Origin of the sequence: Pseudoduganella danionis, from assembly GCF_009720775.1 — a bacterium.
In the GTDB taxonomy this organism is placed as follows: domain Bacteria; phylum Pseudomonadota; class Gammaproteobacteria; order Burkholderiales; family Burkholderiaceae_D; genus Rugamonas; species Rugamonas danionis.
The window spans coordinates 689,406-804,748 of record NZ_WNKW01000001.1 but is presented as its reverse complement, the minus strand read 5'-3'; the positions used below and the strand labels follow the sequence as shown (position 1 = coordinate 804,748).

The following is a 115,343-nucleotide window of genomic DNA, read 5'->3' as shown; positions in this document are numbered from 1 at the left end:
GCTGGGACGTCAGCCTGAACTACGGCCGCAATGAATTCCAGCTCGACCTCGATCACACCGTCAACCAGACGCTGGGTGCGGCCAGCCCTACCCACTTCTACGCCGGCAAGCTGCTCAACACCCAGCAACTGTTCAACGTGGATCTGGCACGCGAATATCCGGTGGCAGCCTTCAGCGGCCCGCTGACGGTGGCCGTAGGTGCCGAAGCGCGCCACGAAAGCTATGAGATCGGTGCTGGCGACGAGGCTTCCTACATCGGCACGGGCGCGCAGGGTTTCTCCGGCTTCCGCCCTGTCAATGCAGGCCGCAACAGCCGCCACAATGAATCGGTCTACCTGAATCTGGAAGCCGACGTCTCGCGCCAGTTCTCCACTTCGGCCGCGCTGCGCCACGAACGCTATAGCGATTTCGGCAGCACCACTTCGGCCAAAGGCTCGGCGCGCTATGCCTTCAGCGAAGCATTCTCGCTGCGCGGCACGGCGTCCTCGGGCTTCCGCGCACCCTCGCTGGCGCAGCAGTTCTACACCATCACCACCACCAATTTCTCGGTGGTCAATGGCGTCAATACGCCTATCGAGACCGGAACATTCGCCGTGGGTAGCGCTGCCGCCGCAGCGCTGGGGGCAACCCCGCTGAAAGCCGAGAAAGCCCGTAACTACAGCCTCGGTTTGCAGTTCTCCCCGCTCAGCAACTGGAGCACCACGGTGGATGCCTACCGCATCGACATCGATGACCGCATCGCCCTGTCGGCCAATATGACGCTGTCGCCTGCGCTGCAAGCGGCGCTGGCCAAGCAGAACATACTGGTGGGCGCAGGCCGCTACTTCACCAACGCCATCGATACCCGCACCACGGGCGTGGATGTGGTCAGCACCTATCGTCTCGATCTGGCTAGCGCCGGCCGCTACGATTTCACGCTGGCCTATAACCACAACAAGAACTCGCTCGAGCATGTGAACGCCAATCCGGCCATCCTCACGGCCAACAACCTCACGCTGATTGATCGCCAGACCATCAACCGTCTGACGGTGGGCTCGCCCAAGGACAAACTGAGTCTGGCCACAGATGCCAACTGGGGTGCATGGTCGGCGCGTGGCGTGGTTACCCGCTACGGCAGCTTCACGGTCCCGCAGAACAATGCCACGCTGGATCAGACCTATGATCCGCAATGGGTGCTCGATCTGTCGACCAGCGTGAAGCTGAACAAGAACTGGCGCCTGAGCGCGGGTATCGATAACGTCACCAACCGCTATCCGGATCAGGTTACTTCGGCCGGCAATCTGAACAACAACGGCATCAACCCGTATAGCGGCTTTGCACCGAACGGCTTCAATGGCCGCTACTACTACGCCAAGGCAGCCTACAACTGGTAAGCGCTAGACGTCAAAAAGCCGGCAAGCGGGATATCCCTGCTTGCCGGCTTTTTTACATTCATCGACGGAATGTGCTATTGGCGCCAGCGTACTTGCATCGGGTACAAGGGGTCGGCAATGCCTGCCGCATTATGCGGCTAATTCACCTCCATTCATCGCCGCATCGATATCGGCGCGGGTCAGATCAGGTGCGAACTGCTGGATGAAGTGGTAGGCATACGAGCGCAGATAGGCGCCACGGCGCACTGCCAGCCGCGTAGTGTTCTGCGCGAACAGGTGCGACGCTTCCACTGCACGCATACCCTTGTCGCGACCGTGATCGAAAGCCATCGAGGCAACGATGCCCACGCCCAGGCCCAGTGCCACGTACTGCTTGATCACGTCCGAATCCATCGCCGTCAGCACGATATCGGGCTTTACGCCCGCCTGTGCGAACGCCGCATCGATATGGCCACGGCCAGTGAAACCGACGTCGTAGGTAATCAGCGGGAACTCGGCCAGATCTTCCAGCCGGATCGGGCTGCGCGTCAGCAGCGGGTGGCCATCCGGCACCACGATCAAATGGCTCCAGCGGTAGCAAGGGAAGGACACCAGATCCGGGAACTGCGACAAGCCCTCGGTGGCGATGCCGATATCCGTCTTGCCTGACAAAATCCATTCGGCGATGTGTTCCGGTGCGCTCTGCTGCAAGGCGATGCGCACATCAGGATAGGCCGTGCGGAAGCTCTGTACCACTTTGGGTAGCGCATAACGTGCCTGCGTGTGGGTGGCGGCCACGCTCAGCGTGCCACTCTGCTGGCCTGTGTATTCGAGGCTGGCCTGCTGCAGATTTTCCGCTTCGATCAGCAAACGGTCGATAATCTTCAGTATGCCTTTGCCCGGCTCCGTCATGCCCGTCAGACGTTTGCCATTACGCTCGAAGATCACCACACCGAGTTCATCTTCCAGCTCGCGGATCTGGCGGCTCACACCCGGTTGCGAAGTAAACAGCGCATTCGCCACCTCCGTCAGGTTATAGCCGCGCCGTGCTGCTTCGCGAATGGAACGCAATTGTTGGAAATTCATATCGCCACTCCCGCATCAACGAACACCTGCAAGCGCTTGGGCCGCACCACCAGCGTTTCACCTTCGCGCAGTTGCAGCGCGCTATAGCGCTCGTTACCGAGTACGGCCTCGATCAGTTCACCCGTATCGGCGCGCTCCAGTTCCAGCTGCGCCAGCGGGCCGATGGCATGGCCGCGCAGCAGCTTGACCACGATGCCTTCGGCACCGGGCGTATAACGTTCGATTTCCAGATCATGCGGACGCACATAGGCGGTACCCTTGCCGGCACTACCGGCCTGCTCTGGCACGGCGAAGCTGGCGTCACCGCTGGCCAGCACGCCATCCTGCACGCGGCCATGGAACATGTTCACATTGCCGAGGAAGCTGTACACGAACGGCGAAGCCGGATGGTTGTAAACCTGATCGGGCGTGCCTATCTGCTCCACCTGCCCTTTATTCATCAGCACGACCTGATCGGCCACTTCCAGCGCTTCTTCCTGATCGTGCGTGACGAAGATCGAGGTCACATGCAGTTCGTCGTGCAGGCGGCGCAGCCAGCGCCGCAACTCCTTGCGCACCTTGGCATCGAGTGCGCCGAACGGCTCATCCAGCAGCAGCACGCGCGGCTCGACCGCCAGTGCGCGCGCCAGCGCAATACGCTGACGCTGGCCACCGGACAGCTGCGGCGGATAGCGGTCAGCCAGCCAGTCCAGCTGCACCAGCTCCAGCAGCTGCTTCACCTTGTCGCGTATCTGCGCTTCCGATGGACGCTGGGCGCGTGGTTTCACACGCAGGCCAAAGGCCACGTTCTCGAATACCGTCATATGCTTGAACAGCGCATAGTGCTGGAACACGAAACCGACCTGACGCTCGCGCACATGGCGCTGCGAAGCGTCTTCCGCATCGAGCAGCACCTGACCGGAATCAGGATGCTCAAGACCGGCGATGATACGCAGCAGCGTGGTCTTGCCGCAGCCCGATGGGCCCAGCAGCGCGGTCAGTTCGCCGTTCGGAAAATCCAGCGACACATTGTTCAGGGCAGTGAATTCGCCAAAACGCTTGTGGATGTTTTTAACTTCGATCGTCATGATTACTCCGTAGGGCGAACATCGTCGGCGCGGTTTTCATTCAGGCGCCAGGCGACAAAGGTTTTCAGTGCCAGCGTGACCAGTGCCAGCAGCGCCAGCAAGGAGGCCACGGCAAAAGCGGCAGCAAAGTTGTATTCGTTGTAGAGAATCTCTACCTGCAGCGGAATCGTATTGGTCTCGCCGCGAATGTGGCCGGACACTACCGACACGGCGCCAAACTCGCCCATGGCACGGGCATTACACAGAATCACGCCATACAGCAGGCCCCATTTAATATTCGGCAGCGTGACGCGGCGGAAGGTATCCCAGCCCGAAGCACCGAGCACAATGGCCGCTTCTTCTTCCTCGCTGCCCTGCGCCTGCATCAGCGGAATCAGCTCGCGCGCCACGAACGGGAAGGTGACGAAAATGGTCGCCAGCACGATGCCCGGCACGGCAAACAGAGTCTTGATTTCGTGTTCCTGCAGCCATGGGCCGAACCAGCCCTGCGCACCAAACAGCAGCACGTAGATCAGCCCCGAAATCACCGGCGAAACGGAGAACGGCAGATCGATCAGCGTCAGCAGAATGCTCTTGCCGCGGAAATCGAATTTGGCGATACACCACGATGCCGCCACACCGAACACCAGATTCAGTGGCACGGCAATTACGGCCGTCAGCAAGGTCAGTTTGATCGCCGCCAGCGCATCTTCTTCCACGATGGCTGCCGCGTACGCATCCCAGCCTTTGCGGAAGGCTTCGACAAACACGGCCACCAGCGGCACGAACAGGAACAGCGTGAGGAAGGTCAGCGCCACGGCGATCAGCACAGCGCGCACCCAGCGCGGTTCCAGTATCTGCGGCGGCGATGGCAGTTCGCCACGACGCACGGGCGTATTCGGCAAGGCGCTCATGCTTTGCCTCCTTTGCCGCGTGCCCAGGCCTGCAGCAGATTAATACTGAGCAGCATGAGGAAGGACACCACCAGCATCACCACCGCAATCGCGGTGGCACCGGCATAGTCATACTGTTCCAGCTTGGTGATGATGAACAGCGGCGTGATCTCGGAGATCATCGGCATATTGCCGGCGATGAAAATCACCGAACCGTATTCGCCGGTAGCGCGCGCAAACGCCAGCGCGAAGCCTGTCATCAGCGATGGCAGGATGGTGGGGAACACCACGCGCGTAAAAGTCTGCAGTGCGCTGGCGCCCAGACTGGCCGCAGCTTCTTCCAGTTCGCGTTCGGCGTCTTCCAGCACGGGCTGCACGGTACGCACCACGAACGGCAGACCAATAAAGGTCAGCGCAATCACCACACCGATGGGCGTGAACGCCACTTTCAGGCCGAACTGCCCTTCCAGCACGCGGCCGAACCAGCCATTGGCCGAGTACAGTGCTGTCAGCGTGATACCGGCGACGGCCGTCGGCAGTGCAAACGGCAGGTCCACCAGTGCATCGACGATGCGCTTGCCGGGGAATTCGTAGCGCACCAGCACCCACGCCACCACCAGACCGAATACGGCGTTGATGGCCGCGCCCAGCAGCGAAGCGCCAAAGGTCAGGCGGTAGGACGCCATCACGCGCTCGTTGGTGACGGCGTGCCAGAAACCGTCCCAGCTCAGCGTAAAGGTTTTGAGGAAAACGGCCGATAGGGGTATCAGCACGATCAGGGTCAGATACAGGATCGTGAATCCCAGCGACAGCCGGAAGCCCGGCATGACGCGGAATGGTGCGCCCTGCCTGGCTGGCGCTGGCGCAGCGAGAACTGCAGACATAAATGCTCCCTTATTACAAATTCTTCTATAAGGGCGCCATATTCTCACTGATGCTTCATAATCCAAACGAAGCTTTTATCATTTAATTAGACGTTTCCGCTATATAGCGCAGTGCTCGCGACTCAGGACACCAGCTTGGCCGCCACCGCCACCAGCGTGAAGGCCAGCAGGCCGCGCAGCAGGCGTTCCGGCACGGCGCGGGCCGCATACGAACCTATGGTAATGCCGGGCACGGAGCCTACCAGCAGGGTCAGCAGCAGGCTCCAGTCGATCGAGCCCAGCCACCAGTGGCCGATCGCAGCGATCGCCGTCAGCGGCACCGCATAGGCGATGTCGGTGCCAGCCACTTCGGCGGGCGTCAGGCGCGGATACAACATCACCAGCAACGTGGCGCCGATGGCACCCGCACCGATGGAGGAAATAGTGACCAGCGTGCCCAGTACGGCACCGGAAATGATGGTCGCCCAGACCAGCTTATCGCCCTGCAGTTGGCGCTCAGGGTGGGCATTAATCCATGCCAGCATTTTGCGGCGGAACAGGATGGCGACCACGGTCAGCAGCACGGAACCGGCAATCATATAGCGGATGATCTGGCCGATTTCCTTGTTGAGGTTGCCGAAGTGTTTGAGGGAATAGCTGGCCAGCAAGGCTGCCGGCAAGGCGCCCAGACAGAGACGGCGCACGATTTCCCAGTGCACCGTGCCGCGCAGGCGGTGCGTGAAAGTGCCCACGCCTTTGGTGAGCGAAGCAAAAGCCAGATCAGTACCGACGGCCACAGCGGGCGACACCCCGAACAGCAGCGTCAGCAGAGGCGTCATCAGCGAGCCACCGCCCACGCCCGTCATTCCGACCAGCAGACCTACGGCAAACCCGGATGCGACAAACGACAAATCCATACATTCCCCCAAGAGTAGACCGCAGGGTACAGACTCTTGGGGGAGAACCAAACAACGCAGTTTTTATTTGCTTATGCGTTATTTATTAGGCTGAGGGGTCACGCGCAGGTAAGGACGGGCCGCCGTATAGCCTTTCGGATACTTCTGCTTCAGCACTTCCGGATCCTGCACTGTCAGCGGAATGATGACATCATCGCCATCTTTCCAGTTGCCCGGCGTGGCCACCGTATAGCCGTCCGTGAGCTGCAAGGCGTCGATTACGCGCAGCACTTCATCGAAATTGCGGCCCGTGCTCATCGGATAGGTGATGTTCAGGCGCACTTTCTTGGCCGGATCGATCACGAACAGCGTACGCACGGTAGCCGTAGCGGAAGCGTTGGGGTGGATCATGTCATACAGCGTCGAGACCTTGCGATCTGCATCGGCGATGATGGGGAAGCCCACCACCGTGTTCTGGGTCGCTTCGATATCGGCAATCCACTCCTTGTGCGACTCGGCCGGATCGACCGACAGGGCAATGGCCTTGACGTTGCGCTTGTCGAATTCCGGTTTCAGCTTGGCCGTCAGGCCCAGCTCAGTGGTGCAGACCGGCGTAAAGTCGGCCGGATGGGAAAACAGTACTACCCAGGAATCACCTGCCCACTCATGGAAACGCAGCGGTCCGATGGAAGAGTCCTGCTCGAAATCAGGGGCGATATCGCCCAGTCGTATGGTCATGTTCTGCTCCAGATCGTCATCAGTTACACACAGAAATCATAGGCTACAGCTTTCTTATTCTGCGCCTTTTCTGCTAAAAAATACAATGTTTCCAGACCTTGCGGCCAGTCACCGAGATTCGACTCGGCATTGATGTGGCCCAGCGCTCCCGCATCAACCAGCACACTGCCCCAGCGCTGCGCCCAGCTAGTCGCCTTCTCCAGCGTCATCCACGGATCGTTGCGGCTGCCCACCACGATGGACGGCACGGCCAGCGCCTGCAGCGGCAGCCGCTGTGCCACGCCGAACTTGTCGGGATCGGCCGGCGCCACCAGTAGTACCCCGGCCACGCCAGCCGGATCGCGCGCCACGCTATGCACGCTGGCCAGCGCGCCAAAGCTGTGCGCCACGATCAGCACGGGCCGGCCATCACGGCCATGGCGGCGGTGATGGTCGATGCGCCCGGCCCAGCGATCCAGATCAGGCTGGGCCCAGTCTTCCTGCCGCACCCGCTCGAATGCGGGATTGTGCAGCTGCCAGCGGCTTTGCCAGTGGCCCGGCCCGCTGTTATGCAGACCGGGGGCAATCAGCACGCGAAATTGGTCGAGTGCGCTGGCCATGATTATTTCGGCTGGTAGATCTGGTCGAACAGGCCACCGTCAGCGAAGTGGGTCTTCTGTGCCTTGGTCCAGTCGCCCGCCACCTGTGCCAGCGTGAACAGCTTCACGTTAGGGAACTGGTTGGCGTATTTCTTGGCGTACTTGTCGACCACCGGACGGTAGTAATTCTTGGCGATGATGTCCTGCGCTTCATCCGTGTAGAGGAAGTTCAGATAGGCTTCGGCCACTTTGCGGGTGCCGTGTTTATCGACCACTTTATCAACGATGGCCACCGGCGGTTCGGCCAGTATCGACACGGAAGGCGCCACGATGTCGAACTTGGTCGGGCCCAGTTCCTTGATGGCCAGCAGCGCTTCGTTTTCCCAGGCGATCAGCACGTCGCCGATGCCGCGTTCCACAAAGGTGGTGGTGGCGCCGCGGGCACCGGAATCGAGCACCGGCACGTTCTTGTACAGCTTGCTCAGGAAGTCCTTGGCCGAAGCTTCACTACCGCCCGGCTGGCGCAGCGCATAGCCGTAGGCGGCCAGATGGTTCCAGCGCGCACCGCCCGAGGTTTTAGGATTCGGCGTAATCACGGCCACGCCCGGTTTTACCAGATCGTTCCAGTCCTTGATGCCTTTCGGATTGCCTTTGCGGACCAGGAATACGATGGTCGAGGTGTAAGGCGTGCTGTTGTGCGAGAGTTTTTTCTGCCAGTCGGCGCCCAGCAGCTTGTGCTCGGCGATGGCGTCGATATCGTAGGCCAGCGCCAGCGATACCACATCGGCTTCCAACCCGTCGATCACGGCGCGGCCCTGCTTGCCCGAGCCACCGTGTGACTGCTTGATTTTCACCGTGTCGCCCGTCTTGGCCTTCCATTGCTTGGCAAACTCAGCGTTGACGTCCTGATACAGCTCGCGGGTCGGATCGTAGGAAACGTTGAGCAAGGAGATTTCTGCTGCCAGAGCAGGAACGGCAGCGGACAAAGCAAAAACAGCAGCAGCGATAATTTTTTTGGACAGCATAGGATTCCCCTGTGAATGAAGGTCTCCAGATTAATGCTGTCCTTTATAATTTAAAACGAAGCTTTTAGCAGTTCAATATACCAAAACTTCATATATAGTCAGTAAAAGCGGTTGACCAGCACCACGCCCCATGCTGCGGCCGCCAGCAGACAGGCCAGCAGCACGGCGGCACTGCCGAAGTCCTTGGCGTTCTTGGATAGGGGGTGACGTTCGAGCGACACCCGGTCCACCACGGCTTCGATCGAGGAATTAATCAGTTCCACGATCAGAATCAGCACCAGCACACCGATCAGCATCAATTTTTCAAAAGCTGAAATGCGCAGCGCCAGTGCGATGCTGCTGCCCACCACCAGCAGCGCCACTTCCTGCCGGAACGCGGCCTCGTGGCGCCAGGCTGAACGGAAGCCATCTCTGGAGTAACGCAAGGCCGCGAACAGCCGTTTCAGACCCGGTTTGCTTTTGAATTCACTGGTAGGTTGCATGGATTTGCCACATTAGAAGGAAGCCTCATTATGCATTATTTCACATTGTTTTCACATTATGGTATAAAGAAGTCATCGCATACCGCACCGCACCAACCACATCATGAAAATCGAATCGGTACCCGAACAAAAAACCACCATACAGGTGATTGAACGTATGGTGGCTTTACTCGATGCGCTCGCCAAATATCCCGACCCTGTCAGCCTCAAGGAATTATCCAAAGTCTCGGGGCTACACCCTTCGACGGCCCACCGGATTCTGAACGATCTGGTACTCACCCGCTTCGTCGACCGGATCGAACCGGGCACCTACCGGCTCGGTATGCGCTTGCTGGAACTGGGCAATGTGGTCAAGAGCCGCCTGTCCGTGCGGGAAGCTGCCGTGGACTTTATGCGTGCACTGCACAAAAGAACCCAGCAAACGATCAATTTATCAGTTCGCCAGGGCGACGAGATCGTCTACATCGACCGTTCCTTCTCCGAGCGTTCCGGCATGCAGGTGGTGCGCGCCATCGGTGGCCGCGCTCCGCTGCACCTGACCTCAACGGGCAAGCTGTTCCTGTCGGTGGATGAGCCTAAAGCCATCCGCGCCTATGCCACCCGTACGGGGCTGGCCGGCCACAACAAGAACTCGATTACGGATCTGCCGAAACTGGAACGGGAACTGAATCTGGTGAAGTCGCGCGGCTATGCGCGCGATAACGAGGAACTGGAGCTGGGCGTGCGCTGCATGGCCGCCGGCATCCATGATGATAGCGGCAAGCTGATCGCCGGCCTGTCCATCTCGGCGCCGGCCGACCGTCTGCAGGAAGAGTGGCTGGAAGATCTGGTCAGCACCGCTAACCAGATCTCGGCCACGCTCGGTTACATCCCTGTCGAATAAGAAGGCGAGCTGAGCGCTGCAGGCTTGAGCGCTTCCAGCCACTTGCGCATGCGGCCGGCATCGGCAGCGCGCGCCTGCTTGCCTTTGGAATCGAGGAATACCATGATCACGGCACGGCCTTCGATCACGGCCTGCATCATCAGACAACGCCCGGCTTCATTGATAAAGCCGGTTTTCTGCAAGCCGATCGACCAGTCGGGGCTGGCCACCAGATGGTTGGTGGTGCCGAACTGCATAGGCTTGCCATTGGTTTCCACGATGGCTTTCACGTCGGTCGAGTACTGGCGCAGCAGCGGCTGCTGGTAGGCCGCCATGGCCAGCTTGGCCAGATCGCGTGCGCTGGCCACATTCATCTTCGACAGGCCGCTGGAATCCACATAATGGGTATCCGTCATGCCCAGTTCGCGTGCCTTGGCATTCATGGCTTCCACGAAGGCCGGCTTGCCGCCCGGATAGTGACGCCCCAGTGCCGAGGCGGCGCGGTTTTCCGAGCTCATTAGGGCGATGTGCAGCATATTAGCGCGCGTCAGTTTGCTGCCCACTTTCAGGCGCGAGCTGCTGAATTTTTCGCGGTCCACATCTTCATCCGTCACGGTCAGGACTTCATCCATGTCCTGCCCCGCTTCCACGACGACCAGCCCCGTCATCATCTTGGTGATGGAGGCGATCGGCAGGGCCACATCGGAATTCTTCTCGAACAGCACTTCGGCATTCGACTGGTCCAGCACCAGCGCCACATTCGATTTCAGGTCGAGCGGATCATGGGTCTGGCTCAGACCGGCCAGATCGCCCATGGTCGGCACGGCCGGTGCCGCCACCATCATGCGCTGGTACACCACCTTGCGCTTGCCATTGACCATCATCACGCGCTTGACGGTGCGTTCGGCCGACGCCGCCGCAACCACCTTGCTGCTCTGCGTCTTGGACTTCTTGCCGTGTTTCTTGGCCACGCTGCCATGAGCAGCATGGGCCACACCGGACACCAGCATCAGCGCGATCAGCGCGCCGCCAGCTTTCGAAATGAGCGTTCTCTTAACCATTCCTATCCCCGCTAAACCTATATCAACAAGGAGCAACTACTTGCAGTTTAGCAAATTGCTAAGTTTGCACAAGCCTTGCCCCTATAAAACTATTCGACAAATTTCACAAACTCTTGAAGCGCCATGCGCTCCGTCTGCAAACTATTTTCTACCTTGCTGTGATCAGCATAGCCCAGTGCCATCCCGCACACCACAGTTTCCTGATCCGGCAGCTGTAATTGTTCCGTAATGATGCGGTGATACTGGGTAAATGCGGCCTGCGGGCAGGTATCCAGACCACGGCCACGGGCCGCCACCATGATGTTCTGCAAAAACATGCCATAGTCCAGCCACGAACCTTGCTCCATAACACGGTCGATAGTGAAAATCAGGCCCACGGGTGCACCGAAAAAATCATAATTTTTGCCATGCTGGGCGGCCATACCGGCCTTGTTATCACGCGTCAGGCCCAGCAGCGCGTACAGATCCCAGCCCACTTTGCGGCGCCGGTCGATGAAAGGCGATACCCACTGACTGGGGTAGTAGGCATATTCTTCCGTGTGCTGGGCCGCCACGGCCGGATCGTTATGGGCGGCGAGTATGGCTGCCGTCAGCTGCGCCTTGCGCTGGCCCGTTAGCACATACACTTTCCATGGCTGGGTATTGGTGCCCGATGGCGCCCGCCCTGCCACCTGCAAGAGCTGCTCGATATCTGCACGTGCCACTTGCTGCGGCAGAAAGGCGCGGATGGAACGGCGGCTGGTAATGGCAGCATCCACCGCCTGCTGGTTGGAACTGGAAATCATACGGTCTCGCTCATAAGGCGCACGGGCGCTAGTTAGGTTTCTTGACGACAAATATAACACCAGTCACGGCCAAGCCCATCCCCAGAATACCGAGGCTATTAAAGGCTTCACCGAACATCAGCCAGGCCATGATGGCCGTGGTAGGCGGAGTCAGGTACATCAGGCTGGTCACTTCGGTAGCATGGCTGCGGCGGATCAGGGCAAACAGCAGGAAGATCGCGCCTATGGACAGGCCCAGCACCGACCATAGCAAGGCAGCCACGAAGCGCGGTGTCCACTGCACCGCAGCAAAATCCAGTCCCAGCCCTTCCAGCCAGATAGCCAGCGGCAAAACTAGCAACAATGAAGCCGAGAACTGGATCACCGTCCCCGTACGCAGATCAAATTGGGCGCAATAGCGCTTCTGGTACAGCGTCCCGGCCGTAATCGACAGCAACGCCATCACGCAGAGCAGTATGGCTGGCGTGGTCAGCCCCACCAGCCGGATTTTGGCCGCCACCACCAGCGCCACCCCGCCCAGCCCGAATACCAGCCCCAGCCACTGGCGCGCGCGCACGCGTTCGCCGATCAGGCGGGCCGACAGTGCCGTCAGAATGGGCTGCATGCCCACGATCAGGGCCGACAGACCGGCCGGCATCCCCTGTTTGATGGCGCACCAGACGCCGATCAGATAACCGGCCTGCACCAGCAGACCGGCCAATGCGATATGGGCGATGCGACCGTGCGGCCACGGCGCGCGCAACACCAGCACGGCCGGAAGCAGAAACAGCAGCACACCGAGGAAGCGCAGCACCAGAAAAGTCAGCGGCGGCGCATAGGGCAGGCCAAACTTGGCCACGATAAACCCGCTACTCCACAGCAGCACGAAAAACAGCGGCAGCGGCGACAGGAAAGAGGCGCGTGTTGCGCTGCGTGAAGGCGGGCTAGTGGTAGTCATCGTACGAGTCTAACACGGCCGCAAGCGCGCTGCGGAAAGCCCTGCAAGATGTCAATTTCACATGCTTTGATGCAACGCACAAAAAATGCTTGACTTAATTTTTGAAGCCCGTAGAATTCGCCTTGTTGCGTTGCACAATTATGTTGTTCGGTCTGAAACGTCGCTGCTTTGTTTCTAGCCGGCTGTAAGAAACAGCAGTACCTAAACAATACCCTACTACTGGAGAGTCACATGTTTTCGATCCCTGAGCAATTTTCCAATGCGACCAAAGCAAACTTTGAATCGCAATTCGCCATCTTCTCGACCCTGACCAACAAGGCGTTCGAAGGCGTAGAGAAATTCGTCGACCTGAACCTGAACGCTGCCAAAGCTTCGCTGGAAGAGTCGTCGGCTACCGCCAAGCAACTGCTGGCTGCCAAAGACCCACAAGAATTCTTCTCGCTGGCTACCGCACAAGCCCAGCCAGCCGCTGAAAAAACCCTGGCCTACGGCCGTCATCTGGCCAGCATCGCTTCCAGCACTGGCGCCGAGTTCAGCAAAGCTGCTGAAACCCAGATCGCTGAAACCAACCGCAAAGTCATCTCGCTGGTTGACGAAGTGAGCAAAAACGCCCCAGCCGGCACCGAAAACGCTGTAGCCGCTTTCAAATCGGCCATCGGCAATGCCAACGCTGGTTACGAGCAGTTCGCCAAGACCGCCAAGCAAGCTGTTGAATCGCTGGAATCGAACCTGAACCAGGCTGTTAATCAGTTCACCGCTGCTGCTTCCAAAGCAACTGCCAAGAAGTAATACTTAAGAAGTAATACTGCTCAACCCTAGCGGTTGATCGCCCCGGCCCTGCCGGGGCTTTTTTTTGTCCGGGGTCAGGTCGGGCAAAGTGCAGGGGTCAGGTCGGGCACATGGGCAACTGCTGAGTCTGTCCCTTTGCCCGACCTGACCCCGCCGTTTATTCGCCGAGGTAGGCGGCTTTCACGCGGGGATCATCGAGCATGTCGGCAGCGTTGCCCGTCATGGTGATCACGCCCGAATCCATCACATAGCCGCGGTGCGCAGCCTGCAGCGCCAGCTTGGCATTCTGCTCTACCAGCAGGATGGTCACGCCCTGCGCTGAAACGGCGCGGATTACTTCAAAGATCTTTTCCACCATGATGGGCGACAGGCCCATTGACGGTTCATCGAGCAGCAGCAGGTCCGGATGCGACATCAGCGCGCGCGCCATGGCCAGCATCTGCTGTTCGCCACCGGACAGGGTGCCGGCCAACTGGCTAGAGCGCTCCTTGAGGCGCGGGAAAGTCTCGTACCATGTGGCGATGTCGGCATCGATGCCAGCCTGATCGTTGCGGGTGTAAGCGCCCATCATCAGGTTTTCATGGATGGTCATGCGGGTGAACACGCCGCGCCCTTCCGGCACCATGGCCAGCTTTTTCTCCACCAGATGGAAGGACTGGCTGCCTTTCAGCGAGGCGCCCTTGTAAGCCACCGTGCCTTCCACCTTGCAGGCTGGCAGCGTGCCAGTGATGGCTTTCAGAGTGGTGGTCTTGCCCGCGCCGTTGGCGCCGATCAGCGCCACCAACTCACCCTGATTCACCTCCAGATCGATGCCTTTGACGGCCTTGATGCCACCGTACGCGACCTTCAGTCCCGATACTTTAAGAACATTGTCGCTCATTAGTGCGATCCTCCCAGATAGGCGTCTATCACTGCCTGATTACTCTGTATTTCTGCCGGCAAGCCTTCGGCGATCGGTTTGCCGTATTCCAGCACCATCAGCCGGTCGCACAAGCTCATCATCATCTTCACATCGTGCTCGATCAGCAGCACGGTCTTGCCTTCGTTTTTGATTTTCACCAGCAGTTCGCGCAGCGCCAGCTTTTCCGTGGCGTTCATGCCGGCCGCCGGTTCGTCCAGCGCCAGCAACTGCGGTTCCGTCGCCAGAGCCCGGGCGATTTCGAGGCGGCGCTGGTCGCCATACGACAGGAACTTGGCCGTGCGGCTGGCGAACTGACCTATGCCTACGAAATCGAGCAACTCCTGCGCGCGGCGACGGATCGCCGCTTCTTCCTCGCGCGCTGCCTTATGACGGAAGATGGCACCGAACACGCCCTGACGGGTACGCACATGGCAACCCACCATGACATTTTCCAGTGCCGTCATTTCACCGAACAAACGGATGTTCTGGAAGGTTCGGGCAATACCGGCCTTGGCCACTTCATGCGGCGCCGACGGCGAATACGGCTTGCCGGCCAGCTCGAAGGTACCCGTATCAGGCTGGTACAGGCCCGTGATGACGTTAAAGAAAGTGGTTTTACCGGCGCCGTTAGGGCCGATCAGGCCATAGATCTGGCCGCGCATGATCTTGATACCCACATCGGTCAGCGCCTGCAGGCCGCCGAAGCGCTTGTTCACACCGGCGATGTGGAGGATTACTGGTTCGCTCATCTGTCTTTCCTCAGGCTGCCATCGTGCCGGACGATTGTTGTTTGGCGTCGGAATCGCCATCCGGGCGATCTTCGTGCTTGGGCGCTGGCCACAGGCCGGCCGGACGGTTCAGCATGATGAGTACCATGGCCAGACCGTACAGCAACTGGCGCAGCACTTCCGCTTCCACCACCACATGGCCGAACAGACGCTCCTGCAGCGGCTCCACCACATGGCGCAGCACTTCCGGCAGCGCGGCCAGCAAGGCACCGCCCATGATCACGCCGGGAATATGGCCGATACCACCGAGCACCACCATGGCCAGCACGGCGATGGACTCCGTCAGCGAGAACGACTCGGGCGACACAAAGCCCTGGAACGACGCAAACATGGCGCCGGCGATACCACCGAACGAAGCGCCCATCGAAAACGCCAGCAGTTTGACGTTACGGGTGTTGATACCCATGGCCTTGGCGGCGATTTCATCTTCGCGGATCGCTACCCACGCGCGCCCCAGACGCGAGTGCTGCAGACGGGTGGTCACGAACACCACGGCCACGCACAGGAACAGGAACAGGAAGTAATAGGCGTTCACGGACGGCATGGCAAAGCCGGCCACCGTCACCGTGGCACGCGAACCGGCCTCGCCGGCCAGATTCACGCCGAACACGCGAATAGGATCGATCAGGTTGATGCCCTGCGGGCCGTTGGTGAAGTTGATCGGCTCGTTAAGGTTGTTCATGAAGATGCGGATGATCTCGCCGAAGCCCAGCGTCACAATAGCCAGATAGTCACCACGCAGTTTCAGCGTCGGCGCGCCCAGCAGCGCACCAAACAGGCCGGCCAGCGCCGCCGCCAGCGGCACGATCACCCATACCGACAGGTGGATACCGTTCTGCTGGATTTCCGGTCCCAGCACGGCGACCAGCGTATTGCCGATGGCCGGATATTCATTGATCAGCGATTCCAGCAGCGTGGCGAACTGAGGCGAAGCCAGCAGGCCCGTCATGTAAGCGCCAACGGCGTAGAAGGCGATATAGCCCAGATCGAGCAGGCCGGCAAAGCCGACCACGATGTTCAGGCCCAGCGCCAGCATGATGTACAGCAGCGCCATATCGACGATGCGCACCCACGAGTTGCCGAACGGCGCGGCCACAAACGGGAAGATCAGCAAACCGATCAGCACCACTGCCATGCTGGCATAGGCCTGACGGGGATTACGGGAGGTGTCGAAATTCAGCAGTGCCATGGTCGTCCCTCCTGCTTAAGCGCGATCAGCCACGCGTTCACCCATGATGCCCGAGGGGCGCACGGTAAGCACGATGATCAATACCACGAAGGCAAAAATATCCTGATAGTGGCTGCCGAGGAAACCGCCGGTCAGGTCGCCGATATAGCCGGCGCCCAGACTTTCGATGATGCCCAGCACGATGCCGCCTATCATGGCGCCGTAGATATTGCCGATGCCGCCCAGCACGGCAGCAGAGAAGGCTTTCAGGCCCGGCACAAAGCCCATGGCAAACTGGATGGACGCATAGTTGGCGCCCCACATCACCCCGGCCACGGCAGCCAGCGCAGCGCCCAGCGCAAAGGTCGTCACGATGACGCGGTTGGCATCCACGCCCATCAGTCCGGCCACGCGGGGATTTTCCGCCGTGGCGCGCATGGCGCGGCCCATCTTGGTTTTTTCTACCAGCAGCACCAGCCCCACCATGGACAGTGCCGCCAGCACCAGCAGCAGAATCTGGGTTTGCGAAATCAGCGCGCCGCCTATCATGATAGGCTCCGACGACAGCAGTTGCGGGAAGGCCAGCGGGTTGCGCGACCAGATCATCATGGCCACCGTCTGCAGCAGGATGGACACGCCGATGGCCGTAATCAGCGGGGCCAGACGCGGTGCATTGCGCAGGCGGCGATAGGCCACGCGTTCGATCAGCACGTTCACCAGCATGCAGACGGGAATCGCACCGGCAATGGAAATCGCCAGTTTGACGGAGCCGGGCAGGTCCGGCGCGTATTCGTTGAGGTACTTGAGGATGGTCAGGCCCGTCATGGCGCCGACCATCAGCACATCGCCATGGGCAAAGTTAATCAGGTTGAGCACGCCGTACACCATGGTGTAGCCGAGTGCGACCAGTGCATACATGCTGCCGAGCACCAGTCCGTTGATAATTTGTTGGATAAAAGTATCCATGCAGAGTGCCTTTACTATTGTGTTACACAGCCGGTTCAAGTAACAAAAACGGCACCCGGAGAAGTGGTCTCCGTAGTGCCGCCGTTGACTACGCTTTTACGTTGCAAGTTCTATGCCTGAATCAGCACCTCGCTGCGAGCCGCGTCCTCTACGTGTGGAACTGCCAGTTGACAGTTCATCTACTAAAGGGCGAAGCAATGATAGCGAGATTTTAGGAAAACGAACGGCGGAATAATCCGTAAAGTGCTAAATATTATTCCGTTATCCGTCTGATAGCGCCTTAGGCAGCGCTATTCGTCTGCTCTGTGGCTTTGTTGCCATCCAACCCCTTGGGCAGCGGGAAGGTGACCGCTTCTTCCACGCCGTCCAGCGTGCGGACACTGCGTGCGCCCAGTTCCTTGAGACGATCGATCACGGCCTGCACCAGCACTTCCGGTGCCGAAGCACCGGCCGTGACGCCGATGCGCGCCTTGCCTTCCAGCCATTCCGGCTGGATCAGGCTGGCGTTGTCCACCATGTAGGCGGGCGTGCCCTTCTTCTGCGCCACTTCACGCAGGCGGTTGGAGTTGGAGCTGTTCGGGCTGCCCACCACGATCACCACTTCCACCTGCGGCGCCATGAATTTCACGGCATCCTGACGGTTGGTAGTGGCGTAGCAGATATCGCCCTTCTTCGGCTCGATGATGGCCGGGTAGCGCGCTTTCAGCGCAGCGATGATGTCAGCCGTATCGTCCACCGACAGCGTGGTTTGCGACACATAAGCCAGCTGGTCCGGCTTGGACACATTGAGTTTGGCCACATCTTCCACGGTTTCCACCAGATACATGCCGGCATCGGCCTGGCCCATCGTGCCTTCCACTTCCGGATGGCCCTGATGGCCGATCATGATGATCTCGCAGCCCTGCTTGCGCATCTTGGCCACTTCCACGTGCACCTTGGTGACCAGCGGGCAGGTCGCATCGAAGATGCTCAGACCGCGTGCCTCCGCTTCCGCGCGCACGGCGCGCGACACGCCATGGGCCGAGAACACCAGCGTATTCCCGGCTGGTACATCGTCGAGTTCCTCGATGAAGATGGCGCCCTTGGCGCGCAAGTCTTCCACCACGTAGGCATTGTGCACGATTTCGTGGCGCACATAGATCGGCGCACCAAACTGGACCAGCGCACGCTCGACGATTTCGATGGCGCGGTCGACGCCGGCGCAGAAGCCGCGCGGCTGGGCTAGCAGAACTTCTTTATCGCTCATCCGTTCCTCACAGCACAGAGATAATCTTGACTTCGAAGGTCAGCGGCTCGCCGGCCAGCGGGTGGTTGAAGTCGAACAGGCAGACTTCCTCGCCGAGCTCGCGCAGCACGCCGGCAAAGCGGCCACCGCCGGGGGCAGCGAAATCAACCAGATCGCCCACCTTGTATTCCGCGTCCGGGCTGGAGTTTTCATCCAGCGTAGCGCGCGACACTTCGCGCACCAGTTCCGGGTTACGCGGACCGAAGCCGACGCCCGGCTCCAGATTGAAGGTGCGGTGCGTGCCTTCCGGCAGACCCAGCAGCAGTTCTTCCAGCACCGGAGCCAGCTGGCCCTGGCCCAGCATCAGCGTGGCCGGATTGGCGTTGAAGGTGGTGACGATGTCTTTGCCATCGAGCGAAGCCAGACGGTAATGCAGAGTGAGATAAGCCGATGGGGTGACGACAGCAGGTTGCGCGTTGGACATGACGTGAGCTTGGTTAGACTGGAAAAGCCTATATTGTAAGCCAGCTTGCCTTCAGCCCTAGTAATCCGTGCCGAATTCGCGCCGCAATTCACTATCCGGCGCCGACATTTGACGAGCGCTCAAAAAAACGACATTTGCAAAATACTATTAGATAGTGCATTCATAACAATGATAGTATCAATTCTACACCATTCATTTAGACCACTTTATAAGGAGCTCCTATGTCGATTATCAAATCACTGGGCCTGTCCTCCCTGCTGCTGGCCGCCAGTTCTGCGCATGCGCTGGCACCGATCGCCACGGCCGATTTCGGCGGACACCACTATGTTCAATTCGAAGCCAGCAACTGGACCGATGCCGAAGCGGCCGCCATTGCTTTGGGCGGCCATCTGGTTGCCGTCAATAGCGCTGCAGAAAACAACTTCCTGATCAGCACCTTTGGTAGCGCAAATGCTCTGTGGCTAGGTCTGCAGCGTACCGGCCCTGGCGCCGGTGACTTCGCCTGGTCGAATGGCGATGCCGTCACTTATACCAACTGGGCCGGCGGCGAGCCTAACAATGCAGGTGGCTATGAAAACTATGTCCACACCTACACCAGCGGCACCTGGAATGATTTGCCGAACAATGATGGCTACGCCGGTCCGAAATTCGGCGTGATGGAAGCCGTGCCTGAGCCTAGCACCTACGCCATGATGGGCGCTGGTCTGGCCCTGCTGGGTCTGGCAAAACGCCGTAAAAGCGCCAAGAAATAATCTTCAGACTATGCCGCGCCCGCTGGCGCGGCAGCTTTATTTGGGCTGGCAGCGGACTTGATCCAACTCATGCTCCGCTGCGCCTGTTTCCCCGCCTGCTCCCCTGCCCCCGATAATGCCTGCTACGGCCCAAGCCCGGGCTGTCTCACTCATACGCGGGAGCGGCGATGGCAATTCCGGATTGGCCCGAAGAACGTCGTCCACGCGAACGCCTGATACGGCATGGCGCCGCCACACTGGCGGATGCCGAACTGCTGGCAGTCTTCCTGCGCGTCGGCGTCAAAGGCAAGGATGCCGTACAACTGGGGCATGAACTGCTCTGCCATTTTGGCTCGCTGCAAACGCTGTTCGGTGCCCGGCTGGAAGAATTTTCTGCCCTCCACGGCTTGGGCGCCGCCAAGTACGCACAGTTACAAGCAGTCATGGAGCTTTCGCGCCGCGCCATGCTGGAAGAATTATGTGCCGGCACGACCCTGAGCACCCCGCAGTCCGTCAAAAACTACCTACGCCTGCTTTTTCGTCAAGCCACCAGCGAAGCCTTCCACGTGCTCTTTCTCGACGTGAAGAACCGCTTGCTGGAAGCGCGCGAAATGTTTCGTGGCACCTTGACCCATACCAGCGTGTATCCACGCGAAGTGGTCAAGGCGGCGTTGGCCAGCAATGCGGCCAGCGTCATGCTCGCACACAACCATCCGTCCGGCTCGCCCGAGCCCAGCGAATCGGATCTGCTGCTGACGCGTGCATTAATTCAGGCGCTGGCGCTGGTCGATATCCGCATCCTCGACCATTTCATTGTGGCCGGCCAGCAGGTTTACTCGTTTGCCGAGCATGGCCAACTCTAGGTTTACCCCTATGCGCTCAAGGGTTTACGCGCACTTTCTGAGGGAAGACACAATTGTTAAATTTTACCATCAATACGAGACACAATTGTTTTTCACAAGTCATTGAAAAAGCTCAGTTTTTTAGATATACTCTTGTTTTTCCAATTCTGGAATGTCTTTTAAGGAGTGCGTTATGGCACGTGTTTGCCAAGTTACTGGGAAGAAGCCGCTGGTCGGCAACAACGTTTCCCATGCAAACAACAAAACCAAGCGTCGTTTCCTGCCTAACCTGCAGAACCGTCGTATTTTTGTTGAATCTGAAAACCGCTGGGTCTCCCTGCGTCTGTCCAACGCTGGTCTGCGCGTAATCGACAAAGTCGGCATCGATGCCGTACTGGCCGACATGCGCGCCCGTGGCGAAAAAGTCTAATTAGGGAGCTACCATGGCAAAAACTGGCCGCGACAAAATCAAACTGGAATCGACCGCAGGTACGGGTTTCTTCTACACCACCACCAAGAACAAGCGCACCATGCCAGCGAAAATGGAGATCATCAAGTTTGATCCTAAAGCTCGCAAGCACGTAATGTTCAAAGAAACCAAGATCAAATAATCGATCCCCGTTTCAGAAAAGGCCGCTCAGCATCTGCTCAGCGGCTTTTTTATTATCTGTACGCATGATTTGATCCATCAATTGTTACCAGCAGACCACGTTCGGCACTCTGATACAAAAAAAATAATTGCGTTAACAAAGTAGTACGCTATAATTCCTCATAGAAAATTGCTTAATAAATATTTAAATTGTGTTTAAGTAACTAATCAAGGGGAAACATATGAAGAAAACTCTGCTGGCTGGTCTCGTCGCCCTGTTCGCTGTTACCGCCACCGCAAACGCTACTACCAATATCGCTGCCAATCTGTCGTCGCAAAGCTATACCCAGAGCAGCAGCTGGAATGGTCACACGGCCGAATCCGCCTTTAACGGTGGCGGCTGGAACTCGGGCAGCCATGGCTACCAATGGCTGCAGGTAGACCTCGGCGCCGTCAAAAACATCGCCAGCGTGCAGTACACACTGGACCTGCTGCCGAATAACGACGTGGTCCAGCAAATTTTTGTTTCGGACACTGCCATTGGCAATAACTGGAGCAGCCTCAGCCCTATCGCTTCCTTCAGCGGTGCTGGCCATAACGGCGACGTATTGACCCAGACCATTAACAGCAGCGGCCGTTATGTGGAAATCCTGGCCTACGGCGGCCAGAGCTGGACCGCCCTGTCGAATGTGAATGTGACTGCCGTGCCGGAGCCGGAAACCTATGCCATGATGCTGGCCGGCCTGGCCTTGGTAGGCGCCATCAGCCGCCGCAAGCAATCCGCCTAAGACGCATACCGCAAATAAAAACGGCACCCTAGGGTGCCGTTTTTATTGCTGGTAACAGCCTTAGGCGTAACTACGCAGGCGCAGCGAGAAGTCTTCCAGTGCCTTGATGCCGGACGCCTCGGCGCGATCGCACCAGTCTTGCAGCTTCTGCAGCAGCTGGTCGCGGCTAAAGTGCGAACGTTCCCAGATCACACCGAGCTCCACGCGCATCAGGTGCATGGTTTCCAGCGCCTTGCTGTGCTGGAACAGCTCGCTAAGCTGCTGCTGTTGCGGCGCTTCCAGCTTGCCCGGTTCACGCTGCAGCAGCTTGCGCGAAGACTTGAGGAAGCGCGCTTCCAGTTCCGCCTTGTGCTTGAGGTGCACCAGTTCCTCTTTCCACGCCTGCTTGAGCGATTTGGCATACTTGGCCATCACATCGTAGCGGTTGGTAATCACCGATTGCAGCGTATCGAAGTCCGCTTCCAGCTTGCCCTTGGCAAACTTCGGCGCGGGTGCGCGTTTCTTCACTTTGGCCAGCCCCACCATTTCCATCACGCGGATATAGCCCCAGCCGATATCGAATTCATACCATTTCGACGACAGCTTGGCCGAGGTGGCGAAAGTGTGGTGGTTGTTGTGCAATTCCTCGCCGCCGATCAGCAGGCCCAGCGGGAAAATATTGGTCGAAGCATCAGCGCAATCATAGTTGCGGTAGCCCCAGTAGTGGCCTATGCCGTTGATAATGCCGGCCGCCATCACAGGGATCCACATCATCTGCACGGCCCAGACGGTAATGCCGATCACGCCGAACAGGGTGAAGTTAATGATGAACATCAGCACGATGCCCATCCAGCTACGTCCCGTGTACAACTGACGCTCGATCCAGTCGTCCGGCGTGCCGTGGCCATATTTCTCCATGGTTTCCAGATTCAGCGATTCGGCGCGGTAGAGCTCGGCACCTTCCAGCAGCACTTTATTAATGCCGCGCGTAACCGGGCTATGGGGATCTTCCTGCGTATCGCACTTGGCGTGGTGTTTGCGGTGGATCGAAGCCCACTCCTTGGTCACCTGCCCCGTCGTCAGCCACAGCCAGAAACGAAAGAAGTGGCTGGGGATGGCATGCAGATCGAGCGCACGGTGGGCCTGATGGCGGTGCAGGAAGATGGTCACACTGGCGATCGTAATATGGGTCACGATCATGGTGTAGGCGAACACCTGCCAGGCGCTGGCGCGCGTCACGCCATTTGACAGAAAATCTAAAACGTCGGATAAATTCAAGCTCATTACTACTCCAAGGTGGGCGTGTTGCGCAAGCTGGCAGTTACGCCAATTTTGCGCATTTAACAGGCATACATAGGCCTATATTGGTCCTTTTTGGCGAATATTGTACGCTGAATTATGGCTGACTTACGCAAGGTTTTTTCCTTGCGTCATCAGATCCACATCAATTCTGTTTAGGAACAGAGGGGGTTTCAGCAGGGACGAAGGGCGGCAGGGCCGGGCCCAGTATGCGCATCTCCCGTTGCGGGAAAGGAACAGAAATATTGTGTTCCTTGAGTGCACGCCAGACCGCGCGGTTCACGTCCGAGATCACGCCACCGCGGCCGTTTTGCGGATCGTTGATCCAGAAACCCAGTTGCAGATCCAGTCCGTCAGCGCCAAAACTGAGCAACTGGGCCGACGGCAGTTTTTCTTCCTTCAGCACACGCTCTACCGACAGCGCAGCCTCTTCCAGCAGGCGCAGCACCTGATCGACGTCGGTATCGTAGGCGACGGAGACTTTGGTAGACAGCCATAGCTGGCTGTTCGACAGCGAGGAGTTCTGCACAGCCCCCGACACCAGCATTTCGTTCGGCACGATGGATTCCACCCCGTCCAGCCCCTGCAGCACGGTGTAGCGCGTGTTAATCTGGGTCACGCGGCCACTGTATTTATCGACCGTAATCATGTCGCCTATGGTCAGGCTGCGATCGAGCAGAATCACGAAGCCGGATACGTAATTGCTGGCGATCTTCTGCAAGCCCAGCCCCAGCCCCACGCCCAGCGCGCCGCCGAATACGGACAGCACCGTCAGATCTATCCCCACCAGTGTCAGGCTGACCAGCACGGCCACCAATATCAGCAGCGCGCGCGCAGTACGGGCCACCACCACGCGCAGATTGGTGTGCATGCCCTGCACTTTCATCAACTGCTCTTCCAGCGCTGCGCCCGCCCACAGGGCCAGTATCAGCAGCACCACCACCGACACGGTGGCCTGCAGGATGTCGGCGATCGACACTTTGTATTTCCCCAGCGGCAGAATGGTGTTGTCCATGTAATCGAACACCTCCACCCACAGGCCGGTGATATACAGCACGAAGGCCAGCCACACCAGCAACTGGAACACTTTTTCGAAAGCCAGCATGGTGGCGCTGACCTGCCCCTCGCGGGCAAACACGCGCCGCAGCAGATAGAAGGTGAAGCGGATCACCGCCAGCGAACCGAAAATAGGCAGGGCAATCTTGAGCAGGTTCACATGCTGGTGGTATTTCACGAACAGCAGCCGCGCCAGCCACAGCCAGCCCACCACAGCCAGCGGCGCCAGCACGCGGCCGAAGCTTTCCACGCCCCACTCGATCACGGCATTATGGCCATCCGCACGGCCAAAGCGGCGCCGGAACAAACGTGCCAGCCCGAAGCCCAGCAGCACGGACAACAGCACGGCACCCAGTTGCCACAGCAGGCTAGGGTCTTGCAGGTCGCCCGTCAGGTCATCGATCAGGTTCAGCAGCGGCTGTTGTGGGGTCATCTTCATGCAGAGCGAGTTAAAAACATTGCTAGATTAACGTAAAAAAGGCCGGTTACCCGGCCTTTTCAGATCAGTAGTGCGGACGCTCAGTATGAGCGACCCCGCTTAAGCCGTCCTGAACCGGCTATACCGCCCATGCGGCGAATTACTCGTCGCTATCCTGCGCTTCTTCCTTGGCGGCTTTTTTCGCCATCGGCTTGCGCTCGAACACGGCCGCGAAGAAGCCGTCCGTTTCATGCTTGTGCGGCAGCAGTTTCAGATAGTCGCCCATTTCCAGCGCGATCTTCTGTTCGGCCAGCACTTTACTCATAGGCACCAGTTCGAAATCCGGGTGGGTTTCGATGAACTGTTGGGCGATGAAGTCGTTCTCGTCGTCGAGGAAGCTGCAGGTGGCATACACCAGACGGCCGCCGCCTTTCAGCAGACGGGCCGCGCCATCGAGAATGGCGGCCTGCTTCTGCTGCAGTTCGGCGATGGCGCCCGGTTGCTGGCGCCATTTCACGTCCGGATTGCGGCGCAAGGTACCCAGTCCCGAGCAAGGCGCATCAACCAGTACGCGGTCGATTTTGCCGGCCAGACGCTTGATCTTGGCATCGCGCTCGTGCGCGATCAGCACCGGATGTACGTTGGATAGACCACTACGGGCCAGACGTGGTTTCAGCTTGGACAGACGCTTTTCCGACACGTCGAACGCATACAGACGGCCCGTGTTGCGCATGGTGGCACCGAGTGCCAGCGTCTTGCCGCCGGCACCCGCGCAGAAGTCCACCACCATTTCGCCACGCTTGGCGCCGACGATGGCCGACAGAATCTGGCTACCCTCGTCCTGCACTTCGATGTGGCCTTCCTTGAACAGCGGCAGGTTTTGCAGTGCAGGCTTCTGCAGCACGCGCAGACCCAGCGGCGCGTACGGCGTCGGCGTGCTGCGGATAGGCGCTTCCAGCAGCTTGGCCGCCACGTCCTCGCGGTTATCCTTGAGCGCATTCACGCGCAGATCGAGTGGCGCCGGCTTGTTCATGCCGTCGGCCAGCAGCAGGGTTTCTTCTTCGCCCATCTGCTCGACCAGCTTGTCGAACAACCACTTCGGCATATTCGAACGGCTAGACTTGTGCATCAGCTTGCGATCGATCTGCATGATGCGCTCGACCCATGCCACTTCCTCTTCCGTCAGACCGCCCAGCGATTCCACGCCCACGGCATCGCTCATGCCCAGCAGGGTCAGACGGCGCATGGTGGCGCCGCCACCCGCTTCGGAAAAATCGGTGTAGAAGGACTTGTTACGCAGCACGTTGTAAATACACTCGGCTATGGCGCCGCGCTCGCGGCCGCCCAGACGGGGGTGATCTTTGAAGTAACGCGACAGGGTGGTGTCGGCTGGCGCGGAAAAGCGCAAAATCTCGCGCAACACTTCTTCGGCGTTGGCGAGTATCGCTGGTGGCAATCTCATGGAGTTCCTTGTTTAGTTTTTACTTACTGTGGTCGACCTGGACCGCGCCCTGCACTATCGTTAGCCGGTCTTCGACAAACCAGCGTACTGCCTGCGGATAAATGACATGTTCCTGCTTGAGCACCCGGGCGGACAGGGTGTCTACGGTATCGTCGGGCATGACCGGCACGGCAGCTTGCGCCACCATCGGGCCATGATCGAGTTCGGCGGTAACAAAGTGCACAGTCGCACCATGCTCGGCCACCCCGGCCCGCAATGCCTGCCCGTGGGTATCGAGACCGGGGAACAGCGGCAGCAGCGAAGGGTGGATATTGAGCATGCGCCCCGCGTAATGTTCCACGAACGGGGGCGTGAGTATCCGCATGAAGCCGGCCAGCACCACCAGATCGGGCGCATAGCCATCGATCACAGTCTGCAGGGCCGCGTCGAACTCGGCGCGACTGGCATAGTCTTTATTGGCGACCACAGCCGTCGGGATTCCCTGCGCCGCCGCAAAACCCAGCCCGGAGGCATCGGCACGGTTGCTGATCACTGCAGCGATACGGGCGGGCCAGCGCTGCTCCTGGCAGGCGCGTACCACGGCTTCCATATTGCTGCCGCGACCGGAAATCAGGATGACGATATTTTTCATAGCCCGCCATTGTACCTTGTTCAGGCGGTCGGGACTACCCGGCGCGGCCGGCGCGCCGTTTTACAGGGAGTTATGGGCCTATTCGAACGAGTAGAACACCCGGAATGGCACTTTTTTCTCGGCCCAGTAGTCGGCCGCGTCGCGGAACACGTCGAGCAGGGTTTCACGTGCTTCCTTGTCGAATTTCTGAGTATTCGGCAATTGCTCTAGCACCACGAGGAAACCGTTCTGGTGGCCGGCGGCGGCCATGGTTTCCGTTAAAGTTGTCCGCAAACCATCAAAATTCTTGCCCACGCCTTTAGGAAAGCGGAATGACTCGGAAATAATACCCAGCACCTGCTGCTTGGTCAGGCCGGCGATGCAGTGGGCATAGAGAAAATGCTGCTCCAGCCGGGCCGCCTCTTCCTGCAATTCGTTGACGCGGAATGCGCGTATCGATTGCACCAGATTGGCTGGCACGCTCATCAGCAAACTCTCGGGTCCTTCGGCTTGAGCTGGCATGTAAGGTGTGTCCACTTTTTTGTCGGGAGTGCCTAGCTTGTGAATTAATGAGTAGATAATTTGAGCACCTGTGCACTTTACGCGGTGTACGGATCGGCGTCTCACCGCGGCGGTATCCTATGTTTCACGAATTCCCTACGCGTATTAGGGTAACGTGTTGTTCCTTTCAGATCAACTTGATTGTGGTTTCACACGCAATATTTGTTAAAAACAGAACATTTTGGCCGAGATTGTGGACCAATTCGGCACACTTCCCCTATGGCAGCGTGGCGGCGGGCAAACGGGGGCGATGTTACAATTTGTTGCCATAGATACTTAATCAGCACTAGTTGTCGCCGTGTACGGGGGGTACCATACTCTTCATGCAATATCAGAATCCCTGATAAGACATCCAAATTGAAACGAGGTTACCAAATGAACTTGCAAGCCAAACTGATCGCATCCGTCCTGTGCGTAGGCGCCCTGCCTTTTGCCGCTCAAGCAGCCGATTTTGAAGATTTCGGCCGTGTGGTTCGGGTGACCCCGCAGGTTGAACAAGTCAACCATCCACGTCAGGAGTGCCGCACGGAATACGTGCAAGTCCAGCAGCCAGCGCCCCAGCGCGGCGTGGGCGGCGCCATCGTCGGTGGTCTGATCGGCGGTCTGGCCGGTAATCAGGTTGGCGGCGGCTCCGGTCGCTCGGTGGCCACGGCAGCGGGCGCCATTGCCGGCGCCTTGGTCGGTGACCGCGTCGACAATGCCAACACCCCTAGCAGCGGCGGCGTACAGGAACAGCAGGTAAAACAGTGCCGTACCGTGGACCACTGGGAATCGCGTACGGCCGGCTATGAAGTGACCTACGATTACCGTGGCCGCAACTACACCACCGTCATGTCCTATGATCCGGGCGAGCGCGTGCGTCTGCGCGTGGTAGTGGAACCTGTCCAGCGTTAATTTCAGCGCGCTATACCCTGCACTGCCGGCCTCTGCGCCGGCAGTGCCGTTTTCAGGCTTGCCTTGATCTAAAGCATCGCGGGATAATGCCAGTTCACTCTGTCGCCACCCGTCCCATGCTGATCAAACGTAAATCCATCGAAAAAGAAGAATCCTCCCGTCCTGCGCGCAAGCCCAAGTATGCGCCCGTGACCCTGTCGGAACAGGAGGGCGTACGTTATCTGCACTTCGGTACGGAATGGGTGCAGGGCGCCATGCGCATCCGCAAGCCCAACTGGCCGGAACTCGAATATGCCCAGCAGATGATGGCCTGGATGCTATGGCAGCCCCAGCCGCGCCATATCGCCCAACTGGGTCTGGGCACGGCCACCCTGACCAAGTTTTGCTACACCACCTTCCCCGACGCCACGGTGACGGCGGTTGAACTGAATCCCGCAGTCATCAATATCTGCGCATCCATGTTCAAGCTGCCGCCCAATGATGCGCGCCTGCAAGTGCTGGAAATGGATGCGCTCGACTATGTCAACGACCCGGCCAACGCCGGCACGCTCGATGCCCTGCAGGTCGACCTGTACGACGCCACTGCGCGCGGCCCCGTGCTGGACACGGCCGAGTTCTATCAGGCCTGCGCGAGCTGCCTGAACGACGACGGCATCATGACCGTCAACCTGTTTGGCGACCACCCCAGCTATGCGCGCAATACCAAAGCCATCAAGTTCACCTTTGCACAAGTGATTTGCCTGCCACCCGTGCATGATGGTAACGTGATTGCCATCGCCTTCAAGCGCCAGCGCAACATCGATCTGGAAGCTTTGAAACTGCGGGCTGTCGAAATCGTGGCAGCCACCAAACTACCGGCCAAGAGCTGGGTAAAAGGTCTGGCAGCGACCTAACTCCTTTTGAAAGCGGCGCCCGATGTCTGTCACTCCTGCTACTACTTCAGCTACTGCGCCGCTGCCGCCGGCTGCGCCACTCGACCTGCAGCAACTATATGGCTGGCTGCTGGCCGATGGCATGATACGCAAGACCGACTTCAAGGAAATGTATGCCCACAGCCAGGGCATCCTGAAAAACGCCGTCGGCAGCATGCACCCGCTGTGCGCGATTGCCCACAGCAAGATATTGTCGGCCCGCCCGCCCCATAAACTGCTCACGCTAGACCTGCTGTGCGAATGGCTGGCCGCCCGCTGCGGACTGGGTTTTACGCGCATCGATCCGCTCAAGGTCGACTTTACGCGTGTGGCCGATGTGATGTCGGCCAGCTATGCGGCGCGCTTCAACATCTTGCCGCTGGAAATCAGCGCCGACACGCTGGTAGTGGCCACGGCCGACCCCTACGTGACGGAATGGGAACATGAAATCGGCAAGATTTCGCGCCGCGCCATCCGCCGCGTGATCGCCAACCCGCTCGATATCGCCCAGTACATTACCCAGTTCTTCAGTCTGGCCAAGTCCATCAAGAAGGCCAACAAGCACACGGGCAATGACCTGGCCTTGCGCAATAATTTCGAACAGCTGGTCGAAATGGGCAAGAGCAACAAGCAGGTCGATGCGAATGACCAGCATGTGATCAACATCGTCGACTGGCTGTGGCAGTACGCCTTCGAACAGCGCGCTTCCGACATCCATCTGGAACCCAAGCGCGAACTGGCCGCCATCCGCTTCCGTATCGATGGCGTGCTGCATCAGGTGTATCAGGTGCCGGCCGTGGTGATGATCGCCATGACGGCGCGCATCAAGCTGCTGGGCCGCATGGACGTGATCGAAAAACGCCGTCCGCAGGATGGCCGCATCAAGACCCGCACGGCGGGCGGGCAGGAAATCGAACTGCGCCTGTCCACCCTGCCCACGGCCTTCGGCGAAAAACTGGTGATGCGGATTTTCGATCCCGAAGTCGTGGTCAAGACCCTGCCGGAACTGGGCTTCCCGCCCGCCGAAGCGCAGCGCTGGGACCAGCTGACCCAGCGCCCGCACGGCATCATCCTCGTCACCGGCCCTACCGGCTCGGGCAAGACGACTACGCTGTACACCACGCTCAAGGCGCTGGCCACACCGGAAGTGAATGTCTGCACGGTAGAAGACCCGATCGAGATGGTGGAACCGGCGTTCAACCAGATGCAGGTGCAGCCCGGCATCGAGCTGTCGTTTGCCGACGGCGTGCGCGCCCTGATGCGGCAAGACCCCGACATCATCATGGTGGGCGAGATCCGCGATCTGGCCACGGCCGAAATGGCCATACAGGCCGCCCTGACGGGCCACCTCGTACTATCCACGCTGCACACCAACGACGCGCCTTCCGCCGTGATGCGCCTGCTGGAACTGGGCGTGCCCTACTATCTGCTGGAAGCCACGCTGATCGGCATCATGGCCCAGCGCCTCGTGCGCACGCTGTGCAACGACTGCAAACAGCCGGACGGCAGCATCAGCGCTGAAATCTGGGACAGTCTGGCCGGCGGCTGGGACATCCCCCAACCAGCCACCGTATATCGCCCCGTGGGCTGCCCCGAATGCCGCCAGACAGGCTACCGCGGCCGTACCGGACTGTATGAGCTGCTCCAGGTCACGCCGGGCTTCAGCCAGCTGGTGCGGGCCGATAGCAAGCTCGAAGCGCTGCGCAGCCAGAGTCTGGCCGATGGCATGCTACCGCTGCGCATCGCCGGCGCACACAAAATACTCGAAGGCGTGACCAGCGCCGACGAGGTGCTGAAAGTGACGGCCGCACTCGGCATGCCCGCCAGCCCCAACTAAAAAATGTCGCTATTCAAAAAAGAGCTTTGCAGTTTGCACAAGCCTGTATATAATAATGCCTCTTTCGGGGGTCGTTAGCTCAGCTGGTAGAGCAGCGGACTTTTAATCCGTTGGTCGCAGGTTCGAATCCCGCACGGCCTACCACCGAATTTGCTGCAGTAAATCAAGGAGTTACGAGTGATCGTAGTTCCTTTTTTTACGTCTGTGCACTAGCCAGCCACACCCTCCTCCCGGCCTGCAGCCATGGGGACACATTGCAACACCTCCCTTCCCATCCAGCACTGACGTCTGCACCATAGTGGTGTAAGCTAGACAATTATTAGTGCAAAGGAGACAGCATGGCGGCATGGCGTGGCAGACTAGGCTCGTGGCTGGCAGGCTGCGCTGCGTTCGCCTTTCTGGCCATCAGTCTGCCGGCACAAGCCATCGTCATCCGCACGGCTGCGCAGGAAGGCACGGAACCCAAATTCATCGCTGGCGGCGGCGAGCGCATAGTCGGCATGTGCGTCGACCTGTTCCGCGCCATCGAACAGCTCGATCCGGAACTCCAGATAGTGGGCGACCAGAACTGGAAACCACTGATCCGCGCCTATTCGGAACTCGAATATGGCCAGCTCGACGTGGCTTGCGCCGTCCAGCGCATAGGCGAACGGGAACATCGCTTCCAGTTTATCGGCCCTGCGCTGTACAACAATGAATACCATTTTCTGGCGCGCATCAACGATCCCGTCAAAATCACTAGCTGGGAAGACTTGCGCCAGTTGGCGCCCGACAACACGGTACTGATCAACCGGGGTTTTGCTGCGGGTAACATCATCCGCGCGCAAGGGGGCATCCCCATAGACGAGAGCGCCGCCAATCAGGTCCTCAACTTGCAAAAGCTGGTGGCCGGACGCGGACGTCTGTTCTTCCACCGCGGTCGCGATCTGCGCAAGCTGCTCGAACGCACGGGTAACAGCGGCAAGGTCCGTATCCTGCCGCAAGTCATGTTCAGCTCGCCCGTATATTTCGCCACCAGCAAATTGCTGGCACCGCAAACCCGCGAGCGGCTGGAACGGGCGCTCTACCAGCTCGAAAAAAGTGGCGAACTGGAGCGCCTGATCCACAAGTGGGATTAAGAACGAGAGATTCAGGCTGCCCAGCCGCCTCAGCCATTATTGCCGCTCACTCCCCCATCATGCGCACCCGTCCCGAAACGCGGATGGCGGCACCGGGCTGGTCCGGTATGCTGGCCTGTAGATGGCAGGGCGCGCCCATGTCGACTCCCTGCTCGATGGCGATGCTGCCGCCGTGCGGCCAGTCGAGGTCGCGCAGATAGCCGGCCAGCGCCGCGGCAGCCGCCCCTGTGGCCGGATCTTCGTACACGCCGCCGGAGGCGAAAGCATTGCGGGCATGGAAACGCTGCGGCGTTTCGGCATAGATTAGCGAAATCGTCGTCAAACCATGTTGCTGCATCAGGCTGCGCCCGGCCGCGAGCTGGTAGCGCATCGCACGCAGCTTGTCGCGGCTAACCAGCGCCAGCACCAAATGGCTGGCACCGCCATTGGCGATGGCTGGCGGAATGCGGTCGTCCAGATCGGCCAGCCGGTAGCCGAACAGTTGCAGCGCGGCCTGCACCAGCGCCGGCGGCGCCGGCAGGCTGCTGGTCATCGGCGCCTGCAGGGTGGCAAAACCCAGACCATCGCGTGCCTGCGCTTCCACCACCACCTCGCTATGGTTGGTCGTCAGCGGGAACACGCCATCACCATGCTGCTGGGCCAGCACGGTACCCAGCGCTATCGTGGCATGGCCGCAGAATGGCACTTCGCCATCCGGCGAGAAATAGCGCACGCGCCAGCCCTCGCCGGCCGGCGCGGCAAACACGGTTTCCGAATACCCCATCTCTCTGGCAATTTCCTGCATGGCGCGTTCGTCGGGCAGGGCTGCACGTATCATCACACCGGCCGGATTGCCGCCTTGATCGTCAGCGGTAAAAGCAGCAACCTGATGGACTTTGATGATGGTTTGCATAGCTGGTTCTCCATAGAAAGGGGTAAATGGAAAAGCTTCTTGATTGACAGCAATGAGAGAGTTAGCCACTATGATATTTCACCGACTTACCAGCGAACTCGTCATGACTATACCGCGACTTTCCCTTATCGCCATGTTAATTTCTGTCGGCTTGAGCCAGCCTGTGCTCGCCGCCACCGAAGACAATACGGCCAAACATGCGATCACCCACGAAGATGTGTGGCTGATGAAGCGCGTCGGCGCGCCCTTGCCTAGTCCGGACGGTAAATGGGCCGTATTTTCTGTTACCGACCCCGCATACGACAGCAAAGAACAGTGGTCCGACCTGTGGATCAAAGCCCTCAACGACGACACGCCAGCGCGCCGCCTGACTTTCAGCAAAGGCAGTGAAGGCAGCCTGAACTGGTCGCCCGACAGCCGCTATCTAGTGTTCGTCGCCAAGCGCGATGGCGACGAGGCGGCCCAGATCTACCGCCTCGACCTGCAGACGGGTGGCGAAGCACAGCGCCTGACCAGCCTGACGCTGGGTGCCCGTGCACCACGCTACAGCCCGGACGGCAAGCAGCTGCTGTTCGTCAGCGACATCTATCCGGGCAATGGCTCGGAAGACGACATCAAGAAGTCGGCCAAGGAACACAAGGATCGCAAGTATTCGGCGCGCGCCTATGAAACCTTCCCGCCGCGCTTTTTCGACAAATGGCTGGACGATAAAAAGGTACGCCTGTTCGTGATGGATGCCGAGCCCGGCGCCAAACCGCGCGACCTGCTCAGCAGCACCCGTCTGGTGACCCTGCCCGGTTTTGGCGGTGCCCAGGGCGATGATGGCCAGTCACTCGAAGCGCTGTGGGCGCCCGATGGCAAAACCGTGCTGTTCATTGCGTCCACCAACCGCGATGAACTGGCGCGCGCCAGCGGCTATACCCAGATCTACAGCATGTCCGTGGCAGGCGGCGAACCGCAGCAGCTCACGCGCGACCGCCACAGCTACCATGGCCTGAAATTCGGCAATGAAGGCAAAGCCCTGTTTGCGCTGACGGAAGCGGAGCAGGAAGGCAAAGTGTATGACGTGACGCGCCTGATCAGCTTTGCATGGCCGTTCACCAGCACTACACCGAAAGTCCTGACAGCGACGCTGGACCGCTCGATCTCGCGCTACGTACTGCCTGCCGGCAGCAACCGCGTGGTGTTCAGCTACGAACACGCGGGCCTGGAACAGCTGCACTCGATGAATCTGCAGGGCGGCGATCTGCGTGCTGAAAAATCGCTGCCGACCGGCAGCATCAACTCGCTGGCCGCGGGCGGCAAAGCCATGGTGGGTGTGTGGGAATCGTCCATCAATCCGCCTGAAGTGTATGCCTTCGGCCAGAACGGTCCCAAGCGCCTGACCAGCTTCAACACGGAGCGCGCCGCCAGCATAGACTGGCAGGCGCCCGAGCACTTCTGGTTCAAAGCCAGCGATGGCCGCATGATCCACAATATGCTGGTGAAGCCGGCCAACTTCGATCCGGCCAAAAAATATCCACTGTTCGCCGTCATCCATGGCGGCGCGGCGAATATGTGGCGCGACCAGTTCGTGCTGCGCTGGAATTACCACCTGCTGGCCCAGCCCGGCTATGTGGTGCTGCTGACGGACTATAAAGGCTCGACCGGCTATGGCGAAGAATTCGCCCGCGCCATCCAGGGCGATCCGCTCAAGGGTCCGGCCGATGAAATCAACGAAGCCGTTGATGAAGCAGTCAAGAAATACAGCTATATCGATGGCAGCCGCCTCGCCGCAGGCGGCGCCAGCTACGGCGGCCACCTGGCCAACTGGCTGCAAGCCACCAGCACGCGCTACAAGGCCATCGTTTCGCACGCAGGCGAAATGGATCTGATCATGCAATGGGGTACCAGCGACAGCATCCATGGCCGCGAAGTCAACAGCGGCGGCCCCGTCTGGGGCGACCAGCCCGTGTGGCGCGAACAAAGCCCCGTACTACAGGCCGGCAACCACGCCAAAGGTACGGGCTTCACGGCCCCCATCCTGATCTCCGTAGGCGAACTTGACTATCGCGTGCCAGCGAATAACGCGCTGATGAACTATGCGCTGCAGCACCGCCTGAATGTACCGGCCAAGCTGCTGGTCTTCCCCGACGAAAATCACTGGATCCTCAAAGGCGAGAACAGCCGCTACTTCTACAAGGAAGTGCACGGCTGGCTGGCCAAGTACTTGAAATAGGCAGGGCCAGAAACAAGCCGCCCCGGATGCTGGCCTCAACCAGACATCCGGGGCGTATTTGATTTCAGCGATTATTGCTGTTTGCGGCGACGGGCTACACCGATCAGACCCAGACCTGCCAGCAGCATGGCATAGGTTTCTGGTTCTGGTACGGCGGTCACCGAGTTGATCCATGCAACGTGCGAGTAGGTCGCGGTCGAGCCGGACAGGTCGCCATAGCTGGAGGTGTTTCTGATGGCATTGTCACAGCCACCCAGTTTAAAATCTGGGCAGGCTTCGCTACCTTGCCAGCCCCACGAGTGCACGCCCGACAGCAGCCATTCCGTGCCATTCCAGACGAAGTCGCCACCGCCCGAGTCACCACCGGCAATCAGACCTTCGCGCGCACCCAGACCCGTATCGCTAGTCCAGTTGTTACCAGTTACGCCAGCCATACGGCCCAGCGTGTTACGTGCAGCAGTACCGTTATCGAAGTCGCTCATGTAGGTGGCGCCAGGCGCGTAAAAGCTTGGGTCATAATCATACACGCCATAGTCACCGGCAACGCGGTTGAAGGTCTGGCTGTCCACATCAAAACGGTTGTAAGCATAATGGCCCCAGTTGCCATCATTCCAGTTGGTCGCCGAGTTGGTGGTAGCCAACTGAGTGGTGCCGTAGCCAGCCATCAGATATTCTTTGCCGACGTCGTTGGTGGTGCTCAGCTTGTAACCATTGATGGTGGTAACTGCGGTATCCAGTTTCAGAATCGCAATGTCAGCACCGGTATCGAGCGCACCGGTCCAGCGTTTGTTCACGTAAGCATTGCCTACCGAAACGTTACGGGTGATCGCGGCCTTACCATCCTGCCAACCGAACTGTACAGTCATTTTGGTGAAATCATCGGCGCAGTGTGCTGCCGTCAGTACGTACTGACCACCGGCCAGCAGAGAACCCGAACATGCCCAGTTACCGTCAGCATTGGTGAAGCTCAGACGAGCAACGCCGTCCAGTGCACCCACCACACCATTAAAGCTCTGGCCGACGGTGAAGCGCCAGTTCGATGGCGCCGAGGTATTGCCCGTCATTGGATTGAGCGAGCCGAGATCAGCGGTCTTCTCGTTCGATGCTTGTGCCGAGGCAGCAAACAGCAGGGCAGCGGTCAGTGCAGCGAGCTTGAATTGTTTGGTTCCGAAGGTCATGTTTACGATCCCTTTGTGATTTCTTTTGGAAAATGTTTTCTATTTGAGAAACCCGCCTATCCCATGTGTGATACATCCCAGATAGCCGAAGTGTGATAAAAATATATTATTGAATTTTTGCAACTTAAACTTGTTGAATTGGAATATATTTTTCATAAAAGTTCTTGAAAAGTGTTACCAAATGTGTCAGAAATTGCCTAAAAATCTATCTTGAAATTATTAAAATAATTACTCATGTTTATTTTTATCAATTAATTAATCATGAGAAAATTTCACTTTCCTGTTTAAAATCAATCACCGAGCGAGCATCCGTGCGCACGGTGATTGGTTTCATTTATCTCACCCGCTGTAATGGCTCAGATAGATCATGCAGGCAAAAAAAAACGCCCCGGAGGGCGTAAAAAAGTAAATGATGTTGGGAAAAACACACGCCACAAGGCGAAACAACAACCTTGTTATTTCATCATCCGAGGCTGATCTTCCCTATCTTGGGCCAGTCTTTATTTGATGCGCAGCGAACTCTGCACTTTATTGACGCCTTTGACGTTGCGCGCCACATCCACGGCCTTGTCCACCTCCGCCTGCGAAGGCACGAAGCCGCTCAGCATGACCGTACCGTTGGTGGTTTCCACATGCACGTCGAGCGACTTCAGGCTAGGCTCGGCCAGCAGCTCCGTTTTTACCTTGGTGGTGATCATGGTATCGGCCATGGTATCGCGTGCCTGCGCAGTTTTTGAGCGGGTTTCGCAACCCACTTTATCGGCGCCCGTCATACTGCTGCAATCGATGCCCGTCTGCGCGGCATCGGCCATCTGGCGGCCTTCCTTGGCATCGTTGACGGCTGCCACATGGGCCGACTTGGCCGTATCCAGACAGCCCGACTTGTCCGCCCCCGTCATCGGTGCGCAGCGGGCCTTGGCCAGATTGTAATTGGCATCGGCCACTTCGGTCTGGGCCTTCTGCATAGTCTTCTTGTCGTTGCGGTACTGCATGGCCGCTTGTGCTTCGCTATTGGCGCGCGCGACCTTGGCCGTTTCAATGCAGACATCCTTGCCCGTGCCGGATTGCGCATCGCACGCGTCTTTGGCCGATTTGTATTCGGCCGCAGCCTTCTGGGTGGCGTTTTTGTAAGCCACAGTATCGTTGTTCGGCGCCGACGCAGCGAAACTGGCACTGGTAGCCGTCGCCATCACGAGTAAGAGCAGTTTGTTCATGATGTGTCCCTTTATGGTAGTTGGTGGACACATTAAACGCCGTCGCGCGCTGAGCATCTGTGCGGAAACGTACAAAGTTGCAAAATCGCTAGCGGGCGTCAGCTCACTGATCGTGCTGCAAGCCTTGCAACCATAGTTGGTCGACGCGCTGCTGCCATAGCGTGGCATCGCCGAATACGCCGGCCGAGGGCGCCAACTGCAGCCATGCTGCCGTGCTGTGGCTGCCTTGCACAGTCGCGGCGGGCTCACGCACCTTCTGCAACCAGCCCAGCACTGCCGCATAGCGCTGCGGCTGGCGCTGCGCCGTCCACGCCAGCGCCACCAGATCGGCATAGCCTTCTTCGCGCCGGGTTTCCTGTAGCGCCAGTTCGGGCGCACTGGCGGCCTGTTCAAAACCCGCAGGCAGGCTGTGCCATGCACCCTGCACATAGCGCCAGCAGTGGCCGATTTCGTGCGCCACCATGGCCTCTATCATCCAGCCATGCTGCTCGGCCGGCACACCGGCCAGCACATCTTCGCTATGCGGGTTGCCGCGCAGCGACAGCACCAGCTTGCAGCGCCCATCCTGATAGCCGAGCGCCAGCGGCACATCGCTGGCGCGCGCCTGCGGCTGCACGGTGATATCGAGCGGGAGCTGCAGAGTCTGCTTGGCATAGGCCAGCACGCTGCTGCCTGCGCTGAGCCAGCGGATTTCCTGCGCCGTCAGTTCGGCTGCAGGCACGCTGGCAGCGTACAGGGCAAGGGCTAACAGGGGCAGACAGTGCTTGATCATGGTGATCAGACTGTAGCATGCGGATGGCAAGAAAAATTGCCGTATGGAAGGATCTACAACGCTTTATTTCTACGTAGTAAAAAAAGTATGCCGGAACGGCAAGCGCCGTTCCGGCTGGCTGGCGTGCTTATTTCACGAGCTGGGCCGCCGTGGTGAACGCTGGCCGTATATCGTTGGGCACCACTTTCATCTTGTCCAGCGCCTTCTGCACTTCGGGACGGATCACCACATATTTGCTGATCATGGCCTGGGCACGCGCATAGTCCCCCGTCGCTTCGATGGTCAGGAACTCGCGATCGAGATCCGTCACCGCCTGCCTGATTTGCTTGAAGTTGACCGAAAACGTGCCATCGCCGTGGGCCACGAAGCCGCCCTTGTCGAGCAGATAGTTCACCTGTATCGCCATGCCGCGCGCATGCGAATCCGTCAGGCCGAAATGCAGCGTGCGGAAGGCCGATGCGAGGAAGGTGGTGTACAGCTTGCGTTCGGCGGCAGCGCCCTGCCCCAGCGTGCCGGCCAGTTGGCCTTTGTCCATCATATAGGCCAGCGCATACAGGCCGGTGATATCGGCCTTGGCTTCCTCGATGGTGGAATAGGTTTCCTTCAGATCCTGGCGCGGCGTCGACTCGGCACCGTTCAGGCGCGTGCTGTGCGGACCCAGACCGTGCATGATTTCATGCGCCAGAATATGGGTGAAGAAGGAATCGAAATCCAGATCGTGCTGGTCGGCCTTCTTCAGCACCAGCTTGGAAATCGGCGTCAGCGTGGCCTTGAATTTGGCTTCCTGTACGTTCTTCAGCATCACGCGCTTGGAACCGCGCTGGCTGATGATGCGCTCGTCGTTGGGCAGATTGTAGGCCGCCGTCTGCACACCCATATTGCCATCGCCTGCGCCATACACCTGATTCACCACCACCATAGGCGCTGCTGCGCCGACTTTCGGATTGCGGTATTGTGCATCGAGCGGCAGATTGTCTTCCAGCTCCTGCATATGCTGGGCGAAGAAGTCCAGCTTGCGGGTTTCCTTCTCGTCGCGGATATTCACATAGGCTTCGAACGCCGCCTTGTAGCCGAACAGTTCATCGTTATACGTCTCGTAAGGGCCGATCGTGACATCGACTGGCGCATCGAGATCCATCCACGCGAAGTCCGATGCCAGATAGTCGTTGCTGAGGAATGCATCGGCACGCAGGGTGAGGAATTTTTTCAGCGAGGCGTTATCCGTATCGGCTGCGGCCTGCTTCAGCAAGGCTGCCGCGCGCTCCAGCTCGGGCTTGTATTCGTCCGAATATTTGACGGCGACGAACTGGCCAGCCGCATTCTGGCGGATGGTGGTGAAGAACCACTGGGCCTGTTCCTTGTCGGCCGCAGGCAGTGCGTTGATCCAGCTTTCCAGCGCCTGCTTGCTGGCGCCCTCAGGGTAGAAATTGGCCGCTGCGGGTTTCTTTTCAGGGATGGCGATGCCGGCCAGTTCGGCTGGCAGGAAACGCTGGTGGTCGTCGAGGATGGACCATGGGCCTTTGTTGAGCCAGAAGTATTCCTGCCGCGCCTTGCCCAGCGGGCTATGGTCTTTTTGCAGCGCTGCCCACAGGGCTTCGTTGCCGGACCAGCGCTGGCGCAGTTGCAGCACGTCGAGTATCTTGGCCGCTTCGATCAGTTTGGCGATGGCTTTTCTGTCGCCAGCCGACAGGGCACTGGTATCGGCCGTCAGCGCTACAGGAGCAAAGCGCTTGGTCATGCGCTGCAGCTCGGCCACATTGGCCGGCGCAGCATAGGCAGCGAAACAGGCGCTGGCCAGCGCCAGCGGGAGCAGAATTTTCTTCATACTAGCCTCGGAAATGGTGAGGCTAGTATTTTAGTCTACTACCTTGGTCCGCCCGCTAATCGCGCAGACTTAGCGCGCGGCAGGCTTGAGCGCAGCGTTCTGCGCCACCTGTGCCAGCTGCGCGGAAGGCTGCCAGCCTGCGCCCAGCGCACGCGCTACCGACACAGCAGCCAGCAGACGCTGAGTGTTGATCTGCACGGCGGCACGGTCAGCGGCCAGCGCGCTGCGCTGGGCATCCGTCACATCCAGATAGGTCGATACGCCGCGCTCGTAACGGGCGCGCGCCACCAGATAGCCACGTGCTGCCGCTACCTGCGACGTGGCCTGCGCCTCGCCCTGCAACTGACGCTGCTGCACGTCGGACAGCGCATCTTCCACCTCGCGCAGTGCCGTCAGCAGCTTGCTCTGGTGGTTGGCCACAGCTTCTTCGTAGCGTGCCTTCGCCACCGCCAGATTCGACTTGTTACGGCCACCGTCGAACAGCGGCAGCGACAGCGCCAATGGACCGGCGCTGAACTGACGCGCGCCGCCCTTGCTCAGATCGCGCAGGCTTTCCGATGCAAAGCCGAAGTTACCCGTCAGGCTGAACGAAGGATAGAACGCGCCTTCGGCCACGCCCACCTGCGCGTTGGCCGAGCGCAGCGTCGCGACGCTGCCGGCCAGGTCCGGGCGCTGGGCCAGCACGCTGGCTGGCAGGCCGACCGGAATCGCCGGCGGCAGCGGCAAGCTGGCGGCGTTGCTGCTGACAGGCAGTTGCAGCGCTGCGGGTGACGCACCGACCAGCGTCGCCAGACTATGTTCGAGCAGATTGCGCTGACGCTGCACTTCATGCAGATCGGCCTGCGCGTTGGCCCGTTCGATACGGGCACGCGATACATCGAGTTCATTCGACAGGCCGGCGTTGAAGCGCGCCGTCACCAGCTCTTCCGATTCGCGCCGCGTATCGAGCGCGCTGTTCAGAATCGCCATTTCCGCATCGAGACCACGCAACTGCCAGTAGGTGGTGGCCACTTGCGACGACAGCAGCAACAGCACACCATCGCGGTCTGCTTCCGCAGCCAGTGCCTGCGCATCGGATGCTTCCACCAGACGGCGTACGCGGCCCAGCAGATCCACTTCATACGACAGCGTGGCACCGATCTGATAATCGTTACCCTTGATGGAACGGCCACCCAGCGCCAGCCCCTGCGACGTCTCGGCCGACGTGCGCGAGTTGCCGATCGAGCTGCGTGCATTGATCTGCGGCTGCTGGCTGGAACGCGTCACACCGGCCTGCTCGAGCGCCTGAACCAGACGCTGGGCCGCTGCTTTCACGCCCGGATTGTCGCGCAGCGCGGTCTGCTCCAGACGGTCCAGCGTGGCGTCGTTGAAGACGCTCCACCACTGGGCCGGCAGACGTGCTTCGCTGCTGGCGCCTGGCGCCAGATGGCGGAAGCCGGCATCGGCGACAGCCGGCGGTGCAGAGAAATCGCTACCGACCGTGGCGCAACCAGTGACAGCCAGCGCAACGGCGGTGGCCAGAGTCAGGCGCTGTAAAGCGGAATGGAACATGGTGTTACCTCACTTGTATTTGATTTGTCGGGTGCAGCATTCGGTTCTGAACAGAACACTTAGTGCGCACCACCACCGCCACCCGAAGGGGCTTTAACTTTGTCCGAGAACCACAGCACGCCTATGCAGCCGAACAGCACGGCCCCCACCAGGAAGAAGCCGTCGTTATACGCCATCACATACGCTTCGCGCCGCACGATGCCGTCGATCGCCTTGAGTGCCATATCGCCCGCCGTAGCGCTATCGAAGCCGCGGCTCAGGAAGGACTGCGTCAGCGCAGCCAGACGCTCCTGCGTGGCAGCAGCAAAGCCCGTCACCGATTCACCCAGTCGCTGCGAATGGAAATGCTCGCGCGAGGTCAGCGCCGTGGCCAGCAAAGCGATGCCGATGGAACCGCCCAGATTGCGGGTCATGTTAATCAGGCTCGATGCGGAAGGCATGTCCTTGGGCTGAATACCGTTCATGGCGAAGTTCGACAGCGTCAGCATCACGAAAGGCTGACCCAGCGCACGCACGATCTGCGACAGCAGTAGCTGGTCGTAGCCGGTGGTAGCATCCATATACGCATTCATGAAGCAGGAACCGCCGAACAGCAGCAGACCAAACGTACACAGGATGCGGTTATCTACCTTGGACGAGAGCTTGGCCACGAACGGCATGATGAACAGCTGCGGCAGACCAGCCCACATGATCACTTCACCGATCTGCATCGGCGAGTAGCCGGCGATCTGGCCCAGATACAGCGGCAGCAGGAAGGACGAACCGTACAGGCCCATACCCATCGCCATCGACAGCGCCGTGGCCGCGAAGAAATTACGCTGACCGTACAGCCCCAGATTGACGAAAGGCTGCTTGCGCAGTGCGCCCGTCACGGCCCAGCCGAGCAGGCCGATAATCGCCAGCGCAGCAAAGGTGATGATGAAGCTCGATTCGAACCAGTCCTTGCTATTGCCTTCTTCGAGGAAGATGGTCAGGCTGCCCAGCCCCACGGCCATGAAAGCGATGCCCAGCCAGTCGGCGTTGTAGAGCAGATTGAGCTGGCGCTTTTCCTTGTCCAGTCCCAGCGCAATACCGGCGATCAGCAGCAGGCCGGGGCCCCAGTTTATATAGAAGATCGAAGGCCAGCCATACAGCTCGCTCAGGTAGCCGCCGAAGGTCGGGCCCATGGACGGCGCCAGCGTGGCCGTCAGGCCAAAGATCGCCATACCGGTTGCGCGCTTGGTGGCCGGCAGCTTGGCCATCACCAGCGTCATCGCCATCGGAATCAGCGCACCACCCGTGAAGCCCTGCATCATGCGGAACACGATCATGCTGGGCAGATTCCAGGCGAAACCGCACAGCGTAGAGCACAGCAGGAACAGCGAAGTCGTCCCTATCATGTAGGCGCGCATGCCGAACACGCGCGTCATCAGCCCTGTCATGGGGATGATGATGATTTCGGCCACCAGATAGGCGGTGGCGATCCACGAACCTTCTTCCTGCGTGGCCGACAGCGTGCCGAGGATATCCTTGAGCGAGGAGTTGGTGATCTGGATATCGAGCACCGCCATGAAGGCGCCCAGCATCCCTGCCGCTACTGCCATCCAGGTGCGGGCGCTGACCTTCTCGCCCGGCGCTGGCGGTGCAAACGGCTTCAGCGCCGCTGGCGTATCGTGGGTTGTGCTAGCCATGAGGCAGCTCCTTAGTGGGCAGCTTTAGCTTCGGCAGCAGCGCCGGAATTTTTCAGCGAGACTTCGGCGATGGCCGACATGCCCGGCACCAGACGGCCGCTGAGGGCTTTCACATCTTCCGGCTTGAAGACGATTTTCACGGGGACGCGCTGGACGATCTTGGTGAAGTTACCGGTGGCGTTATCAGCTGGCAGCAGCGCGAACTGGGCGCCGGAGGCCGGTGCAAAACTTTCCACTTTGCCGATCAGCTCCTTGCCCGGAATTGCATCGATCGAGACTTTCACTTCCAGGCCCGGCTTGAGTTCAGCCAACTGGGTTTCCTTGAAGTTGGCCGTCAGCCAGACGTTTTCCTGCACGATGGCCGTCAGTTGCTGGCCGGCCGTCACGCGCTGGCCCACTTCCACCGTACGCTTGCCGATGCGGCCATCCACGGGTGCCAGCACGCGGTTGTAAGCGAGCTGCTGCTGGGCGTCCTTGAGCTGCACGCGCAGTACCGAAGCCTGCGCCTTGAGTACATCGCGCGCGGCATGGGCGGCGCTGATCTGGGCTTTGGCAGCGGCTGCGCTATCCTTGCGGGCCGTCACATCGGCCGTCGCGCTCGCGCGGGCTGCCACGGCAGCATCGAGTTCCGCTTTCGACACGGCTTTCATCTGGCTGTTATACAGCTGGCCGAAACGCTCGGCATCCTGCTTGGCCCGTACCAGCTGGGCTTCCGACTGGGCCACCTGCGCGGCGGCGGCGCTGGCCTGCGCCTGCACTTGCGCGATCTGGGCGTCGGCCTGGGCAATCTGCTGCTCGACCGAGCCAATCTGCGCCTGGATCTGCTCCACTTTCACTTGCTGATCAAATGGATCAAGTTCTGCAATCACATCGCCGGCATGCACCATCTGGTTATCGTCGATCAGCACCTTGGTCACGGTACCAGCGATGCGCGCCGAAACATTGTGCACGTGGCCAGCGATGTAGGCATTTTCCGTCTCGACGTAGTAATGGCTGCGGTACCACATGCGGCCACCCAGAGCCAGAGCGACCAGACCAATCACGGCGGCAATCACCACCACGCGGCGGTTGGCAGGCGGCGTCGCGGCCGGGGCGGCAGGGACAGCGCTGAGCACTTTCTGTTCCTGATTTTGCTGAGTGGACATGTGCTGCTCCAATAAAAAATGAAATGAGAGAGGTGCATTATGGCCCTTTTTTGGGCAAAGTCAAGAAATGAAACGATTGCATTTCATTTTATTTTGCACTACGATGAAGGTATCCAAGCTCACTACACTCACGATCATGAATGCCCACGACCTCGACGAAACTGATTGCCCCGAGGAAATCGCCCAGCAGAACGACAGCACGCCATGCGGCGGCAAGAGTGCCGGCCGCCCGCGCGCCGCCGACAAGGAAGCGCGCCAGCAAGCCTTGTTACAGACAGCCGGTCGCCTGTTCCTCGACAAAGGCTATGGCAACGTCAGTCTGGAAATGATTGCGCGCGAAGCGCATGTGGCCGTGCGTACTATCTACGTCAAGTTCGGCGGCAAAGTGGGCCTGCTCAATGCCGTCATCGTCAATCGCCGCGCCCACTTCTTCGAAGGGATGCGCAGCATGGAGACCGATACGCGGCCGATGGAAGAGGTGCTGACCGATTTCTCGCTGCGTTTTCTGGAACTGCTGTCGCAGCCTAAATCCAATCAGCTCTACCGCATGGTGCTGGGCGAGTCGCGCACGTCGCCCGAACTGGCCGAAGCTTTTTATGAAGCGGGGCCCAAGCAGACGCGCAAGGAACTGGCGCGCTATTTCGACCGGCCGGACATCCGCGCCCGCTTGCGCAGCGACTTCTCCAGCGATGTACTGGCCTTCCACCTGCTGAACTGCGTGCTGGGCGACGGCATGTGCAGCCTGCTATTCCCGCAGGAGTCCGCCCTGACGCCGGAAGTGCGGCAGGCCCGCGTGCAGCAGGGCCTGAAGCTGTTCCTGCACGGCGTACAGCAGCAGGCGCTGTAAAATTTTATCATTTGGTCTATACTGCTTTTTTTACATGGAGCAGATATATGAGCAAAGCGAATCGACTGGACTGGAGTAGACAGGTAACGCTCATGAACGAGCGCATTAAATCGTTTCAGGCCAACCCCGGCCAGGAACAGCTGGACGCCGTGATCGCGGAACTGCAAGCCTATGCAGAAGCCGCACGCAGTGGCGGCATCGAAATTCCCGCCCAGTTCACCGTCAACTAAGACCATCAAACTAGCCCTCCCCTGCGACTGCATTCCGGCGACATCATGGCACGCTGACAGTGCTATGCTACGGCGTCCCTCACTGTACTCAGATGGAGCGTCCATGAGCTTGAAGCAAATCGCGTTTGCCGTCCTCACGCTGGCCTGTGCCACCGTGCAGGCGGCTACCCTCTCCCCCATCGAACAGCGCATCGTCGCCGACGTGAAAGCCCACAACGAACAGGGCCTGCAACTGCTCGAGCGCGCCGTCAACATCAACAGCGGCACCATGAATCACGCAGGCGTGCGCGCCGTAGGGGCGCTGTTCCGCGACCAGTTCGAACAACTGGGCTTCCAGACCCGCTGGGCCGAGATGCCGGCCAGCGTGCAGCGTGCCGGCCACCTGATCGCCACGCGCGAAGGCAAGCAGGGCAAGCGCTTGCTGCTGATTGGCCACCTCGATACCGTGTTCGAAAAGGATAGCCCCGTCGCGCTGTGGCAGCGCAATGGCGACCGCGTACGCGGCCAGGGCGTGACGGACATGAAAGGCGGCGACGTCATCCTGATCCAGGCCCTGCATGCGCTCAAGCGCGCCGGCGCGCTCGATAACACCCGCATCAGCATCATCTTCACGGGCGACGAGGAAAATGCCGGCAATCCGGTAGAAGTCTCGCGTGCCGACATGCTCGCGCTGGCCAAGCACAGCGATCTGGCACTGGCATTCGAAAACACTGCGCGCAACAAACAGGGCGGCGATACTGGCACCGTAGGCCGGCGCGCCTCGTCCGATTGGGAAGTCACCGTGCAGGGCAAACAGGGACACTCGAGCGGCGTGTTCAGCGAGCGTGCTGGCTATGGCGCCATCTACGAAGCGGCCCGCATACTCGACGGCTTCCGTCAGCAGGTCATCGAACCGGATCTGACCTTCAACCCGGGCCTGATTGCGGGCGGCACCGGCGTCAGCGTCGAAGGCAGCCGCGCACAGGTGGCAGGCAAGAACAACATCATCTCGCCCAACGCCAGCGTCAAAGGCGATCTGCGCTACCTGAACTACGAGCAGCGCGACCGTGCCCACGCCAAAATGCGTGCGATCGTCGCAGCCAGCCTGCCCGGCACCAGCGCCAGCATCGAATTCCACGAACACTATCCACCGATGGCGCCGACAGCCGGCAATCTGGCCCTGCTGAAAATCTATTCGCAGACCAGCGCCGATGCGGGACTCGGCGAGATTCCCGCCTTCCCGCCCGGTGAGCGTGGCGCCGGCGACATCCAGTTCGTTGCCCCCATGCTCGATAGCCTCGACGGTCTGGGTGCCACCGGCAGCGGCACCCACTCGCCTGACGAAGAACTGGAAATCAGCTCGATCGAACGGGCCACCATCCGCACTGCCTTGCTGCTGTACCGCCTGACCCGCTAACCCCGCTCCCGCATGGCGGCCGGATCTGCGTGGCCGCCATACTCTCCCCTCCTCCCCCTCTTTTGCGGCACCCGAGCGCCCTCGCCCAGGCGCACGCATATACCAGACTAAATCACTCAACAATTACAAAAATTAGTTCAATAAAGAGACTAAACATATAAAATAGCTGGAAAATTAGTTCAAATATGAGACTAATTTTAAAATCTCAACCTAAGGAGTAGCAAACATGCGTGCAGCATATCTAAGCGGCTATGGTGATCAGTCAGTGGTGGCCTATGGCAGCCTACCCGAACCGGCAGCGCAGGAACATCAGGTCATGGTGGAAGTCCATGCCGCCAGTATCAATCCGGTGGAACTGGCCATCCGTGCCGGCCATTACCAGCAGCTGATGCCGCTGAACTTCCCCCATATTCCCGGCTTCGATATATCCGGCGTGGTGCTTACCGCTCCAGTCGGTAGCGGCTTCCAGCGCGGCGATGAAGTCTATGCCCGCCTGCCCAGCCACAGCGCCGGCGCCTATGCGGAACGGGTCGCTATCACTCCCGCGCTGCTGGCACGCAAACCTGCCGGCCTTACTCATTACGAGGCCGCCAGCCTGCCTACTGTGGCCTTGACCACGTGGCAGGCCTTGCGGGAACGGGCCCGCTTGCAACCGGGCGAACGTTTGCTGATACAGGCCGGCGCCGGCGGCGTGGGTAGTATCGCCATCCAGCTGGCCAAATATCTGGGCGCACATGTCAGCGCCACCGCCGGCAGCGCCAATCAGGCCTTGCTGCGCCAGCTGGGCGCCGATCAGGCCATCGATTACAGCAGCCAGCGCTTCGAGGATTTCGGTCCCTACGACGTAGTGTACGATGCTGTTTGCGGCGCGCTGACGGAGCGCGGCATCGCCAGCCTGGCGCCCGGCGGCCGCTACGTCGGGCTGGTAGGCCTGTCCGATACCAGCGCCCTGATGTCCATCGGCTTGCCCGAAGCGATCGCCCGCGCGGCCGCAGCGGGGGTGCAGCGCTACGTCGATCAAGCCGCCGCCCGCGATGGCGAATTCCACGGCCTGCTGACCCGTCCCGATGGCGCCCAGCTCGCCGAACTGGCAGCACTGGTAGAAGCTGGCCGTCTTAAGCCCGTACTGGACCGGATCTATCCACTCGACCAGCTGGCGGCGGCCTACAGCGCGCTCGCTGGCGGCCATACCCGCGGCAAAATAGTCATCGATATCAGCGGCCAGTCCGGCCAGGGCCATGCACAATGAAGTGCAACTACGCTACCATGGCACAGCCGTGCACCTATGCGTGCATGCGCCGCAACGATCAGAAGGAAGCCTGAGATGATAGAGCAGCCCTACACCCTCGCCTGCGGTCAGCAACTGGCAAACCGCTTCATCAAAGCTGCCATGACAGAAGGTCTGGCTACGCCCGAAGGATGGCCCGGCAACGCGCATCTGGAGCTTTACCGGCGCTGGGGTGCGGGCGGCAGTGCCGCCCACATCAGCGGCAATATCATGATAGACCGGCGCTATCTGGAACGCGCCGGCAATGTCATCGTGGAGGATGACAGCGGCCTGGATAAGCTGCGCGCATGGGCCGATGTGGTCCATGCGGGCGGCAGCCTGCTGTGGGGGCAGATCAGCCATCCGGGACGCCAGTGCCCGCGCCAGATCTGCGCCCAGCCGCTGTCCGCCTCCGCAGTCCGGCTCGATCTTGCACACAGCTTCGGCCAGCCCCGCGCCGCCAGCAGCGCCGAACTGCACGACATTATCGAACGCTTTGCCAATACGGCAGCCATTCTGCAGCGAGCTGGATTCGACGGCGTGCAGATCCACGCCGCGCATGGCTATCTGCTATCGCAATTCCTTTCCCCGCGCACCAACCAGCGCAGCGATGAATGGGGTGGTTCGCTGGCCAATCGCGCCCGCCTGCTGCTGGCCGTGGTGCGCGCGGTACGCCAGCGCGTAGGTCCGACCATGTGCGTCGCCGTCAAACTTAACTCGGCCGATTTCGTGCAGGGCGGTTTCACCCAGCAGGAATGCCTGCAAGTAGTCGAGTGGCTCAACGACTGTCAGGTGGATGTGCTGGAAGTATCGGGCGGTACCTACGAAAATCTGGTGATGTTCGACGCGCTGCCCGCCGAACAGATTCGCGCCAGCACACGCCAGCGCGTCGCCACCTTCCTCGACTACGCCAGTGCCATCAAGCGCGTGGCGCACATGCCGGTGATGCTGACGGGCGGCTTCCGCACACGTAGCGGCATGGTGCAGGCGCTGCAGGATGGCGCCACCGATTTCATCGGGCTGGCACGGCCTTACTGCCTGCAACCCGATCTGGCCAGCCAGCTGATCGCGGGCCGAATGGAGACTTTGCCGATACCGGAAGGTCGGCTAGTGCTGGGACAGGGCTATTTCGGGCCGAACAGCCGCGCCCACCTGTGGCGCACGCTGAACAATCTGGCGCAGGCGGCGTGGTACTACCACCAGATCGAAGCACTGGCTGCCGGACAGCCGCCCGCACCAGAATATGGCGCGCGCAGCGCCCTGCTGAGCCACGTGCTGAACGACCAGCGCAGAATCCGCCGCTACCAGCAGCATCAGCGCCAGACCGCTCGAGGCTAGCCGACTGCCAGCAAGCGGTGCGCAGCTGCCAGCGGAATGACGACTGGCAGCTGTCATCTATGGTACTGTTCGTATTTTTCACTCGCACGAAAACCGACTATGCAGCGCAAGGTATGGGCTGAAGAGAATTGTCCGATGGCGCGGGCCGTGGATCTGATAGGCGAATGGGGCAGCATACTGATATTGCGTGAAGCCTTCGCCGGCGTACGCCGCTTCGACGACTTCCAGCAGAATCTGCAGATGTCGCGCAATCTGCTCACCACCCGTCTGAAGAAACTGGTGGAAGGCGGCGTATTGATCCGCCAGCCCATCGCCGAAAACGCCAAGCGCCTCGAATATGTGCTCACCCCCATGGGGCTGGATCTGGTCACCACGCTGGTGGCGCTGCGCCAGTGGGGCGACCGTTGGCTGTTTGCCGACTGCCAGCAACCCGCTCGCCTGATCGACCTGCAGGACGGTAGCGTAATTCCGCCCGTGCAGATCCGCGCCGCTTCAGGACGCGTGGTGTCGCCTGCCGACATCGGCATGGAAGAAATAAAAAAAGCCGGGAACTAGTCCCGGCTTCTGTCTGCTTCCTGTTACGCGAGCTTAGCGCTTGCGCGGTGGCGGCAGGTCGGTACAAGTACCTTCGTACACCTCTGCCGCCATACCGATAGACTCGCCCAGCGTTGGGTGCGGGTGGATGGTCTTGCCGATGTCGGTGCCGTCGCAGCCCATTTCGATGGCCAGTGCGATTTCACCGATCATGTCGCCCGCATGGGTACCGACGATGGTGCCGCCGATGATGCGGTGGGTTTCAGCGTCGAACAGTACCTTGGTGAAGCCTTCGGCGCGGCCATTGGCCACAGCGCGGCCGCTAGCTGCCCAGGGGAAGTGGCCCTTTTCGACCTTGATGCCCTTGGCTTTGGCTTCGTCTTCGGTGATGCCGGCCCATGCCACTTCCGGATCGGTGTAGGCCACCGACGGAATCACCTTCACGTCGAAGTGCGACTTCTGGCCCGCTGCAGCTTCCGCTGCCACGTGCGCTTCGTGTACGGCCTTGTGTGCCAGCATAGGCTGGCCCACCAGATCGCCGATGGCGAAGATGTTAGGCACGTTGGTGCGCATCTGGCTGTCGACCGGGATGAAGCCACGGTCGCTCACGATCACGCCAGCCTTGTCGGCTGCCAGCTTCTTGCCGTTCGGGCTACGGCCCACGGCCACCAGCACCAGATCGTAGACTTGCGGAGCAGGCGCAGTAGCACCGGCTTCGGCTGCTTCGAAGGTGACTTTGATCCCTTCCGGCAGCGCTTCAACCGCCACCGTCTTGGTCTTGGTCATGACGTTATCGAAGCGCTTCTCGTTGTACTTCTGCCAGACTTTAACCGCGTCGCGATCAGCGCCCTGCATCAGGCCGTCCATCATTTCGACCACGTCGATGCGGGCACCGAAGGTCGAATACACGGTCGCCATTTCCAGACCGATGATGCCGCCACCAATGACCAGCATGCGCTTCGGAATCTGGCGCAGTTCCAGTGCACCGGTCGAATCGACGATGCGCGGATCTTCCGGCACGAACGGCAGCTTCACGACCGAGGAACCGGCAGCGATGATGGCCTGCTTGAACTGCACGACTTTCTTGCTGCCGTCAGCCGCAGTCACTTCGATGTGGTTAGCACTCAGGAACTGGCCAACACCCTGTACGATCTGGGTCTTGCGGGCCTTGGCCATGCCGGCCAGACCGTTGGTCATGTTGGCGATCACGCCTTCCTTGTACTTGCGTACCTGATCGATGTCGATGCTCGGCTTGGCAAAGGTCACGCCGGTGTTCGACATGTGCGCCGTTTCGTCGATCACGGAAGCCACGTGCAGCAGCGCTTTCGACGGAATGCAGCCGACGTTCAGGCAGACCCCGCCCAGCGTGCTGAAACGCTCGACGATTACGGTGTTCATGCCCAGATCCGCTGCGCGGAAAGCTGCCGAGTAGCCACCGGGGCCGCCACCGAGCACCATCATGTCGCAGTCGATATCGATCTGGCCGCTGTAGCTGCTGCCAGCCGGCGCCACGGTAGGCGCGGCTGGTGCGGCTGCAGGGGCAGCAGCGGCCGGAGCCGGTGCAGCGACAGGAGCCGGAGCGGCGGCGCCAGCGCTGGCTTCGACCAGCAGCAGGGTGACGCCTTCCTTGACCTTGTCACCGACCTTGACCAGCACTTCCTTCACCACACCTGCGTGCGAGGAAGGCACTTCCATACTGGCCTTGTCCGATTCCACCGTGACCAGCGACTGATCCACCTTGATGGTGTCGCCCACTTTGACCATCACTTCGATCACTTCTACATCTGCGAAGTCGCCGATATTCGGCACTTTTACTTCTGTGCTCATAGTCGCTCCTTACAGCAGAATTTTGCGCATGTCGCCGAGCACTTCGCTCAGGTACACGGAGAAGCGGGCGCCCATCGCACCATCGACCACGCGGTGATCGTAGGACAGCGAGGTACCCATCATCAAACGAGGCTGGAAGGCTTTGCCATCCCATACCGGCTTGATGGAAGCTTTCGACAGACCCAGAATCGCCACTTCCGGCGCATTCACGATAGGCGTGAAGTGGGTACCACCGATGCCGCCCAGCGACGAGATGGTGAAGGTAGCGCCCTGCATATCGGTCGGTTTCAGCTTGCCTTCGCGTGCCTGTGCCGACAGCTCCGTCATTTCGCGGGCGATCTGCGAGACCGATTTCTGATCGGCGTTCTTCACCACCGGCACTACCAGACCATTCGGCGTATCGGCCGCGAAGCCGATGTTGTAGTACTTCTTCAGAATCAGGTTCTCGCCCTTCTCGTCCAGCGAGGCATTGAAGGTCGGGAATTTCTTCAGTGCGGCCACAGATGCCTTGATCACGAAGGCCAGCATGGTCAGCTTGGCGGCATCCTTGTTCTTGGCATTGGCGTTATTGGTCTCGACGCGGAACGCTTCCAGATCGGTGATGTCGGCATCGTCGAACTGGGTAACGTGCGGAATCTGTACCCAGTTGCGGTGCAGATTAGGACCGGAGATCTTCTTGATACGCGACAGCGGCAGCAGTTCGGTTTCGCCGAATTTGCTGAAGTCCAGCGACGGCCATGGCAGTACGCTGAAGTTGCCGCCACCGCCTACCGAACCACCGGCAGCAGCGCCGGCAGGTGCGGCCACGGTACCGGCCATCACGCCCTTGACGAAGTTCTGCACGTCCTGCTGGGTGATGCGGCCTTTCGGACCCGAACCCGGCACTTTGCCCAGATCCACGCCCAGTTCGCGGGCAAACTTGCGGATCGAAGGCGATGCGTGTGCCAGTTTGCTGGTATGTACCGAACCTTGCGACGCTGCGGCGGCTGGCGCAGCAGCAGGTGCGCTCGCTGGTGCCGATGCTGCGGCAGGAGCGGCGGCTGGCGCAGCGGCAGCCGGAGCAGCCGCTGGCGCAGCAGCGCCGCCGGTCGCTTCAACCACCAGCACTACGCTGCCCATGCCGACTTTATCGCCGACCTTGACGCGCATTTCTTTCACCACACCGGCGTGCGACGACGGGATTTCCATGCTGGCCTTGTCCGATTCCACGGTCAGCAGCGACTGGTCCACCTTGATGGTATCGCCCACTTTGACCATGACTTCGATGACTTCCACTTCCTTGAAGTCGCCGATGTCCGGCACGGTCACTTCCACCGGGCCGGCTGCTGCCGCAGCGGCAGGTGCAGCCGCCGCAGGGGCTGGTGCAGGCGCAGCAGCGGCAGGTGCCGGTGCCGCAGCGGCGGCCGCAGGAGCAGCAGCCGCGCCATCCGCTTCCACCATCAGCAGCAGCGAACCTTCGGCAACCTTGTCACCAACTTTAACTTTGATTTCCTTCACCACGCCCGCGGCGGACGAAGGAATTTCCATACTGGCTTTATCCGATTCAACGGTGATCAGCGACTGATCGACCTTGATGGTGTCGCCGACTTTAACCATCAGCTCGATGATTTCCACTTCCTTGAAATCACCGATATCCGGGACTTTAACTTCCACAATGCTCATAGCGTTTGCTCCGTATCTTTTATCAGCGGATTATTGGGTCACCGGATTTGGTTTGTTCGGATCCAGACCGTATTTGACTACAGCCTGCTCCACCACTTTGGCGTCGATCTTGCCTTCTTCGGCCAGCGATTTCAGCGCTGCTACGGTGATGTAGTAGCGGTTCACTTCGAAGAATTCACGCAGTTTCACGCGGCTATCCGAGCGGCCGAAACCGTCGGTACCCAGCACGCGGTAGCTGCGGTCTTTCGGCATGTAGGCGCGGATCTGCTCGGCGAACAGACGCATGTAGTCGGTGGTGGCAACGATAGGACCTTCGGTGCCCTGCAGCAGCTGGGTCACGTATGGCACGCGCTGTGGCTTGGTCGGGTTGACCAGATTCCAGCGTTCAGCATCCTGACCTTCGCGCGCTACCAGCGTCAGCGACGGAGCGGACCAGATGTCAGCAGCGATGTTCCAGTCGTTTTTCAGCAGTTCGGCAGCGAAGATGGATTCGCGCAGTATCGTGCCCGAGCCGATCAGCTGTACGCGCTGTTTGGCGGCTTTGTCGCCTTCCTGCAGCAGGTACATACCTTTCAGAATACCCTCTTCCTGACCAGCCTTCAGGCCTGGGTGCGGGTAGTTCTCGTTCATGATGGTGATGTAGTAGAACACGTCTTCCTGTTCCGTCACCATGCGGCGCAGACCATCCTGAATGATCACGGCCACTTCGTGCGAGAAGGTCGGATCGTACGGCAGGCAGTTCGGAATCGCGGCAGCGAACAGATGGCTATGGCCGTCTTCGTGCTGCAGACCTTCGCCGTTCAGCGTGGTACGACCGGCGGTACCGCCCATCATGAAGCCACGGGCGCGCATGTCGCCGGCAGCCCAGGCCAGATCGCCGATACGCTGCATACCGAACATCGAGTAGTAGGTGAAGAACGGAATCATCACGCGGTTGTTGGTCGAGTACGAGGTCGCCGCAGCGATCCACGAGCTCATACCACCGGCTTCGTTAATACCTTCTTGCAGAATCTGGCCGGCCTTGTCTTCGCGGTAGTACATCACCTGATCTTTATCGACTGGCTCGTACAACTGACCTTGCTGGTTGAAGATACCGATCTGACGGAACAGACCTTCCATACCGAAGGTACGCGATTCGTCCACCAGAATCGGTACCACACGCTGACCCAGACTCTGGTCTTTCAGCAGCGCGGTAATGATACGCACGAAGGCCTGGGTGGTCGAAATTTCGCGGCCTTCCGGAGTCGCTTCCAGTACGTTCTGGAACGACGACAGCGGTGGCACCACCAGCGTTTCGTCAGCTTTGACGCGGCGCGCAGGCAGGTAGCCGCCCAGCGCTTTGCGGCGCTCGTGCAGGTATTTGATTTCCGGAGCGTCGTCGGACGGTTTGTAGAACGGAATATCGGCCAGCTGATCGTCTGGAATCGGGATCGAGTAGCGGTCGCGCATTTCGCGCACAGCTTCGTCGCTCAGTTTCTTGGTCTGGTGAGCGGTGTTACGCGCTTCACCGTGTTTGCCCATGCCGAAGCCCTTGATGGTTTTCACCAGCAGCACGGTAGGCTGACCTTTGTGTTCCTGTGCGACCTTGAAGGCAGCATAGATCTTGTGCGGATCGTGACCACCGCGGGTCAGACGCCAGATGTCGTCGTCGGTCATGTTGGCGACCATCTCCAGCAGCTTAGGATGCTTGCCGAAGAAGTGCTTACGCACATAGGCGCCATCTTTGGCTTTGTAATTCTGGTATTCGCCGTCGACGGTTTCCATCATTACTTTTTTCAGGATGCCTTCCTTGTCCTTGGCCAGCAGTGCATCCCAGCCCGGACCCCAGATGACTTTGACCACGTTCCAGCCGGCGCCGCGGAAGTCCGATTCCAGTTCCTGAATGATCTTGCCGTTGCCGCGCACTGGGCCGTCCAGACGCTGCAGGTTGCAGTTGACCACGATGACCAGATTGTCCAGCTTCTCGCGGCCAGCCATTCCGATTGCGCCCATCGATTCCGGCTCGTCCATCTCGCCGTCACCGCAGAAGGCCCAGACTTTACGGTCGGTAGTGTCAGCGATCGAACGGGCGTGCAGATACTTCAGGAAGCGTGCCTGATAGATGGCCATCAAGGGGCCCAGACCCATGGACACGGTAGGGAACTGCCAGAAGTCCGGCATCAGTTTCGGGTGCGGGTAGGACGACAGACCCTTGCCATCGACTTCGCGACGGAAATTGGTCAGTTGTTCTTCGCTCAGGCGGCCTTCGAGGAAGGCGCGGGCGTACACGCCCGGCGACGAGTGGCCCTGAATGTACAGCAGGTCACCACCATGGTTTTCACTAGGCGCTTTCCAGAAGTGGTTGAAGCCTATGCCCAGCATATTGGCCAGCGAGGCGAACGAGGACAGGTGGCCACCGAGGTCGCCGTCCGCGCGGTTAGCCTTGACCACCATGGCCATGGCGTTCCAGCGCATCCACGAGCGCAGTTTTTCTTCATATTCCAGATTGCCCGGGCAGTGGTTTTCCAGATGGGCAGGGATGGTGTTGACGTAGGCAGTATTGGCGGAGAAAGGAATGTCGGAGCCAGCCTGACGGGCCAGATCGATCAGACGTTCCATCAGGTAGTGAGCACGTTCAGGGCCCTCTTGTTCCAGCACTGCGGCCAGTGCGTCCAACCACTCTTTAGTTTCCTGCGCGTCCGGGTCGGTGCTTACCGTAACCTGGTCAAGTTGAGCTGACATGTATGAAGTCTCCTGAGTTAAGGGCCCGATCCGCCTGTGCCGAAAGGGTTTTTACGCTGATTATTTACCAATACTACTAAGCCGTGTGCGGATTCTAACAGCACTTTCCGGCTTTTTCAAATTACGATATGACATTTCGTATTATGAAATTTCCCTATGAAAAACTTGTGCAGCGCAACACCCGAACATGCAGGAAACGCGGCGCAATGGGCGCTGCGGCCTTATAATCACGCTTTCCCTCTCTTTCCCTCTTCACTCTGCCCACATCATGACTGCTCAACTGATCGACGGAATCGCCCTCTCCCAAAAACTGCGCGCTGAAATTGCTGCACGTGCTGCCAAACTGACCGCTGAAGGAAAACAACCCGGCCTGGCCGTGATTCTGGTGGGCGACGATCCGGCCAGTCACGTCTACGTGCGCAACAAGGTCAAAGGCTGCGAAGATGCCGGTTTCTACTCGCTCAAGGAGCAATATCCTGCCGATCTGACCGAAGCTGCGCTGCTCGAACGCATCGCCGCACTGAATGTCGATCCGGCCATCCACGGCATCCTCGTACAGATGCCGCTGCCTAAGCACATCAACCCGCACAAAGTCATCGAAGCCATTTCCACCACCAAGGACGTGGACGGCTACTCGGTGCTGAGCGCCGGCGAACTGATGACGGGTCTGGAAGGCTTCCGCCCATGCACCCCTTACGGTTGCATGAAGCTGATCGAAAGCACGGGCGTTGATCTGCGCGGCAAACACGCCGTGGTGATCGGCCGCAGCAACACCGTCGGCAAACCTATGGCGCTGCTGCTCTTGCAAGCCAATGCCACCGTCACCATCTGCCATAGCGCGACGCCGGATCTGGGCCTGTACACCCGTCAGGCCGATGTGGTGGTCGCAGCAGTCGGCCGTCGCAACACCCTGACGGCAGACATGGTGAAACCGGGCGCCATCGTGATCGACGTCGGCATGAACCGCGATGACGCGGGCAAGCTGTGCGGCGATGTGGATTTTGCCGGTGTGAAAGAAGTCGCTTCGCACATTACGCCGGTACCGGGCGGTGTGGGTCCGATGACCATCACCATGCTGCTGATGAACACGGTTGAAGCGGCCGAACGCGCCTAAAGATTACTCTTCAACGGACTGGATACGAGATGACTGAACAGAATCCCCTGCTGGACTTTTCCGGCCTGCCGCGCTTCGATGCCATCAAGGCCGAGCACGTCACGCCTGCTATCGACACGCTGCTGGCACAGAGCCGTGCCGTGGTGTCGCAACTGGAAGCACCGCAAGCGCAAGTAAGCTGGGACAATTTCGTCGCGCCGCTGGAACAGGCGACGGAACTGCTGGGCCGCGCATGGGGCATCGTCAGTCATCTCAACAATGTGGTGGATACGCCCGAGCTGCGCGCCACCTACAACGAGAACCAGCCCAAAGTTACGGAGTTCTGGACCGCACTGGGCCAGAACGAAGTGTTGTTCGCTAAATATAAGGCGCTGCGGGCCAGCGCCGAATTCGCCACGCTGTCACCAGCGCGTCAGCGCATTATCGACAACGCCGTGCGCGACTTCCGCATGGGCGGCGCCGAACTGCCAGCGGAACAAAAAGAGCGCTACGCTGAAATTCAGGAGCAGCACGCGGCCGTATCCACGCGCTTCTCGGAAAACGTGCTCGACGCCACCAACGATTTCAAACTGCTGGTGGCCGATGAAGCCGATCTGGCCGGCGTACCGGCTGACGTGAAAGCCGCTGCGCGCGCCGCCGCCGAAAAAGAAGGCAAGGCCGGCTACGAATTCTCGCTGCACTTCCCGTCCTACTTCCCGCTGCTGCAGTTTGCCGACAAACGCGAACTGCGCGAAGCCATCTACCGAGCCAATGCCACCAAGGCCTCCGATCAGGCCGAAGGCTTCAGCAAGAAGGACGACTGGGACAACACGGCCAACATCGTCACCCTGCTCAAACTGCGTGACGAAGAAGCCAAGCTGCTCGGTTACCGCAACTTCGCCGAAGTATCGCTGGTGCCTAAGATGGCGCAATCGCCCGAACAGGTCATCAGCTTCCTCGAAGATCTAGCCCAGCGTGCGCGCCCTTACGCCCAGCAGGATCTCGACGAGCTGAAACAGTTCGCGCGCGAAGAACTGGGCCTCGATGAACTCAAGGCCTGGGATATTCCCTACGCATCGGAAAAGCTGCAGGAACGCCGCTACGCCTTCTCGGCACAGGAAGTCAAGCAGTATTTCCCTGAACCGAAAGTGGTCGATGGCCTGTTCCGCCTGATCCAGCGCCTGTTCAACGTTGACATCAAAACCGATAGCGCCCCCGTCTGGCATCCGGACGTGCGCTTCTTCCGCATCGAACGCGCCGGCAAACTGATAGGTCAGTTTTACCTCGATCTGTATGCACGCGCCGGCAAAAGCGGTGGCGCATGGATGGACGATGCCCGTGGCCGCCGTGCCAGCGGCGACAAGGTGCAGACGCCCGTGGCCTACCTCACCTGCAACTTCACCGAGCCTGCCGTAGTCGATGGCGTGGCCCAGCCTTCGCTGTTCACGCATGATGAAGTGATCACCCTGTTCCATGAGTTCGGCCATGGCCTGCACCACATGCTGACCGTCGTCGATGAACTCGGCGTATCGGGTATCGCGGGCGTGGAATGGGATGCAGTAGAACTGCCATCGCAGTTCATGGAAAACTTCTGCTGGGAGTGGGACGTGCTCGAGCACATGACAGCCCACGCGACCACGGGCGAGCCACTGCCGCGCGCGCTGTACGACAAGATGCTGGCGGCGAAGAATTTCCAGTCCGGCCTGCAGACCCTGCGTCAGGTGGAATTCTCGCTGCTCGATATGCATCTGCACTACGACTACGATGCCAACGGCAGCCAGTCGGTGCAGGCAGTCATCGACGGCGTACGCCAGCAGTTCGCGCTGATCATTCCGCCTGCCTTCAACCGCTTCCAGAATTCCTTCGGCCATATCTTTGCCGGTGGCTACGCGGCTGGCTATTACAGCTACAAGTGGGCCGAAGTCCTGTCGGCCGACGTGTATGCCGCCTTCGAAGAAGCGCAGGCCATCAGCCCTGCTGCCACGGCGGAGACGGGCAAGCGCTACCTCGAAGAGATTCTGTCCGTGGGCGGCTCGCGTCCGGCGCTGGAATCGTTCACGGCTTTCCGTGGCCGCGAACCCAGCATCGATGCGCTGCTGCGCCACAGCGGCATGGCGGCCTGACGCCTAACTTTGCTGCGCCGGACGAATCCCATCCGGCGCAATTTGCAACAATAAAAACGGAGCTGTGCTAACGCCGCAACACGGCCTTGACACGCACAAATGGCGGCCAAGTCAAGCGGGTAAAAACAGCGCGCACGGTAGCAAAAGCGATGCCAGCGCCTAAGCGTTTTTTCCCTTACACTGCTCGTTCGCCCTGCGCAAAAGCGCCGCATTTTCCGGCTCAGCACGGGGTCAGCCCCGGCGCCGCAGTACGACAAAACCCTGAACCAACGAATAGATCATCGCACCATGACCCGCATCGACTTTTACACCAATGTGCCGGACAAAATCGCCTATGCCTGCCGGCTGGTGCGCAAAGCCCGTTCGGCCCGGCACAAGGTGGTGCTGATGACCGACGATGCGAGCCAACTGGCGGAACTTGACGCGGCGATGTGGACTTTTTCCGCTACCGACTTCCTGCCCCACGTGGCTGCCAGCGATGTGCTGGCCACGCAGACGCCGGTGCTGCTCACGGACAACGATGCGGCAGAATTACCACACCGCGAATTATTAATTAATCTGTCGCGCCGCACGCCGGCAACGCTGGACCAGTTTGCGCGCGTGATAGAAATCATATCCTCCGACGAGGACGATGCGGCCGCTGGCCGCAAGCGCTACAGCGCCTACAAGCAGCAAGCCTATCCACTCACCCACTTTGTCACAGGAAAATCATGAGCCAAGCACCATCATTTGATGCCAGCATCCCTGTCTTGACGGAAGTAATGAAGGTCGACGCCCTCAACGACGACCTGCTACCGGGCGAAGCCGCCCCACCCCGTCGTGCCGAGCTGGCGGCACAACTGGAAGAAGATGCCATAGAAAACTGGACCGATGCGGAATGGGAAGCCATGGAGCACCGCCTGTCCAGCCGTATCATGCAGCGCCTGCTGTCGCGCGTCGATTTCGTGCTCGAGCAGCGCATCAAGGACAGCATGGCCGAGGTGCTCAACCACGCCCTGCGCGACCTCACCAATGAAGTGCGCGTGGGCTTGCACGACACCATCGAAAAAATCGTTGCCCGCGCGGTGACGCAGGAACTGATCCACTTGCAAGCACGCAAGAAGTAAGCACCGTCATTAGCCATTCACGGCTGCCGGTAGATGCCCGTCATGGTGCATCTACCGCCCCACCTTAGCGCAAACCTGCCACAGCGCAGGGCATGCTCTGCGAAATCCCCACATTGCAGCAATCTTTCCTATCCGGCATGCATATTTTGTTGTACGGTATGGCTCTTGCAGAGAATTCTGCCGCGTCCGCGCACCATGTCGCTATTCAACCATTGGAGAATGTATATGCTGTTCAAGACCAAGTTCATGCCGCTCGCCATCGCTATGGCTTTTGCCTCGGCCACCCAAGCGCAGGAAGTCATCAAGCTCGGTCACGTCGCCCCTGTTTCGGGCCCGTCGGCCCACCTCGGCAAGGACAATGAAAATGGCGCCAAGATGGCGGTAGAAGAACTGAACGCAAAGGGCATCAAGATCGGCGGCAAAGCCGTCAAGTTCACGCTGATGCTGGAAGATGACGGCGGCGACCCGAAACAGGGTACGGCCGTGGCACAGAAACTGGTTGACGCCAAAGTACAGGGCGTGATCGGCCACCTGAATTCCGGCACCTCGATTCCTGCCTCAAAGATCTATCACGATGCGGGCATCCCACAGATTTCGCCAGCCACCACCCAGACCAAATACACCCAGCAAGGCTTCAACTCGGTATTCCGCGTAGTGGCCAATGATGCCAAGCTGGGCGGCACGCTGGGCGCCTATGCCGTCAACAAGCTGGGCATCAAGAAGATCGCCGTGATCGATGACCGCACGGCCTACGGTCAAGGCGTGGCAGACGAGTTCATCAAGGGCGCCAAGAAAGCCGGTGCCGGCGTACAAATCGTCGCCAAGGAATTCACCACCGACAAGGCGACCGACTTCAACGCCATCCTCACCACCATCAAGGCCAAGAATCCCGATCTGGTGTTCTTCGGCGGCATGGACTCGGTAGGCGGCCCGCTGCTGCGCCAGATGAAGGCGCTAGGCATCAAGGCGCGCTACATGGGTGGCGATGGCATGTGCACGGAATCGCTGCCGAAACTGGCCGGCGATGGCGCGGCCAATGAAATGGTGGTGTGTGCTGAAGCGGGCGGCGTAACGCCCGAGCTGCAAAAGAACATGGACGACTTCGTTGCCCGCTACAAGAAGAAATACAACGGCGACGTGCAGCTATACGCCCCGTATGTGTATGACTCGGTCATGACCATGGCAGCCGCCATGCAGCAGGCTAATTCGGCCGAGCCAGCCAAATACCTGCCTGTGCTGCAGAAAATCCAGCACCAGGGCGTGACGGGCATGATCATGTTCGACAGCAAGGGAGACATCAAGGATGGCGCACTGACCCTGTACACCTACAAGGACAACAAAAAGACCAAGATGGAAGTCATCAAATAAGGACGAGCGCGGAGCCGGCTGCGGCTAGCTCCGGACGAAAAAAAACGCGCTCATGAGCGCGTTTTTTTTGCTTCACAGGGAAGGCTTATTTTTGTGCCAGAACCCATTTCACCAGAGTTTTGGCTTCAGCTTCGTTCACCTGTGGGTTAGCTGGCATAGGGATAGCGCCCCAGGTGCCCGAGCCACCCTTCAGTACTTTGGTGATCAGCTTGGCTTCTGCATCTTTCTGGCCAGCGTATTTAGCAGCTACATCTTTGTAAGCTGGGCCTACCAGTTTGGTAGCAACCGCGTGGCAAGCCAGGCAGTTTTTAGCTTTTGCCAGATCAGCGCCAGCATCAGCCATAGCAGCTTGCGAAGCGAAAGCCGACACCAGAACCAGACCAGCCATCATTACGTTACGTTTCATCGTTTTCTCCAGTTGAGTACTAAGCAATTCTATAGGCCATTCTACCGTGTTTTCGCCTGTTGCTATTAACGTCAATGCGAGTTTAGGCGTTGACGCGACACATAAAAACACCTTTGAAATTTCCGTAAAGCAAGTAAAATGGAATTGAGTACTGTAGGAGACCCTCATGCCCCTCATCCTGTTGATTGCCGCCCTGTGCGGACTGCGCTACTTCGAGGTGTGGCACTTTGCCACGCTGTCGTGGTGGTGGATAGGCGGCCTGATGGTTTTCGCCTTTATCTGGTTCGAATTTCTGGAGCCCTTGCTGGGACTGGACAAACGCAAGGCGCATAACGAAGACGAGAAGCGCCGCCGGGCCCGCGTTGCGCAGGAGTTCGGCATAAAAAAATAATCCCGCTCCACAGGGAGCGGGATTCTCGTTCTCAGCGTGACTGAATTAACGCTTGATCTGTGACAGGTCGCGCACGGCGCCGCGATCAGCCGAGGTGGTCAGCGCAGCATAAGCCTGCAGCGCCTGCGACACATAGCGCTCGCGATCGACCGGCTTCCAGGCAGCATCACCACGGGCGTCCATGGCCACACGGCGCGCGGCCAGTTCGGCATCGCTGATGCGCAGGCTGATGGTACGGGCTGGAATATCGATATCGATCATATCGCCCTCTTCCACCAGACCGATGGCGCCACCCTCGGCCGCTTCCGGCGATGCGTGACCGATCACCAGACCCGAAGAGCCACCGGAGAAGCGGCCATCGGTCAGCAGTGCGCAGGCTTTGCCCAGACCTTTGGATTTGATGTAGGAAGTCGGGTACAGCATTTCCTGCATGCCGGGACCACCTTTCGGGCCTTCGTAGCGGATGATGACGACATCGCCTTCGTGCACGGTATCGCCGAGTATGCCTTCAACGGCAGCGTCCTGGCTTTCGAACACGCGTGCCTTGCCGCTGAATTTCAGGATGCTTTCATCCACACCGGCCGTCTTGACGATGCAGCCGTTCACGGCCAGATTGCCATACAGGACGGCCAGACCGCCATCCTGCGAATACGCGTGCGCCTTGTCGCGGATGCAGCCGGTGCTGCGATCTAAATCGAGCGCGTCGTAGCGCTCCGCTTGCGAGAACGCCACCTGGGTCGGCACGCCGCCCGGCGCGGCACGGAACAGCTGCTGCACAGCCGCATCGTCGCTCACTTTGATATCGTTGCGCGCAATCGCTTCGGCCAGCGTCGGCGCGTGGATGGTCGGCAGCGAAGTGTCGAGCAGACCGGCACGTGCCAGTTCGCCCAGAATCGCCACGATGCCGCCCGCGCGGTGCACGTCTTCGATGTGGAATTTATCCGTCATCGGCGCCACCTTGCACAGGCAAGGTACTTTGCGCGAGATGCGGTCGATATCGGCCATGTCGAAGGCCACGCCGGCTTCGTGCGCTGCTGCCAGCAGGTGCAGCACGGTGTTGGTGGAACCGCCCATGGAGACGTCCAGCGCCATGGCGTTTTCGAACGCGGCCTTGGTAGCAATCGAGCGTGGCAGCACGGAGTAATCATCCTGCTCGTAGTGGCGCTTGGCCAGTTCCACGATCAGACGGCCAGCGCGCAGGAACAACTGTTCGCGGTCGGCGTGGGTAGCGACGATGGTGCCGTTACCAGGCAGGGACAGGCCCAGCGCTTCGGTCAGGCAGTTCATCGAGTTCGCCGTGAACATGCCGGAGCAGGAACCACAGGTCGGGCAGGCCGAACGTTCGATTTCCGCTACATCAGCATCGCTCACGGTCTGGTCGCCGGCCTTGATCATGGCATCGACCAGATCGAGCTTGATGACCTTCTTCGAACCGTCCACCACTTTCAGCACCTTGCCCGCTTCCATCGGGCCGCCCGACACGAACACCACCGGAATGTTCAGACGCATGGCGGCCATCAGCATGCCGGGCGTGATCTTGTCGCAGTTGGAGATGCACACCATGGCATCGGCGCAGTGGGCGTTGACCATGTATTCCACCGAATCGGCAATCAGGTCGCGCGATGGCAGCGAGTACAGCATGCCACCGTGGCCCATGGCGATACCGTCATCCACGGCGATGGTGTTGAATTCCTTGGCCACGCCGCCGGCTTTTTCAATCTCGCGCGCGACCAGCTGCCCCAGATCCTTCAGGTGCACGTGGCCCGGCACGAACTGGGTGAAGGAATTGACCACGGCAACGATAGGTTTATCGAAATCGCCATCCTTCATGCCTGTGGCGCGCCACAGGGCGCGGGCGCCGGCCATGTTGCGGCCGTGGGTGGTAGTGCGGGAACGGTATTGCGGCATGATGTCTCTCCGGTAGTGCAACGTATGGTGCTTGGACGATAAGGCCGCTTTAAGCGCCTTAGCGTAAGCTATCTAAGCTAAATAAGCTGTTCTAGCCTGACAGCTTGCCTTGCCCCTGCTCTAGTGTCAAATATATGATTTCTGCACCTGTGAGTCGTATAAAATATCACAGAACATCAACCCTCCAGTTCCCGCCATGACTACCGACCTGCGCAACATCGAACTACGGCCGCTGCGCTACTTCGTCACCGTGGCGGAAGAACTCCACTTCGGCAAGGCGGCGCTGCGCCTGCACATGACCCAGCCGCCGCTGTCGCAGACCATACAGGCGCTCGAACAGCAGCTCGGCGCGCCGCTGTTCGAGCGCAACCGGCGCGGCGTCGCGCTCACCCCGGCGGGACTGGCCCTGCTGCCCGCTGCGCGCCGCCTGCTGGCACAGGTGCAGGAACTGCCGCAACTGGTACAGCGCGCTGCCGCAGGGGAAGTGGGCAGCCTGACACTGGCCTTTGTCTCGTCGGCCGACTACAGCGTGCTGCCACCCTTCCTGCGCGCTTACCGCGCGGCCTATCCGCAGGTACAGCTCACGCTGCAGGAAGCCACCTCCGACCTGCAACTGGACGATCTGCTACAGGGCCGCATCGATGCCGGCCTGCTGATTCCGCCCCTGCCCGACAAGGCGAAACAGGAACTTGATTATCTGCCCGTGCTCAGCGAGCCGCTGGTGCTGGCCCTGCCGGCCGACCTGCCGGGCGTAAAACGCAAGGGCAAGCTGACGCTGGCCAGCCTGCCGCCGCTGCCCCTGATTATCTTCCCGCGCGCCATATCGCCGGCCCTGTACGACGCCATCCTGTCCGTGTTCCGCAGCGCCGGGCTGACACCACAGATCGGCCAGCAGGCCATACAGATGCAGACCATCGTCAGTCTGGTCTCGGCCGGCATGGGCATGGCACTGGTGCCGCAGTCGGTCTCCAACCTGATGCGGCCCGGAGTAGAATACCGGGCGCTGGCGGAAGCCACGCCGCTGGTAGAAACCGGGCTGGCATGGCGGCGCGATAACGCCTCGCCGGTACTGCACGGATTTTTGGATTTACTGAGAAAGAGCACTTTATGCTGATACACCCTATGCCCGATCCCATTGCCCTGCACCTTGGGCCCGTATCGATACACTGGTATGGACTGATGTATGTGCTGGCCTTTGCCCTGTTCGTGGCACTGGGTCGCGTGCGCATCCGCCAGCCCCACATCGCAGCACAGCGCTGGAGCAAGGAAGATCTGGACGACATGCTGTTCTACGGCATGCTGGGGGTGGTGATCGGCGGGCGCCTGGGCGAAGTGCTGTTCTACCATCCGCTCGAATACTTCGCCAACCCGCTGGAAATCTTCAAGGTCTGGCGCGGCGGCATGTCCTTCCACGGCGGCTTCCTCGGCGTGCTGATCGCCATGGCCGTATGGGCGCGCAAGGCCGGCCGCAACCTGCTCGATGTGTACGACTTCATCGCCCCGCTGGTGCCGCTCGGCTATGCCGCTGGCCGCCTCGGTAACTTCATCAATGCCGAACTGCCGGGCCGCGTGGTCAGCGATGCGTCGCTGCCTTGGGCCATGCTGTGGCCGGACAATGCCTACCCGCTGGCGCCGAATCCCGTGTTCCTGCAAGGCCTGCGCCATCCATCGCCGCTGTACCAGATGCTGATCGATGGCCTGCTGGTGTTCGTGATGCTGTGGCTATATGCACGCAAGCAGCGTCCGCGTCTGGCCGTGGGCGCGTTCTACACGCTGTTATATGGCTGCGCGCGGTTTGGCACGGAATACTTCCGCACACCGGACTGGGAAACCACGGTACTGGGCCTGCCCATCACGTCGGGTCAGGTGCTGTCGCTGCCGATGATCGCTGGCGCCATCGCCATGCTGGTCTGGGCCTACACCGTACGCCAGCAAGGCCGTCCGCCGCTGCAGCGCTAGCGCAAGACCGGGCAGGCAGCGCACCGCCGCTTGCCAACTGCTGCGACACAATCTAGTTGAGCGCCTTGTACAGCATGTACGCTGCCAGACAGTAGAGCATCACGGCGAATATTTTCTTCAGCGTCTGTACCGGCAGACGATGCGCCGCGCGCGCACCAAACGGCGCCATGCTCACGCTGGCCAGCGCCATCACGGCCAGTGCCGGCAGATACACAAAGCCCAGCGCATACGGCGGCAGATCAGCTACCTGCCAGCCGTAATAGATATTCGACAGCGTGCCCGATAGCGCGATAGGAAAGCCCAGCGCAGCGCTGGTCGCTACCGCGTTTTGGATGCGCACTCCGCGCCGCATCAGGAAAGGCACGGACAGAAAACCGCCGCCCGCCCCCACCAGCCCCGAAATCACGCCGATCAGCATACCGGTGCCGAACATGGCGCTGCGGCCCGGCAGATGGGCCGCCGCTGCGCCGTTCTGCGGCGCGGACGCAGCGGCCTTCTTGCCGAACAGGATCTGGGTCGCAGAGATAGTCAGAAATACGGCGAACAGCAAGGCCTGCCCTGCCGAACTGAGTTGCTTGGCGATCCAAGGGCCGCACCATGCACCGAGCAATATGCCCGGCGCCAGCAGCGCCGCCACGGACCACAGCACGGCACCATGCTGGTGATGGGCGCGCACCGAGGAGATGGAAGTAAACATGATCACGCCCAGCGAAGTGGCTACGGCCATGTGGATGATGGCGTGCGGCGCAAAGCCCTGCGCCGTAAAGATCATGGTAATGAAAGGCACGAGTATCATGCCGCCGCCTATGCCCAGCATGCCGGCCGCAAAACCGCCGAATGCCCCCATCAGCAACAGCAGCAGGATCAGGCCCGCGCTCATGCAGCGCCTGTCAGCAGTGCCTCGATGTAGCGCCACTGGTCCGGCGTCACGGGCGTGATCGACAGGCGGCTGCCCTTCTGCAGCAGCACCATGTCGGCCAGCTCGGGGATGCTGCGCAGCTCGGCCAGCGGCAACAGCCGCGTCTTGTGCGTGCCCTGCACGTCGATGGAAATCCAGCGCGGCTGTTCGGGCGTGGCTTTAGGGTCGAAATAATGGCTGGCGGGATCGAACTGGCTAGCATCGGGATAGGGCTGGCCGACGATGCGCGCCAGACCAGCAATACCCGGCTGCGCGCAACTCGAGTGGTAGAACAGCACGCCATCGCCGTCGCGCATGGCATCGCGCATGAAATTACGCGCCTGATAGTTGCGCACCCCGAACCACGCCGTGGTGCGGTTGGGCGATGCCATCACATCGTCGATGCTCACTTCATCAGGCTCGGACTTCATCAACCAGTATTGCATTGCTTTGCTCCAGACGAAAAAAAGCGGCTGCGCATTCTCATGCAAGCAACCGCTTCAAGGTATTCGGCCCCGCCTGTGCCGTCTTTGCCGGCATCCCGAACCGAATGGTTCAAGGTGGTCACAGTTAGTTCAATTTCGGGTTCATCGGACTAGCGACGCTCACGCCCATCAAACAAAATTCCGCAACCGGTGCACATAAATGGTTCAAGGACTATATGGCAATCGCGAACACCGCAGGGTAGAACGCAGTTTACTCCTTTGTGCGCCGCAAAGGAAGAAAAAACCGGAATTAAAACAGGGTTTCTTGCGGCGTTAGAGCGCCATCAAGTACCTGATGCATGGCGCTCATCTTGGTCTGCATATCCAGCAGTGACATATCCGACAACGGTCCGGCCGGCGAACGGGCCGACAGGAACTCCGCCGCCACGCCCAGTGCCGCCATCACGGCGATACGGTCATTACCCTTGATCCTGCCGGCATCACGGATGGCCGTCATTTTCTTGTCGAGGAAGGCGGCCGCTTCGCGCAGCGCGCGTTCTTCGCCCTCCTTGCAGACGAGGCGATACGGTGCGCCCATGATGGTCACATCGACAGTACTCATTGTGCTTCCTCACTGACAGGCAGTTCCTCGGGGGCGATCTCCTCCTCGAGTGCAGGAATCTGCTCCAGCAGGGCGGCCACACGCGCGGACGCTTCTCCCAGCTTGCGCTGGTAGCCCATGTTTTCCACCACCAGTGCCGAATTAGCCTGCCGTAGCTGGGCATTTTCGCGGCGCAGAGCGTGGGTCAGTTCGGCCAACTGGTCGATTTTATCGGAGAGTTCTTGGAAATCTGGAATCATCCCATCACTATAGGGAGCGCGCCGTGCGCCGTCAACAGGCACACACACCGCAGCGGCAGATTCAGGGGGCAATGTCACAAATTATTCCCCACGATCAACGTTGATATCTGCGTTGACAGCAAAACAAACTTGATCCGGCCTATAAAAAAAGGCGGGGTGGCGCTAGCAGCGCCACCCCGCCAACCGAACACACGACTACGGGATTAGAACTTGTAGGACAGACCGAGGTTGTAGCGACGGCCGAATTCCGTCACTTCCTGCTGCTGCGGCACGTTGGCACTGGTGTACACCACCTTCTGGTTGGTCAGGTTGTCGATACCAAAGCGCAGTTGCAGTTCCTTGGTCAGCTGCTTGGCCAGATTCAGGGTGACATAGGTTTCGGCACCGTTTTCGATCAACTGGCCGGCCGCCCAGGTCGGGTTACGCACAAACTTGCTGTGGTAGTTGACCGAGGTACGGGCTTCGAAGCCATCACGCTCGTACCACAGGGTGACACCGGCGTTGTGCTTCATCAGGCCTTCGATAGGGAAGGGATTATTGGCCGGGAAGCTCTCCTTGATGTCGCTATGGGTGTAGGCATAGTTGCTGAAGATGCCGAAGCCATTATCAAACGAGTGCTGGTACACCAGTTCCACGCCATCCACATTGCCGCCCTCTCCATTCACGGAACGGGTGATGACCGCCTTGCGGCCATCGATGGTGGTGGTGTCGCTGGTGATGCCGATGTAGCGCGTAACTTTTTTGTAGAAAGCGCCAGCCGACAGCAGCGAACCTTTACCGAAATACCACTGGTAAGCCAGATCGAGCTGGTTGGCCATCATGGGCTTCAGGCCCGGATTGCCGGCGCTACCCGTCAGCGGCATGGTTGGATTCGGATCGATGTAGATGGTACGCGAGGCGCGCATCTCGTCCAGCGGGGCACGCGACATGGCACGCGCCACGCTAAAGCGCAGTTGACGTTCCTGTTTCTCGTCCAGATTGAAAATCAGATTCAGGCTAGGCAGCACTTCCGTGTAGCTGGCGCTTTCCGAAACCGGCGTCGGAGCGGCTCCATTCAGCGTCTGCATGCCTTCACCCGTCTGGGTGGTGTGCACTACACGCAGGCCGGCATTACCACGGTAGCTCAGGCCACCCAGCGTGCCATCCAGTTCACCTTGCGCATACAGCGAGGAACTGCGCTCCTTCACCTTCCAGCCAGACAGCAGGTCGTTCTGGGTCTGGGTGCGGCCAGCCGGATCATAGGCCTTGGCACCAAATGCTTTCAGCGTACTGCCCATGAAATCCTTAAGCGCCAGATACGGCGCCGACAGGCCATCGACCTTGACGGACTCGTATTCGGAATCGGCAATTGCGCTAACCGGCTGCATATTCCACGTGGTCTGATGGTAGTCCTTCTGGCGGTCGGTCACGCGTGCACCCAGTTTCAGGCGGCTGACCGGGCCCCACTCCACGCCGCGCGAGGCGTTCAGGTGCAGCGCATCGAGGCTGTCGCGCAGGTGGCCGTCGGTATCCACATACAGTGTGGCTGGCCAGAAGTTGGCGGGGTTGCCCGTATCCTGGCCGAACGAGAACGATGGCTTCTCATTGCCGCTGAAGGCGTAGCTGACCGTGGCGCCGTTACGCGACGACTGGCGCAGGTCATACCATGCGCTGTCGCGGCCAGCGCGCGAAGTCGACAGATCAGCTTCCAGCTTCCAGTCGCCCACGTTGAACTTGCCATTCACACCGGTTGCAAAGGTATCCATATCCTGCGTCCACAGCGTGTCGTTGGTGGTCAGGCCTACACCCGTCACCGTCGCACCCACCACATAGCCGTTACGGATATCCAGATTGCTGTAAGCGGACTTCTGCCAGCCGTCCCAGTTACCGACGTCGCCGCTCCAGTGTTCCAGACCCGGCTCGCGGATCTTGGCTTGCGCATAGTAGGCGTCGCCCGTGATGATGGCATCGCTGCTCGGCTTCCATTCCACCTTGCCCAGCACGCTGCTGCGTTTATCCTTGCCGCGCTTGATCGAATCGCCCCAGCCCCAAGGCGTCTTGTCGACCTTGCCGTCGCCATTCAGATCGCCCGAGTGGTCTTCGTTAAAGCCCCAGTGCTTGACGTTCTTCTGCACGGAAGGCTGGTCCTGATAACTGAAGGCCAGTGCGACGCCCAGCTTGCGATCATCGAACTGGTCGATGTAGATGCCGCCCAGACGCGGCGCCGTCTTGCTGGCACCGGGCACGTCGCGGCCGATTTCGTAGTACAGCGCGTCGGCTTTGAGCGAGGCCTGACGGCCGCTGTATTTGAGCGGGCTGACCGTCTGCAGATCGATGGTGGTGGCGATGCCGCCCTCCACTACTTCGGCCGACTGGGTCTTGTAGATGGTGGCACCACTCAGCGATTCGGACGGGAACTGCTCGAAGCGCACCGCGCGGTTAGGTTCCGACGAGGCCAGCTCGCGGCCATTCAGCGTCGCGCCGATGAAGCGCGGGCCCATGCCCCGCGCCACGATCTGGCTGGCGTTGCCGCGATCGAGGCCGGACGACATGCCGGGCAAACGCGCCAGCGATTCGGCAATCGTGGTGTCCGGCAGTTTGCCGATATCTTCCGACGATATGACTTCAACGATGCTGTTGGAAGCTTCCTTGATGGCCAGCGCATTGCGTACCGAAGCACGGATGCCGGTAACGTTCACCTGTTGCGTCTCGGTGGAGACGGTGCTGCTGGCTTCCTGCGCCAGCGCCTGTTGCGCCAGCAGCGGGGACGTGAATAGCGTGGCTATCAGCCAGCTGATTTTTTTATGCTTCATTAGCATCTCCAGTGTTTGTAATTATGTTCCGTCTCTATTGAGCGACTCGGACGAATAACTGGATGCTAGCGAAACGCTCCACGCAGTTCCAATTCCTTATTGCGTGCGCGGCATATCAAGATCGTATATCAGACGCAGACAGGTATAGCTCGCACTCAGTCCGGCCTGCGGTAGTGCGGATACATGCTGGCGGCGGCATCGCGCAGCGCCTGCAGCATGGCGTCGGCGCCCGGTGAGAGCTGGTGTCGCTTGCGCGTCACAATACCGAAGGAATCCATGCTGACACCGAGATCGAAGGGCAGCGCCGTCATCAGACCGGCCGCCAGATAAGGCTGTACGGCATCTTCCGGCAGCGCCACGATCATATCGCTATTGAGCAGCAGGCTGGCAACTACGGGCAGATCAGGGGTTTCCACGGTTTCCGCCGGCGGCTCCAGACCGCGCGAAAGGAAGAGCGCCGTCAGCCTGTCGCGCAAAATGCTGCCTGCCGGCGGCAGTATCCAGCACTGCGACATCAGGTCTTCCAGTTGCAGATCATCGCGCGCTGTGAGCGGATGGCCGGCCCGCACAATGAGCCGGTGCGGCTCATCCGTGAGTGGTTCGAAATTGAGTTCGTCGGCAGCTGCCGTATCGAGTATGCGGCCTATCACCAGATCGAGTTCGCCGCCACGCAGGCGCTCTACCAGCGCTTTGCTGGTCGACATGCTGACTGCCACATGCACGCGCGCATGGCGCGACTTGAGCAGCGTAATCGCCTGCGGCACCAGCCCCGTTGCCGGCGCCAGCACGGTGCCCACGCCCACGCGGCCGCGCAGGCCGGACAGCAATTCCATCACCTCCTGATGGGCCGCATCCATTTCCGCCAGCGCTGCACCGGCGCGCCGGATCAGCACCTTGCCATACCACGTAGGGGCGACGCCGCGCGACAAACGTTCAAATAGTTGAACGCCGAGCGCATGTTCCAGCTCACCCAGTAGTTTGGACGCGCCGGGCTGGGTCAGATTGGCTGCTTGCGCCGCATGGGCGATGGAACCGTGCCGCCCCAGTTCGACCAGCAGCACCAGATGGCGGGTCTTCAGATGGGAACGGACAAAACGGTCGGAACGGGAATCAGTCATGATGGGGAATTAAGGGCTTGCCCATCATAAGGCGGGGTAGCAATAGCGTCAATCACCTTGCCGCGCCTGCCCGCAGCGCCTGTGCTTCGGCATAGGCGTCCTCAAAGGGCGTATCGGCCAGTCCCGCAAAGTCCACGCCGCTGACCTGAGGGGAGACTCTAAACACGCCACCATCGCCGCCAATTAACAACAACTGATCCAGTTGCATACCACCCGCTGCAGCACCGGCCAGCACCTGATCGCCGATCACGATCATCTGCCGCACGGCACCGCCCGCATCATGCTGGCACAGAGCAGGCCCCTGCGTACTCCAGACCTGATCGCAGGCGTCGACCAGCAAGGCCCCACCGCCTATGCCACCCTGCGCAAACAACTGGACTTCGCCCACGCGGGCCCGTTCGGCATCGTAACGGCAGCGCATGATGGCGCCCAAGGTGGCGTCGGAAAAATACATCTGCGTGCCATCGCGGCTAAATGCAATGCCGCAAGCGGTTGCCACCGTGGGCAATGCCAGCCGGCGCAAACCATAGCGCTGCGAGTACTGGTAGAAGCTGCCGATAGGCCGGCGGTCGGCCGCGATATTGGCGCTGCCGAAGACGAAATAGCCATGCCGGTCGGTGGCGCCATCGCTCATGGCCGTACGCGGTTCGGCCGGATCAATGGTGGCCAGCACCTGCGCCTGCAACGGCCGCGCGGGCACCACGCCCGTGGGCAGCTCCGCCATGCCCAGCCGCTTGCCCTGCCCCAGCAGCACGCGCCCCGAGCTGCACATGGCCATCACGCCGGCATGTTCCTGCAGGCGCAGCGGCAGGGCGCAATCGCCATCGGCTGCCAGCGTATACAGCAGACCGGTTACAGGATCGAGCCAGCGCCATGCTCCGCTACGGGCGTCCCAGCGCAGCGCCGCCGCACTCTGGCCACAGCGCATCAACAAGGGGGCATAGGTGGAGACTAGGCTCATGCTACGGGGACTCCGTTCGGAAAAAAGTGGGAATTCGGGCTGATAGCGCGCCAGTCTATAGGCGGGCGCCTGCGCTGAGCTATAAATAATCGCGCCCCTGCCATAGCGTTTTCAGATAGCGCTATCAGCTCTCTGCCAGCTATCCGATATTGATATGCCTACTTACGAATTAATCATATTTCCGATCTAGCGCACGGGCTTAGACTGCATGCTGTTCCTGAACTTATTCCTCTAGCCTCTATGAAAATCATCAAACTGACGACCTACCGTGTGCCACCGCGCTGGATGCTGCTGAAGATAGAAACCGATGAAGGGGTGGTCGGCTGGGGCGAGCCCGTGATCGAAGGCCGCGCCCGCACCGTCGAAACGGCCGTGCAGGAAATGGAACCATATCTGATCGGCCAGGACCCGGCCCGCATCAACGACCTGTGGCAGACCATGTACCGCGCCGGTTTCTACCGTGGCGGCGCCATCCTGATGAGCGCCATCGCCGGTATCGACCAGGCTCTGTGGGACATCAAAGGCAAGGTACTGGGCCAGCCCGTGCACCAGTTGCTCGGCGGTCTGGTACGCGATCGCATGAAAATGTATAGCTGGGTAGGCGGTGATCGCCCATCCGACATCATCGAACATATCCGCACGCTGCGTGCGGGCGGCTTCGATACCTTCAAGATGAATGCCACGGAAGAACTGGGCATGCTCGATACGGCTGCCGCCGTTGATAAAGCAGTGGAACGCGTGGCGGAAATCCGCGCCGCTTTCGGCAACAGCATCGAATTCGGTCTGGACTTCCATGGCCGCGTTGCCGCACCGATGGCCAAAACCCTGCTGCGCGAACTGGAACCCTACCGTCCGCTGTTCGTGGAAGAGCCGGTGCTGGCCGAGCAAGCCGAGTACTACCCGCGTCTGGCCGAAATGACGTCGATTCCGCTGGCAGCGGGCGAGCGCATGTACTCGCGCTTCGAGTTCAAGCATGTGTTCGAAGCGGGCGGCCTGTCCATCGTCCAGCCCGACCTGTCGCACGCTGGCGGCATCACCGAGTGCATGAAGATCGCCTCGATGGCCGAAGCCTATGACGTTACGCTGGCGCCGCACTGCCCACTCGGCCCGATCGCACTGGCTTCCTGCCTGCATGTGGACTTTGCCTCGTACAACGCCGTGCTGCAGGAGCAGAGCATGGGCATCCACTACAATCGCGGCGGCGAGCTGCTCGATTACGTGGTCAACAAGGAAGACTTCCGTATCACCGATGGTTACATGCAGCCATTGACCAAGCCCGGTCTGGGCGTGATCGTGGACGAAGAAAAAGTCATCGAAGCGAGCCGCAACGCGCCGGACTGGCGTAACCCCGTCTGGCGTCATGCCGACGGCAGCGTGGCGGAGTGGTAAGTCACACCTGCCCGCCCTACTCGCCACAAAATAAAAACGGAGACCTGATGCTGTTCTCGACCTCGATTAAACTGCGCCGCCGCGCCAGCGCGGCGCTGATTGCCGGCCTGTTTGCCGGCGCCGCCACCTATGCCGGTGTTAGCACCGCAGCCACGCTGCGCATCGACGCCAGCGCCGCCACCGCGGCGCCGGCTGCGGCTGCCCTGCGCATGGGCAGTGCCGTCGCACCAAACGGCGACACGCTGGGCGTGAACGCCCGCTACCTGACCCGCAACGGCGCACCATGGCTGCCCGTCATGGGCGAATTCCACTACAGCCGTACGCCCGATAGCCAGTGGCTGGCCGAGCTGCAGAAGATGAAGGCAGCCGGTATCGACATCGTTGCCAGCTATGTGATGTGGAACCACCATGAAGAAGTCGCCGGCAAGTTCGACTGGAAGAACCAGCGCAATCTGCGCCGCTTTGTCCAACTGGCTGCACAGGCCGGCCTCGATGTGGTGGTGCGCGTAGGCCCATGGGCGCACGCCGAAGTACGCTACGGCGGCGTGCCGGACTGGGTGGTCAACAGCATGCCCACCCGCCGCAACGACGCCCAGTACATGGCACTGGTGGAAAAGCTGTACCGTGAAATCGGCCAGCAGCTCAAAGGCCAGTTATGGAAAGATGGCGGCCGCGTGATCGGCATCCAGCTCGAAAACGAATACAACCTCGATGGTCCCGACCAGGGCAAGGCCCACATCGCCGCGCTCAAGCAGTTGGCGCTGAAAGCTGGCCTCGATGTGCCCTACTACACCGTCACCGGCTGGGATGGCACCATCTATCCGCATGGCGAAGTCACCCCCGTCTTCGGCGGCTACCCCGATGAACCATGGGGCACCAGCACCAAGGAACTGCCACCCAAGGAAACCTATGCCTTCCGCTTCGATACGCGCGTGAGCGGCGACCTCGGTGCGCAGACGGCCGCCCATGCCCCGGGCAGCGCCGAAACCGACAAGGATGTGACGCCCTTCCTCGGCGCTGAATATGGCGCCGGTCTGCCGTTCATGTACCGCCGCCGCACCGTGGTATCGGCCGACGATATTGCGTCCATGCTGCCCGTACAACTGGGCTCCGGCGTGAATCTGATGGGCTACTATATGTTCCATGGCGGGCGCAATCCCACCGCCATCGGCGGCACCTCGATGGAAGAAAGCACACTCAGTGGCGGCTACAACGACACTACCATGATCAGCTACGACTTCCAGGCGCCGCTAGGCCCGGATGGCCAGCAGCGCAAGGTACTGGAAAAACTGCGTCCCTTCCACCTGTTCCTGCATGATTTCGGCAGCCGTCTGGCGCCGATGACCGTGCGCAAGCCGGAAGTCGCTCCTGCCACGCCGGACGATCTGCAAGCACCGCGCTTTGCCGTACGCAGCGCAGCAGAACGCGGCTTCCTGTTCGTGAATAACCATGTGCGCCAGTACGACATGGCGGTGCAACAGGCCAGCCAGTTCGAAATCAAACTGCCCAAGCAGACCCTGACGCTGCCGAGCAAACCAGTCGATATCGCCAAAGGCGCTTACTTCATCTGGCCGCTCAACCTCGATCTGGACGGCACCAACCTGAGCTACGCCACCGCGCAGCCGCTGGCACTGCTCGATCAGGGCCGCAGCGGCGTGGTCGCGGTGTTCAGCGCCAGTGCCGGTGTACCGGTAGAACTGGCACTGGACGGCGTAAGCAGCCAGCAGGTGCAGGCCGGTGGCGCCCGCGTAACCGTCAGCAATGGCCGTCTGCTGGTCAGCGATATCCAGCCCGGCAGCAACGTCGCGCTGACCGTGCAGCGCCAGGGCGCCCGCCCGCTGACCATCGTGGTACTCACGCCAGAACAGGCGCAGCAACTGAGCGTGGTGCAACTGGCCGGCCAGCGCCGCCTGCTGCTCAGCGCACAACAGAATTATGTAGCCGACGGCGCACTGCATTTGCGCTCGGTCGGCAGCAACCAGTTCCGCTTCGGGGTCTATCCTCCTCTGCCGAAACAGCCGCGCACGGATGCCGCCGCATCCGTGCTGCGTGCTGGCGGAAACGATAGCCTGTTCCAGACGTATAGCGCCGAACTGCCTGCACGCAGCGTGACAGCAGAAATCACTCGCGTGCGCGAGGCGCAGGAAGCTCCGCCCGTAGTCATTGGCGGCGCTGCACGTGCCGCCATCCAGCCGGCGCCGGAAAGCTTCAAGGCGGCGGCTGCGTGGCGCATCAACGTGCCGCAGGAACAACTGCGCGGACTCGACGACGCCCTGCTACAGATCGACTTCGTGGGCGATATCGGCCGCCTGTTTGCCGGCACCCGCATGCTGGACGACTGGTACTACAGCGGCTATCCGTGGCAAGTCAGCCTGCGCTCGCCGCAGACGGCTGCCACTGGCCCGCTAACGGTTGCGGTGCTGCCGCTGCGCGCCGACGCCCCTATCTATCTGCCGCGCGAAGCCCGGCCTGACTTCGGCGCAGCCAGCCAGATCGCCCAACTGCGCAGCGTAAGCGTACTGCCCGTGTACCGCCTGCGCGTGACACCTTGAACAAAAATAGCAAACGGAGATACTCATGAAACGACACTTAATCGCTGCAGCGGCCCTGTGCCTGCTGGCTGCCTCCCAACTGGCACAGGCTGCCGATGCTGTGAAAATCGGTTTCCTCGTCAAACAGGCCGAGGAACCATGGTTCCAGGACGAATGGCGCTATGCCGAGCAAGCCGCCAAAGATAAAGGCTTTGCGCTGGTGAAGATCGGCGTACCAAATGGCGAAAAGATGATCGCTGCGATCGACAATCTGGCCGCCCAGAAGGCGCAGGGTTTCGTCATCTGTGCACCGGACGTGAAACTGGGTACGGCCGTCGAACGCGCGGCCCGTCGCAACAACATGAAAGTGATTTCCGTCGATGACAGGCTGGTTGACGGCAGCGGCAAGCCGATCGCGTCGATTCCCCACATGGGCATTTCCGGCTACGCCATCGGCAAGCAGGTCGGTGAAGGCATCGTGGCCGAAATCAAGGCACGCAAATGGAATATGGCTGAAGTAGGTGCGATTCGCGTCGCCTACGACCAGCTACCGACGGCCAAAGAACGCACCATGGGCGCGATCGACGCGCTGAAAGCGGCCGGCCTGGTGGCCGCCAACGTGATCGATGCGCCGCAGGCCAAGACCGATACGGAAAGCGCCTTCAATGCGGCCAACATCGCGCTGACCAAAAACGCCCGCTTCAAATACTGGGTGGCAGTGGGCCTCAACGATGAAGCCGTGCTGGGCGCCGTGCGCGCTGCCGAAGGGCGCGGCATCAAGGCCGACAGCATGATCGGTGTAGGCATAGGCGGCGCCAAAGCCGCCGAGAACGAACTGAATAAACCGGCAGCCACGGGCTTCTTCGGCTCCGTCATGATCAGTGCCAAGGAACACGGCTATCAGACCTCGGTCAATCTGTTCAACTGGATCACCGGCAAAGCCGTGCCGCCGGCCGAAGTGCAGACCAAGGGCATGCTGATGACGCGCGCTAATCAGGCGGAAGTGCGCAAGCAGATGGGCCAGTAACATGAACGCGTATCTGCAATTCGATCAGGTCAGCAAAGTCTTCCCCGGCGTGAAGGCGCTCAATGGCGTGAGCTTCGCGGCCCATGCCGGCCAGGTACACGGCCTGCTCGGCGAAAACGGTGCAGGCAAATCCACTCTGCTGAAAATCCTCGGGGGCCAGTACAAGCCGGACGGTGGCCGCCTGCTGGTCAACGGTCAGGAGTGCCGCTTCACTAGTGCCAAGGATGCGATTGCCGCCGGCGTCGCCATCATCCATCAGGAACTGCAATACGTGCCGGAACTGACGGTGGCCGAAAACGTGCTGCTGGGGCGTATGCCCACCCGTTTCGGCCTGCTCGACAAGCCGCGCGCCTACCAGATCGTGGCCGAGAAGCTGGCGGCGATCGGCGTCGATCTGGCACCGGATGCCAAGCTGGTGGACCTGTCCATCGCCCAGCGCCAGATGGTGGAAATCTGCAAAGCCATCATGCAGGATGCACAGGTGATCGCGTTCGACGAACCGACCTCCAGCCTGTCGCACCGCGAAACGGAAATCCTGTTCCGGCTGGTGAAGGAGTTGCGCGCCGAAGGCCGCACGTTGATCTACATCTCGCACCGGCTGGAAGAGCTGTACGAACTGTGCGACGCCTGCACCATCTTCCGCGATGGCCGCAAGATCGTCACCCATGACGTGATGGCTGACGTACCGCGCGAGCGTCTGATCAGCGATATGGTGGGCCGCGAACTGTCCGACATCTACGACTACCGCGCCCGCCCGCTGGGCAAGGAACGCCTGCAGGTACAAGGCCTGTCGGGCCAGCACATCAGCCAGCCGCAAAGCTTCAGCGTGCGTGCCGGCGAAGTGCTGGGCTTCTTCGGCTTGGTCGGCGCCGGTCGCAGCGAACTAATGCGGCTGCTGTACAACGCCGATGCGCGAAAATCCGGCAGCGTGCTGCTCGATGGCGCCGTGGTGCCGACCAGTGGCCCTTCCGCCGCGATCAAGGCCGGCATCGTGCTGTGCCCCGAAGACCGCAAGGAACAGGGCATCCTCGCCACCGCCTCGGTGGCCGAGAACATCAACATCAGCGTGCGCCGGCTCGATCTGCTGGGCGGCCTGTTCCTGCGCCATCAGCGCGAAGCGGCACTGGCCGAGGAATTCATCGCCCGCCTGCGCATCAAAACGCCTAACCGCCAGCAGGAAATCCGCCTGCTCTCGGGCGGCAACCAGCAGAAAGTGATACTGGCGCGCTGGCTGGCCGAACCGGGCCTGAAAGTGCTGATCCTCGACGAGCCTACGCGTGGCATCGACGTGGGCGCCAAGAACGATATCTACCGCATCATCCATGAAGTGGCCGAGCAAGGCTGCTGCGTGATTGTGATCTCGAGCGAACTGCCGGAAGTGCTGGGCATTTCCGACCGCGTGATCGTGATGCGCGAAGGCCAGATCTGTGGCGAGCTGCCGCGCGAGCAGGCCAGCGAAACTGCCGTGCTGGCACTGGCGCTGCCGGATACCGCTCCCGCTACCGCACCGGCTACCGCTGCTGCCGCACCAACTGAAACTACCGAATCATCCGCCCTTCCTATCCGGAGCATTGCATGAACGTCGCACAAATGAATTCCGCCACTACGCCGGCGGCCCAGACCAACCAGCGCCAGCGCCAGTGGCTGGTGGACTACAGCATGCCGCTCGGCTATGTGGTGCTGTTTGCCGTGCTGTCGGCCACGGTGGAAAACTTCTTCTCGCTGACCAATGTGGTCGGCCTGATGCTGTCCGTCGCGCAGATCGGCATGGTGGCCTGCACCATGATGCTGTGCCTGGCCTCGCGTGACTTCGACCTGTCGGTCGGCTCCACCATCGCCTTTGCCGGCGTGCTGGGCGCCATGGTGCTCGAACACACGGGCAGCGTGCTGCTGGCCGTCGGTGCCGGTCTGGCGGCCGGTGCCATCATCGGCGCGGCCAACGGCGTGCTGATTGCCTACCTGCGCGTCAATGCGCTGATCGCCACGCTGGCCACCATGCTGATGGTGCGCGGGCTCGCCTTCATCGTCTCCAAGGGTCAGGCGGTCGGCATCAGCAACGACGCCTTCATCGATTTCGGCGATAGCCGCATCTTCGGCCTGCCGCTGCCTGTGCTGGTATGCGCTGCCTGCTTCGTGGTGTTTGGCATACTGCTCAATCAGACCATCTTCGGCCGCAATACGCTGGCCATAGGCGGCAATCCGGAAGCGGCCCGTCTGGCCGGCGTGCAGGTGGAACGTCTGCGCGTGTGGATCTTCCTGATCCAGGGCGTGGTCACCGCCATGGCCGGCCTGATACTGGCTTCGCGCATCACCAGTGGCCAGCCTAACGCAGCGCAAGGCTTCGAACTGGACGTAATCTCGGCCTGCGTGCTGGGTGGCGTGTCCCTGCTCGGTGGTAAAGCGCGCATCTTCGGCGTGCTGATCGGCGTGCTGATCATGGGTACGGTGGAAAACGTCATGAACCTGCTCGACGTGGACGCCTTCTATCAATACCTGATGCGCGGCGTGATTCTGCTGGCCGCCGTACTGCTGGACCAACTGAAAACCCGCGGCGAGCGCCGCTAGACCTAGTCATCGCGCGCCGGCCGGTCCCCCTGCCGGCCGGACAGCATCGGGCTTGAGCCGCCGCTCAAGCCCGATTTCGTATCCTCCAAGCAAGAATCCTCCCTGAAATCGTGCTTTTTTGCGCCCGCGCAAATTTTGCGCCTTGAAATGGTCAAGGGTCGTCCCTATAATTGGCACTCGATACGGAGGAGTGCTAACAGTCTGCTTCGTTAAATTTCCGCTGCGGCAACCTTGTTGAAGCAGCAACAAACTGTACCATTGTTAATCATTAAGGAGTTTTGTATGAACCTTCGCCCTTTGAACGATCGCGTAATCGTCAAACGCCTCGACCAGGAAACCAAAACTGCGTCCGGCCTGATCATCCCTGATGCGGCTGCTGAGAAACCAGATCAAGGCGAAGTCCTGGCTGTAGGCAATGGCAAGATTCTGGAAGACGGCAAAGTCCGTCCACTGGATGTCAAAGTAGGCGACCGCGTTCTGTTCGGCAAATACGCCGGCCAGACCGTCAAAGTTGACGGTCAAGAACTGATGGTGATGCGCGAAGAAGACATCATGGCCATCGTGGTCAAGTAAGACCAGCGATAGACCCCATATCTACCTAATTTCGGAGAATTAAACATGGCAGCTAAAGATGTAGTATTCGGCGACGCAGCGCGCGCCAAGATGGTTGAAGGCGTGAACGTACTGGCCAACGCCGTTAAAGTCACCCTGGGCCCTAAAGGCCGTAACGTAGTGCTGGAGCGTTCGTTCGGCGCCCCTACCGTCACCAAGGACGGCGTATCGGTTGCTAAAGAAGTCGAACTGAAAGACAAGCTGCAGAACATGGGCGCGCAAATGGTCAAAGAAGTGGCCTCGCGCACCAGCGACAACGCTGGCGACGGCACCACCACCGCAACCGTGCTGGCACAAGCCATCGTACGCGAAGGCATGAAGTTCGTTGCCGCCGGCATGAACCCGATGGACCTGAAGCGCGGTATCGACAAAGCAGTTGCTGCGACCGTCGAGCAGATCGCCGTGATCGCCCGTCCATGCACCACCACCAAAGAAATCGCTCAAGTTGGCTCGATCTCGGCTAACTCGGACACCTCGATCGGCGACCGTATCGCTGAAGCGATGGAAAAAGTCGGCAAAGAAGGCGTGATCACCGTAGAAGACGGCAAATCGCTGAACGACGAACTGGACATCGTTGAAGGTATGCAGTTCGACCGCGGCTACCTGTCGCCATACTTCATCAACAACCAAGAGAAGCAAGTTGCTGCGCTGGACAATCCATTCGTTCTGCTGTGCGACAAGAAAATCTCCAACATCCGTGATCTGCTGCCAGTACTGGAGCAAGTTGCCAAGTCGGGCCGTCCACTGCTGATCATCGCTGAAGACATCGAAGGCGAAGCACTGGCAACCCTGGTCGTGAACAACATCCGCGGCATCCTGAAAACCTGCGCAGTGAAAGCTCCAGGCTTCGGCGACCGTCGTAAAGCCATGCTGGAAGACATCGCTATCCTGACCGGCGGCCAGGTCGTTGCTGAAGAAGTGGGTCTGACCCTGGAAAAAATCACGCTGGAAGAATTGGGCCAGGCTAAACGCATCGAAATCGGCAAAGAAAACACCACCGTGATCGACGGCGCTGGCCAAGCTGCTGCGATCGAAGCGCGCGTAAAACAAATCCGCGTTCAGATCGAAGAAGCGACTTCGGACTACGACCGTGAAAAACTGCAAGAGCGCGTAGCCAAACTGGCTGGCGGCGTTGCCGTGATCAAAGTCGGTGCTGCGACCGAAGTTGAAATGAAAGAGAAAAAAGCCCGCGTTGAAGACGCACTGCACGCAACCCGCGCAGCTGTGGAAGAAGGCATTGTGCCAGGCGGCGGCGTAGCTCTGCTGCGTGCCCGCGCTGCTCTGAACGTCAAAGGCGACAACCCAGACCAGGACGCAGGTATCAAGATCGTTCTGCGCGCAATGGAAGAGCCACTGCGCATGATCGTTCAGAACGCCGGCGAAGAAGCTTCGGTCGTGGTTGCAGCCGTTCTGGCTGGCCAAGGTAACTACGGTTACAACGCTGCCAACGGCACCTACGGCGACATGGTTGAAATGGGCGTGCTGGATCCAGCCAAAGTTACCCGCTCGGCTCTGCAAAACGCAGCGTCGATCGCTGGCCTGATGCTGACCACCGACTGCATGATCGCTGAAGTAGCCGAAGACAAACCAGCCGGCGGCATGGGCGGCATGGGTGGTATGGGCGGCATGGGCGGCATGGACGGCATGATGTAATGACTAAGGGACGGCAGCGCCGTCCCTATGCCAGCCTCGCTAGCAAAAAAGGGCAGATCGCGCGATCTGCCCTTTTTGTTTTTTAATTCGGGGTCAGGTCTGTCAAATGGACACCTGTGTCCATTTGACAGACCTGACCCCGACTTTACTTCAAGCGTCGTGGTAGGCTGCTTCCAGTTCTTCGCGGCGCGCTGCGTCGGCGATATGCACGATCAAGGTTTCGCGCAGCGCCAGCGCCGGATGGGCGGCACGGTGGCGCGCATACCAGAACACTTCCTCCAGCTCGTCGTCCTCGTGAGCCGTAACGACGACGGCACGTTCGGCCGGTACATCGTCATAATCAGCGGCTTCCAGCGCAGCATCTTCCAGCGCTTCGCGCCATGCTTCGCAATCCTTGCCCCATACCAGCGCCAGCATGCAGCCTGATTCCACCAGACCACGCGCCAGTTCCCACATGCTCATCTCGGCCACCTCGCCATCGACAATGACGATGGCCTGAAACTGCCCCATGCCTTTCAGTTCAGGCAGCGGGCTATCGGGAACGAGGTGCAGATATTTGAGCGTGTGGTTTTGCATGGTATGGGTACTCGGCTGTGACGTCCGGCATTCTAGAACGGGTCCATAGCCGGTGTAAACTTGCCAGCCGCGTCGAGCGCGCCCATGCTGTAGCCCTGCCAGCCCGGATAGGCTTGCGGCTCCCAGTAGAATACCCCGAGGCCATAGTCGCCCAGCGCCTTGGTCTTGCTGTGCAAATCCGCCAGCATGGCTCGGGCCGCAGTGCTCTGGGTCCAGTCCATGCCCACTTCCGTCACCATGACGGGCTTGGCGTAGCGCGCCACCATATCCTGCATATTGCTGGAGATTTTGGCGTTATAGCTGGCCCAGTCCGCAGCCGGCGGATAGTGCGACATGCCGATCACATCCCACTTGGCGCCCGCCTGTTTTACGCCATCAAAGAACCAGCGGAACATGGCGTTGTCAAAGCCATTCGACAGATGCACGATCACCTTGGCGTCCGGGTACACGGCCTTGCTGGCGTTATAGCCGCTGTTAATCAACTGGGCCAGATAGTCAAAACTGCTGGTATGCCCTTCCGGCCACAGCATGCCGCTATTGATCTCGTTCCCCACCTGCACCCATTCGACCACGATGCCATTGGTTTTCAGGTAGCTCAATATGCCCTGCGTATGGCGGTACACATCGTGGTTCAACTGCGCCAGCGTATGCGATGCCCACGCTGCAGGCTTGGTCTGCTGGCCCGGATCAGCCCAGCCATCGCTGTAATGGAAGTCGATCATGATGCGCTGCCCTTGCGCAGCAGCGCGTTGGGCCTTGTACAGCACGTCCGCCCCATCATTCCAGCCGCCTGCAGGATTCACCCACACGCGCAGGCGGATGGCATTCACCTGCAGCTTCTTCAGCAGCACAAACGGGTCGGTCTTGACGCCGCTGCTGTTATAGAAGGCTTGGCCGCTGGACTCCTGCTGGCTGACCCAGCTCACATCGGCACCGTTAGCAAAGCTGGCAGCCTGCGCCGCCATGCCCCACATCAGGCCCGCGGCAGCTAGCCAGCCGGCCAGACGCTGTTCCAGTTTCATTGGCACTTACGTGGCATCAGCCGTAGCGGTAGGCGGCAACGCCGGGCACCGCTACGCGCGCGGCAAACAGCGCGCCACTCAGAGGATAGGCTTGCAACTGTTCCGGCGTGTTGTCTTCGCACGCGGTGGTAATGTAGAGCGTGCGCAGATCCGGCCCGCCCAGCGTGCACGAGGCAGGATTACGTGCCGCCACCGTCACCGTTTCCAGCAGCGTGGCATCGGGCGCGTAACGGCACACGCGGCCACCGCCCCACTGGGCGATCCACAGACAGCCTTCGCTGTCGACCGTCATGCCATCGGGTGCACCTTCATCGCCTTCGAACTGGCGCCACAGGCGCGGTTCGCCCAGCGTGCCGTCAGCCGCCAACGGGTAGGCATAGATGCGGCCTTCGTAGCTATCCGTGTGGTACAGCGTGGCACCATCGCGGCTCAGTGCCGGACCATTGCAGATATGGTAGTTGTGGTCGGCCACGCTCAGGCTCTGGTCGGGCTCTAGGCGGAACAGACGTCCGGCGGCCTGCGCATAATCCGTGTTGTGCATGGAACCGGCCCAGATACGGCCCGTGCTATCGGCCTTGGCGTCGTTCATGCGTAGACCGCTGCCTTCGGCAAATGGACGCGCCACATACTCGATGCGTACTTGCGGTTCCAGCCACAGGCGCACTATGCCATCACGCAGACCCGCCATGAAACCATCGCCATCACGGCGCGGCACCAGCCAGCAGATATAGTCCGGCATATCCCAGCGATGGCGCTGGCCATCGGCCAGATCGAGCGCATGCAGGGCACAGCCTTTCAGATCGACGAAATACAGGCGGTTCTGCTGCGCCATCCACAGCGGACCTTCGCCCAGTTGCGCGCCCAGTGGCCAGATGCACTGCGCTTCCTGCTTGCTCATACGCTGTTCTCCAGAATTCGAATCCGCCATCATAAAACCAAATAGCAGTTTAAAGTGCGCTCAGGCTGCGCCATTGCTGCATATAGGCTTCGGCACGGCCGCGCAGTTGGTCCAGCGCGATGCCAGGCGTGTAGAGCTGGCCGCCGATGCCGAAGCCGGTGGCGCCGGCCTGCTTCCAGCCTGCCATATTGTCCGGCGTGATGCCGCCTACCGGCCACACCGGCGTACCGGCAGGCAGCACGCTGTTGAACGCCTTCAGCCCGGCATGGCCCACCATATCGCATGGGAAGATCTTGAGCGCGTGGGCGCCCGCATCGAGCGCTGCGAAGGCTTCGGTCGGCGTGGCCACGCCCGGCGCGCAATACATGCCCAGTTCGGCCGCACGGCTGATCACCGCCGGCACGCAGTTAGGCGACACCAGCAGACGGCCGCCGGCTGCATGCACGGCCTCCACATGGGCTACCGTGAGCATGGTGCCGCCACCGACCAGCGCATCGGGAAAGCGCTGCGACAGCGCAGCAATCGCTTCCAGTGCGCCGGGCCGGTTGAGCGGCACTTCCAGCGCGCGGAAGCCCGCCTGATACAGCACTTCGCCTACCGCGACGGCATCGGCAGCAGGCAAACCGCGCAGAATGGCGACCAGAGGTACAGCAGGATGGGACAATGGCATGGTGTCTTCAATCAAAAAAATCACAGGAAAAACTGCTGGGCAGCGGCGCGGTACACGCGATGCGGATCGAGCACCGTGCAAGGCAGATCGAAATGGCTGGCCGCCTGCGCATAGCGCTGCGCCAGTGCCGGACTACCGATTACGGTAATCCCGCCACCGCCAGCGACCGAATGCGCAGCCGCGGTAAACTCGGCGCCTATCAGCAAGCCGCTGACCACGGCCGCGGCCTGCTGGGCCGGTGCCGCCTTGGCCACCACACCGGCACGTACACGGAACAGTGTGTTGGATAGCGGTTCGCCACGCGCCGCCTGCTGCAGGCCGATCGCATAGCCTTCGGCATCGGCCGCATCGCCTTTCATCATGGCCGACAGCGTACCGCCGGCCGACAGCATGGCGAACAGTTCGCCCGTCATATAGGTCGAAAGTGACTGGATCAAGCCATCGCGCAGCAGCACCCATTTGCTGTGGGTGCCGGGCAGCACCAGCCAGCCGTCGCGATGGCCGAGCGCTACGGCGCCCAGCAACTGGGTTTCTTCGCCGCGCATCACATCCACTGCAGCGCCGCTATGGTAGCGGTAGCCCGGCACGATGTGGCAGCGCCCTGTCCATGCCGGGTCCTGCAGTGCGGCCAGATGGGACGGCAACTGCTGCACCGGCACGGAGCTATCGAGGTAATCGACTTCCTGCCAGCCGGATGCGCTGCCCACCATGCCGGACATCACCACCGGCACATGCTCCGCCACGCCCATCTGCTGGCACAGTAGCGCCAGCGCCTCGCTGAAACGCTCGCGCCCGCCCACGGCCAGCATGCCCAGGCCATCCTCATGCTCGGCCAGACAGTGGCCCTGTTGATCGATCAGATAAGCGCGGCGGTTGCTGGTGCCCCAGTCCACCGCCAGAATTTGTTTGTCCACGTTGCAGTTTTCCTATGCAGATGCTGCCGCCATGGTACGGAAAAGCGCCCTGCGCCTCCAATGAATTATCTCGTCCGAGTAATACGAAAATAGTATAGGCAGGGCCGAAAATAGGCCGAAATCGTTGCCCCTGAGGTAGCTTTGGTTTAGTATGGCCGACAATAATGTTGCCCAGGTCCGCAAGTCTATGGAATCGCATACCCAGTCCTCCCGAAATCTGTTTCTCGCAGGCGTCATCGCCGGAGCGACCCTGCTGGGTGGAGGGCTTTATTTCGCAAACCAGACCCAGGCCGGCGCCCCCGGTGTTACCACGCCGGCGCTGCCGGCGGCCAGCGCCAGCAGCAGCACGGCTGCCAGTGCGCCAGCCAGCACGGCCAGTGTGCCGCGCGCCAGCAGCGCGCCAGCGCCCGTGGCCACGGCCGAGGCGCACCACCTGCATAGCAAGGAACAAAGTGCGGCAGCGCTGATGGCCCTGCCCGAACTGCAGGCCTGGTCGGCCATCATAGAAAAGAACTCGGGCGGCAAATCACGCGGCGCCCTGATCGAATACGATCCGACCCCGCGCAAACTCAACGGCAAGCTGTACTATCAGTTCAGCTTCGTCGACAACAGCAGCGATGCCGCCCAGCGCTGGGAAAGCTTCCTCGTGTCGTCGAGCGACGACGAGATCCTGGTGGAAGATGCCAGCACCGATGAAGTCATCAGTCTGGCGCGCTGGCGCCGGGAAAAACACCCGTCCAAGCGCACCAGCATCGACGGTTAAGCCTTGGCCGCTAGCGGTGCTGGCGCCACGCCGGCACCCACCCGCCCTATCCAGATCACCGAAAACAGCGTCAGACCCACGGCCAGCCAGCCGTTCAGGCCATAACCGCTGATATGCCCGCCCGCTTCCGTCTGCAGCAGCAGACCGCCCAGCAGCGCGCCCACCCCGTTCCCCACAGACTGAATCGCCGAATTGGTGCTGAGGAAAGCGCCGCGCCGGGCCGGCTGCGGCACCGTCGTCATCAGCGCCTGCAGCGGGATATTGCGCCCCGATAGCGCCATCATGAAGAACGGGAAGAACAGCAGCACCCCCCACAGCGGTAGCTGCGGCATATGGGTCATGAACAGAATCGGTAGCAGCGAGAACAGCGCCACGGCGCGGTAGACGAATTGCGGCCCGGCCCGGTCGGACCAGCGGCCTATGCGGCGCGCACTGAATAGCGTGGCCACCCCGCCCGCCAGATACACGAAGGTGATTTCGGCCGGCTGCACGCCGATGTTATTCACCAGCACAGGCGAAATGAAAGGAATCACCAGCATGCCCGTCAGCATGTTCACGCCGGACAGCAGAAAAGCTTTCTGATGGCCGGGCACGCGGTACAGCGCCAGCAGCTCGGGCAGCACCTGCGCCAGCGGCACGCGCCGCGCCAGATGGCCATCGAGCGCAGGCAGCACGCGCCATGCCGCCGCCCAGATCAGCAGCGAGAATACGACCAGCAGATAGAACGGCGCCGCCCAGCCATAAATCACGCCGGTCGGCACGCCCGCTACTGCGGCCAGACTGAAGGAAGTCATCACGATGCCGGTGGCAGCGCCACGCCGCTCGGCCGGGATCAAATCGCCGATGATGGCCATGATGATGGAGGCCAGCACGCCGCCCGTCAGGCCGGCAAACGCGCGCGACAGCACCAGCACATGGAAGTTGGGCGCCAGCGCGCAGGCCAGATTCGACACGGTGAACAGCGCGAACATGGTCAGCAGCAGACGCTTGCGGTCAAAGCGGTCGATATACATGGAGGCTAGCAGGCCGGAGATGCCGGCGCACCAGGCATAGGCCGAGACAGCGCCCGAAACGGCGGCCGGCGTGATGTCGAAGGCACGCATCAACTGGGGCGCCAGCGGCATCATCACCATGAAATCCATGATGACGGTGAACTGGGTCAGCGCCAGCAGCCACAGCACGATGCGTTCGCGCGCCGGTGCCAGCGCCCCAGCCGAGGTGGGTGTGGTCTGGCTCATTCCAGCCCCTGGATTTCTGCCGTCGCACGGCGCAGCACGGCGCGGATGGCATCGAGCCGTTGCGGGTTGGACTGAAAATCCTGCGCTTGTGCGATCACTGCATGCTTAAGTTCGTGCATGAGGGTGCGCAGATCATCGCGCGCATCGGCCGGTTCGCCCATGCGCTTCTGGATCGCATCGACAAACTGGCGGTTCTCGGCCAGAAACGCCTGGCCTTCCGGCGTAATGGTGTGCAGCTTCTTGTTGCCGTCGGCACTAGCGACGACATGGCCCATATCGAGCAGCATGGACAGCAGCGGATAGATGGCGCCGGGGCTGGGCGTATAGGCGCCGCCCGAACGCTGCTCCAGTTCCTTGATGATTTCATAGCCGTGCCTTGGCTTCTCGGCAATCAACTGCAGCACGATGTAGCGCATGGCGCCTGCATCGAACATTTTCGGACCGCGACCGCGGCCGCCGCCACGCATGCCGTGATGCTCGCCATGACTGGCGTGATGGCGATGCTGATGATGTAAAAATTTAAACATGGTAGAGCTCCTTAAGATATGACAACTTAAGTAATATCTTCTTACGATATAACTTAATAAGATATATCTTAAACTCTTTTCGTAAGAACGCAAGCAAATTTTGGGGTCTAAGTTCGGGGTCAGATCTGTCATTCGGACAGTCGACGAATTAGATTGAGCACGCTCAATATGGGCGCCAAAAGTCAAAGACGCATTCCGCCTCACGCTTGATGCGCGAGTACAGAATACGTCTTGAATTTGCTCAAAAGTGTGCGGACTATGTCCGAATGACAGACCTGACCCCGAATTTATAGGCTAGCTGTCGAGGTGGGAGATCAGCAGGCGGCGGCTATCGGCATCGCCAGCGCTGGCCTTGTGCTCGACCACCAGACGCGAGTTCTGCGTATCGAGCGAAATACCGACCGACAGAATATCGATCAGCAGCAGTTGCAGTATGCGCGAAATCATCGACAGGAAGGTGGTGCTGTCTTCGCTGTGATCGACCGCCAGACAGACGCTGGCCTTCTTGGCCAGCGGCGAATTGCTGGACGTGATGGCGATAACGTCGGCACCGGCCGCCCGCGCTGCATCGACGGCTTCCAGCAGTTCAGGCAGACGGCCTGAATTCGAAATGGCAATCACCACATCGCCCGGATTGAGCAGCTCGGCCGCCAGCGTCAGCAAGTGCGAATCGCCATAGGCCGAAGTCGGGATACGGAAGCGGAAGAATTTGTGCTGGCCGTCCAGCGCCACCACGCGCGAATTGCCCATGGCGTAGAACTCGACGCGCTTGGCCTTGGCCACCAGCGCTATCGCCTTGTCGAGCGAACGCACATCGAGCTGGTCGCGGAATTTGAGAATCGCCGACACGGTATTGTCGATGACCTTGGCGCTCAGGTCGTGCGTGCTGTCGCTGACCCGCACCTGGCTGTGGCGCACAGGGATGGCGCCCGTCAGGCTGCTGGCAAACTTCAGTTTGAAATCGGCCAGACCGAGGAAGCCCAGCGAACGGCAGAAGCGGATCACAGTCGGCTGGCTGACTTCGGCCAGACGGGCGATATCGGCGATCGGTTCGTTCAGTACGAGGCGCGGCTGTTCCAGCACCAACTGAGCCACGCGCTGTTCGGCCGGCGTCAGTTCGTGCTGCAGATGCTGCACCCGCTCCATGAGCGTGTTGGCGCCGCTGCGGCCGCGCAGGTGCTCGGACAATATCGTCGCCACACCATAGAAGGCCGGATTCGGTGTGGTAATCACATAAGTCGGAATCTCGGCCAGATAGCTGGTGAAACGGCCCTTGGCCTCGAAGCGCGCACGGAACGGCGAGCTAGCAAACCACTCGCCCATGCGCGGCACGATGCCGCCGCCGATGAACACGCCACCGAACGCCCCCAGCGTGACGGCCAGATTGGCGCTGGCGCCGCCCAGCATGGCGCAGAAGCATTCCAGCACTTCCATACACAGCGGGTCTTTGTCCGTCAGCGCGCCGGCCATGATTTCCTGCGACGTCAGATCGCGCACCTGACGGCCATTGCGTTTGGCGATCGCGCGGTAAATGATTTCCATGCCGGGGCCGGAGATCAGACGTTCGGTCGACACGTGCGACCAGGTCTGCCACGCGTACTGCAGGATCGCGTATTCGCGTTCGTCGGCCGGTGCAAAGTTGGTGTGACCACCTTCCGACCCCAGCGTCACAAAACCATCGACGGTAGGGATCACGCCCGACACGCCCAGGCCCGTACCGGGACCGAGCACGCCGATCACGGAATTCGACGCGGGCTTGCCGCCGCCCACCTGCATCAGGTCGGACGATTTCAGGCCCGGCAGCGACATCGCCAGTGCAGTAAAGTCGTTCACCACCAGCAGCGTGTGCAGGCCCAGTGCGCGCCGCACTTCATCGGTGGAGAATTCCCACGCGCGGTTGGTCATGCGCACATAGTCGCCACTGACCGGGTTGGCCACGGCCAGTGCGGCGTGATTCAGCGTCAGGTCGGCATGGTCAGCCAGATAGGATCGCAACATGGCGACGATGTCGGTGTAATCGTCGCACTTGAGCACGCGCACCGCGCGGAATTCGCCGGGCGCCGTCTGCAGGGCAAAGCGGGCATGGGTCGCGCCGATGTCGGCCAGCAGGCGCGGGCCATCAGCAAAGGCGGTACGGTTCAGTTTTTGATCCACTTCGGCTTGTTTCATTGTCTATACAGTTAAAACAGTTGGCGGAAGCATACCCGAAATACCTGATGTTAAAAAGCCGGAGCGGCAAATCCCCGGCCTGTTTACGACACTATCAGGCGGCGTAGCCAAACCACGCGCCGAAGGCGGGCAGCTCGACCTGACCGTTGTGCACCGAACCCGGCAGGCCATAGCCGGCCAACTGTTCGGCACCGGCGGCTTGCGGCAGTGCGCAACTGACAGGCGCGCCGCTCAGATTGAACACGGCGATGATGCTGCGCTGACCGGCCGCGTCGCGGCGCAGCGCCAGCACGGGTTCCGGCGCATCGAAGAACTCGATGCCGCCACGCGTCAGTTGCGGGAACTGACGGCGCCAGGCGATGAAGTGGCGGGTAAATTCCAGTGACGATTGCGCATCGCCTTGCTGTTTCGACGCTGCCTTGGCCAGATGGTCAGGCGAGACGGGCAGCCACGGCTTGCCGCTCGTGAAGCCACCGTTGGCCGCATCGCTCCAGGCCATCGGCGTACGGCAGCCGTCGCGCCCTTTGAACTCGGGCCAGAAAGTAATGCCGTACGGGTCCTGCAGCAGTTCGAACGGCACATCGGCTTCGGCAAACGCCAGCTCGTCGCCCTGATACAGACAAGGCGTGCCTTTCAGCGAAAGCTGCATGGCCAGTATCATCTTGGCGAAAGCGGCCGGCGCCTCGGGGCCGCCCCAGCGGGTGGCGACGCGCTGCACATCGTGATTGCCGACCGACCACGAGGCCCAGCCGCCCTTCACGCGCGCTTCGAAATTCTCCACCTGCTGGCGGATGTAGTGGGCCGAGCATTGCGGCACCAGCAGATTGAAGCTGTAAGCCATGTGCAGCTTGTCGCCGTCGGCCGTGTACTCGGCCATCACGGCCAGCGAATCGTCAGCGCCCACTTCACCGATAGCCACTGCCTGATATTCATTCAGCAGTGCGCGCAGCTTCTGCAGGAAAGGCAGGTTCTCGGGCCGGCTCTTGTCGTAGATGTGCGCCTGCATGCCATACGGGTTGACGTCCGACACGGTGGCCGTATCGCGGTTGGTGGCCGGCGGATTGCTGCGCAGTTCAGTGTCATGGAAGTGGAAGTTGCAGGCGTCCAGACGGATGCCATCCACGCCTCGCTCGAGCCAGAAACGCAGCGCATCGAGGTGGGCCTGCTGCACGGCCGGGCTATGGAAGTTCAGGTCCGGCTGGCTGGTGAGGAAATTATGTAAATAGTATTGCCGACGGCGCGTGTCCCACTGCCACGACGAACCACCGAACACCGACATCCAGTTGTTGGGCGGGTTGCCATCCGGTGCAGGATCGGCCCACACATACCAGTCGGCTTTAGGATTATCGCGACTGGAGCGGCTCTCCTTGAACCACGGGTGTTCTTCGGCCGTGTGCGACATTACCTGATCGATCATGATCTTCAGGCCCAGGCTGTGCGCCTTGGCGATCATGGTATCGAAATCGGCCAGCGTGCCGAACATCGGGTCCACATCGCAGTAGTCGGAAATGTCGTAGCCGAAGTCCTTCATGGGCGACTTGAAGAACGGCGAAATCCAGACAATGTCCACGCCCAGCGATGCGATATAGTCCAGCTTGGCCGTAATCCCCGGCAGATCCCCTACGCCGTCGCCATTGGTATCCATGAAACTGCGCGGATAAATCTGGTAAATAATTGCTTCGCGATACCAGTCCGACGCATGCGGGGAGACTTGTGTAAGTTGCTTGGTCATATGAGAATCCGGGGTGGGCCCGGTGGTGGATTATGTTTGTAGAGAATATACATCACGATTCTATAATTTTCAATCGCCAGCCACCCTGCAGATTTTGGCATTTATCCGTTTAAAATCAATAACTTGGAATTTTTACAAAAAATTCCATCCAAAAAAATAGTAGTCAAACTACACAAATCAGGAGAAATACAGTGAGCGATCACGGTAACGGGCCTATGCCCCGACAGATTCCCTACATCATTGCCAACGAAGGTTGCGAGCGTTTCAGCTTCTATGGCATGCGCAACATCCTCACGCCTTTCCTGCTCAGTACTTTGCTGCTGTTCATCCCGCTGGGCGACCGGCCGGCCGAAGCCAAGCACGTATTCCACACCTTTGTGATCGGGGTGTATTTCTTCCCGCTGCTGGGCGGCTGGCTGGCTGACCGCTACTTCGGCAAATACAACACGGTGTTCTGGTTCAGCCTGATCTACGTGGCCGGCCACGCCTGTCTGGCCATCTTTGAAGACAACCTGAACGGCTTCTATCTGGGGCTGGGCCTGATCGCCTTCGGCTCGGGCGGCATCAAGCCGCTGGTGGTGGCCTTCGTCGGCGACCAGTTCGACCAGACCAACAAGAACCGCGCCAAGCTGGTGTTCGACGCGTTCTACTGGATCATCAACTTCGGCTCCTTCTTCGCCTCGCTGCTGATGCCCGTGTTCCTGCGCGACTACGGCCCTGCCGTGGCCTTCGGCATCCCCGGCCTGCTGATGGCGATTGCCACGTTTGTATTCTGGCTCGGCAAACGCAAATACGTGCACGTGCCACCGGCCAAACCGGACCCGAACGCTTTCAGCAGCGTGGCCCGTACTGCCCTGCTGGCCAAACGCGACGGTCAGGGTCGCCCCGGCCTGATGGTGGCCGGCGCCGGCGCACTCGGCGCAGTCGCTTCGCTGGCCATGACGCCGCAATGGGGTTTCGTGATTGCAGCCTGCACGGCGCTGGTGCTGCTGCTGGCTTTCGGCGGCATCGGCGTCTCGCTGCAACTCGAGCGTGCGCGCGGCCTGCACACGGATGAAGCGGTGGAAGGCGTGCGCGCCGTGCTGCGCATCCTGATCGTGTTCGCCATGATTACCCCGTTCTGGTCGCTATTCGACCAGAAAGCGTCGACCTGGATCGTGCAGGCCAACACCATGAACAGCCCGCTACTGTCGCTGTTCGGCTGGGAATTCACGCTGCTGCCGGCACAGATGCAGGCGGTCAATCCCATCCTGGTGATGCTGCTGATCCCGTTCAACAATATCGCGCTGTTCCCGCTGATGCGCGCGATCGGCATCACGCCTACGCCACTGCGCCGCATGGGCATGGGCATTGCGCTGTCGGCGCTGGCCTGGGTAGTGGTGGGCCTGCTGCAACTGCAGCTTGACGGCGGCGACAAAATCTCGATCCTGTGGCAACTACTGCCCTATGCTCTGCTGACGCTGGGCGAAGTGCTGGTGTCCGCCACTGGTCTGGAATTTGCGTATAGCCAGGCACCGGCCACCATGAAGGGCATCATCCTCAGTTTCTGGTATCTCGCCGTTACCGTAGGGAACCTTTGGGTGCTTATTGTCAATTCTGGTGTAAAGAATCCAGCCGTCAGCGCCCACATAGCCAGCAGCGGCATGAGTCCGATTGCGTTCCAGATGTTCTTCTTCGCCGCCTTCGCACTGCTGGTGGCAGCCCTGTTTGCGCTGTATGCCATGCGCTACACCATGGTCGATAATTATCGAAAGGAAACTATTAATTGAATAGTTTTACTATTCATTGTTGCTGCAGGGGCGCAAAATAAGGGAGTTACTTATTTTGCGAGCCCTGAATGAAGAAAGTCGTCACCCGATTCCTCTCCCTCCCCCTGTGGCGTCCCGGCGCCCGTCTGATGCGCGTGATGCGCCTGCCGGGCAAGTTCCTGCTGATTAGCGTCAGCTTCCTGATTCCCCTGATCTGGCTGTTCTACAGCTACAACTCGGCCGCACGACAGGATCTGCGTGTCGTCGGGCGCGAGCGCCTGGGCGTGCGCGTCATGTCGCCGCTGCTGCAGGCACGCGAAGCAGCGATTAGCTGGCGCCTGCAGGCGCGCAGCGCTGCCGATGGCGAGCCCGCACCGGAGCTGACCACGGCACGCGGCGCTTTCGATAGCGCTTTCCAGAAACTCGACAGCGTGGAAGCCGAATCGGCCGATGCGCTGGGCACCAAGGCCGATATGATCAATGTGCGCGAGGCTTATCGCGTCGCACAGGGCAATTTCAGCTCGGGCGAGGAAGCCGCCCAAAAGCTGCGCACACTCGACCTGGCGCTGGTGAGGCTGGCCGAAAGCACACTCGATAATTCCGATCTGTCGCTCGACCCGGCACTGGAAAGCTACCACCTGATGAGCGCCGCCCTGCTGCACGCGCCGCAAGTGATCGACCGCCTGTCGGAACTGCGTACGCTGGGCCGCAGCAGTCTCAAGGCCGGCAGCATCACGCCACAGCAAAGCATCCAGATCCAGCGCCTGCTGGCCATCATCGAACACGAACAGCGTCAGGCCAAGCAGGACCGCGCCATCGTCGCCGCCGCCAAGCCGCAATATGCCAGCGCCCAGCGCAGCGAAAGCGAGGCAGCCCTGAACGCGTTGGCCACGCTGGTACGCAGCAGCTTCCCGTATGGCCAGAGCGAAGTAGCGGGCGACCGCAATGCTTACGGCGCCCAGGTCAACGGCGCCATCAAGCTGCAGTTCGAAGATATCGCCGCCAATCTGGGTGTGCTCGATACCATGCTGGCCGAACGCGAGTCCGGCTTGCGCACGGCGCTGTATGCCACCCTGACGCTGTGCCTGATCGCCATCCTGCTGTCGGCCTATCTGTTCGTCGGCTTCTACAATTCCATGCAGAGCGGCTTCAAGAAGCTGCGGCGCGAGCTGATCGCCATTTCCATGGGCGATCTGCGCTCCGACATCCGCCCTACCGGCAGCGATGAACTGTCGGGCATGCTGCGCGAGCTGACCAATATGCAAAAAGCTTTGCGCGATACCGTGGCAGAAGTACAGCAAGCCAGCGATCTGGTGGTGTCGTCCAGTATCGATATCGCCGAAGGCACGCGCAACCTGTCGAGCCGCACGGAAGCTGCCGCTTCCGCGCTCGAACAATCCTCGGCAGCGCTGGAGCAGACCGTCTCCACCGTGCAGATGACGGCCGACTCGGTACGGCAGGCCTCGGCCATTTCTATCGAAAACGCTGCCGCAGCGACCCGTGGCGGCGAAGTGATGCACAACGTGGTGCTGACCATGGAAGGCATCGAAGCATCGTCGAAAAAGATCAGCGAAATTATCAGCGTCATCGACGGCATCGCCTTCCAGACCAATATTCTGGCGCTCAATGCAGCGGTGGAAGCGGCGCGTGCCGGCGAACAGGGGCGCGGCTTTGCCGTGGTAGCCACCGAAGTGCGTGCGCTGGCGGGCCGCAGCGCGGAAGCCGCACGCGAAATCAAGGCGCTGATTACCCAGAGCTCGCAGGAAGTGCGGGCCGGTACCGACGTGGTACGCCAGGCGGGCCAGACCATTACGGAAATCGTCGCCAACGCGGCGCAGATCAAGCTGCTGCTCGACGACGTGGCCAATGGTGCGCGCGAGCAGAGTCTGGGCATAGGCCAGATCGGCGAAGCCGTGGCCGAATTGGACCGCAACACCCAGGCCAACGCCCAGTTGGTGGACGAAACCGCCGCCTCGGCCGGCACCCAGCGCGATGTGGCCATCCATCTGGCCGCACAGGTAGACGAATTCCGCCTGCCCGGCAAGGGTTCCGGCAAGCTGGTGGAAGGGGTGGACGTGGACAGCATCATCGATGCGCACCGCCAGTGGAAAGTCAAACTGCGCGACGCCATCGAACAGGGTGATCAGATCGACGTCAAAACGCTGGAGCGCGACGACTGCTGCGCACTGGGCAAATGGATTTATGGCGAAGGCCAGCGCCTCGGCGGCCGCCCCAGCTTTGTTACGCTGATCGACAAGCATGCGCGTTTCCACCGCATCGCCGGTCAGGTCGGCGAATTGATCAACAAGGGCGATTACCTGCGCGCTGAACAGGCACTGAGCCACGGCACGCCGTTCTCCAAAGCCACCACGGAGGTGGTGGAAGTGCTGTCCGGCGCAAAACGCCTGGGTTTCGAGTAAAAAACGGCCATCAAGTATCAAAACTACAGATTTTGGATTACCATAACCGGCAAATTCCACTGTAATGCAGTTGATTTTGTAACTGCACTACTAAAAATCTAACGTTTCGGAGACTAGTATGGCAGCTCATCCCCGTGCCGCGTGGCGTTACGCGGCTGGCCTCACTCTGGGTAGCGCCATGGCGCTACCCTGCCTGGGCGCCAGCCCCGCCCCCACGCTGGCCGCCTGCGACGGCCCCTACGCCACCACGCTGCAGGCCGCCCCGGCCAGCGATGCACGCGCCTACTGGCTGGACCGCCAGACCATCCTATGGCCCGGCACCAGCGCCAGCGATGGCGTAATCAAACTGTATTACGCCAGCACGCCGACGCTCAGCGCCAGCAAAGGTGCGGCCGTACGCGGGGCCGAAGCCGTGCTGCCACTCAGCGCCATGACGACTGCACTCCCCGCTGCACTCGCGCAGCGCTTCCGCTTTGTTGCCAAGGGTGCGCAGCTGCAGCTAGCCGCCGCCGATAGCGCGCGCCTGCCGCAACTGCTGACGGGCCAGTTGATGCTGGTACTGGAAGGCACTGATGGCAAAGTACGCGACGCCACCAGCTTGCAGATCGCCGGCGCACTGGACGACCTGTATGCCTCGGCCGCAGAGGTGAACGATCTGGGCGTCAGCATCGCCAGCAATGCCGCCGTCAGCTTCAAGCTGTGGGCGCCCACGGCCCAGCAGGTGGCCGTCTGCACTTACGCCAGCGGCACGGCAGCCGCCAGCAGCATTCAGCCCATGCAGCGCGACAGCGCCAGCGGCGTCTGGTCGCTACAGAGCAGTACCGCACAGGACGGCCAGTACTACCGCTACGTGGTCGATGTGATCGCACCGTCCACGGGGCTGGTGCGCAATCTGGTCACCGATCCCTATTCCGTCAGCCTGACCACGGATTCGCGCCGCAGCTATATCGCCGACCTGAACGCGCCCCGTCTCAAGCCGGCCGGCTGGGAGCGCGAGCGCCGTCCCAAGCGCGTCTACTTCCAGCCTGACATGACGGTGTACGAGCTGCATGTGCGCGATTTTTCCATCAACGATGCCAGCGTCAGCGCCGCCAGGCGCGGCAAATATGCGGCCTTCACGGAAAGCACCAGCAACGGCATGCAGCATCTGGCTGCACTGGCGCAGGCCGGCATGACGGACATCCATCTGCTGCCCGTATTCGATATCGGCAGCGTGCCCGAACAGGGCTGCATCACGCCTCAGATCCCGGCCGGGCTGGCACCCGATAATACGGAGACACAGGCCAACATCGCCCGCACCCAGGCCAGCGACTGCTACAACTGGGGCTACGACCCGTATCACTACAGCGCGCCGGAAGGCAGCTTCGCCAGCGATCCGGCCAACGGCGCCACCCGCATCATCGAATTCCGCCAGATGGTGCAGGCACTGCACAAGGCCGGCCTGCGCGTCGGCATGGACGTGGTGTACAACCACACGTTCATCGCGGGCCAGAATGAAAAATCGGTACTCGACCGCATCGTGCCCGGCTACTACCACCGCCTGAACGGCAACGGTGCAGTCGAGCGTTCCACCTGCTGCGACAACACGGCGACAGAAAACCGCATGATGGGCAAGCTGATGATCGATTCCGTTGCGCTGTGGGCGCAGCAGTACCACATCGATTCCTTCCGCTTCGACCTGATGGGGCATCAGCCGCGCGCCGCCATGGAGCAGTTGCAGCTCAAGGCCGACCGCGCGGCGGGCCGCCACATCAACCTGATCGGCGAAGGCTGGAATTTCGGCGAAGTGGCCGATGGTGCGCGCTTCGTGCAGGCTTCCCAGCTCTCGCTCAATGGCAGCGGCATCGGCACCTTCAGCGACCGTGCGCGTGATGCCGTGCGCGGTGGCGGCGCCGGCGATAGCGGCCTGCAGATGATCAGCCAGCAGGGCTATATCAATGGTCTGGTGTACGACAACAATGCGCAGGCCGGCAAGCGCAGCATGACCGATCTGCTGCAGACGTCCGATATGGTGCGCGTGGGTCTGGCCGGTTCCATCCGCAGCTACCCCATGCGGCGCTACGACGACAGCATCCAGCCGCTGCAGAACATCGTCTACGGCGGCAACCAGCCGGCCGGCTACGCCAGCGAACCGGATGAAGTGGTGAACTATGTGGAGAACCACGATAACCAGACGCTGTACGATATCAACGCCTTCAAGCTGCCCACCTCCACCAGCAGCGCCGAGCGCGCACGCGTGCAGATGCTCGGTGCTGCCATCAACGCCTTCAGCCAGGGCGTGGCCTACTTCCATGCCGGCTTCGATATCCTGCGCTCGAAATCACTGGACCGCAACAGCTTCGAATCGGGCGACTGGTTCAACCGGCTGGACTGGAGCTATCAGGACAACTACTACGGTGTCGGCGCACCGCGCGCGGAAGACAATGGTAAGGACTACGACCTGATCCTGCCACTGCTGCGTAACAGCGCCATCAAGCCCACGCCCAACGATATCGCCTTTGCACGCGATGCCTTCCGCGACCTGCTGCGCATCCGTTCCAGCAGCACGCTGTTCCGCCTACGCAGCGCGGCCGAAATCCGCCAGCGCCTGAGCTTCTACAATACGGGCAGCCAGCAGGTGCCAACGGTATTGGTAGGCCACCTCGAAGGCGCCGGCTATGCCGGGGCGCAGTTCAAGTCCATCACCTATCTGATCAACGTCGATACGCAGGTGCACAAGCTGACCATCAGCGAAGAAAAAAACCGCCATTACCAGCTACATCCGGTCCACACCGACATGGCCGCAGCGGACAAACGCGTGGCCTCGGAAGCCAGATTTGACGCCAGCACGGGTTCCTTTGTAATTCCGCCACGAAGTGCCGTGGTATTCGTAGAAACGTACTAAAAAATCATGCTATCTTTCCGGCTCCCTATGGATCCGGAAAGAGATCGTGATGAGACACCACTACGCAGCAGCCCTGTTCCTGTCAGTGTTACTTTGCGCCTGCGGTGGCGGCGACTACGTGCCGCCTTCCAACCATGCGCCTGTTGCCAGTGCCGGTACGGCGCAGGTGGTGACTGTGGGGACGTCGGTGAAACTGAATGGCACGGCAAGCGATGCCGACCAGGATCTGGTGTCCTACCTGTGGACCCTGTCCAAGCCGGCCAATAGCGTGGCCTATCTGCTCAACTCCAAAGTCGCTACGCCGACCTTCAATCCCGATGTGCCCGGCGTGTATGTGGCGACACTGATCGTCAATGACGGCAAGCTCGATAGCTTGCCGTCTACCGTGATGATCACGGTCCAGTAAGCGCGTCGGGGTAAATCCAACTAGCCGCGCTTCAATCCTGCCCTATCAGTAGTACCGCATTGCGCGTACCGAAGTTGACCTGACCGTGACGAACCACGGCAGTTTTGCCGCTGTAGTAGTCGCGCACTTTGGCACCGTCGGCGAACACGCCATGCAGCGCAATGCTGGTGCTGCGGTCGGTCGGCAGATCGAGCGCCACCACCACCTTGTCCTGTAGCGCGCCCTTGCTGTAAGTGCGTTTAAAGACATAGGGCTGCGCCTGCAGTTGCTGGTGCACGCCAGCCCCCACGGCGATATGGGCCTGCCGGAACAGGCCCAGCTTGGCCCAGTGCGCACGCACTTGCGCCACGCGGTAGCCGTCACGCTGAGCATTCTGTTTCAGCTCATCCCAGTTCATAAACGAGCGCAGCTTGGCATCGCCCACGGCTTCGGCCACGTCGAGCCGGCGTGCCGTTTCGTCGCCGTAGTAGATCTGCGCTGCACCGGGTGCCAGCAGCAGCTTGTTGGCCGTCACAAACGGACGCTGGCGCGCCGCATCGTAAGGGCGGTCGAAATCGTGCGAAGCCAGATAGTTGAGCACCGAATAGCCCTGCAGCGCGCCACCATGCAGCATGGCCGAGTAGCGGCTGAACATGCTCTCGTAATCCTGTTCGGCATCGGCCACGGTGCCGAAGTTGATCAGGCTATCGAAGCCGTTCTGGTAGTAGTTGGCGCTGTGGCCGCCGCCGAGATCATGTAGCTGGCCGTCCGCCAGCCGGTAGTTATACACTTCCGCCGTCATGTAGAAGCGCTCGTCCGACAGCTTCTTGGTGGGGTTGGCGCGCTTCCAGTCTTCGAAGGCCGCATCGGCCACCGTACGCAGCTCCTTCCACACGGGCGCTTCCACGTGTTTTACCGTATCGGCACGGAAGCCATCCACGCCGTATTTGCGCACCCAGTCGCTATGCCATTTCATCAGGTAGTAGCGTGGTGCACGCGGATAGCCGGTGCGGGCGAAGAATTCGTCGAGCTCGCGCTGTTCGCGCTCCAGCCGTCCTTCACGCTGCCACTTGGCCACCAGCGCAGGCGGCAGCGCTACCGGCGTATCGCTATCGGTACGCACATCAGGCAGATTCTTCACCAGCGTGCAGCTAATAGTACTGGCCGCATCCTTGTAGGTGCAGGTCGGCGCCGTGCGCACCCACTCGTCCGGCCATACGGGATCCGCTTCCGTCACCGGCCCCGTATGGTTCATCACCACATCGAGCAGCACACGGATGCCGCGCTGATGGGCCGCTTCCACCAGCTCGCGGAAATCCTGCTCCGTACCCAGATTGGCATCGATAGCCGTGAAGTCCGCGGCCCAGTAGCCGTGGAAGCCGTAGGACTTGCCCGTGCCTTCGTCGGTACCGGCATGGATCTGTTCCACGGGTGGCGTCAGCCAGATCGCGTTCACGCCCAGACTGGTGAAATAACCGGCGCGGATTTTCGCCGTGATACCAGCCAGATCACCGCCCATGAAACCGCGCAGCGGCGCTGCATCGGCCTTGCGGCCATAAGCCAGATCGTTGGCGCGGTTAGCGTTGTTGAAGCGGTCCGTCAGCAGGAAATAGACTGTCGCGTTATCCCACGAGAATGGCCGGGCTGCTGCCCGCGCTGCCGCCGGTACTGCCTGCGGCGCCGCCGTAGCAAGGGCGCTGCTACCCAGTGCCAGAGCCACTGTGAGTGCGAGAGGTGTCAATTTCATGCTGTCGTCCTGTAGTGAGTTTAGGTGATAACGCTAGGGCGCGCACGGCCGGTCCAGCCGCTGATACCGGCCACCTGTTCGGCGATCAGTATCAATGCGGACAGGGCCTGCTGCGTGAGCAGATGGTGGTAGGTGGGGTCGGCTTCGTAACGCTCCAGATAGACGCGCAGCGTGGCTCCTTCCGTACCCGTGCCGGACAGGCGGAACACGATGCGCGAACCGTCCGTCATGACGATGCGCACGCCCTGCCCGGTCGAGATGGAGCCGTCGACGGGATCGGTGTAGGCAAAATCGTCGGCATAATCGACCACGTAGTTGCCGAGGTCCTGGCCGGCCAGCGATGGCAGCTTGATGCGCAGCGACGCCATCAGCTCGCTCGCAGCATGGGCGTCGATGGCTTCGTAATCATGGCGCGAATAATAGTTGCGGCCGAAGCGGGCCCAGTGTTCATCGACCAGTTGCTGCACGGGTTTGCCCGTGGCGGCCAGCAGGTTAAGCCAGAACAGCACAGCCCACAGCCCATCTTTTTCACGGATATGGCTGGAGCCCGTGCCATAGCTCTCCTCGCCGCACAGGGTCGCCTTGCCCGCATCGAGCAGGTTGCCGAAGAACTTCCAGCCGGTGGGGGTCTCGTAGCAGGTTATTCCCAGCGCATCCGCCACCCGATCGGCCGCACGCGAAGTGGGCATGGAGCGGGCGATGCCGGCCAGTCCCTGACGGTAGCCCGGTGCCAGCGTCGCATTCGCCGCCAGCACGGCCAGACTATCGGACGGGGTCAGCTCGAAACGGCGGCCGACGATCATATTGCGGTCGCCATCGCCATCCGACGCAGCGCCAAAATCAGGCGCGTCATCGTCCGCCATGATGGCGATCAGTTGCGCGGCGTTGACGGGATTCGGGTCGGGATGGTGGCCGCCAAAGTCTTCCAGCGGCACGGCATTGATCACCGTACCGGCCGGCGCGCCCAGCAGCCCTTCCAGTATGGCCAGCGCATACGGCCCGGAGACGGCGTGCATGCCGTCGAAGCACATGCGGAAGCCACCGGCAAACAGCGCCCGCATGGCATCGAAGTCGAATAGCTGCTGCATCAGCTCCGCATAATCAGCCACCGGGTCTATCACCTGCACCGCCATCTGCTCGAGCTGATAACTGGCCGGCTGGCTCAGGTCTATCTCGTCCGCATCGCTGATGCGGTAGCTGCCGATAGTAGTGGTGCGCTGGTAGATCGCCTCGGTCACACTCTCGGGCGCGGGGCCGCCATTGGCGATGTTGTACTTGATGCCGAAGTCGCCATCGGCGCCGCCCGGATTATGGCTGGCCGACAGCACGATGCCGCCCATGGCGCCATGCTTGCGGATCACGCAACTGACGGCAGGCGTGGACAGGATGCCGCCCTGCCCCACCAGCACGCGCGCATAGCCATGGGCTGCGGCCATGCGCAAGATGGTCTGCACGGCCACGCGGTTGTGGTAACGGCCATCGCCGCCCAGCACCAGCGTCTGGCCGCTGCAATCGCCGAGCGTATCGAACACGCTCTGGACAAAATTTTCGAGGTAGCCGGGCTGCTGGAAAACCGTGACTTTTTTCCGCAGGCCGGAAGTGCCGGGCCGCTGGCCCGCGAATGGAAGAGTAGATCGGACTTGTATGCTCATGTTCGCTCCGCGCATGGGTAGGGCAGATTGCAGGCACCATCGACGCCGCCCGCACTAGCCCGGACGGGCCAGAGCCGCAGCGCAGAGAGTGATCATGCGAACAATATTACCTTACTGGCCTACCGGTTCTGCGTTGTCGCGCACAATCAGGGTCAACACACCGGCCACGATCATGCATACGCCGCCCAGCATCACCGTCTGCACGGTGTGGCCGGCGAACAGGTGCTTGGTGACGAAACCCAGCAGCAAGCCGCTGACGATCTGCGGAATCACGATGAAGAAGTTGAACACGCCCATGTAGTAGCCCATGCGTTTGGCAGGCAGAGCGCCGGCCAGTATCGCATACGGCATGGTCAGGATGCTGGCCCACGCTATGCCCACACCTATCATCGGCACATACAGCAGGTTCACATCATGGATGGCATACAGGCTGAACAGACTCACGCCACCGATGACCAGGCAGCTCATGTGGACGAATTTACGGCTGGTGTAGCGCGCGAAGATAGGCAGGATGAACGCGGCCAGTGCCGATACACCGCTATACACGGCAAACATTACGCCCACGCGGTTGCCCGCTTCCTGATAGGCGGCAGACTGGGCATCGACCGTACCGAACACGTTTTCGCCTATGGCCGAAGTGGTGTAGATCCACATCGCGAACAGCGCAATCCAGGTAAAGAACTGCACTGCCGCCAGTTGCAGCATGGTAGCCGGCATGCGGGTAAAGCCACCCATGATTTCACGCAGGGCGAAGGCCATACCCTTGGTGCGGCGCTGCTCGGCGCGGAAAGCCTCCAGGTCATCGGGCGGCGTCTCTTTCGCCGTCAGCACAGTCCACAGCACGGCCAGCATGTAGATGGCGCCACCGCTGTAGAAGGAATAGCGTACGGTATCGGGAATCGCGCCGTTGACGGGCACATTGCTCACGTGCAGATAGTCGGCAAAGATGGTCGGCAGCAGCGACGCGATCACGGCGCCCCAGCCGATGAAGAAGGTCTGCATGGCGAAACCAGCAGTCTGCTGCGATGGCCCCAGCTTGTCGCCGACGAAGGCGCGGAACGGCTCCATCGACACGTTGATGGCGCCATCCATCAGCCACAGTACGGCTACGGCCATCCACAACGCGGTGGAATTCGGCATCAGGAACAGAGCGATCGAGGCCAGCAAGGCGCCCACAAAGAAGAACGGACGGCGGCGGCCCCAAGTCGGGTGCCAGGTGTTGTCGCTCAAATAGCCGATGATGGGTTGCACCAGCAGCCCCGTAACGGGCGCGGCCAGCCAGAACAGGGAGAGGTCGTCGGGATTCGCACCAAGGGTGGAAAAGATGCGGCTGGTGTTGGCATTTTGCAGCGCAAAGCCGAACTGGATGCCGAAAAAGCCGAAGCTCATATTCCATAACTGCCAGAACGACAGTATGGGCTTACTGGTGGAAGTGTGCATGCGGCGTGTCCCCGACTATTTTGAGATTTGTAGCAAAATAACACGGCGCCTGATGTGTGTCAAATGATAGAACCCAAGGTAAAATACAGGAAAAAAGCCAACCTCACCGTAAAAATCCCTGCTTAAATGTAGCCAAACAACATAAACACGGACCATTTCGAGACGACCCGACTACATGAAAAAACCACCTTTGACCCGCCTTGCCGCCCTGCTGCCGCTAACCCTGCTGGGCAGCCATAGCGCACTGGCGCAGAATGCCGAACGCAAGTTCGAAAGTGCCAGCCAGCACGACGGCGTGCTGGAAGTGCGCACCAGCGATGGCCGCTACCTGATCAAGCCCTACACGGCCAGCATAGTCGAAACCACGTTTGTGCCGCATGGCGCAGCGGCCGACCCGGCCTCGCATGCCGTGGTGCTGGCGCCGGCGGGCATAAAAACCACACTGGCCAGCAAAGCGGGCAGCCTCGAATACACGGCCGGTGGCATGCAAGTGACCATCACCAAGGCTCCCTTCCAGATCAGCTACGCCTACAAGGGCCGCAAGCTGGTCGCGGAAAAGCATGGCTATATGAAAAAGCAGGACGATCCCGCTCACGGCAGCAAAGATATCCATCAGGGCGCAGCGCGCACGCTGGAAGCCATCGAATTCGCGCTCGACAAGGATGAAGCCCTGTATGGCGCCGGCGAGCGCGCCGTCGGCATGAACCGCCGCGGCCAGCGCTTCACGCTGTATAACAAGGCCCACTACGGCTATGGCGAGCATTCCACCCAGATGGGCTATGGCATGCCGCTGGCCCTGTCGTCGAAAATGTATGCGCTGCACTTCGATAATCCGCAGACGGGCTATCTGGATTTCGACAGCCGCAAGGACAATAGCCTGAGCTATGAAACCACGGGCGGGCGCAAGACCTATCAGGTGATCGCCGGCGACAGCTGGGAAGACCTGATCGCCAGCTACACCAGCCTGACGGGCCGGCAGCCCTTGCCGCCGCGCTGGGCGCTGGGTAATTTCGCCATGCGCTTCGGCTACCGCGATGAGGCGATCGCGCGCGCCACCGTGAATAAATTCATTGCGGACGATATTCCGCTCGACGCCATCGTGTTCGACCTGTTCTGGTTCGGCAAAGAAGTCAAAGGCACCATGGGCAATCTGGCCTGGGACAAGGATAACTTCCCCAACCCGGCCGGCATGATCAGCGACTTCCGCAGCAAGGGCGTGCAGACGGTGGTGATTACCGAACCGTTCATCGTCGATACTTCGGCCCGATGGCAGGAAGCCGTGGATAAAAAAATCCTCGGCACCGATGCGAGCGGCGCTGCGCTGGCCTATGACTTCTACTTCGGCCACACTGGCCTGATCGACATCTTCGGCCAGCCCGGCAAGGACTGGCTCTGGAATATCTACCAGGGCCTGCACCAGCAGGGCGTGGCCGGCGTCTGGGGCGATCTGGGTGAGCCGGAAGTCCATCCGGCCGCCATGCAGCACGCCACCGGCAGCGCCGAGGCAGTGCACAACATCTACGGCCACCAGTGGGCCAGACTGGTGGCGGAAGGCTATCAGCGCGACTACCCGACGGAGCGCCCCTTCATCCTGATGCGGGCCGGTTACTCGGGCACCCAGCGCTACGGCATCATTCCATGGTCGGGCGATGTGGACCGTAGCTGGGGCGGCCTGCACTCGCAACCGGAAATCGCGCTGCAGATGGGCATGCAGGGCGCCGCCTATATGCACTCCGATCTGGGCGGCTTTGCCAACCCTGTACTCGACAACGAACTGTATGCGCGCTGGCTGCAGTATGGCGTGTTCCAGCCCATCTTCCGCCCGCACGCACAGGACGATGTAGCGCCGGAACCCGTCTACCGCGATGACGCCACCAAGGCGCTGGCGCGCGAGGCGATCCGTCTGCGCTACCGCCTGCTGCCCTATAACTACACGCTGGCCTTCGACAATCACCGCTCCGGCCTGCCGCTGATGCGCCCCATGCTGTACGAAGAGCCGCGCAATGCCAAGGTGTATGCCATGTCGTCCACCTACCTGTGGGGCAAGGACTTGCTGGTGACGCCGGTACTGGCCAAGGGCGCCAGCGCGGCCGAGGTCTACTTCCCGGCGCGCAGCGTATGGTTCGACTTCTACACGGGCGCCAAACATGCCGGCGGCATGAGCGACAGCGTCAAACTGGAAGCGGACCATATCCCCGTGTACGTGCGCGGTGGCGCCTTCATCCCCATGGCCAAAGTGGTGCAGAGTACGCGCGACTACAACACCCGCCACATCGAACTGCACTACTACCACGATGCCAGCGTCAGCGCCGGCAGCGGCAAGCTGTATGACGACGATGGCGCCACTGCCAACGCCTATGAACAGGGTCAGTACGAGCTGCTCAACTTCGCCAGCAAACTGCAGGGCCGCGAGCTGACCATCAGCGTCAGCGCCGAAGCGGGCAAGCAGTATCAGCGACCAGACCGCAGCATCGCGCTGCAGGTGCACAATGTCACGCGCGCGCCTTCCGTAGTGCGCGTTGATGGCAAAGCCATGATGTTCGTGTGGGACGAAAGCAGCAAAGTACTGAGCGTAGCCATGCCAGCCAGCGGCGCCGCCAGCCGCAACGTCAGCATCAGCTTATAAACACCGGGGGTCAGGTCGGGCGTTGGCGCAGAGCTCGCTAATTTTTAAAGCGAGCTCTGCGCCAACGCCCGACCTGACCCCGCTGTAGGTGTATCATTGCCGCCCATCGGATGGTTACATCCGGTGCAATGACAAGACCACCAAGGGAGATGCCTGTGACACCAAAAATTATCAGCACGCTGCTGGCCCTAGCCGCCACGTCAGCCGCCAGCACCACCGTGCTGGCCGCCCCCCCCCAGAAACCGACCGTTGCCGAAGCCGAGCGCTTCCTCAGCGAGACGGAAGCCAAACTCAATAAACTGAATAACGAACAGGCGCAGGGCGCATGGGTCGGTTCCAATTTCATTACCGATGATACGGAAGCGATAGCCTCCTTCTTTGCCGAGCGCTATCTGACCGCCTCCGGTGAAGCCGCCATTGGAGCGCGCCGCTTCAACGGCCTGAAACTGCCGGCCGACTCGGCCCGCAAACTGCTGCTGCTGCAGCAGACGCTGGTGTTCGCCAACCCGAAAGAACGCGAACAATACGCCGCCCTGCAGGCTGGCCTGAACGGCGCCTACGGCAAGGCCAAATACTGTCCGAAAAATGCCGACGGCAGCGCGGGCGCCTGCATGGCGCTGGGCGAAATGGAAAAAGTGCTGGCGAATAGCCGCGACGAAGCCAAACTGAAAGAAATGTGGGCCGGCTGGCACGCCCAGTCGCCTGAGTACAAAGGCAAATACCTCGATTACATCGCCCTGTCCAACAAGGGCGCCAAGCAGATGGGCTTTGTCGATACGGGCGCCATGTGGCGCTCGCAGTACGACATGCCGGCCGATGCCTTTGCCAACGAAATGGAACGCCTGTGGCAGCAGGTCAAGCCGCTGTACGACTCGCTGCATACCTATAGCCGCTACAAGTTGCGCGAAACCTATGGTGCCGACGTGGTGCCGATGGAAGGCCCGATTCCGGCCCACCTGTACGGCAATATGTGGAGCCAGACCTGGAACAATCTGTACCCGATCCTGAAACCGGCTACGGGTGCCAGCAACTACAGCCTGACCAAGGTGCTGGAAGAGCGCAAGACTGACGCCAAGCAGATGACCAAGTATGCGGAAGGCTTCTACACCTCGCTGGGCATGCAGAAGCTGCCAGCGTCGTTCTGGGAACGTTCGCTGTTCACCAAGCCGCGCGACCGCGATGTGGTGTGTCACGCTTCGGCATGGCCGATCAACGAGAAGGATGATGTACGTATCAAGATGTGCATCAACCCGACCGCAGAAGACTTCACCGTGATTCACCACGAACTCGGTCACGTCTACTACTTCCTCGGCTACACGGGCCAGCCTTACCTGTACCGCGGCGGCGCCAATGACGGCTTCCACGAAGCCATCGGCGACACCATTGCCCTGTCCATCACGCCCGACTACCTGCAGAAAATCGGCCTGATGGATCAGGCACCGGATGCCGATGCAGATATAGGTCAATTACTGGAACGCGCACTGGGCAAAGTTCCTATGCTGCCGTTCGCCTACATGGTCGATAAATGGCGCTGGGATGTCTACGCCGGCAAGACCAAACCGGCTGATTTCGACAAGAGCTGGTGGCAGTTGCGCGAGCAGTACATGGGCATGAAACGCCCGGTCGCGATGGATGCTAAAGGGTCAGGTTTCGATGCCGGCGCCAAGTACCACGTGGCCGCCGACGTGCCTTACGCACGCTACTTCCTGGCCAATATGCTGCAGTTCCAGTTCCACCGCGCGCTGTGCCGCGAGGCAGGCTACACGGGGCCTCTGCACCGTTGCTCGATCTACGGCAACGCCAAAGCAGGCGCCAAACTGCAGCAGATGCTGGCCATGGGCGCGAGCAAACCCTGGCCAGAAGAGCTGAAAGCCATTTCGGGTGAAGAGCGTATCGACGGCGGCGCGCTGCTTGATTATTTCGCACCGCTGAAGACCTGGCTGGACGCCCAGAATGCTGCTTATGCAGCCGCTGCCAAGAAGTAAAAATGCCAACATCAGCGTAGCCGTCAGACGCTGTATTTAAGCGACAGTCCGAGACTAGCATCACCCCAGCGTGTATGATGAAGCACCCCGATTAACGGGTGCTTCATCAGCTTACAAAACGGAGTGAAAATGAGTCTGGGACTGGTTAAAAAAGTCGTCATCGTCGGTGGCGGCACATCGGGCTGGATGACCGCCGCCGCGATGTCCACATTAATCTCCAAAGGTTGCGAAATCCGCCTGATCGAATCCGATGAGATCTCCACCATCGGCGTAGGCGAAGCGACTATTCCTGTCATCCGCGGGTTCAATGACCTGATCGGCATCGACGAAAACGAATTCCTGCGCAACACGCAAGGCACGTTCAAACTTGGCATCGAGTTCGTCAACTGGGGCAAACCGGGCGACTCCTATCTGCATGGCTTCGGCGTGATCGGGCGCGACCAGATGCTGGCGCGCTTCTACCACTACTGGCTGAAGATGTACCAGGAAGGCAAGGCGCCGAATATCGAAGACTACTCGATCAACACGGCGGCCGCACGCCAGTTCAAATTCATGCGTGCCGACCGCGAAAGCGGCGATTCGCCACTGGCCGATATTTCCCACGCCTTCCACTTCGACGCTTCGCTGTATGCCAAATACCTGCGCCGCGTGAGCGAAAGCCGTGGCGCCATCCGCACCGAAGGCCGCATCGTCAAGGTGGAGCAACGCGCCAGCGACGGCTATGTGGAAGCGGTAGTACTGCATAGCGGCGAACGCATCGAAGGCGATCTGTTCATCGACTGCTCCGGCTTCCGCGGCCTGCTGATCGAAGAAACCCTGAAGACGGGCTTCGAAGACTGGTCGCACTATCTGCCGTGCGACCGCGCGATTGCCGTGCCATGCGCCTCGGTCAGCCCGCTGCTGCCCTACACCCGCTCCACCGCCCACAAGGCAGGCTGGCAGTGGCGCATTCCGCTGCAGCACCGCATCGGCAACGGCCATGTGTACTGCAGCCAGTTCATGCAGGAAGCCGAAGCGGAAGACATCCTGATGAATAATCTGGATGGCAAGCCGCTGGCCCACCCGCGCCACCTGACTTTCAAGGCGGGCAAGCGCAAGCTGGCGTGGAACCGCAACGTGGTGTCCATCGGTCTGGCCGGCGGCTTCATGGAGCCGCTCGAATCGACCAGTATCCATCTGGTGCAGACCGGTATTACCCGTTTGCTCATGATGTTCCCGCACATGGGCTTCGAGCAGGCCGATATCGACGCGTTCAACCGCGCCAATGACGACGAGTACATCGGCATCCGCGATTTCCTGATCCTGCACTACAAGCTCAATCAGCGCGTCGGCGATCCGTTCTGGGACTACTGCCGCAATATGCCGATACCCGATACGCTACAGCGTCGCATGGATCTGTACCAGAGCAACGGCCGCCTGCTGCTGTCGCGCGACGAACTGTTCACGGAAACTAGCTGGATACAGGTGATGCATGGTCAGGGCCTGCGCAGCAAGGGCTACCACCCGCTGGTGGATCAGCGCACGCCGGAGGAAATCGAAGCCTTCCTCAACAACGTCAAGGATGTGGTGCAGCGCTGCGTCGATCACATGCCGACGCACGAAGAGTACATTGCAGCGCAGTGCGCCGCCGAGAAGATGTAAAGCACCAGACTGACGGAAGCCGTGGCCGCTGCAGCGCGATGCTGCTGCGGTCACGGGCCAGTTTTCAGTGCCGGATTACTTCGGCATAGGCTGGCGCGGTGCAGCGCAATGCTGCGCAATATAGTCGGCGTGGCTCGGCATGTGCTGTACGCACTGGGCGATCACATCGCGTATGCTCTCCAGATACTTCTCCGCCTCTTCCACCGGCAGCAGATCGGCCAGCGGATCATAGCCTTGCGGCTTGAGGTTCTGGCCGTGCATCACCTGCAGCCAGCCCGTCTCCGCAAACAGCTCGTTATCGAAGCGCACCACGCGGCCACGCGCTTGGAACAGATCAATCTTATGCTGCAGCGAGTCCGGCACCGGCATGGCGGCGCACTGCTTCCAGAATTCGGAATCATCGCGCTGGTTGGCCTTGTAGTGCAGGATCACAAAGTCGCGGATACGCTCGTATTCAAAGCGACTCTGGCGGTTGTACTCGGCCACTTCCAGCGGATTGAAGCCACTATCAGGGAAGAATTGCAGCAGGCGCGCAATCGACGACTGGATCAGGTGGATGCTGGTCGATTCGAGCGGCTCGAGGAAGCCGCTCGATAGCCCGATGGCCACCACATTGCGGTTCCAGCCCTGCTTGCGCATGCCGGTCTTGAACTTGATCTGGCGCGGCTCGGCCAGCACATCGCCATCCAGATTTTTCAGCAGAATGTCCTGCGCCTGCGCGTCATCCATGAAGGCGCTGCAATACACATGGCCATTGCCGGTACGGTGCTGCAGCGGAATGCGCCACTGCCAGCCTGCCGTGTGGGCAGTCGAACGGGTATAAGGCGTCAGCACGGAAGCCGACTTGCACGGCACGGCCAGCGCACGGTCGCACGGCAGCCAGTGCGACCAGTCCTCGTACCCCGTCTTCAGCGCATCTTCGATCAGCAAACCACGGAAGCCGGAGCAATCGATAAACAGATCACCTTCGATACGCTCGCCCGATTCCAGCACCACCGCTTCGACAAAACCGTTATCGGGCCGTAGCGCCACACTGGCGATCTTGCCTTCGGTACGGCGCACGCCGCGCTGTTCGCTCACACCGCGCAGAAAGCGCGCATACAGGCTGGCGTCGAAGTGATAGGCGTAGGCGATATCGGCCAGCGGCGAATTGGGCAGATCGGGCCGCGCGGGCATGAATTTGTTGTGGCGCGCCGCCATGCGCGTGATCGAATACTCATCCAGCTCGCGCGCCTTGCCCAGCGCACGCATGCGTTGCCAGTACTGATCGAAACGCACGGTCCACAGGTCCTGACCGAGTATGCCGAAGCCGTGAATATAGCGGTCGCCCAGCTTGCCCCAGTTGACGAATTCGATGCCGAGCTTGTAGCTGCCCTGCGTGGCTTTCATGAACTCGGCTTCATCGATGCCGGCCACCTGATTGAAGCGCTGGATCATCGGAATGGTGGCTTCGCCTACGCCGACGATGCCGATTTCATCCGACTCCACCAGCCGGATGTTGTACTGCCCGCGCAGGATGGTGGCCAGCGCCGTGGCACTCATCCAGCCCGCCGTACCGCCACCGACGATCACGATATTTTTAATCGCAGTCTGCTGCATCCAACTTACTCCTCAAAAAACCAGCTCCAGAAACGAAACAACCCCGGCGAACCGGGGTTGATGTTAGCACTAACTATGCGTTGAACTGCGAGAGTTAGAACTTGTAGGTCAGACCGAACTGGTAGGTACGACCGAACACAGTTTTGTACGAGATGGCGCTGGAATCAACACCGTTGTACTCCTGGTAAGGCGTATTGTTCCAGTTGTTAGCCTGTACGTAGACCGACAGACCTTTCAGGAACGACTGCTGGAATTCATACGAAGCCTGCAGGTCGATGATGGTCTCGCCTTTTACGAAGGTCAGCTGTGCGTTGTCCTGGTAGTCGCTGATCTGACCCAGGAAGTCCGAACGGCGACGGGCAGCCCATGCGAACTGGAAGCCATTCTTCTCGTAGTACATACGCAGGTTGGTTACGCGCTTCGACAGGCCTGGCAGAGGAATCTTCACGCTGCCTACGCCCTGGGTGGCGAAACCAACTGCTGGCAGTTCGATACCGCTCTCGGTGTTCGAGAAGTTAGCCGAAGCACCGAAGCCGTCCAGATAGGTCGACACCAGCGAGAACGGTACGTTGACTGCGAACTCGTAGCCGTGCAGGTTGCCGCCGTCGCCATTGGTCGGGATGGTCAGCAGACCAACCGTCGAACCAGCGTATGGGCCGGTGGTTGGCAGCGGGGTAGCAGCCGTAACCTGATTCTTGAAGTCAAACGCACGTGGCGCACGCAGGATGTAGGTATCGAGTTTTTTGTAGAAGGCAGCAGCGCTGAAGTAGCCCTTGTTGCCGAAGTACTTCTCGTACGATACGTCCACGGCTTTTGCACGGAACGGTTCCAGTTTGGCGTTACCGCCGCTACCGGTCAGGATAGGTACGGTGTTGTTCTTGCTCACGCCGAAGGCCGAGCTAGCACGCATATCGTCGAGGTTAGCGCGGGCCAGCACTTTAGCCACGCCGAAACGCATCTGCTGTTCGTTACCCAGATCGAAGGATACGTTAGCGCTAGGCAGGAAGTCGCTGTACGAAGTGCCATCCGAGATCACAGACGATGGGCAGGTTTCAGGCGTAATGCCGGTGCAGGTTTCCAGTGCCACTTTGTTACCGGTGGTGGACTGCTTGGTGTGCACGAACTGCGCACCGAAGTTACCGCGGTAGTTGAAGCCACCCAGTGCACCATCCAGATCACCCATCGCATAAGCGGTGGTGACTTTCTCCGATACC

The 115,343-nt window shown here is 60.4% G+C and carries 97 protein-coding genes, 1 tRNA gene, 1 other RNA gene and 3 pseudogenes (2 of these 102 cut by a window edge); 43 read left to right on the top strand and 59 right to left on the bottom strand.

Going from position 1 to position 115,343, the window contains the following annotated elements:
• A protein-coding gene (locus tag GM655_RS03430) for a TonB-dependent receptor plug domain-containing protein (protein ID WP_155433199.1) crosses the window boundary here: on the top strand, positions 1–1,373 show its 3' portion. It extends 997 nt beyond the left edge of the window; 1,373 of the gene's 2,370 nt are visible here — the last part of the coding sequence; its start codon lies off the left edge, out of view; the stop codon is at positions 1,371–1,373.
• Between the two features lie 129 nt (positions 1,374–1,502).
• On the opposite strand, the gene GM655_RS03425 is transcribed toward GM655_RS03430, so the two are convergent.
• From GM655_RS03425 to GM655_RS03385, 9 genes are all read right to left on the bottom strand, one after another.
• The gene (locus GM655_RS03425; RefSeq protein ID WP_155433198.1) at positions 1,503–2,438 is read right to left on the bottom strand and encodes a CysB family HTH-type transcriptional regulator; all 936 of its coding nucleotides are present in this window, start codon (positions 2,436–2,438) and stop codon (positions 1,503–1,505) included.
• Positions 2,435–3,505 carry a sulfate/molybdate ABC transporter ATP-binding protein gene (locus GM655_RS03420; protein ID WP_155433197.1) on the bottom strand — a complete coding sequence of 357 codons (1,071 nt, stop codon included), beginning with the start codon at positions 3,503–3,505 and terminating at the stop codon, positions 2,435–2,437. The genes GM655_RS03425 and GM655_RS03420 overlap by 4 nt, the downstream gene beginning before the upstream one ends.
• A gap of 2 nt (positions 3,506–3,507) precedes the next feature.
• On the bottom strand, positions 3,508–4,398 hold the full coding sequence (cysW, locus tag GM655_RS03415) for a sulfate ABC transporter permease subunit CysW (RefSeq protein ID WP_155433196.1): 891 nt from the start codon (positions 4,396–4,398) through the stop codon (positions 3,508–3,510).
• The gene (gene cysT, locus GM655_RS03410; RefSeq protein ID WP_155433195.1) at positions 4,395–5,261 is read right to left on the bottom strand and encodes a sulfate ABC transporter permease subunit CysT; all 867 of its coding nucleotides are present in this window, start codon (positions 5,259–5,261) and stop codon (positions 4,395–4,397) included. Before cysT ends, cysW begins: the two co-directional genes overlap by 4 nt.
• Before the next feature lie 122 nt (positions 5,262–5,383).
• The gene (locus GM655_RS03405) at positions 5,384–6,157 is read right to left on the bottom strand and encodes a sulfite exporter TauE/SafE family protein (protein ID WP_155433194.1); all 774 of its coding nucleotides are present in this window, start codon (positions 6,155–6,157) and stop codon (positions 5,384–5,386) included.
• 78 nt (positions 6,158–6,235) lie between these two features.
• Positions 6,236–6,874, bottom strand: coding sequence for a peroxiredoxin (locus GM655_RS03400; protein WP_155433193.1), 639 nt, complete (start codon positions 6,872–6,874; stop codon positions 6,236–6,238).
• Between the two features lie 23 nt (positions 6,875–6,897).
• Positions 6,898–7,473, bottom strand: coding sequence for an RBBP9/YdeN family alpha/beta hydrolase (locus GM655_RS03395; protein ID WP_155433192.1), 576 nt, complete (start codon positions 7,471–7,473; stop codon positions 6,898–6,900).
• A gap of 2 nt (positions 7,474–7,475) precedes the next feature.
• A complete protein-coding gene (locus tag GM655_RS03390; RefSeq protein ID WP_155433191.1) occupies positions 7,476–8,477 on the bottom strand; it encodes a sulfate ABC transporter substrate-binding protein in 1,002 nt (333 codons plus the stop codon).
• A gap of 98 nt (positions 8,478–8,575) precedes the next feature.
• Positions 8,576–8,959 carry a diacylglycerol kinase gene (locus GM655_RS03385; RefSeq protein ID WP_155433190.1) on the bottom strand — a complete coding sequence of 128 codons (384 nt, stop codon included), beginning with the start codon at positions 8,957–8,959 and terminating at the stop codon, positions 8,576–8,578.
• Between the two features lie 103 nt (positions 8,960–9,062).
• On the opposite strand from GM655_RS03385, the gene GM655_RS03380 reads away from it, so the two are divergent.
• Entirely contained in the window at positions 9,063–9,842 is a 780-nt protein-coding gene (locus GM655_RS03380; protein WP_155433189.1) for an IclR family transcriptional regulator, read from the top strand.
• Here GM655_RS03380 and pbpG read toward each other — a convergent pair.
• The 3 genes from pbpG to GM655_RS03365 form a co-directional block, all read right to left on the bottom strand.
• Positions 9,824–10,882 carry a D-alanyl-D-alanine endopeptidase gene (gene pbpG / locus GM655_RS03375; RefSeq protein WP_371866697.1) on the bottom strand — a complete coding sequence of 353 codons (1,059 nt, stop codon included), beginning with the start codon at positions 10,880–10,882 and terminating at the stop codon, positions 9,824–9,826. The genes GM655_RS03380 and pbpG overlap by 19 nt on opposite strands.
• Positions 10,883–10,971: 89 nt before the next feature.
• Positions 10,972–11,667 carry a nitroreductase gene (locus GM655_RS03370; RefSeq protein ID WP_155433188.1) on the bottom strand — a complete coding sequence of 232 codons (696 nt, stop codon included), beginning with the start codon at positions 11,665–11,667 and terminating at the stop codon, positions 10,972–10,974.
• Positions 11,668–11,695: 28 nt separating this feature from the next.
• Positions 11,696–12,604, bottom strand: a complete 909-nt coding sequence (locus tag GM655_RS03365; RefSeq protein ID WP_155433187.1) for a DMT family transporter — start codon at positions 12,602–12,604, stop codon at positions 11,696–11,698.
• Positions 12,605–12,835: 231 nt separating this feature from the next.
• Between GM655_RS03365 and GM655_RS03360 the strand changes: the two genes are divergently transcribed.
• Positions 12,836–13,393: a phasin family protein gene (locus GM655_RS03360; RefSeq protein ID WP_155433186.1), complete on the top strand. Its 558-nt coding sequence runs from the start codon at positions 12,836–12,838 to the stop codon at positions 13,391–13,393.
• A gap of 157 nt (positions 13,394–13,550) precedes the next feature.
• On the opposite strand, the gene GM655_RS03355 is transcribed toward GM655_RS03360, so the two are convergent.
• The 6 genes from GM655_RS03355 to GM655_RS03330 all read right to left on the bottom strand — a co-directional run bounded on the left by GM655_RS03355 (position 13,551) and on the right by GM655_RS03330 (position 18,925).
• Positions 13,551–14,273 carry an ABC transporter ATP-binding protein gene (locus GM655_RS03355; protein ID WP_155433185.1) on the bottom strand — a complete coding sequence of 241 codons (723 nt, stop codon included), beginning with the start codon at positions 14,271–14,273 and terminating at the stop codon, positions 13,551–13,553.
• Complete coding sequence (locus tag GM655_RS03350) at positions 14,273–15,043, bottom strand: ABC transporter ATP-binding protein (RefSeq protein ID WP_155433184.1); 771 nt, start codon at positions 15,041–15,043, stop codon at positions 14,273–14,275. The genes GM655_RS03355 and GM655_RS03350 overlap by 1 nt, the downstream gene beginning before the upstream one ends.
• Before the next feature lie 10 nt (positions 15,044–15,053).
• Positions 15,054–16,271 carry an ABC transporter permease subunit gene (locus GM655_RS03345; protein WP_155433183.1) on the bottom strand — a complete coding sequence of 406 codons (1,218 nt, stop codon included), beginning with the start codon at positions 16,269–16,271 and terminating at the stop codon, positions 15,054–15,056.
• A 15-nt stretch (positions 16,272–16,286) separates the two neighbouring features.
• Positions 16,287–17,216 carry a branched-chain amino acid ABC transporter permease gene (locus GM655_RS03340; protein WP_155433182.1) on the bottom strand — a complete coding sequence of 310 codons (930 nt, stop codon included), beginning with the start codon at positions 17,214–17,216 and terminating at the stop codon, positions 16,287–16,289.
• A 280-nt stretch (positions 17,217–17,496) separates the two neighbouring features.
• Positions 17,497–18,462, bottom strand: coding sequence for a 4-hydroxy-3-methylbut-2-enyl diphosphate reductase (ispH, locus tag GM655_RS03335; RefSeq protein WP_155433181.1), 966 nt, complete (start codon positions 18,460–18,462; stop codon positions 17,497–17,499).
• Between the two features lie 7 nt (positions 18,463–18,469).
• Positions 18,470–18,925 (bottom strand): FKBP-type peptidyl-prolyl cis-trans isomerase, encoded by a 456-nt coding sequence (locus GM655_RS03330; protein ID WP_155433180.1) that lies wholly within the window; start codon positions 18,923–18,925, stop codon positions 18,470–18,472.
• A gap of 221 nt (positions 18,926–19,146) precedes the next feature.
• Between GM655_RS03330 and GM655_RS03325 the strand changes: the two genes are divergently transcribed.
• The 5 genes and pseudogenes from GM655_RS03325 to GM655_RS22885 all read left to right on the top strand — a co-directional run.
• The gene (locus GM655_RS03325) at positions 19,147–19,677 is read left to right on the top strand and encodes a C-type lectin domain-containing protein (protein WP_155434107.1); all 531 of its coding nucleotides are present in this window, start codon (positions 19,147–19,149) and stop codon (positions 19,675–19,677) included.
• A gap of 167 nt (positions 19,678–19,844) precedes the next feature.
• A complete protein-coding gene (gene radC / locus GM655_RS03320) occupies positions 19,845–20,519 on the top strand; it encodes a RadC family protein (protein ID WP_155433179.1) in 675 nt (224 codons plus the stop codon).
• A gap of 172 nt (positions 20,520–20,691) precedes the next feature.
• Complete coding sequence (gene rpmB, locus GM655_RS03315) at positions 20,692–20,928, top strand: 50S ribosomal protein L28 (protein WP_155433178.1); 237 nt, start codon at positions 20,692–20,694, stop codon at positions 20,926–20,928.
• Between the two features lie 13 nt (positions 20,929–20,941).
• Positions 20,942–21,109, top strand: coding sequence for a 50S ribosomal protein L33 (gene rpmG, locus GM655_RS03310; protein WP_155433177.1), 168 nt, complete (start codon positions 20,942–20,944; stop codon positions 21,107–21,109).
• Positions 21,110–21,443: 334 nt separating this feature from the next.
• Positions 21,444–21,875, top strand: a pseudogene (locus GM655_RS22885) (discoidin domain-containing protein); the annotation flags it as partial.
• Positions 21,876–21,935: 60 nt separating this feature from the next.
• On the opposite strand, the gene GM655_RS03300 reads toward GM655_RS22885, so the two are convergent.
• The 5 genes from GM655_RS03300 to GM655_RS03280 form a co-directional block, all read right to left on the bottom strand.
• Positions 21,936–23,138 carry a DesA family fatty acid desaturase gene (locus GM655_RS03300; RefSeq protein WP_196308696.1) on the bottom strand — a complete coding sequence of 401 codons (1,203 nt, stop codon included), beginning with the start codon at positions 23,136–23,138 and terminating at the stop codon, positions 21,936–21,938.
• Positions 23,139–23,298: 160 nt separating this feature from the next.
• Entirely contained in the window at positions 23,299–24,642 is a 1,344-nt protein-coding gene (locus tag GM655_RS03295) for a mechanosensitive ion channel family protein (protein ID WP_155433176.1), read from the bottom strand.
• 145 nt (positions 24,643–24,787) lie between these two features.
• A complete protein-coding gene (locus tag GM655_RS03290) occupies positions 24,788–26,089 on the bottom strand; it encodes an RsmB/NOP family class I SAM-dependent RNA methyltransferase (RefSeq protein ID WP_155433175.1) in 1,302 nt (433 codons plus the stop codon).
• Positions 26,090–26,108: 19 nt separating this feature from the next.
• On the bottom strand, positions 26,109–26,720 hold the full coding sequence (gene purN / locus GM655_RS03285) for a phosphoribosylglycinamide formyltransferase (protein ID WP_155433174.1): 612 nt from the start codon (positions 26,718–26,720) through the stop codon (positions 26,109–26,111).
• 78 nt (positions 26,721–26,798) lie between these two features.
• Positions 26,799–27,185, bottom strand: a complete 387-nt coding sequence (locus GM655_RS03280; protein ID WP_155434104.1) for a barstar family protein — start codon at positions 27,183–27,185, stop codon at positions 26,799–26,801.
• 450 nt (positions 27,186–27,635) lie between these two features.
• Here GM655_RS03280 and GM655_RS03275 point away from each other — a divergent pair, with 450 nt between their 5' ends.
• The 5 genes from GM655_RS03275 (at position 27,636) to GM655_RS03255 (ending at position 32,020) form a co-directional block, all read left to right on the top strand.
• Positions 27,636–28,154: a glycine zipper 2TM domain-containing protein gene (locus GM655_RS03275; RefSeq protein WP_155433173.1), complete on the top strand. Its 519-nt coding sequence runs from the start codon at positions 27,636–27,638 to the stop codon at positions 28,152–28,154.
• Positions 28,155–28,270: 116 nt separating this feature from the next.
• Entirely contained in the window at positions 28,271–29,047 is a 777-nt protein-coding gene (locus GM655_RS03270; RefSeq protein ID WP_155434103.1) for a spermine/spermidine synthase domain-containing protein, read from the top strand.
• A gap of 22 nt (positions 29,048–29,069) precedes the next feature.
• The gene (tfpB, locus tag GM655_RS03265) at positions 29,070–30,902 is read left to right on the top strand and encodes a type IV pilus assembly ATPase TfpB (protein WP_155433172.1); all 1,833 of its coding nucleotides are present in this window, start codon (positions 29,070–29,072) and stop codon (positions 30,900–30,902) included.
• Between the two features lie 68 nt (positions 30,903–30,970).
• Positions 30,971–31,046 (top strand) — tRNA-Lys (locus GM655_RS03260).
• A gap of 194 nt (positions 31,047–31,240) precedes the next feature.
• A complete protein-coding gene (locus GM655_RS03255; RefSeq protein ID WP_155433171.1) occupies positions 31,241–32,020 on the top strand; it encodes a substrate-binding periplasmic protein in 780 nt (259 codons plus the stop codon).
• A gap of 46 nt (positions 32,021–32,066) precedes the next feature.
• On the opposite strand, the gene GM655_RS03250 is transcribed toward GM655_RS03255, so the two are convergent.
• The gene (locus GM655_RS03250; RefSeq protein WP_155433170.1) at positions 32,067–32,912 is read right to left on the bottom strand and encodes a PhzF family phenazine biosynthesis protein; all 846 of its coding nucleotides are present in this window, start codon (positions 32,910–32,912) and stop codon (positions 32,067–32,069) included.
• 103 nt (positions 32,913–33,015) lie between these two features.
• On the opposite strand from GM655_RS03250, the gene GM655_RS03245 reads away from it, so the two are divergent.
• A complete protein-coding gene (locus tag GM655_RS03245; RefSeq protein ID WP_155433169.1) occupies positions 33,016–35,130 on the top strand; it encodes a dipeptidyl-peptidase 5 in 2,115 nt (704 codons plus the stop codon).
• A 71-nt stretch (positions 35,131–35,201) separates the two neighbouring features.
• Here the strand turns inward: GM655_RS03245 and GM655_RS23290 are convergent.
• The 8 genes and pseudogenes from GM655_RS23290 to GM655_RS03210 form a co-directional block, all read right to left on the bottom strand.
• A pseudogene (locus GM655_RS23290) lies at positions 35,202–35,294 on the bottom strand (PEP-CTERM sorting domain-containing protein); the annotation flags it as partial.
• A 480-nt stretch (positions 35,295–35,774) separates the two neighbouring features.
• Positions 35,775–36,194 (bottom strand): annotated as a pseudogene (locus tag GM655_RS23285) (trypsin-like serine protease); the annotation flags it as partial.
• A 614-nt stretch (positions 36,195–36,808) separates the two neighbouring features.
• Complete coding sequence (locus GM655_RS03235) at positions 36,809–37,522, bottom strand: BON domain-containing protein (RefSeq protein WP_155433167.1); 714 nt, start codon at positions 37,520–37,522, stop codon at positions 36,809–36,811.
• A gap of 103 nt (positions 37,523–37,625) precedes the next feature.
• Positions 37,626–38,324, bottom strand: coding sequence for a hypothetical protein (locus GM655_RS03230; RefSeq protein WP_229632351.1), 699 nt, complete (start codon positions 38,322–38,324; stop codon positions 37,626–37,628).
• Between the two features lie 97 nt (positions 38,325–38,421).
• A complete protein-coding gene (locus GM655_RS03225; protein ID WP_155433166.1) occupies positions 38,422–40,119 on the bottom strand; it encodes a dipeptidyl-peptidase 3 family protein in 1,698 nt (565 codons plus the stop codon).
• Between the two features lie 69 nt (positions 40,120–40,188).
• A complete protein-coding gene (locus GM655_RS03220) occupies positions 40,189–41,670 on the bottom strand; it encodes an efflux transporter outer membrane subunit (protein ID WP_155433165.1) in 1,482 nt (493 codons plus the stop codon).
• 59 nt (positions 41,671–41,729) lie between these two features.
• Positions 41,730–43,340 (bottom strand): DHA2 family efflux MFS transporter permease subunit, encoded by a 1,611-nt coding sequence (locus tag GM655_RS03215; protein WP_155433164.1) that lies wholly within the window; start codon positions 43,338–43,340, stop codon positions 41,730–41,732.
• Between the two features lie 11 nt (positions 43,341–43,351).
• Positions 43,352–44,485, bottom strand: coding sequence for an HlyD family secretion protein (locus GM655_RS03210; RefSeq protein WP_155433163.1), 1,134 nt, complete (start codon positions 44,483–44,485; stop codon positions 43,352–43,354).
• A 103-nt stretch (positions 44,486–44,588) separates the two neighbouring features.
• On the opposite strand from GM655_RS03210, the gene GM655_RS03205 reads away from it, so the two are divergent.
• The 6 genes from GM655_RS03205 to GM655_RS03180 all read left to right on the top strand — a co-directional run bounded on the left by GM655_RS03205 (position 44,589) and on the right by GM655_RS03180 (position 50,118).
• Complete coding sequence (locus tag GM655_RS03205; RefSeq protein WP_229632350.1) at positions 44,589–45,332, top strand: TetR/AcrR family transcriptional regulator; 744 nt, start codon at positions 44,589–44,591, stop codon at positions 45,330–45,332.
• Positions 45,333–45,379: 47 nt separating this feature from the next.
• Positions 45,380–45,562 carry a hypothetical protein gene (locus tag GM655_RS03200; RefSeq protein WP_155433162.1) on the top strand — a complete coding sequence of 61 codons (183 nt, stop codon included), beginning with the start codon at positions 45,380–45,382 and terminating at the stop codon, positions 45,560–45,562.
• A gap of 103 nt (positions 45,563–45,665) precedes the next feature.
• A complete protein-coding gene (locus tag GM655_RS03195) occupies positions 45,666–46,958 on the top strand; it encodes a M20/M25/M40 family metallo-hydrolase (RefSeq protein ID WP_155433161.1) in 1,293 nt (430 codons plus the stop codon).
• Between the two features lie 226 nt (positions 46,959–47,184).
• Positions 47,185–48,207: an NADP-dependent oxidoreductase gene (locus tag GM655_RS03190; RefSeq protein ID WP_155433160.1), complete on the top strand. Its 1,023-nt coding sequence runs from the start codon at positions 47,185–47,187 to the stop codon at positions 48,205–48,207.
• Positions 48,208–48,282: 75 nt separating this feature from the next.
• Complete coding sequence (locus GM655_RS03185) at positions 48,283–49,563, top strand: NADH:flavin oxidoreductase/NADH oxidase family protein (RefSeq protein WP_155433159.1); 1,281 nt, start codon at positions 48,283–48,285, stop codon at positions 49,561–49,563.
• Positions 49,564–49,662: 99 nt separating this feature from the next.
• Entirely contained in the window at positions 49,663–50,118 is a 456-nt protein-coding gene (locus GM655_RS03180) for a winged helix-turn-helix transcriptional regulator (protein ID WP_161033869.1), read from the top strand.
• Between the two features lie 33 nt (positions 50,119–50,151).
• On the opposite strand, the gene lpdA is transcribed toward GM655_RS03180, so the two are convergent.
• Genes lpdA through aceE form a run of 3 tightly spaced genes read right to left on the bottom strand, consistent with a single transcriptional unit; the run spans position 50,152 to position 56,307 of the window.
• Entirely contained in the window at positions 50,152–51,924 is a 1,773-nt protein-coding gene (gene lpdA, locus GM655_RS03175) for a dihydrolipoyl dehydrogenase (RefSeq protein ID WP_155433157.1), read from the bottom strand.
• 9 nt (positions 51,925–51,933) lie between these two features.
• Entirely contained in the window at positions 51,934–53,586 is a 1,653-nt protein-coding gene (aceF, locus tag GM655_RS03170) for a dihydrolipoyllysine-residue acetyltransferase (RefSeq protein WP_155433156.1), read from the bottom strand.
• 30 nt (positions 53,587–53,616) lie between these two features.
• Entirely contained in the window at positions 53,617–56,307 is a 2,691-nt protein-coding gene (gene aceE, locus GM655_RS03165; protein WP_155433155.1) for a pyruvate dehydrogenase (acetyl-transferring), homodimeric type, read from the bottom strand.
• Positions 56,308–56,575: 268 nt separating this feature from the next.
• On the opposite strand from aceE, the gene folD reads away from it, so the two are divergent.
• The 5 genes from folD to GM655_RS03140 all read left to right on the top strand — a co-directional run bounded on the left by folD (position 56,576) and on the right by GM655_RS03140 (position 61,997).
• Positions 56,576–57,421, top strand: coding sequence for a bifunctional methylenetetrahydrofolate dehydrogenase/methenyltetrahydrofolate cyclohydrolase FolD (folD, locus tag GM655_RS03160; RefSeq protein ID WP_155433154.1), 846 nt, complete (start codon positions 56,576–56,578; stop codon positions 57,419–57,421).
• Positions 57,422–57,450: 29 nt separating this feature from the next.
• A complete protein-coding gene (locus tag GM655_RS03155) occupies positions 57,451–59,523 on the top strand; it encodes a M3 family metallopeptidase (protein ID WP_155433153.1) in 2,073 nt (690 codons plus the stop codon).
• Positions 59,524–59,811: 288 nt separating this feature from the next.
• The gene (locus GM655_RS03150) at positions 59,812–60,237 is read left to right on the top strand and encodes a DNA polymerase III subunit chi (RefSeq protein WP_155433152.1); all 426 of its coding nucleotides are present in this window, start codon (positions 59,812–59,814) and stop codon (positions 60,235–60,237) included.
• Positions 60,234–60,629 (top strand): DUF2486 family protein, encoded by a 396-nt coding sequence (locus GM655_RS03145; protein WP_155433151.1) that lies wholly within the window; start codon positions 60,234–60,236, stop codon positions 60,627–60,629. Before GM655_RS03150 ends, GM655_RS03145 begins: the two co-directional genes overlap by 4 nt.
• A gap of 225 nt (positions 60,630–60,854) precedes the next feature.
• Positions 60,855–61,997, top strand: coding sequence for a branched-chain amino acid ABC transporter substrate-binding protein (locus GM655_RS03140; RefSeq protein WP_155433150.1), 1,143 nt, complete (start codon positions 60,855–60,857; stop codon positions 61,995–61,997).
• A gap of 85 nt (positions 61,998–62,082) precedes the next feature.
• On the opposite strand, the gene GM655_RS03135 is transcribed toward GM655_RS03140, so the two are convergent.
• A complete protein-coding gene (locus tag GM655_RS03135; RefSeq protein ID WP_155433149.1) occupies positions 62,083–62,403 on the bottom strand; it encodes a c-type cytochrome in 321 nt (106 codons plus the stop codon).
• A 166-nt stretch (positions 62,404–62,569) separates the two neighbouring features.
• Here GM655_RS03135 and GM655_RS03130 point away from each other — a divergent pair, with 166 nt between their 5' ends.
• Positions 62,570–62,794, top strand: a complete 225-nt coding sequence (locus GM655_RS03130) for a TIGR04438 family Trp-rich protein (protein WP_155433148.1) — start codon at positions 62,570–62,572, stop codon at positions 62,792–62,794.
• Positions 62,795–62,839: 45 nt separating this feature from the next.
• Here GM655_RS03130 and ilvD read toward each other — a convergent pair whose 3' ends face one another.
• Positions 62,840–64,702: a dihydroxy-acid dehydratase gene (gene ilvD / locus GM655_RS03125; protein WP_155433147.1), complete on the bottom strand. Its 1,863-nt coding sequence runs from the start codon at positions 64,700–64,702 to the stop codon at positions 62,840–62,842.
• A 196-nt stretch (positions 64,703–64,898) separates the two neighbouring features.
• Between ilvD and GM655_RS03120 the strand changes: the two genes are divergently transcribed.
• Both GM655_RS03120 and lgt read left to right on the top strand, forming a co-directional pair.
• Positions 64,899–65,816: a LysR family transcriptional regulator gene (locus tag GM655_RS03120; protein ID WP_155433146.1), complete on the top strand. Its 918-nt coding sequence runs from the start codon at positions 64,899–64,901 to the stop codon at positions 65,814–65,816.
• Entirely contained in the window at positions 65,810–66,661 is an 852-nt protein-coding gene (gene lgt, locus GM655_RS03115; protein ID WP_155433145.1) for a prolipoprotein diacylglyceryl transferase, read from the top strand. The genes GM655_RS03120 and lgt overlap by 7 nt, the downstream gene beginning before the upstream one ends.
• Before the next feature lie 52 nt (positions 66,662–66,713).
• Here the strand turns inward: lgt and GM655_RS03110 are convergent, their stop codons facing one another.
• The 8 genes from GM655_RS03110 to GM655_RS03075 form a co-directional block, all read right to left on the bottom strand.
• Entirely contained in the window at positions 66,714–67,541 is an 828-nt protein-coding gene (locus GM655_RS03110) for a sulfite exporter TauE/SafE family protein (protein WP_155433144.1), read from the bottom strand.
• Complete coding sequence (locus tag GM655_RS03105) at positions 67,538–68,005, bottom strand: EVE domain-containing protein (RefSeq protein WP_155433143.1); 468 nt, start codon at positions 68,003–68,005, stop codon at positions 67,538–67,540. Before GM655_RS03105 ends, GM655_RS03110 begins: the two co-directional genes overlap by 4 nt.
• 62 nt (positions 68,006–68,067) lie before the next feature.
• Positions 68,068–68,248: non-coding RNA, 6S RNA (gene ssrS / locus GM655_RS03100), on the bottom strand.
• A 46-nt stretch (positions 68,249–68,294) separates the two neighbouring features.
• A complete protein-coding gene (locus GM655_RS03095) occupies positions 68,295–68,606 on the bottom strand; it encodes a cell division protein ZapA (RefSeq protein WP_155433142.1) in 312 nt (103 codons plus the stop codon).
• Positions 68,603–68,845, bottom strand: coding sequence for a hypothetical protein (locus tag GM655_RS03090; protein ID WP_155433141.1), 243 nt, complete (start codon positions 68,843–68,845; stop codon positions 68,603–68,605). Before GM655_RS03090 ends, GM655_RS03095 begins: the two co-directional genes overlap by 4 nt.
• 203 nt (positions 68,846–69,048) lie before the next feature.
• The gene (locus GM655_RS03085) at positions 69,049–71,637 is read right to left on the bottom strand and encodes a TonB-dependent receptor (RefSeq protein ID WP_155433140.1); all 2,589 of its coding nucleotides are present in this window, start codon (positions 71,635–71,637) and stop codon (positions 69,049–69,051) included.
• Between the two features lie 155 nt (positions 71,638–71,792).
• Positions 71,793–72,755 (bottom strand): LysR substrate-binding domain-containing protein, encoded by a 963-nt coding sequence (locus GM655_RS03080; protein ID WP_155433139.1) that lies wholly within the window; start codon positions 72,753–72,755, stop codon positions 71,793–71,795.
• Between the two features lie 52 nt (positions 72,756–72,807).
• Positions 72,808–73,716: an SMP-30/gluconolactonase/LRE family protein gene (locus GM655_RS03075; protein ID WP_155433138.1), complete on the bottom strand. Its 909-nt coding sequence runs from the start codon at positions 73,714–73,716 to the stop codon at positions 72,808–72,810.
• A 240-nt stretch (positions 73,717–73,956) separates the two neighbouring features.
• Here GM655_RS03075 and dgoD point away from each other — a divergent pair, with 240 nt between their 5' ends.
• The 7 genes from dgoD (at position 73,957) to groL (ending at position 83,493) form a co-directional block, all read left to right on the top strand.
• Positions 73,957–75,105 (top strand): galactonate dehydratase, encoded by a 1,149-nt coding sequence (dgoD, locus tag GM655_RS03070; RefSeq protein ID WP_155433137.1) that lies wholly within the window; start codon positions 73,957–73,959, stop codon positions 75,103–75,105.
• A 47-nt stretch (positions 75,106–75,152) separates the two neighbouring features.
• Positions 75,153–77,657 carry a beta-galactosidase gene (locus GM655_RS03065; RefSeq protein WP_155433136.1) on the top strand — a complete coding sequence of 835 codons (2,505 nt, stop codon included), beginning with the start codon at positions 75,153–75,155 and terminating at the stop codon, positions 77,655–77,657.
• Positions 77,658–77,682: 25 nt separating this feature from the next.
• Positions 77,683–78,663, top strand: a complete 981-nt coding sequence (locus tag GM655_RS03060; protein WP_155433135.1) for a substrate-binding domain-containing protein — start codon at positions 77,683–77,685, stop codon at positions 78,661–78,663.
• 1 nt (position 78,664) lies between these two features.
• Positions 78,665–80,242 (top strand): L-arabinose ABC transporter ATP-binding protein AraG, encoded by a 1,578-nt coding sequence (araG, locus tag GM655_RS03055; RefSeq protein ID WP_155433134.1) that lies wholly within the window; start codon positions 78,665–78,667, stop codon positions 80,240–80,242.
• A complete protein-coding gene (araH, locus tag GM655_RS03050) occupies positions 80,239–81,228 on the top strand; it encodes an L-arabinose ABC transporter permease AraH (RefSeq protein ID WP_155433133.1) in 990 nt (329 codons plus the stop codon). Before araG ends, araH begins: the two co-directional genes overlap by 4 nt.
• 282 nt (positions 81,229–81,510) lie before the next feature.
• Positions 81,511–81,801: a co-chaperone GroES gene (groES, locus tag GM655_RS03045; RefSeq protein ID WP_008451606.1), complete on the top strand. Its 291-nt coding sequence runs from the start codon at positions 81,511–81,513 to the stop codon at positions 81,799–81,801.
• A 45-nt stretch (positions 81,802–81,846) separates the two neighbouring features.
• The gene (groL, locus tag GM655_RS03040; RefSeq protein WP_155433132.1) at positions 81,847–83,493 is read left to right on the top strand and encodes a chaperonin GroEL; all 1,647 of its coding nucleotides are present in this window, start codon (positions 81,847–81,849) and stop codon (positions 83,491–83,493) included.
• Positions 83,494–83,643: 150 nt separating this feature from the next.
• Here the strand turns inward: groL and GM655_RS03035 are convergent, their stop codons facing one another.
• Genes GM655_RS03035 through GM655_RS03015 form a run of 5 tightly spaced genes read right to left on the bottom strand, consistent with a single transcriptional unit; the run spans position 83,644 to position 87,573 of the window.
• The gene (locus tag GM655_RS03035; protein WP_196308695.1) at positions 83,644–84,069 is read right to left on the bottom strand and encodes a DUF7684 family protein; all 426 of its coding nucleotides are present in this window, start codon (positions 84,067–84,069) and stop codon (positions 83,644–83,646) included.
• Between the two features lie 32 nt (positions 84,070–84,101).
• Positions 84,102–85,091 carry a glycoside hydrolase family 53 protein gene (locus GM655_RS03030; protein ID WP_155433131.1) on the bottom strand — a complete coding sequence of 330 codons (990 nt, stop codon included), beginning with the start codon at positions 85,089–85,091 and terminating at the stop codon, positions 84,102–84,104.
• A gap of 16 nt (positions 85,092–85,107) precedes the next feature.
• Positions 85,108–85,989: an SMP-30/gluconolactonase/LRE family protein gene (locus GM655_RS03025; protein ID WP_155433130.1), complete on the bottom strand. Its 882-nt coding sequence runs from the start codon at positions 85,987–85,989 to the stop codon at positions 85,108–85,110.
• A gap of 49 nt (positions 85,990–86,038) precedes the next feature.
• Positions 86,039–86,659 (bottom strand): 2-dehydro-3-deoxy-6-phosphogalactonate aldolase, encoded by a 621-nt coding sequence (locus GM655_RS03020; RefSeq protein WP_155433129.1) that lies wholly within the window; start codon positions 86,657–86,659, stop codon positions 86,039–86,041.
• Positions 86,660–86,679: 20 nt separating this feature from the next.
• Complete coding sequence (locus GM655_RS03015; RefSeq protein WP_371866696.1) at positions 86,680–87,573, bottom strand: 2-dehydro-3-deoxygalactonokinase; 894 nt, start codon at positions 87,571–87,573, stop codon at positions 86,680–86,682.
• A gap of 187 nt (positions 87,574–87,760) precedes the next feature.
• Between GM655_RS03015 and GM655_RS22880 the strand changes: the two genes are divergently transcribed.
• On the top strand, positions 87,761–88,336 hold the full coding sequence (locus GM655_RS22880) for a hypothetical protein (RefSeq protein WP_229632349.1): 576 nt from the start codon (positions 87,761–87,763) through the stop codon (positions 88,334–88,336).
• Here GM655_RS22880 and GM655_RS03005 read toward each other — a convergent pair.
• The 4 genes from GM655_RS03005 to GM655_RS02990 all read right to left on the bottom strand — a co-directional run bounded on the left by GM655_RS03005 (position 88,333) and on the right by GM655_RS02990 (position 94,002).
• Entirely contained in the window at positions 88,333–89,574 is a 1,242-nt protein-coding gene (locus GM655_RS03005; RefSeq protein ID WP_155433128.1) for an MFS transporter, read from the bottom strand. The two genes, GM655_RS22880 and GM655_RS03005, sit on opposite strands and share 4 nt — an antisense overlap.
• Positions 89,571–90,101 carry a PadR family transcriptional regulator gene (locus tag GM655_RS03000; RefSeq protein ID WP_155433127.1) on the bottom strand — a complete coding sequence of 177 codons (531 nt, stop codon included), beginning with the start codon at positions 90,099–90,101 and terminating at the stop codon, positions 89,571–89,573. Before GM655_RS03000 ends, GM655_RS03005 begins: the two co-directional genes overlap by 4 nt.
• Before the next feature lie 294 nt (positions 90,102–90,395).
• Positions 90,396–92,270 (bottom strand): glucokinase, encoded by a 1,875-nt coding sequence (locus GM655_RS02995; RefSeq protein WP_155433126.1) that lies wholly within the window; start codon positions 92,268–92,270, stop codon positions 90,396–90,398.
• Between the two features lie 94 nt (positions 92,271–92,364).
• Entirely contained in the window at positions 92,365–94,002 is a 1,638-nt protein-coding gene (locus GM655_RS02990) for an alpha-amylase family glycosyl hydrolase (RefSeq protein ID WP_155433125.1), read from the bottom strand.
• A 215-nt stretch (positions 94,003–94,217) separates the two neighbouring features.
• On the opposite strand from GM655_RS02990, the gene GM655_RS02985 reads away from it, so the two are divergent.
• The 4 genes from GM655_RS02985 (at position 94,218) to GM655_RS02970 (ending at position 101,460) form a co-directional block, all read left to right on the top strand.
• On the top strand, positions 94,218–95,771 hold the full coding sequence (locus GM655_RS02985; protein WP_155433124.1) for a POT-type proton-dependent oligopeptide transporter: 1,554 nt from the start codon (positions 94,218–94,220) through the stop codon (positions 95,769–95,771).
• 68 nt (positions 95,772–95,839) lie between these two features.
• A complete protein-coding gene (locus GM655_RS02980) occupies positions 95,840–98,170 on the top strand; it encodes a methyl-accepting chemotaxis protein (RefSeq protein WP_155433123.1) in 2,331 nt (776 codons plus the stop codon).
• A 118-nt stretch (positions 98,171–98,288) separates the two neighbouring features.
• The gene (gene pulA / locus GM655_RS02975; RefSeq protein WP_155433122.1) at positions 98,289–101,054 is read left to right on the top strand and encodes a pullulanase-type alpha-1,6-glucosidase; all 2,766 of its coding nucleotides are present in this window, start codon (positions 98,289–98,291) and stop codon (positions 101,052–101,054) included.
• A 49-nt stretch (positions 101,055–101,103) separates the two neighbouring features.
• Positions 101,104–101,460: a PKD domain-containing protein gene (locus GM655_RS02970; RefSeq protein ID WP_155433121.1), complete on the top strand. Its 357-nt coding sequence runs from the start codon at positions 101,104–101,106 to the stop codon at positions 101,458–101,460.
• 31 nt (positions 101,461–101,491) lie between these two features.
• On the opposite strand, the gene GM655_RS02965 is transcribed toward GM655_RS02970, so the two are convergent.
• The 3 genes from GM655_RS02965 to GM655_RS02955 form a co-directional block, all read right to left on the bottom strand.
• Positions 101,492–103,186 carry an alpha-amylase family glycosyl hydrolase gene (locus GM655_RS02965; RefSeq protein ID WP_155433120.1) on the bottom strand — a complete coding sequence of 565 codons (1,695 nt, stop codon included), beginning with the start codon at positions 103,184–103,186 and terminating at the stop codon, positions 101,492–101,494.
• A 20-nt stretch (positions 103,187–103,206) separates the two neighbouring features.
• On the bottom strand, positions 103,207–104,838 hold the full coding sequence (locus GM655_RS02960) for an alpha-D-glucose phosphate-specific phosphoglucomutase (protein WP_155433119.1): 1,632 nt from the start codon (positions 104,836–104,838) through the stop codon (positions 103,207–103,209).
• Between the two features lie 111 nt (positions 104,839–104,949).
• Positions 104,950–106,278, bottom strand: coding sequence for an MFS transporter (locus GM655_RS02955; RefSeq protein WP_155433118.1), 1,329 nt, complete (start codon positions 106,276–106,278; stop codon positions 104,950–104,952).
• Between the two features lie 175 nt (positions 106,279–106,453).
• Between GM655_RS02955 and GM655_RS02950 the strand changes: the two genes are divergently transcribed.
• The 3 genes from GM655_RS02950 to GM655_RS02940 all read left to right on the top strand — a co-directional run bounded on the left by GM655_RS02950 (position 106,454) and on the right by GM655_RS02940 (position 112,530).
• Positions 106,454–108,904, top strand: a complete 2,451-nt coding sequence (locus tag GM655_RS02950) for a TIM-barrel domain-containing protein (protein ID WP_155433117.1) — start codon at positions 106,454–106,456, stop codon at positions 108,902–108,904.
• A gap of 149 nt (positions 108,905–109,053) precedes the next feature.
• On the top strand, positions 109,054–110,889 hold the full coding sequence (locus GM655_RS02945) for a M2 family metallopeptidase (protein WP_155433116.1): 1,836 nt from the start codon (positions 109,054–109,056) through the stop codon (positions 110,887–110,889).
• A 129-nt stretch (positions 110,890–111,018) separates the two neighbouring features.
• A complete protein-coding gene (locus GM655_RS02940) occupies positions 111,019–112,530 on the top strand; it encodes a tryptophan halogenase family protein (RefSeq protein WP_155433115.1) in 1,512 nt (503 codons plus the stop codon).
• Positions 112,531–112,605: 75 nt separating this feature from the next.
• Here GM655_RS02940 and GM655_RS02935 read toward each other — a convergent pair whose 3' ends face one another.
• Positions 112,606–114,129: a tryptophan halogenase family protein gene (locus GM655_RS02935; RefSeq protein WP_155433114.1), complete on the bottom strand. Its 1,524-nt coding sequence runs from the start codon at positions 114,127–114,129 to the stop codon at positions 112,606–112,608.
• Positions 114,130–114,223: 94 nt separating this feature from the next.
• Positions 114,224–115,343: the 3' end of a TonB-dependent receptor gene (locus GM655_RS02930; RefSeq protein ID WP_229632348.1), read on the bottom strand. Its footprint extends 1,646 nt past the window's final position; the window shows 1,120 of its 2,766 coding nt (coding positions 1,647–2,766); the start codon falls outside the window, past its right edge — the gene reads right to left on this strand; its stop codon occupies positions 114,224–114,226.

Excerpts from the sequence above, each read along its gene's own strand:
- GM655_RS03425 (WP_155433198.1), bottom strand. The coding sequence starts at position 2,438 with ATGAATTTCCAACAATTGCGTTCCATTCGCGAAGCAGCACGGCGCGGC.
- GM655_RS03420 (WP_155433197.1), bottom strand. The coding sequence starts at position 3,505 with ATGACGATCGAAGTTAAAAACATCCACAAGCGTTTTGGCGAATTCACT.
- cysW (WP_155433196.1), bottom strand. The coding sequence starts at position 4,398 with ATGAGCGCCTTGCCGAATACGCCCGTGCGTCGTGGCGAACTGCCATCG.
- cysT (WP_155433195.1), bottom strand. The coding sequence starts at position 5,261 with ATGTCTGCAGTTCTCGCTGCGCCAGCGCCAGCCAGGCAGGGCGCACCA.
- GM655_RS03405 (WP_155433194.1), bottom strand. The coding sequence starts at position 6,157 with ATGGATTTGTCGTTTGTCGCATCCGGGTTTGCCGTAGGTCTGCTGGTC.
- GM655_RS03400 (WP_155433193.1), bottom strand. The coding sequence starts at position 6,874 with ATGACCATACGACTGGGCGATATCGCCCCTGATTTCGAGCAGGACTCT.
- GM655_RS03395 (WP_155433192.1), bottom strand. The coding sequence starts at position 7,473 with ATGGCCAGCGCACTCGACCAATTTCGCGTGCTGATTGCCCCCGGTCTG.
- GM655_RS03390 (WP_155433191.1), bottom strand. The coding sequence starts at position 8,477 with ATGCTGTCCAAAAAAATTATCGCTGCTGCTGTTTTTGCTTTGTCCGCT.
- GM655_RS03385 (WP_155433190.1), bottom strand. The coding sequence starts at position 8,959 with ATGCAACCTACCAGTGAATTCAAAAGCAAACCGGGTCTGAAACGGCTG.
- GM655_RS03380 (WP_155433189.1), top strand. The coding sequence starts at position 9,063 with ATGAAAATCGAATCGGTACCCGAACAAAAAACCACCATACAGGTGATT.
- pbpG (WP_371866697.1), bottom strand. The coding sequence starts at position 10,882 with ATGGTTAAGAGAACGCTCATTTCGAAAGCTGGCGGCGCGCTGATCGCG.
- GM655_RS03370 (WP_155433188.1), bottom strand. The coding sequence starts at position 11,667 with ATGATTTCCAGTTCCAACCAGCAGGCGGTGGATGCTGCCATTACCAGC.
- GM655_RS03365 (WP_155433187.1), bottom strand. The coding sequence starts at position 12,604 with ATGACTACCACTAGCCCGCCTTCACGCAGCGCAACACGCGCCTCTTTC.
- GM655_RS03360 (WP_155433186.1), top strand. The coding sequence starts at position 12,836 with ATGTTTTCGATCCCTGAGCAATTTTCCAATGCGACCAAAGCAAACTTT.
- GM655_RS03355 (WP_155433185.1), bottom strand. The coding sequence starts at position 14,273 with ATGAGCGACAATGTTCTTAAAGTATCGGGACTGAAGGTCGCGTACGGT.
- GM655_RS03350 (WP_155433184.1), bottom strand. The coding sequence starts at position 15,043 with ATGAGCGAACCAGTAATCCTCCACATCGCCGGTGTGAACAAGCGCTTC.
- GM655_RS03345 (WP_155433183.1), bottom strand. The coding sequence starts at position 16,271 with ATGGCACTGCTGAATTTCGACACCTCCCGTAATCCCCGTCAGGCCTAT.
- GM655_RS03340 (WP_155433182.1), bottom strand. The coding sequence starts at position 17,216 with ATGGATACTTTTATCCAACAAATTATCAACGGACTGGTGCTCGGCAGC.
- ispH (WP_155433181.1), bottom strand. The coding sequence starts at position 18,462 with ATGAGCGATAAAGAAGTTCTGCTAGCCCAGCCGCGCGGCTTCTGCGCC.
- GM655_RS03330 (WP_155433180.1), bottom strand. The coding sequence starts at position 18,925 with ATGTCCAACGCGCAACCTGCTGTCGTCACCCCATCGGCTTATCTCACT.
- GM655_RS03325 (WP_155434107.1), top strand. The coding sequence starts at position 19,147 with ATGTCGATTATCAAATCACTGGGCCTGTCCTCCCTGCTGCTGGCCGCC.
- radC (WP_155433179.1), top strand. The coding sequence starts at position 19,845 with ATGGCAATTCCGGATTGGCCCGAAGAACGTCGTCCACGCGAACGCCTG.
- rpmB (WP_155433178.1), top strand. The coding sequence starts at position 20,692 with ATGGCACGTGTTTGCCAAGTTACTGGGAAGAAGCCGCTGGTCGGCAAC.
- rpmG (WP_155433177.1), top strand. The coding sequence starts at position 20,942 with ATGGCAAAAACTGGCCGCGACAAAATCAAACTGGAATCGACCGCAGGT.
- GM655_RS03300 (WP_196308696.1), bottom strand. The coding sequence starts at position 23,138 with ATGAGCTTGAATTTATCCGACGTTTTAGATTTTCTGTCAAATGGCGTG.
- GM655_RS03295 (WP_155433176.1), bottom strand. The coding sequence starts at position 24,642 with ATGACCCCACAACAGCCGCTGCTGAACCTGATCGATGACCTGACGGGC.
- GM655_RS03290 (WP_155433175.1), bottom strand. The coding sequence starts at position 26,089 with ATGAGATTGCCACCAGCGATACTCGCCAACGCCGAAGAAGTGTTGCGC.
- purN (WP_155433174.1), bottom strand. The coding sequence starts at position 26,720 with ATGAAAAATATCGTCATCCTGATTTCCGGTCGCGGCAGCAATATGGAA.
- GM655_RS03280 (WP_155434104.1), bottom strand. The coding sequence starts at position 27,185 with ATGAGCGTGCCAGCCAATCTGGTGCAATCGATACGCGCATTCCGCGTC.
- GM655_RS03275 (WP_155433173.1), top strand. The coding sequence starts at position 27,636 with ATGAACTTGCAAGCCAAACTGATCGCATCCGTCCTGTGCGTAGGCGCC.
- GM655_RS03270 (WP_155434103.1), top strand. The coding sequence starts at position 28,271 with ATGCTGATCAAACGTAAATCCATCGAAAAAGAAGAATCCTCCCGTCCT.
- tfpB (WP_155433172.1), top strand. The coding sequence starts at position 29,070 with ATGTCTGTCACTCCTGCTACTACTTCAGCTACTGCGCCGCTGCCGCCG.
- GM655_RS03255 (WP_155433171.1), top strand. The coding sequence starts at position 31,241 with ATGGCGGCATGGCGTGGCAGACTAGGCTCGTGGCTGGCAGGCTGCGCT.
- GM655_RS03250 (WP_155433170.1), bottom strand. The coding sequence starts at position 32,912 with ATGCAAACCATCATCAAAGTCCATCAGGTTGCTGCTTTTACCGCTGAC.
- GM655_RS03245 (WP_155433169.1), top strand. The coding sequence starts at position 33,016 with ATGACTATACCGCGACTTTCCCTTATCGCCATGTTAATTTCTGTCGGC.
- GM655_RS03235 (WP_155433167.1), bottom strand. The coding sequence starts at position 37,522 with ATGAACAAACTGCTCTTACTCGTGATGGCGACGGCTACCAGTGCCAGT.
- GM655_RS03225 (WP_155433166.1), bottom strand. The coding sequence starts at position 40,119 with ATGAAGAAAATTCTGCTCCCGCTGGCGCTGGCCAGCGCCTGTTTCGCT.
- GM655_RS03220 (WP_155433165.1), bottom strand. The coding sequence starts at position 41,670 with ATGTTCCATTCCGCTTTACAGCGCCTGACTCTGGCCACCGCCGTTGCG.
- GM655_RS03215 (WP_155433164.1), bottom strand. The coding sequence starts at position 43,340 with ATGGCTAGCACAACCCACGATACGCCAGCGGCGCTGAAGCCGTTTGCA.
- GM655_RS03210 (WP_155433163.1), bottom strand. The coding sequence starts at position 44,485 with ATGTCCACTCAGCAAAATCAGGAACAGAAAGTGCTCAGCGCTGTCCCT.
- GM655_RS03205 (WP_229632350.1), top strand. The coding sequence starts at position 44,589 with ATGAAGGTATCCAAGCTCACTACACTCACGATCATGAATGCCCACGAC.
- GM655_RS03200 (WP_155433162.1), top strand. The coding sequence starts at position 45,380 with ATGAGCAAAGCGAATCGACTGGACTGGAGTAGACAGGTAACGCTCATG.
- GM655_RS03195 (WP_155433161.1), top strand. The coding sequence starts at position 45,666 with ATGAGCTTGAAGCAAATCGCGTTTGCCGTCCTCACGCTGGCCTGTGCC.
- GM655_RS03190 (WP_155433160.1), top strand. The coding sequence starts at position 47,185 with ATGCGTGCAGCATATCTAAGCGGCTATGGTGATCAGTCAGTGGTGGCC.
- GM655_RS03185 (WP_155433159.1), top strand. The coding sequence starts at position 48,283 with ATGATAGAGCAGCCCTACACCCTCGCCTGCGGTCAGCAACTGGCAAAC.
- GM655_RS03180 (WP_161033869.1), top strand. The coding sequence starts at position 49,663 with ATGCAGCGCAAGGTATGGGCTGAAGAGAATTGTCCGATGGCGCGGGCC.
- lpdA (WP_155433157.1), bottom strand. The coding sequence starts at position 51,924 with ATGAGCACAGAAGTAAAAGTGCCGAATATCGGCGACTTCGCAGATGTA.
- aceF (WP_155433156.1), bottom strand. The coding sequence starts at position 53,586 with ATGAGCATTGTGGAAGTTAAAGTCCCGGATATCGGTGATTTCAAGGAA.
- aceE (WP_155433155.1), bottom strand. The coding sequence starts at position 56,307 with ATGTCAGCTCAACTTGACCAGGTTACGGTAAGCACCGACCCGGACGCG.
- folD (WP_155433154.1), top strand. The coding sequence starts at position 56,576 with ATGACTGCTCAACTGATCGACGGAATCGCCCTCTCCCAAAAACTGCGC.
- GM655_RS03155 (WP_155433153.1), top strand. The coding sequence starts at position 57,451 with ATGACTGAACAGAATCCCCTGCTGGACTTTTCCGGCCTGCCGCGCTTC.
- GM655_RS03150 (WP_155433152.1), top strand. The coding sequence starts at position 59,812 with ATGACCCGCATCGACTTTTACACCAATGTGCCGGACAAAATCGCCTAT.
- GM655_RS03145 (WP_155433151.1), top strand. The coding sequence starts at position 60,234 with ATGAGCCAAGCACCATCATTTGATGCCAGCATCCCTGTCTTGACGGAA.
- GM655_RS03140 (WP_155433150.1), top strand. The coding sequence starts at position 60,855 with ATGCTGTTCAAGACCAAGTTCATGCCGCTCGCCATCGCTATGGCTTTT.
- GM655_RS03135 (WP_155433149.1), bottom strand. The coding sequence starts at position 62,403 with ATGAAACGTAACGTAATGATGGCTGGTCTGGTTCTGGTGTCGGCTTTC.
- GM655_RS03130 (WP_155433148.1), top strand. The coding sequence starts at position 62,570 with ATGCCCCTCATCCTGTTGATTGCCGCCCTGTGCGGACTGCGCTACTTC.
- ilvD (WP_155433147.1), bottom strand. The coding sequence starts at position 64,702 with ATGCCGCAATACCGTTCCCGCACTACCACCCACGGCCGCAACATGGCC.
- GM655_RS03120 (WP_155433146.1), top strand. The coding sequence starts at position 64,899 with ATGACTACCGACCTGCGCAACATCGAACTACGGCCGCTGCGCTACTTC.
- lgt (WP_155433145.1), top strand. The coding sequence starts at position 65,810 with ATGCTGATACACCCTATGCCCGATCCCATTGCCCTGCACCTTGGGCCC.
- GM655_RS03110 (WP_155433144.1), bottom strand. The coding sequence starts at position 67,541 with ATGAGCGCGGGCCTGATCCTGCTGCTGTTGCTGATGGGGGCATTCGGC.
- GM655_RS03105 (WP_155433143.1), bottom strand. The coding sequence starts at position 68,005 with ATGCAATACTGGTTGATGAAGTCCGAGCCTGATGAAGTGAGCATCGAC.
- GM655_RS03095 (WP_155433142.1), bottom strand. The coding sequence starts at position 68,606 with ATGAGTACTGTCGATGTGACCATCATGGGCGCACCGTATCGCCTCGTC.
- GM655_RS03090 (WP_155433141.1), bottom strand. The coding sequence starts at position 68,845 with ATGATTCCAGATTTCCAAGAACTCTCCGATAAAATCGACCAGTTGGCC.
- GM655_RS03085 (WP_155433140.1), bottom strand. The coding sequence starts at position 71,637 with ATGAAGCATAAAAAAATCAGCTGGCTGATAGCCACGCTATTCACGTCC.
- GM655_RS03080 (WP_155433139.1), bottom strand. The coding sequence starts at position 72,755 with ATGACTGATTCCCGTTCCGACCGTTTTGTCCGTTCCCATCTGAAGACC.
- GM655_RS03075 (WP_155433138.1), bottom strand. The coding sequence starts at position 73,716 with ATGAGCCTAGTCTCCACCTATGCCCCCTTGTTGATGCGCTGTGGCCAG.
- dgoD (WP_155433137.1), top strand. The coding sequence starts at position 73,957 with ATGAAAATCATCAAACTGACGACCTACCGTGTGCCACCGCGCTGGATG.
- GM655_RS03065 (WP_155433136.1), top strand. The coding sequence starts at position 75,153 with ATGCTGTTCTCGACCTCGATTAAACTGCGCCGCCGCGCCAGCGCGGCG.
- GM655_RS03060 (WP_155433135.1), top strand. The coding sequence starts at position 77,683 with ATGAAACGACACTTAATCGCTGCAGCGGCCCTGTGCCTGCTGGCTGCC.
- araG (WP_155433134.1), top strand. The coding sequence starts at position 78,665 with ATGAACGCGTATCTGCAATTCGATCAGGTCAGCAAAGTCTTCCCCGGC.
- araH (WP_155433133.1), top strand. The coding sequence starts at position 80,239 with ATGAACGTCGCACAAATGAATTCCGCCACTACGCCGGCGGCCCAGACC.
- groES (WP_008451606.1), top strand. The coding sequence starts at position 81,511 with ATGAACCTTCGCCCTTTGAACGATCGCGTAATCGTCAAACGCCTCGAC.
- groL (WP_155433132.1), top strand. The coding sequence starts at position 81,847 with ATGGCAGCTAAAGATGTAGTATTCGGCGACGCAGCGCGCGCCAAGATG.
- GM655_RS03035 (WP_196308695.1), bottom strand. The coding sequence starts at position 84,069 with ATGCAAAACCACACGCTCAAATATCTGCACCTCGTTCCCGATAGCCCG.
- GM655_RS03030 (WP_155433131.1), bottom strand. The coding sequence starts at position 85,091 with ATGAAACTGGAACAGCGTCTGGCCGGCTGGCTAGCTGCCGCGGGCCTG.
- GM655_RS03025 (WP_155433130.1), bottom strand. The coding sequence starts at position 85,989 with ATGAGCAAGCAGGAAGCGCAGTGCATCTGGCCACTGGGCGCGCAACTG.
- GM655_RS03020 (WP_155433129.1), bottom strand. The coding sequence starts at position 86,659 with ATGCCATTGTCCCATCCTGCTGTACCTCTGGTCGCCATTCTGCGCGGT.
- GM655_RS22880 (WP_229632349.1), top strand. The coding sequence starts at position 87,761 with ATGGAATCGCATACCCAGTCCTCCCGAAATCTGTTTCTCGCAGGCGTC.
- GM655_RS03005 (WP_155433128.1), bottom strand. The coding sequence starts at position 89,574 with ATGAGCCAGACCACACCCACCTCGGCTGGGGCGCTGGCACCGGCGCGC.
- GM655_RS03000 (WP_155433127.1), bottom strand. The coding sequence starts at position 90,101 with ATGTTTAAATTTTTACATCATCAGCATCGCCATCACGCCAGTCATGGC.
- GM655_RS02995 (WP_155433126.1), bottom strand. The coding sequence starts at position 92,270 with ATGAAACAAGCCGAAGTGGATCAAAAACTGAACCGTACCGCCTTTGCT.
- GM655_RS02990 (WP_155433125.1), bottom strand. The coding sequence starts at position 94,002 with ATGACCAAGCAACTTACACAAGTCTCCCCGCATGCGTCGGACTGGTAT.
- GM655_RS02985 (WP_155433124.1), top strand. The coding sequence starts at position 94,218 with ATGCCCCGACAGATTCCCTACATCATTGCCAACGAAGGTTGCGAGCGT.
- GM655_RS02980 (WP_155433123.1), top strand. The coding sequence starts at position 95,840 with ATGAAGAAAGTCGTCACCCGATTCCTCTCCCTCCCCCTGTGGCGTCCC.
- pulA (WP_155433122.1), top strand. The coding sequence starts at position 98,289 with ATGGCAGCTCATCCCCGTGCCGCGTGGCGTTACGCGGCTGGCCTCACT.
- GM655_RS02970 (WP_155433121.1), top strand. The coding sequence starts at position 101,104 with ATGAGACACCACTACGCAGCAGCCCTGTTCCTGTCAGTGTTACTTTGC.
- GM655_RS02965 (WP_155433120.1), bottom strand. The coding sequence starts at position 103,186 with ATGAAATTGACACCTCTCGCACTCACAGTGGCTCTGGCACTGGGTAGC.
- GM655_RS02960 (WP_155433119.1), bottom strand. The coding sequence starts at position 104,838 with ATGAGCATACAAGTCCGATCTACTCTTCCATTCGCGGGCCAGCGGCCC.
- GM655_RS02955 (WP_155433118.1), bottom strand. The coding sequence starts at position 106,278 with ATGCACACTTCCACCAGTAAGCCCATACTGTCGTTCTGGCAGTTATGG.
- GM655_RS02950 (WP_155433117.1), top strand. The coding sequence starts at position 106,454 with ATGAAAAAACCACCTTTGACCCGCCTTGCCGCCCTGCTGCCGCTAACC.
- GM655_RS02945 (WP_155433116.1), top strand. The coding sequence starts at position 109,054 with ATGCCTGTGACACCAAAAATTATCAGCACGCTGCTGGCCCTAGCCGCC.
- GM655_RS02940 (WP_155433115.1), top strand. The coding sequence starts at position 111,019 with ATGAGTCTGGGACTGGTTAAAAAAGTCGTCATCGTCGGTGGCGGCACA.
- GM655_RS02935 (WP_155433114.1), bottom strand. The coding sequence starts at position 114,129 with ATGCAGCAGACTGCGATTAAAAATATCGTGATCGTCGGTGGCGGTACG.